General features: G+C 40.8%; 52 protein-coding genes and 3 tRNA genes. 38 read left to right on the top strand and 17 right to left on the bottom strand.

Annotation, left to right across the window (positions count from 1 at the left end; all coding sequences use genetic code 11):
- Positions 1–376 precede the first annotated feature (376 nt).
- Together ACRD69_RS19490 and ACRD69_RS19485 are read right to left on the bottom strand one after the other, a co-directional pair.
- Positions 377–450, bottom strand: a tRNA-Gln gene (locus ACRD69_RS19490).
- 45 nt (positions 451–495) lie between these two features.
- A tRNA-Gln gene (locus ACRD69_RS19485) sits at positions 496–566 on the bottom strand.
- A 236-nt stretch (positions 567–802) separates the two neighbouring features.
- On the opposite strand from ACRD69_RS19485, the gene ACRD69_RS19480 reads away from it, so the two are divergent.
- The 3 genes from ACRD69_RS19480 to ACRD69_RS19470 all read left to right on the top strand — a co-directional run bounded on the left by ACRD69_RS19480 (position 803) and on the right by ACRD69_RS19470 (position 4,774).
- Positions 803–3,745 (top strand): glycosyltransferase family 117 protein, encoded by a 2,943-nt coding sequence (locus ACRD69_RS19480; protein ID WP_430816809.1) that lies wholly within the window; start codon positions 803–805, stop codon positions 3,743–3,745.
- A 55-nt stretch (positions 3,746–3,800) separates the two neighbouring features.
- Positions 3,801–4,226 carry a hypothetical protein gene (locus tag ACRD69_RS19475; protein ID WP_430816808.1) on the top strand — a complete coding sequence of 142 codons (426 nt, stop codon included), beginning with the start codon at positions 3,801–3,803 and terminating at the stop codon, positions 4,224–4,226.
- A gap of 107 nt (positions 4,227–4,333) precedes the next feature.
- Positions 4,334–4,774: a nuclear transport factor 2 family protein gene (locus tag ACRD69_RS19470; RefSeq protein WP_430816807.1), complete on the top strand. Its 441-nt coding sequence runs from the start codon at positions 4,334–4,336 to the stop codon at positions 4,772–4,774.
- A gap of 102 nt (positions 4,775–4,876) precedes the next feature.
- Here ACRD69_RS19470 and ACRD69_RS19465 read toward each other — a convergent pair whose 3' ends face one another.
- Entirely contained in the window at positions 4,877–5,380 is a 504-nt protein-coding gene (locus tag ACRD69_RS19465) for a C40 family peptidase (protein ID WP_430816806.1), read from the bottom strand.
- Positions 5,381–5,649: 269 nt separating this feature from the next.
- Here ACRD69_RS19465 and ACRD69_RS19460 point away from each other — a divergent pair, with 269 nt between their 5' ends.
- The 5 genes from ACRD69_RS19460 (at position 5,650) to ACRD69_RS19440 (ending at position 13,405) form a co-directional block, all read left to right on the top strand.
- The gene (locus ACRD69_RS19460; protein ID WP_430816805.1) at positions 5,650–8,724 is read left to right on the top strand and encodes a protein O-mannosyl-transferase family; all 3,075 of its coding nucleotides are present in this window, start codon (positions 5,650–5,652) and stop codon (positions 8,722–8,724) included.
- A 3-nt stretch (positions 8,725–8,727) separates the two neighbouring features.
- Positions 8,728–9,348: a polysaccharide deacetylase family protein gene (locus tag ACRD69_RS19455; protein ID WP_430816804.1), complete on the top strand. Its 621-nt coding sequence runs from the start codon at positions 8,728–8,730 to the stop codon at positions 9,346–9,348.
- Positions 9,349–9,365: 17 nt separating this feature from the next.
- Positions 9,366–10,634: a phosphoribosylamine--glycine ligase gene (gene purD / locus ACRD69_RS19450; RefSeq protein WP_430816803.1), complete on the top strand. Its 1,269-nt coding sequence runs from the start codon at positions 9,366–9,368 to the stop codon at positions 10,632–10,634.
- A gap of 134 nt (positions 10,635–10,768) precedes the next feature.
- The gene (locus tag ACRD69_RS19445; RefSeq protein ID WP_430816802.1) at positions 10,769–11,749 is read left to right on the top strand and encodes a hypothetical protein; all 981 of its coding nucleotides are present in this window, start codon (positions 10,769–10,771) and stop codon (positions 11,747–11,749) included.
- A 6-nt stretch (positions 11,750–11,755) separates the two neighbouring features.
- Positions 11,756–13,405, top strand: a complete 1,650-nt coding sequence (locus ACRD69_RS19440) for a carbamoyltransferase C-terminal domain-containing protein (protein ID WP_430816801.1) — start codon at positions 11,756–11,758, stop codon at positions 13,403–13,405.
- Here ACRD69_RS19440 and ACRD69_RS19435 read toward each other — a convergent pair.
- The 3 genes from ACRD69_RS19435 to ACRD69_RS19425 all read right to left on the bottom strand — a co-directional run bounded on the left by ACRD69_RS19435 (position 13,400) and on the right by ACRD69_RS19425 (position 18,525).
- Positions 13,400–16,504, bottom strand: coding sequence for a PAS domain-containing hybrid sensor histidine kinase/response regulator (locus tag ACRD69_RS19435; RefSeq protein WP_430816800.1), 3,105 nt, complete (start codon positions 16,502–16,504; stop codon positions 13,400–13,402). The genes ACRD69_RS19440 and ACRD69_RS19435 overlap by 6 nt on opposite strands.
- Before the next feature lie 39 nt (positions 16,505–16,543).
- Positions 16,544–17,365, bottom strand: coding sequence for a substrate-binding domain-containing protein (locus ACRD69_RS19430; protein WP_430816799.1), 822 nt, complete (start codon positions 17,363–17,365; stop codon positions 16,544–16,546).
- A gap of 89 nt (positions 17,366–17,454) precedes the next feature.
- Positions 17,455–18,525 carry a lysylphosphatidylglycerol synthase transmembrane domain-containing protein gene (locus ACRD69_RS19425; RefSeq protein WP_430816798.1) on the bottom strand — a complete coding sequence of 357 codons (1,071 nt, stop codon included), beginning with the start codon at positions 18,523–18,525 and terminating at the stop codon, positions 17,455–17,457.
- Between the two features lie 150 nt (positions 18,526–18,675).
- On the opposite strand from ACRD69_RS19425, the gene ACRD69_RS19420 reads away from it, so the two are divergent.
- From ACRD69_RS19420 to ACRD69_RS19410, 3 genes are all read left to right on the top strand, one after another.
- Positions 18,676–18,870 carry a DUF1289 domain-containing protein gene (locus ACRD69_RS19420; RefSeq protein WP_430816797.1) on the top strand — a complete coding sequence of 65 codons (195 nt, stop codon included), beginning with the start codon at positions 18,676–18,678 and terminating at the stop codon, positions 18,868–18,870.
- A 279-nt stretch (positions 18,871–19,149) separates the two neighbouring features.
- Complete coding sequence (locus ACRD69_RS19415; RefSeq protein WP_430816796.1) at positions 19,150–19,812, top strand: murein L,D-transpeptidase catalytic domain family protein; 663 nt, start codon at positions 19,150–19,152, stop codon at positions 19,810–19,812.
- 49 nt (positions 19,813–19,861) lie between these two features.
- Positions 19,862–21,511: a L,D-transpeptidase family protein gene (locus ACRD69_RS19410; protein ID WP_430816795.1), complete on the top strand. Its 1,650-nt coding sequence runs from the start codon at positions 19,862–19,864 to the stop codon at positions 21,509–21,511.
- 101 nt (positions 21,512–21,612) lie between these two features.
- On the opposite strand, the gene ACRD69_RS19405 is transcribed toward ACRD69_RS19410, so the two are convergent.
- Entirely contained in the window at positions 21,613–22,299 is a 687-nt protein-coding gene (locus tag ACRD69_RS19405; protein ID WP_430816794.1) for a Crp/Fnr family transcriptional regulator, read from the bottom strand.
- Between the two features lie 203 nt (positions 22,300–22,502).
- Here ACRD69_RS19405 and sqr point away from each other — a divergent pair, with 203 nt between their 5' ends.
- The 5 genes from sqr to ACRD69_RS19380 all read left to right on the top strand — a co-directional run bounded on the left by sqr (position 22,503) and on the right by ACRD69_RS19380 (position 26,826).
- Positions 22,503–23,741, top strand: coding sequence for a type III sulfide quinone reductase, selenoprotein subtype (gene sqr / locus ACRD69_RS19400; RefSeq protein ID WP_430816793.1), 1,239 nt, complete (start codon positions 22,503–22,505; stop codon positions 23,739–23,741).
- A gap of 18 nt (positions 23,742–23,759) precedes the next feature.
- A complete protein-coding gene (locus ACRD69_RS19395; protein ID WP_430816792.1) occupies positions 23,760–24,419 on the top strand; it encodes a helical membrane plugin domain-containing protein in 660 nt (219 codons plus the stop codon).
- An 80-nt stretch (positions 24,420–24,499) separates the two neighbouring features.
- A complete protein-coding gene (locus ACRD69_RS19390; protein ID WP_430816791.1) occupies positions 24,500–24,811 on the top strand; it encodes a TusE/DsrC/DsvC family sulfur relay protein in 312 nt (103 codons plus the stop codon).
- A gap of 18 nt (positions 24,812–24,829) precedes the next feature.
- Positions 24,830–25,330, top strand: a complete 501-nt coding sequence (locus ACRD69_RS19385; RefSeq protein ID WP_430816790.1) for a DsrE/DsrF/DrsH-like family protein — start codon at positions 24,830–24,832, stop codon at positions 25,328–25,330.
- A 146-nt stretch (positions 25,331–25,476) separates the two neighbouring features.
- On the top strand, positions 25,477–26,826 hold the full coding sequence (locus ACRD69_RS19380; RefSeq protein ID WP_430816789.1) for an OmpP1/FadL family transporter: 1,350 nt from the start codon (positions 25,477–25,479) through the stop codon (positions 26,824–26,826).
- A gap of 49 nt (positions 26,827–26,875) precedes the next feature.
- Here ACRD69_RS19380 and ACRD69_RS19375 read toward each other — a convergent pair whose 3' ends face one another.
- The 3 genes from ACRD69_RS19375 to ACRD69_RS19365 are packed head-to-tail and all read right to left on the bottom strand — an operon-like array spanning position 26,876 to position 31,399.
- Positions 26,876–28,321 carry a TolC family protein gene (locus ACRD69_RS19375; RefSeq protein WP_430816788.1) on the bottom strand — a complete coding sequence of 482 codons (1,446 nt, stop codon included), beginning with the start codon at positions 28,319–28,321 and terminating at the stop codon, positions 26,876–26,878.
- A gap of 58 nt (positions 28,322–28,379) precedes the next feature.
- On the bottom strand, positions 28,380–29,753 hold the full coding sequence (locus tag ACRD69_RS19370) for an HlyD family secretion protein (RefSeq protein WP_430816787.1): 1,374 nt from the start codon (positions 29,751–29,753) through the stop codon (positions 28,380–28,382).
- Positions 29,754–29,764: 11 nt separating this feature from the next.
- Positions 29,765–31,399 (bottom strand): peptidase domain-containing ABC transporter, encoded by a 1,635-nt coding sequence (locus ACRD69_RS19365; protein WP_430816786.1) that lies wholly within the window; start codon positions 31,397–31,399, stop codon positions 29,765–29,767.
- Between the two features lie 319 nt (positions 31,400–31,718).
- On the opposite strand from ACRD69_RS19365, the gene ACRD69_RS19360 reads away from it, so the two are divergent.
- From ACRD69_RS19360 to ACRD69_RS19305, 12 genes are all read left to right on the top strand, one after another.
- Positions 31,719–32,864 carry a universal stress protein gene (locus ACRD69_RS19360; RefSeq protein ID WP_430816785.1) on the top strand — a complete coding sequence of 382 codons (1,146 nt, stop codon included), beginning with the start codon at positions 31,719–31,721 and terminating at the stop codon, positions 32,862–32,864.
- Positions 32,865–33,182: 318 nt separating this feature from the next.
- Positions 33,183–33,947 (top strand): enoyl-CoA hydratase/isomerase family protein, encoded by a 765-nt coding sequence (locus ACRD69_RS19355; RefSeq protein WP_430816784.1) that lies wholly within the window; start codon positions 33,183–33,185, stop codon positions 33,945–33,947.
- Between the two features lie 18 nt (positions 33,948–33,965).
- Complete coding sequence (locus ACRD69_RS19350) at positions 33,966–35,297, top strand: 3-hydroxyacyl-CoA dehydrogenase family protein (protein ID WP_430816783.1); 1,332 nt, start codon at positions 33,966–33,968, stop codon at positions 35,295–35,297.
- A 3-nt stretch (positions 35,298–35,300) separates the two neighbouring features.
- Positions 35,301–36,536, top strand: a complete 1,236-nt coding sequence (locus tag ACRD69_RS19345; RefSeq protein WP_430816782.1) for a thiolase C-terminal domain-containing protein — start codon at positions 35,301–35,303, stop codon at positions 36,534–36,536.
- A gap of 25 nt (positions 36,537–36,561) precedes the next feature.
- A complete protein-coding gene (locus tag ACRD69_RS19340; RefSeq protein ID WP_430816781.1) occupies positions 36,562–37,710 on the top strand; it encodes an acyl-CoA dehydrogenase family protein in 1,149 nt (382 codons plus the stop codon).
- Positions 37,711–37,876: 166 nt separating this feature from the next.
- A complete protein-coding gene (locus tag ACRD69_RS19335) occupies positions 37,877–38,620 on the top strand; it encodes an electron transfer flavoprotein subunit beta/FixA family protein (protein ID WP_430816780.1) in 744 nt (247 codons plus the stop codon).
- A 45-nt stretch (positions 38,621–38,665) separates the two neighbouring features.
- Entirely contained in the window at positions 38,666–39,640 is a 975-nt protein-coding gene (locus tag ACRD69_RS19330) for an electron transfer flavoprotein subunit alpha/FixB family protein (protein WP_430816779.1), read from the top strand.
- A 13-nt stretch (positions 39,641–39,653) separates the two neighbouring features.
- A complete protein-coding gene (locus ACRD69_RS19325) occupies positions 39,654–40,910 on the top strand; it encodes a 4Fe-4S dicluster domain-containing protein (RefSeq protein ID WP_430816778.1) in 1,257 nt (418 codons plus the stop codon).
- A 23-nt stretch (positions 40,911–40,933) separates the two neighbouring features.
- Positions 40,934–41,722, top strand: a complete 789-nt coding sequence (locus tag ACRD69_RS19320; RefSeq protein WP_430816777.1) for a (Fe-S)-binding protein — start codon at positions 40,934–40,936, stop codon at positions 41,720–41,722.
- A gap of 9 nt (positions 41,723–41,731) precedes the next feature.
- Positions 41,732–45,052 (top strand): methylmalonyl-CoA mutase family protein, encoded by a 3,321-nt coding sequence (locus tag ACRD69_RS19315; RefSeq protein ID WP_430816776.1) that lies wholly within the window; start codon positions 41,732–41,734, stop codon positions 45,050–45,052.
- 1,096 nt (positions 45,053–46,148) lie between these two features.
- Positions 46,149–46,862, top strand: a complete 714-nt coding sequence (locus ACRD69_RS19310; protein ID WP_430816775.1) for a pirin family protein — start codon at positions 46,149–46,151, stop codon at positions 46,860–46,862.
- Positions 46,863–46,969: 107 nt separating this feature from the next.
- The gene (locus tag ACRD69_RS19305) at positions 46,970–47,527 is read left to right on the top strand and encodes a nitroreductase family protein (RefSeq protein WP_430816774.1); all 558 of its coding nucleotides are present in this window, start codon (positions 46,970–46,972) and stop codon (positions 47,525–47,527) included.
- 316 nt (positions 47,528–47,843) lie between these two features.
- Here ACRD69_RS19305 and ACRD69_RS19300 read toward each other — a convergent pair whose 3' ends face one another.
- The 6 genes from ACRD69_RS19300 to ACRD69_RS19275 form a co-directional block, all read right to left on the bottom strand.
- Positions 47,844–49,193, bottom strand: coding sequence for an OmpA family protein (locus ACRD69_RS19300; RefSeq protein WP_430816773.1), 1,350 nt, complete (start codon positions 49,191–49,193; stop codon positions 47,844–47,846).
- A 66-nt stretch (positions 49,194–49,259) separates the two neighbouring features.
- Positions 49,260–53,006 carry a leucine-rich repeat protein gene (locus ACRD69_RS19295; protein ID WP_430816810.1) on the bottom strand — a complete coding sequence of 1,249 codons (3,747 nt, stop codon included), beginning with the start codon at positions 53,004–53,006 and terminating at the stop codon, positions 49,260–49,262.
- Between the two features lie 9 nt (positions 53,007–53,015).
- Positions 53,016–54,569, bottom strand: coding sequence for a leucine-rich repeat domain-containing protein (locus ACRD69_RS19290; RefSeq protein ID WP_430816772.1), 1,554 nt, complete (start codon positions 54,567–54,569; stop codon positions 53,016–53,018).
- Between the two features lie 591 nt (positions 54,570–55,160).
- Positions 55,161–55,346, bottom strand: a complete 186-nt coding sequence (locus ACRD69_RS19285) for a hypothetical protein (protein ID WP_430816771.1) — start codon at positions 55,344–55,346, stop codon at positions 55,161–55,163.
- Positions 55,347–57,349: 2,003 nt separating this feature from the next.
- Positions 57,350–59,854 carry a leucine-rich repeat protein gene (locus ACRD69_RS19280; RefSeq protein WP_430816770.1) on the bottom strand — a complete coding sequence of 835 codons (2,505 nt, stop codon included), beginning with the start codon at positions 59,852–59,854 and terminating at the stop codon, positions 57,350–57,352.
- Between the two features lie 1,342 nt (positions 59,855–61,196).
- Positions 61,197–61,472 (bottom strand): hypothetical protein, encoded by a 276-nt coding sequence (locus ACRD69_RS19275; RefSeq protein ID WP_430816769.1) that lies wholly within the window; start codon positions 61,470–61,472, stop codon positions 61,197–61,199.
- Between the two features lie 895 nt (positions 61,473–62,367).
- On the opposite strand from ACRD69_RS19275, the gene ACRD69_RS19270 reads away from it, so the two are divergent.
- The 8 genes from ACRD69_RS19270 to ACRD69_RS19235 all read left to right on the top strand — a co-directional run bounded on the left by ACRD69_RS19270 (position 62,368) and on the right by ACRD69_RS19235 (position 81,812).
- The gene (locus ACRD69_RS19270) at positions 62,368–67,824 is read left to right on the top strand and encodes an alpha-2-macroglobulin family protein (RefSeq protein ID WP_430816768.1); all 5,457 of its coding nucleotides are present in this window, start codon (positions 62,368–62,370) and stop codon (positions 67,822–67,824) included.
- Positions 67,805–70,141 carry a penicillin-binding protein 1C gene (gene pbpC / locus ACRD69_RS19265; protein WP_430816767.1) on the top strand — a complete coding sequence of 779 codons (2,337 nt, stop codon included), beginning with the start codon at positions 67,805–67,807 and terminating at the stop codon, positions 70,139–70,141. Before ACRD69_RS19270 ends, pbpC begins: the two co-directional genes overlap by 20 nt.
- A 224-nt stretch (positions 70,142–70,365) precedes the next feature.
- Complete coding sequence (locus ACRD69_RS19260) at positions 70,366–72,762, top strand: FlgD immunoglobulin-like domain containing protein (RefSeq protein WP_430816766.1); 2,397 nt, start codon at positions 70,366–70,368, stop codon at positions 72,760–72,762.
- Between the two features lie 574 nt (positions 72,763–73,336).
- Positions 73,337–77,206, top strand: a complete 3,870-nt coding sequence (locus tag ACRD69_RS19255; RefSeq protein WP_430816765.1) for a right-handed parallel beta-helix repeat-containing protein — start codon at positions 73,337–73,339, stop codon at positions 77,204–77,206.
- Positions 77,207–77,418: 212 nt separating this feature from the next.
- Entirely contained in the window at positions 77,419–78,144 is a 726-nt protein-coding gene (locus ACRD69_RS19250) for an SMI1/KNR4 family protein (RefSeq protein WP_430816764.1), read from the top strand.
- Positions 78,145–78,537: 393 nt separating this feature from the next.
- On the top strand, positions 78,538–79,863 hold the full coding sequence (locus ACRD69_RS19245) for an AAA family ATPase (RefSeq protein WP_430816763.1): 1,326 nt from the start codon (positions 78,538–78,540) through the stop codon (positions 79,861–79,863).
- Positions 79,864–79,867: 4 nt separating this feature from the next.
- Positions 79,868–81,103 (top strand): tetratricopeptide repeat protein, encoded by a 1,236-nt coding sequence (locus tag ACRD69_RS19240; protein ID WP_430816762.1) that lies wholly within the window; start codon positions 79,868–79,870, stop codon positions 81,101–81,103.
- Between the two features lie 202 nt (positions 81,104–81,305).
- Positions 81,306–81,812, top strand: coding sequence for a DUF2391 family protein (locus ACRD69_RS19235; protein ID WP_430816761.1), 507 nt, complete (start codon positions 81,306–81,308; stop codon positions 81,810–81,812).
- A 71-nt stretch (positions 81,813–81,883) separates the two neighbouring features.
- On the opposite strand, the gene ACRD69_RS19230 is transcribed toward ACRD69_RS19235, so the two are convergent.
- Positions 81,884–81,957: transfer RNA gene (locus tag ACRD69_RS19230), tRNA-Ala, on the bottom strand.
- Between the two features lie 298 nt (positions 81,958–82,255).
- Here ACRD69_RS19230 and ACRD69_RS19225 point away from each other — a divergent pair.
- Positions 82,256–82,939 carry an energy transducer TonB gene (locus tag ACRD69_RS19225; protein WP_430816760.1) on the top strand — a complete coding sequence of 228 codons (684 nt, stop codon included), beginning with the start codon at positions 82,256–82,258 and terminating at the stop codon, positions 82,937–82,939.
- A gap of 110 nt (positions 82,940–83,049) precedes the next feature.
- Entirely contained in the window at positions 83,050–84,270 is a 1,221-nt protein-coding gene (hflX, locus tag ACRD69_RS19220; protein WP_430816759.1) for a GTPase HflX, read from the top strand.
- Positions 84,271–84,982 lie beyond the last annotated feature (712 nt).

Genomic DNA, 84,982 nt, shown 5'->3' with positions numbered 1-84,982 from the left:
CCTCCTTGCCAGGAGGAGAGCTGATTTACAGCTTGCAAAACACTATATATGTGAATGTTTGAATCTTTTCGAACACTAAAAGGCAACGCCCCAAGTTCTGATGTATCAGGCTTTGACTGCGTCGATTTTCAATTCAGCCTGACATACAGCTATAATATTATTAAATTTTTCATCAACGGAGAAACTGAAATTTCAGTTAATCACCCCAAACCTAAAATAATAAAAACAGAAGGCAGTTTAGAGGCGTGACAGATGTGAAGTTCTTCTCTATCGTTTGTGTAAAATTTATGCCCGGACCCAGAATATGGTTGTGATCCCTATAATCCAGCGCTACGAAAGGTACAGATACAAAAAAGCGGCCTCTTCAGCCGCTTATTGGTTGTCTCACAAGGATTCGAACCCTGACTAACTGGACCAAAACCAGTTGTGCTACCATTACACCATGAGACAAGCAAGACAAAAATTAAACCTCCTACTTTATAGGAGGTTAAGTCGTTGTCTCACAAGGATTCGAACCCTGACTAACTGGACCAAAACCAGTTGTGCTACCATTACACCATGAGACAATTCCCATGCTTTTGTTTCAAAAGCGATGCAAAGATAGACAGATTTTCTTTCAATGCAAGATTTTTTTATAAAAATATTGAGCCATCCTTGTTATACCGTCTGTTTCAGGTGATTCTAGTCCTGAATAATTTTCCATCATTTCACTCATTACCAATCCTTCAATTCATTACTGCACTAAAACCTTTATCTATTGAAGATAAAAACTATCTTTAAAATCTAAACAGACTTACACATTATGACTGCTTTAAAAAAAATCAACCTGATTACAGGTTGGACCCTATTCTTACTTTCAACCATTTTATACTGGCGTACAATGGCTCCTACCGTAAGCTTGTGGGATTGTGGCGAATTTATTGCATGCATGGCCAAAATGGAAGTTGGACATCCTCCTGGTGCTCCTTTTTATCTGCTGTTAGGTCGATTGTTTAACTTATTCGCCATCGATGCTTCTTACATCGCATATACAGCCAATTTATTGTCTGTTTTTGCATCAGCGGCAACCGTCATGTTTTTATATTTTTCAGCAGAACATATTCTAAGACGAATATTTGAGCAGTATACCACATCATTAAAGTCATATTTAATAATCGTCATAGCCGGTTCTATTGGAGCATTAGCATTTGCAGTATCAGACACCTTTTGGTTTTCAGCTGTTGAAGCAGAAGTATATGCACTCTCGGTATTTTTCACCGCCCTTTGTTTCTGGCTGTTCCTTAAATGGGAAGATGCCTACAGACAAAACGGATCGGGAATAAAATGGATTATTCTGATAGCCTATTTGACAGGTCTTTCTGTTGGTGTTCACCTGCTTAATCTTTTGATCATACCAGTATTGATACTGATCGTTTTATTGCGCAAACAAACATTTACCTGGAAGCTATTGGCGCAAGCGCTTTTAATAGGTGGTGGCATATTAGGCCTCTTATTATTTGGAGTTATTCAAAACGGGCTTTGGCTGGCCGGAAAACTGGAAATTATGCTGGTAAACGGGATGGGCTTGCCATTCAACTCAGGCCTGCTCCTTTTTACTCTTATTATTTTCGGCGGATTATTTTTTATTGTTTTTAAAACAAGAACTAAAAACGACTGGCAGCATTTAACTGCTGTAGTCTCACTTGTTTTTTTAATTGGTTATTCTTCCTATGCCATGATTATTATCCGGGCAGATGCCAATACGCCTATCAATTTGAATGCACCGTCAGATGTCTTTTCTCTCGATAGCTTCTTAAACCGTGAGCAATATGCTCAAAATCCGTTAATATACGGTCAGTACTATAATACACAAACCGGCGATTTGCTTTACAAAGATTCATACAGACGAACAGATAAGCAATACGAAGAATATAAAAAAACAGACAAATATGATTACGATGATGCTGGCAGCGGATTCTTTCCTCGCATGCACAGTAGCAATTCAACTCATAAATACGGCTATCAGCAATGGGCAGGTGCAAACCCAAACAGCACTGAAAAACCTTCATTTGTTACCAACCTGCGATTTTTCTTTATCTACCAGGTCAACCATATGTACATTCGCTATTTTATGTGGAATTTCTCAGGCAGGCAAAATGATGAACAAGGCCATGGAGAAATGCATAAAGGCAACTGGATAACCGGTATTCCTTTTCTGGATAAGCGGACTGAGGGCAGCCAACTCCATAGCTTAAGTGTTAACAATCCTTCCAGAAACACATACTTTATGTTGCCACTTATCATTGGTTTAATAGGAATGTTTTTCCTGTACAGATCAGGCCACAAGGGCAAAAAGTACCTGGCTGTGATTTCCCTGTTATTTCTTATGACCGGTCCGGTTATCATCCTTTATCTCAACCAGACTCCTTTTGAGCCGCGTGAACGCGACTATGCTTTTGTTGGCTCCTTTTATGCGTTTGCACTGTTTATTGCACTTGGTGCTTTTGCCATTGCTCACTTTATCTATGAGAAATCAAAAAGCTATTTATCAACAGCCTTGGGTCTAACATTGATCACAGTGGCTGTGCCGGCCTTAATGCTAAGTCAAAACTACAATGATCATAATCGTAGAGGGCGTGATTTTGCCCTCATGCAAGCCAGAAGTTATCTGAATTCATGCGATCAGAATGCTATTCTATTCACCTATGGTGATAACGATACCTATCCTCTTTGGTATGTGCAGGAAGTGGAAGGATTCAGAACTGACATTCGTGTCATTAACTATGGTCTGATGGGTGCCGACTGGTGTGTGCAACAACTTGAATATGCGGTTAACAAAACCAAAGGTCTGGATCTGAGCATCTCACAGGAGAGGTATAAAACCGGAGATCTGGATTATGCCCTATTACTGGAACAAAGTGATGAATATGCACCTTTGCAAAGCGTTGTTCAATTTATTGGCAGTAACAAAGAGACGTCGAAGCTACCAATGCAAAATGGAATGAAAGTTGATTTTTCTCCTGTCAATCGCTTTACTTTGCCCTACAATGATAGCGATACGTTAAAGTGGCAATGTTCCAAGCGCGTTTTATACAAAAATGACATTGCTCTGCTTGATATCTTAGCGACCAATAATTGGGAGCGTCCTATCTACTTTACCATTGGTGCTGATCCTGAAATATTCCTTGGCCTGCAAAAGCACCTGCGTTATGATGGTCTTGTTTATAAACTAATGCCATATGCACAGGATCAATCATCTCCTATTTTTATGGAAACAGATGCTCTTTACGACATTTTTATGAATAAAATAGATTTGGGCAATGGTTCCGACAGTTATTACGACCATTATTGTCGCCGCACATTTGATGTTATAAAGTACAGGCAAATGTCCAACCTTTTGGCAGCTGATTTACTTGAAAACGAACGACAGAAAGATGCAAGATCAGTTATCGAGAAAAGTTTAAAGGAACTTCCTATAGAAACGGCTCCTGATGTTAGTGGAAACTTGCCCCTTATTCACCTTGCCTACGAGTGTGGAATGGAAGATGAAGCAAATCATTTAGCCAACATCCTTTTGCAGCGACACCTGAACAATCTTCTTTGGTACGCTTCTCTTAACAGAAAAGAACAACAGATGACATCCAGTACATTCCAACAGGAAATAGAAAAAGGACAGTTGGTTAAAATGGTGTTGGAAACAATTAACAACCCGGCAATGAATGATCAGCTTGCGTTCGTTTACAACAAGATAGGATTGGAATTATAATAGTTAATTATTTAATTTATAAGAAATTAATCACAACCCCTATATTTTAAATAAAATGAGAACACTTATTTGTTTATTAATTCTGATTGCGTTTTCACTTAATGCCTTTTCACAAAAGGTGGACGAAAACAAACTTCTTTATGAAAGAAAAGTCCAACAGTATACCAAAATGAAGAAAACCGGTGCCACGTTAGGAATTATCGGTGGCGGATTAACTGCAATTGGCATAGCATTGGTAGCATCGGCCGACTGGGAAGAAGAGGTTGACGAGTATGGTTACACAACGACAACAACTGACACATCTGGCACAATTGGCATATTGTCTCTGAGTGCAGGAATTCCAATGGCAGTTACAGGAATTGTATTGAGTTCTGTAGGAAACAGAAAATTAAAGGAATACAGCGAGAAACTGGAAAATGTCAATGTCGGCTATTTTAAAAGTGGTCAGCAAAAAGGCATTACATTGGCTATAACCTTCTAAGAAAAATCACATTAACGATAAGCCAGGCTAAATAGCCTGGCTTTTTTTATTGACCATTTTATTTTCTGCTTTTAACTTTGTCTGATTACACCCCAAAGACAAATCGTATGAAACTTCTTACTTCTTCAATTACACTCAGCCTGTTTTTGTCAATTGCCTGCTATTCTCAAAACCTGCAGGCCGAAATTGAATCAACGATCAACGACTTTACTCAAAGCTTTTTAAATGAAGACTACGAAAAATCATTGTCCTACTGGAACAGCAGTAATGACATCGTTTATATAGCAGGCAACAAAACTTACAATACCGAACAACTTCATACCTTGTACAAATATCTTTCTGAAAACATTGAATCCATTGAGATATTGGAACAATCAGTTAAAGCAACACCTATCAGCCCATACAGGGCATTGTGCATTTGGCAGGGCAAGGAAAAAGTTAAAATGAAAGATCACGAAGTAGTTGAAAGCAATTGGATATCAACCTTACTCATGGAAAATAAAAAAGGTGGTTGGGTCATCCTGCACTGTCATACAACTCACTTTTAATGTTCTGACTCCTCCTTATATACAGAATACCTGCTGATTCAAAGCCTGAAACCTTTTGTTCCGGGTGGGTTGTGCATCAGAAACACCAGTTATTATTATCATTTACCAAACCCGCGTTGCGAACAAGAAACTCTTTTTCCATACTTCATTATCTAAACGCGATATAATACATCCTTTCGATGTTGAAACATGAATAAACTCATCATCGCCCAGGTAGATCCCTACGTGGTTCACAATTTTCTCGCTATCCCAATCCATGTGAAAGAAGACCAGATCTCCGTATTGCAAGCGGTTTTTGGAACCTATGAACTTGCCTACCCTTCCCTGTTCAGAGGAAGAACGTGGCACTTGAATACCATGTTTTTTAAAACTTGCATAGACCAAACCTGAACAATCGAGCCCTTTGTGATCGGTGCCTCCCATTTTATGCTCAATTCCAAGAAAGTACCTGGCTGTTCCAATAACATCATCTATTTGAACTTCCTTAACATCAATTGCTTTTTCAATACCACCCTTCTTGTACTCCTTCAAAAGCTTATGCCTTTTTTGAGCATTGACAGTAAGACTAAAGATAACTAAAGCAGAAAGTAAGAGTATCCTGTTCATAACCAGAAGCTTTTCTTGTTTATAGGATAGAAAATTACAGCAATTCGCTTTAATTGACAAGGCCCGGTGATAAGCGGAATAAAAAATTTCAGTGCCAGACAATTTCCGTACAGGCTACCTGAATATTTTTCAAGAAGTAAACAAAAGAGTTTTATATCATTAAACTTGCGTTTATTGTAAAGGTCAAACAAACAAAAAATTGTATTTTTGGAACTTGTCAAAATACTGCCATTGAATATATGGTGCAATTGTATTGAAACTAAGTAATTATGAAGCAATATACGCGTTTGAATCTGATACTCGGCTGGCTTACCTTTTTTATTTCTGCCACCGTTTATACAATGACTATTGAGCCAACAGCCTCATTCTGGGATTGCGGCGAATTTATTTCGACCTCCTACAAATTATTGGTAGGTCACCCTCCGGGAGCTCCTTTCTTTATGATCATGGGACGCTTCTTCTCCTTATTTGCACCCGATCCGTCGTCTGTTGCTTTCATGATTAACATGATGTCTGCATTAGCAAGTGCTTTAACCATTATGTTCCTCTTTTGGACCATAACCCATTTAGCAAAGAAAATATTTATCACTGAGGAAGAGCCTCCGATCTGGAGAACCTGGGCTGTAATGGGCGCTGGGTTAGTAGGCGCATTAGCTTATACTTTCTCTGATACATTTTGGTTTTCAGCCGTTGAAGGTGAGGTTTATGCCATGTCATCATTATTTACCGCTGTAGTTTTCTGGGCCATCTTAAAATGGGAGAATGTTGCCGGACAGCCCTATTCTAACCGCTGGTTAATCTTAATTGCCTACTTAATGGGATTATCCATTGGAGTTCACCTTTTGAACTTATTGGCAATACCTGCTATTGTTATGGTTTACTATTTCAAAATGTACGAAGTTAACCGCAACAATACGATCAAGGCCTTAGCTATTTCAGCGGTGATCCTGGGTGGTATTCTCTACGGAATAATACCAGGTGTTGTAAAAGTTGCCAGTTGGTTTGAGCTTGCTTTTGTCAACGGTTTTGGTCTGCCTTTTAATTCAGGCGCCATCTTTTATATGATTCTCCTGTTGGTTGCTCTTGTCGCAGGTGTTTGGTTTACCTACAAAAAGAAAATGGTCATTGCCAATACCATCATTTTAGCAGTGACTGTTATTATGATTGGCTACTCATCGTTTGCAATGATCGTTATCCGATCATTTGCTAATCCTCCAATGGACCAGAATTCACCAGAGGATGTTTTCTCACTGATGTCGTACCTGAACAGAGAGCAATATGGTGATCGTCCCTTATTCTTTGGGCAGAACTACAACTCTCCTCTTGATCGCGAGGCCATGCGTAATAAAAAAGGCGCACCGGTTCGTATTAAGAAAGATGGCGAATATAAAACAGTGGATCATCGTCCAGAATATGTTTTTGACGATCGCACAACAACCACTTTCCCGCGGATGTACAGCCGTGAACCTCGACACATTTCAGAGTATAAACGCTGGACCAATCTGAAAGGTAAACGTGTAACCATAGAAGATGAAACAGGGCGACCAAACTCATTGATGGTACCAACTATGTGGGAAAACTTTAAGTTCTTTATGAACTACCAGGTTAACCACATGTATTTCCGGTATTTCATGTGGAATTTCTCGGGACGGCAGAATGATATACAGGGTCATGGTGAAATACATAAAGGCAACTGGATTACCGGTATTAAATTTTTTGACGAATCACGTTTAGGTAACGAAGAATTACTACCAGACATTTATGCCAATAATCCGGCACGCAATAAATATTATATGTTGCCTCTTATCCTTGGTTTAGCTGGTTTGCTTTTCCAATACAATGCAGGAAAAAATGGCAAACAAGGTTTTTGGATTGTGATGCTGCTCTTCTTTTTAACAGGACTGGCCATTGTACTTTACCTGAACCAAACACCTATTCAACCGCGCGAACGTGACTATGCCTATGCCGGTTCGTTCTATGCCTTTGCCATTTGGATTGGTCTGGGTGTGCTGGCAATTGTTAACGGTATTAAACGCTTTGTGCCAGGTTCAGTGGCAGCGACGCTTGCAACAACAGTATCTCTGGTATTCGTTCCTGGAATCATGGCCAATCAAAACTGGGATGATCATAACCGCTCTGAACGATATGTAGCTCGTGATCTGGCTCATAACTATCTGAATAGTTGCTCCGACAATGCTATCATATTTACCAATGGTGATAACGATACTTTCCCGTTATGGTATGCCCAGGAAGTGGAAGGCATTCGTACCGATATTCGTGTTTGTAACTTAAGCTATCTTCAAACAGACTGGTACATTGACCAAATGAAGCGTAAAGCATACAAATCAGACCCAATGCCTTTCTCTTTAGAGCATGATCAGTATGTTACAGGTAGCCGTGACGTTGTTTATCTTCTTGACCGAATTAAAGGAGCTGTTGACTTAAAAGAGGCCATCAACTTTGTAGCAAGTGATAACCCCAAAACCAAACAGGTTCCCGAGTATGCGGGTTACATTGAATACCTGCCATCGAAGCAGTTTACAGTTCCTGTTGACAGCCTGAAGATATTGCAACGTGGTATTGTTTCTGAAGATGCTGCTCATTTGCTTACGAATAAACTGGACATTAATATGCAAAAGGATATGATCCTTAAAAATGAATTAATGATCCTGGATTTGATTTCAAACAACGATTGGGAGCGTCCGATTTATTTCGCAGTAACTGTTGGTTCAGACAATTACGTTAGTTTGCAGGATTACTTCCAGTTAGAAGGATTTGCCTACCAGGTTGTACCAATCAAAACTGTTAATATGGATGGACAGTTTGGTCGCGTTGACACTGAACGCATGTATAAAAATGTGATGGAAGATTTCAAATGGGGTGGATTTGATAATCCGGATGTATACCTGGATGAAAATCATCTTCGCATGGCAACCAACATCAGAAACAATCTTTCGCGTTTGGCGATAGCTTTAATTGATGAAGGTAAAAACGAAAAAGCACATAATATACTTGATAAAAGCATGGAAGTGTTAAGTGCAGAACGCGTTCCTCACAATTACTTCAGCATCTTCCTGGCCGAAGGTTATTTCAGGCTTAATGACTTTGAAAAGGGAGAAGAAATATTAAAATCCCTTGCTACTGATCGTTTAAAAGAAATGGATTACTTCAATTCATTGCCTGATTATAAAAGAGCCACAGCTGGTCGTGACCCGGAAACAGCCATGGCTATTTATATGGAAATAGTAAAAATGGCTCAGCAGTATAACCGTGAGGATTTAATGAAATTTCTTGAAGAAGATTATGAGAAAAACATGCGTCGCATGGGTTTCTTTGGCGAATAAATAATGAGTTGGAAGGTTCAGCCACCGGCAGCTTTAAGAGCTCTTTTCCCACATACATTGTGGCGAAAGAAAGAGGAAGGTAAAACACTTTACCTCACCTTTGATGATGGACCGGTTGAGAAAGAAACCAGCTGGGTAATGGACCTTTTGGATTCATACAAAATTAAAGCAACATTCTTTTGTGTGGGCGAAAACGCAGATAAAAACGCCCACATGATGGATGAGCTAATAAAAAGGGAACACAGCGTGGGTAACCATGCTTATAACCATTTACCTGCGTGGAAATGTTCACGCAAAGACTATTTTGACAACATTGAAAAAGCTAAACCCTTTATACCTGGTGGATTATTTCGTCCGCCCCATGGACAGTTATATCCTTGGTATATGGGAGCATTAAAGCAACAGTTTGATCAAATTGTAATGTGGGATGTGCTATCCATGGATTACGATAAGCGCCTTACACAGGCGGAAGTGCTGAATAATGTGCTGCAATACACCAGAAATGGTTCTATTTTGGTTTTTCACGACTCTGAAAAAGCATGGAAAAGAATGCACTACGCACTGCCGGCATCCATTGAAAAGTTGTTAAAAGAGGGTTATCAGTTTAAGAAATTAGAGGTGTAAATATCAATATAACAAACATGAACATTTTACTTTTAGGCTCGGGAGGGCGCGAGCATGCATTAGCATGGAAAATGGCGCAAAGCGAAAAGTTAACACAATTATTTATTGCTCCGGGTAATGCCGGTACAAGTCAGGTAGGAACCAATGTTAACATTAATCCTAATGACTTTGAAGCCATCAAGGCTTTTGTTATTGATAATAGCATTAACATGATTGTAGTTGGTCCCGAGGAGCCACTGGTCAGGGGTGTTAAAGATTTTGTCTTAAACGACCCGCAAATTGCTCATGTTCCCGTGATCGGTCCTGGCAAAGAAGGTGCTAAACTGGAAGGAAGTAAGGAATTTGCAAAAGCGTTTATGATGCGTCATAATATTCCTACCGCTGGTTATTTATCTGTAACCCAGTCAAACCTGGAAGAAGGACTGGCATTCCTGAAAACCTTAAAGGCACCTTATGTTCTTAAGGCTGACGGTCTGGCTGCCGGTAAAGGTGTTTTGATCCTTGATGACCTGGCTGAAGCAGAAGCTGAATTAAAAGAGATGCTGAGCGGTAAGTTTGGTGATGCATCAAGCACTGTTGTAATAGAAGAGTTCTTAAGCGGAATTGAATTATCTGTATTTGTATTAACCGATGGTCATGGCTATGTTGTTTTACCTGAAGCTAAGGATTACAAACGTATTGGCGAAGGTGATACCGGATTAAATACCGGCGGTATGGGTGCTGTTTCACCTGTTCCTTTTGCCGATGATGTTTTTATGAAAAAAGTACACGACCGCATTGTTAAACCAACTGTTGAAGGATTGGCAGCTGATAATATTCCATACAAGGGATTTGTATTTATCGGCCTTATGAGTGTAGATGGTGAGCCACAGGTTATTGAGTATAATGTTCGTATGGGCGACCCGGAAACCGAAGTGGTTATCCCACGCTTAAAGTCTGACCTTGTTGACTTGTTTGAAGCAGTTGCTGCAGGTGAATTACGCAAGAAAACCATTGAAGTTGATGAGCGCAGTGCCACAACTGTTATGTGCGTTTCGGGCGGTTATCCTGGTTCATATGAAAAAGGAAAAGAAATTACCGGACTTGATACTATTACTGAAGGTTTGGTATTTCATGCAGGTACCACAGAGAATGACGGCAAAGTTGTGACATCAGGTGGTCGTGTAATTGCGTTAACAGCTTATGGAGCAAATAAAGACGAAGCTCTAAAGCAGTCATTTGCCAATGCACAGAGTCTGGACTTTGATGGTAAATATTTCCGTTCTGATATCGGATTTGATTTATAATATTGATTCCATCAGTGGAATGGAATTCTCTCACCCGCAGACAACGCAGATATTCGCCAATATTACAGTTAATCAACAACTTATATGCGTTTATAAGCGTCATCTGCGGGTGACAAAATATTAAACTGCAGATTATGCTTTTTAGAGTATTCAATAGAAATGATATTGTTGCCCTGGCCCTGCTGCCATTGTTGCTGATTGGCTTTTGGACCAATACGCTTCTGTTTGATGTTTCACCAAGTTTCCCATATGATCACAATCCTATGCCCTTGTGGGATCTTGTAATCAACGTTCTTAAAAGCAACCACCTGCTGGCATCAGTAATCAGTATGCTTATTGCACTAATCATGATGTTTAGTGTTAACCGCATCGTTAACCGCTACAACCTGTTTAGTGGCCAAACAAATTTACCGGGCTTCATATACATGTTGCTTGTCAGTAGTTACCTGATGGCTCAAAAACTTCATCCTGTGTGGTTCTTCACACCATTGCTAATGCTGGGGATTGAGCGTTTGTTTTCTGCCTCTGGACAGCGTAAACCGATGACCTGGTGCTTTGAAGCCTCCTTTTGGCTCTCCATAGGAAGCCTGTTTTATGCCAAAGGTATTTACTTTGTTATCCTGCTATGGATGATCATGTTTATCCTGCGCCTGATGAACATCCGTTCATTCGTTGCATCTGTTTTGGGACTGCTTCTGCCCTATTTGTTTTCATTCACATACTATTTTTGGTTCGACCAGTCTGCCTCTTTTGTTGATGTTATATTTGAAAATTTTGTGTCGACAATAGCCTTTTTTGAGCATACGATTTATTCTCAAATTTACAATGGCATCATCATCTTCCTGGTGTTTATATCCATATTAGCTGTGGTCAGGATCTTACCGGCCATAAAAATAATTACACGTAAGCACTATCGTATTTTTATCTGGTTGATCATTTTTAGTGTTGTGGCAGCCATTACTCCTTATTATTCACTGGAGGTAATGCCTATTTGGGCCATTGGAACATCTATTGTAACTGCCCGTTTTTTATCGCTTATCAGACGCCGTTTTATCCAGGAGCTTTTTATAACGCTTCTAATGGTTATAACGATTGCTGCCCAGTTTCTTATTTAAGTAATAATGCATACATCAAAGCCCACATTAGCTATTTACGGTATTCAGGACCGTATTAATAGTAAAACTCCGTTTTATGTCCATGATCATGCTTTAACACTGATGGATAAAGGCCAGGTGATCAAACACCTGACGCTGGAACGCCTTAGCAGGAAAAAACATGATAATTCATTGCATGAACAGATATATGATCTGTTAAAACAAGAAGGGCTTTTAAAAAATACGGATTACGACCTGGTATTTGTTGACAATGTTGTTGGCAGAACCTTTCTGTCATCGTGTGGACGTTTCAGGTTTGAGGCTCCTCTAAATGATTCATTATCTGTATTTCCTGAAAAAGGCAGATGTTGGTGGCTTGATCGCGAAAAAGAAGCCTATGCCATTAACCATGAGCTGGCCCACGTTGGTGCCTGCCTGCCATTCTATGGTGCCTATAATAACAACAGTTTACTTGTTCATTTCGACGGAGGAGGCAGCCTGAGTAACTTTTCGGCTTTTCATTATAACAATGACGAATTAAAATCCATTGAGTACCACTGGGACTTCAAATACCTGTCGGGCTTGTTTAACGCCAATGCCCTCGTTTTTGGAATTATTGGCGCTAAATTCAAGGAACAAAACAGCGTACCCGGTAAAATGATGGGACTGGCCGCATATGGCAGCTACAGTGAGGATATTGAAAAGTGGCTGGTGACCAACAATTACTTTTCAGATGCATGGGGAAGTAAAAAAGACTTTTTTGCCGCTGCGAAATCTGACTTTAACAAGAGCATACAGCACCTTAACCAGGAAGACCCGTTTTTACAGGATATCGTAGCCACGATGCAGGGCATCTTTCAACGTGAACTGATTGCTAAGCTTGAGCAAATAAAAGGCCAAAGCAAAGCTGATTACTTGTACTATTCGGGAGGTTCGGCGCTTAATATAGTCGCCAATACACAACTGGTCGACACAGGTCTGTTTAAAGATGTGTTTATCCCGCCCTGTACCGAAGATAGCGGCTTATCATTAGGGGCGGCAGCCTTTTTTGAATGGCAGAAACACAAACAAATCAAGCCCCACTCACCATACCTGAACAACTGGCGATCAGATAATACTGAATGTGCTTTTTCAGATGATGAAATTGATACCTGTGCGAGGGCTTTAATGCAAAACAAGGTTGTAGCTATCTGCAACAATAATGGCGAAATTGGTCCCCGGGCATTGGGTAATCGTTCCATCGTTGCATTGGCCAACTCAAAAGAGCTGGCTGATAAAGTGAGTATGACCCATAAAAAACGTGAATGGTACCGACCTGTAGCACCGATCATGCTGAGTAAAAACGCCCGTTATTTCACTGGTCGAGAATCCATTCATCACCTGGCAAAATATATGCTGCTTGACTTTCTTGTGGCTGATGACAAGCAAAAAGAAATTGAAGGTGTGGTGCACGTCGATGGCACATCACGCATACAGACAGTTGAGCATGATGACAATCCTTATGTTTATGCCTTACTATCTCATCTGGATAAGAAATACGGTATTAAAGCGCTTATCAACACGTCTTTTAATGTGCGTGGAGAGCCAATAGTCCATAATGAAGCCGGAGCTGTTAAATCGGCTAAAAACATGAAGTTGGATGCAGTTGTACTTAATGGAAAATTTCAGTCCTTATAACCATCTGTCAATTATATTCTCAAGGTCATCCATTTTAACGGGCTTTCCAATGTAGTCATTCATACCAGCGTCTATACAAACTTCCCGGTCTCCTTTAAGCGCGTTGGCAGTCATGGCTATAATTGGTAACTCCACCTGTTGCTCACGTAACTTACGTGTTGCATCAAGCCCATTAAGCACCGGCATTTGAACATCCATAAAAACAAGATCAATATTGGTTTTGTCTTCGCCCGTTAATATGTCAACGGCCTCCTGACCATTATTGGCAATATTCGTTTGCAGACCGAGTCGTGACAGCATTTTTTCTGCGATCTTCTGATTGATAATATTATCTTCCACCAATAGTATCTGCTTGTCTTTAATGCGCTCTTTTAACTCGGCTACCTGCGCCTCGGCACTACTTACCTCTCCTTTACCCTCAACCAGCAGTTTCTCAATTGAACTAAACAGTTCAGTGTGCTTTACAGGCTTTTGAAGAACAGTGTTAACACCCTTAAAGTCGGCAGGATTTTTCCACCTGTTTTCAGATGAGAACAGGATAATTTTGATGTCCTTTTGTTTGCGTTTAACAGTCCTCAAAAAGTTATCATCAGCCTTACTGAATACATGACTGTCAATTATCATCAGGTTAAACCTGGAATCGTTATCCAGCATATTCAGAGCTGATTTCTCATCATTAACTGTCTCTGATTTGATCTGCCAGTTGTTCAGGGTTTTCTTCAACAACAGCAGGTTCGTTTTATGATTATCAACGATCAACGTATTAACATGTGCAAACTGCTCTGTATTAAGCTCAAGAGTCTTATGATTCTTATCGATTACAAAAGGCAGTGTAAAATGGAATACTGAACCCGGGTTATCTTTAGACCACATAAAGTTTGGATTTGGACTTTCAACCCAAATCTTACCTCCCATAAGCTCTACCAGCATTTTTGAGATACTGGTACCTAAACCTGTTCCTCCAAATTTGCGGGTGGTTGATCCGTCGGCCTGGGTAAATGACTCAAATATTTTCTCAAGCTTATTCTTAGGAATACCAATTCCGGAATCCTCAACTGAGAAGTGCAACATCAGGTTAGTTCCTTTTTGTTGCTCGATCTCAACCTTGAGCACCACTTCACCTTCAGCAGTAAACTTAACCGCATTCCCCATTAAATTAACAAGCACCTGAATCAGGCGGCTTTCATCACCAATAAGTACCGGAGGTATTGTATCTTCAACATCACTGAGTATTTCAATGCCTTTTTCAAGGGAACGGAAAGACATCTGATCCATCAGGTAATCAACCGTTGAACGCAGGTTAAAAGCATAGGATTCGATTTTCATCTTACCCGCTTCAATCTTCGAGAAGTCAAGGATATCATTGATGATATTCAATAGGTTGTCACATGAACGACCAATAATGGACACCACGTTCTTCTGCTCTTTCGTCATTCGTGTCTTCGCCAATAACTCGGTGGCACCAATAATTCCATTCATCGGCGTTCTGATCTCGTGACTCATATTGGCCAGGAATTCCGACTTCGCTTTATTGGATTCGGCTTCTTTTTTCTGAATTTCCTTTTGAGCACTGATATCCATAAAGGCTTCGAGGAAAACATCTTTCTGCTCCAATGAAATTGGAATGATATTCTTTAGAATTTCGCGCGAAACATTATTCTCTTTTATCTCCAGACGCTCTTCAAGTGCGGCTACATTGATACCAGTCTGTTCGTCTTTATACTCTTCTTTTTTATTGGTGAAAAACAGTTCTTCATATGAACTGTTGGTCAAGTGAACCATGGCTTCATCACTATTAGCAAAACCCATGATTTTTGAAGCAGTTTTATTGACCTGAATAATCTGACGGTCTTTATCAACAATCATTACACCTACCGGCAGGTTATCGGTAATAGTTGATAATGCCTTATTGGATTCTTTCAACGATTCGGTCAATAACTTTTTCTCCGTGGTATCTTCCTTGATAGCCACATAGTTTGAAATGGTTTTATCCTTACTAAGTACTGGTGATATCAACACTTTTTCCCAGTATATACTACCATCTTCCTTGGTACTGGATATTTCACCCTGCCACACTTTACCTTCCTGAATCGTTTGCCAAAGCAAATCAGCCAGTTCGTTCTTTTCGTTCTGAAGCTTAAAAAAGTTGGTATCTCCACTTTCAAGTTCACTTTTCGAATAACTTTCAAGTGATTTAAAGCCTTTATTAACATACTCAACATTGCCCTGAGTATCTGTAATCATAATTGAAATGGGACTTTGCTCAACAGCCTGAATCAACTTTTTATTATTATCCTCTGCCTTTTTACGATAAAGTATGACACTTCTTATTTGCGAAAAAAGGAAGTACGACAGGAGGAGAACAAAAAGTGTGAAGAATATAAGTGATGAATATTTCAACTTATTATAACGACTCAATACATTAATGGCTTTATTATTGAGGCTTACTAATCGCTTATTAATTTCATAAGCAATTGTATTTTCAATCTCAAGCATCCTGTCAAATTCAGGATCAGCTCCTTTAATCAATTGCTCAACGTTACTTTTCAAATTCTCATTTTCACCTTTGTGAACCGTGATATTTTTTAATACCTGATCGGATATACGGGTAGATTGATTGTACAGATCATCAATAAGCGGAATCAAGGTACTTACCTCTTCTATTGATCCCGTGAACAAATCTTCCTCGTAATTAATCCGGATCGTAATCGAATCTTTTGAGTAATCCTTTACAGGTCGCACATCTTCAATGATTCCTCCCTGATCAATCACATTTAATATATCCTTACTCTTTTGTGTCAGCTGTGCAATTTCTGTATCGTTATTTTCCAGAGCCTTTGTAAGGTTGATCGATGAATAAGATTTAAAGGCCAGGTTTAATTTCAATAAGTTCTGATTAAGTAAACTTTCCAGCTGAAGCAGCTTCTCCTGGTTCTCAATTGAATAGCGGTACTTTGAGCTGTATGAGCGATCAAAGTAATTTTCGATCGTCAGAATTGTGGCAATGGTCAAAAGAAAGATGGCCAACAATAAATATAACTTATTTATAATCGGCTCCTTAAAATAGGATAATTTCAGATTTTTATTACGCTTGCTCACAGAAATAGATTTTCCTAAAAATAGAATTTTACCATTAATTTAAAAAATAATGGACGGTCTTTTCGAAAAACCATACCGTGCTAAGGCTGCTTCACTTAGCTCTTCAGAAGCCAGTTGGAGAAAGGCTTTGGCCAGAGTAGGCTCTGAACTGCAGGACATAACGGCTGCATACATAGGTATGGCGTTGTTGTAGGGTGACTGCGGATAGATAACTTCAATGTGTTGAGCATTACCATTTACATTAATGTTGCTTTTCCAGTTAATGGCCACATCGGCCTGGTCGCCTTTCAACCCCTTTACAAGCCCCTTGGAATCAGACGTTAAAGAAACAACACTCTCAAGCACCTCATCATAAGCACGTTGCTTTTGCAAGAACTGTTTGGTCTCATAACCAAGTGAACTGGTTTCCGGATTGGCAATGATTACGGCATACTTGCCTCTGCGCTTCAGGGGGGCTGTATTTCCGCTAAAGCTCTTAGGGTTACCTTTTTTCACCATATATACCAGGTGATTATAACCCAAAAACAGTGAATCAGTGAGCTGATACCCTGTGTTATTCTGAAAAGTATTAAAACTATGAGATGATGAAGGAATGTAAATATCACCTTTAGCTGAGTAATTAATAATACCCATCAAATTTTTCGAACAATCGTTTTGTATGGTGACATTACAGTTGTAGAGCTGCTCAAAGTTGTACTTAAGATCCACTACCATATTGAGCATGGTGTTTTCGCAATAGATAACAAGCTCTTTACGCGGCTCCGGTACTTGCTTTACTTTATTGGACCGACGCTCCTTACATCCTCCTATAAATAAAAGTATAGTAATAGTGAGAGAGAAAATATAGTTAAACTGAGGCATAGTATTTCATTTTCGACTAGCAAGTTAGTGATAAGCATAAATCGAAAACAGCCATTTATCACTAAAAACCTCCAGTTTATCAAATCAAATCATGTAGTAATGAAGTGTTTTCGTATCCATTTGGGCACTACAAAAGCTCCAATTACCAAATATGGGTAGTAACTAACCAGTCGCCACATAAAGGCCATAGCCATACCTGTTCCCACAGGAATCATATTGGCTAGAAACTCTTTAAACACCCATTCAGCAAAGCCGCTACCTCCCGGTGTCGGGCTAACCAGCATCATGATCCACATCACCAGTTGTTTCCCAAAAATCAGTATATGATCATTCCATCCCAGCAGCTGAAAACCAAAGAAAGCCAGGATCAGTGTATTCACTATCCAATATCGGGCAGTCCAGCTAAGCGCAGTAGCCGCAAAAGCTTTTAACCAGTTAACAAGTGGCCAGCGTTTAAACTCCTCCGATGTTGAGATCAGATCGGAACCTGATTCATTGGCCTGCGGTCGCCAGCGACGAATAATAGGTAATTTAAAAACCCACAATAACAACCACTTCAATCCCCGCGGATTAATAAACAAGCCGTAACTGATTACAATGGTATAGGCCAGCTTAAGAAAATAACCAGTGAGGGCAAACATAAAAAACTGGTTTTTGTACCATGGTATGCCCTCCATCATGCTATCACCAAAGGCAAATATATCTGTGCGCCCGATGAATAATAGAATAAGGGGGAATGTTAGTATGAAATATAATTCGTCAAGAAATGATGTGACCATTACTACGGCAGTACTGCGCCCCAGTTTGACACCCTCCTTATTAATAAAAAAGATGGCTACACTGGTTCCTCCAATTGCCGAAGGTGTAATGGCCGAGGTAAACTCCCACAGCATGATGGTGTTAAATGCTTTTCGCCAGGTCAATATATTGTTGGTTAATAAGCGTATGCGAATGATATACCCAAAATCACGTATGGCCATCATCAGAAACGATATAAAAAACCAGAACAAGGACTGCAATGTAAAGGTGAAGTAATCGAGTACTGCAGGATCAAATTCATTATATAGGAAATACCCGGTAACGCCTAATCCAATGATAATTGGAAAAGTAATACGTGAGGGCTGTATACTTTTAAGTATTTTACCAGAATTATCGGCCATAGTCAACAAATTTATGATAAACCATCCATCCTATGAAATACCAGCAAGGATAAATACCGGATTACTGAATATTTTATGCTTTTTTAATGTTTTTCATCCCATGGGTAAACATATCGCTCATCTTAATGTTTGTGTTAAAAAACTATGATTATGAAAGAAGTTCCATCTCCATGTATAAGCGTTTGTCAATATGATAGTAAAGGTGTTTGCTTTGGGTGCCGCCGTACAATTGATGAAGCAGGCAACTGGTCAAAGTTCACCAACGAAGAAAAAGAAGAGATCATAAAACAACTGTCTGTCAGACGAAATGTTGCGGGTGAAGAACCAACCATATTCCTGAGATAGATCTTAGCTTAAGCTCCCAATAAGCTGAGTTCGAAATTAGATGTCGAATTCAGCTTAATAAGCTTAAACAGAATACTCCACACTATAAATATGCCCATAAAGTATAACCATTTTGCGTTTTATCCGTATTCATCAGCAAATAGGGACTCATACCAAAAAGATCAATAAAGATTAAAGAACCGCCGTTAATATTGTTTGGTAAACAATACCTTGTATTTTTGCGGCTTTGATTTTATTGAGAGGTTTAGATTAGAAGTTGTTGAATTAAGTGCTGTTTGAATGATCTATACATTAATTATCCTTTTATTTTCTTCGGTCAACCCGATCGAAAAGAATCACGTAGAACCGAAAGAGCTCAACATTCCGTTAGAACTTTATAACGAAATTGGAAATACCTCTATGTCTTTTGAGGCATTTGATATTGCATACCAGGGTTGGGTCAAACTAAAAGACTCTTTATTGCATAAATCGGATATTATCACGCTCGTCGATTTCAGTCAGCCATCCACCAAAAAACGCTTTTACCTGATAGATATGAGTAAACGTCAGGTTATTTACCAGAACTATGTGGCTCATGGTAAAAACACGGGCATGCTGGAGGCTCAGAAATTTTCCAATATTGTGCATAGTAACCAAAGTAGCCTTGGATTTTTTAAGACAGGTGAAACCTATTATGGCAAACATGGACTGTCGCTGAAACTGGATGGACTGGAAAAAGGTATTAACGATAAAGCCCGAAAAAGACACATTGTAGTGCATAAGGCTAACTATGCCGAAGAGGCCTTTATTAAAAAGTATGGCCGCCTGGGCAGAAGTTTTGGCTGTCCGGCTATTCCGGCTGCCGACTATGACTTTGTTATTGATAAAATAAAAGACGGAAGTTTATTATTTATCTACCATCCGACAGAAAGTTACCTGAAAAATTCTTCAGTATTAAATTGAAAATTTCCTTAAATTAATGTCTCATCCTGTAAGTTGAGACATGAACTTAATGGTATTCATATTTGGAATCGTATTCATGCATCTGCATGCCTGGAACAGCCATGTCATTCCTTATTGTAAGCTCGATGAACCTGTTTCAATGGCAATTAGTACCCACCAATCAAACAGGCATTTAAAGGAGCTTGTTTTAGAGCTGCATAATAGCGGCGGATTAAAACTCAAAGGTCAGCTTCTATTAGCCAACAGGCAACTAATTGAAACCTACAAAAAAAATAATTTTCAGCCCCTGTGGTTAAATGAGCGCAACCGGCAAGACCTGTTGTTTATTGTTACGCATGCTTATTATGATGGCCTCAATCCCGAAGATTATCATGCTGATTATATCAGGCAGAATGTGATCAAGTACCGCGGCAGGTATAATGACCCTTACCATATCGCCGTTGCAGATATTATAATGAGTGATGCCCTGCTCACCTACCGGACTCACCTCATCAACGGTAAGCTCGACCAAACAAGTCTTCAGCCCATGTGGTCTGACACAAATGCTGTTGTAAAAGATGAACTGCTGCACTCTCTGCAGCATCACCTGCGCAATACAAGCCTTTCGCATTGGATGAATAATGCCCGGCCTCATTTGAAACGCTATGAAGAGCTGAAATCACTCTTTGCACGTTACGATTCCATTCACAAAGGCGGAGGTCACCTTGAAAAACTAAAGTATCCGGGGAGTTCTTTAAAACCCGGCGACTCAATTCCCGAGGTAAGTGAGCTAAAAAAACACCTGATAGCCAATGCGTATTCCAGCCTGGACACCACTGCATTTTTTAACGGTGAACTGGAGGAAGCCATCAAAGATGTCCAAATTCTAAATGGGATTGAGGCAGATGGTGTTGCCGGTAAAGAAACCTACAGAGCAATTAATATAACCATTAAAGAACGCCTTGACATACTAAGAGTCAATATGGAAAGGCTACGTTGGCTGAATAATCAGCTGCCCGAAGACTATCTGATCGTTAACATTGCCAGCTTCTACCTGCACCTGGTGCGCAATGACACCATTAATCATTATTGCCGGGTTGTAGTAGGCAAAGACCACAAGCAAACACCAACTTTTCGTGCCAATGTAAGTTATATTGTTTTCAATCCGACATGGCACATTCCCTACTCCATCGTTTCTCAGGAAATACTGCCCAAATTAAAACAGGACGACAACTTCCTTAAGGACAGAAACATGATTCTGTATCAAAACAACACCCCCATAGATCCGGCTAAGGTCGATTTTACCCAATACTCAAGCCATAACTTTCCTTATGCCATTGTACAACAGCCCGGCTCACGCAATGCTCTGGGAAAAGTCAAATTCATGTTTGCCAGTCCCTATGCCATTTACTTACACGACACGCCATCCAAATCCTTATTTAACCGTTCTGAAAGGGCATTCAGCCATGGTTGCATCAGGGTTGAAAAACCTTTTGTGTTGGCCAAGCTCTTATTGAATGATCCCTATTACGATCTTCAAAGGATCAATAAGATAGTCGAATCAGAAACAACGCAAACGATCCATTTAAAAGAACGCATACCCATTATCCTGATCTACATGACCTGCGATGATAATAAGAACGACGGCCGCATCAGTTTTTATAAAGACATATACGGGCGGGACAAAAGGTTGCTGGAAGCCCTGGAAAGTAAACGATAGGTATTGTCATTTGCAGATAAACGACTCCTGCTTTCACCATAACAATCAATATATCGGTAACACAATCTGTCAGGTCGATAATTCAAGCCTGTCAACTCTCCCTATCCATGGTCAGAAATTTGTTTTAGCTTAGTCTCGTCAACTATTTCAATTACTTTTCCAAAGATCTTGATAATCCCGTCTTTGCGGAATTCGGTTAAGGCCCTGATAACATTTTCGGTAGTCATACCAATATACTCGGCAATTTCTTTTCGGCTCACCGGTAATTCAAAAGATTCTGTTTTATATATATCGTGGTAAAAATGCAGCAATACATATGCTACCCGGCCTCTCAGGTTCCGTCGCCTGATGGCCAGAGATTCATTGATAACATTATCGCTGACCATACTCATTTTCTCAAGCACACTCATGGCGAATTTCCCATTTTCCCTAATGGTGCGCTTAACATCATCTATGGATATATTGCAAGTTGTTGAGTCTTCAATAGCCATTACCGAATAGCTATGCTGATCTTTGGAAAGGATGCTAAGCAAACTGACAAAATCAAAAGGCTTGGCAAACGATAGTATTTGCTCCTTATCGTTAGCATTGGTTATAAACAGTTTTACAAGGCCGCTTTTCAGGTAAATAAATTCCTTTACAGGCTTGCCCTGTTCAATAATGTAATCACCTTTATCGTAGTTCTGTTCTGCCCTGCTTCGACACAAACTCTCCATTTCGTTGGCTGATACATTCTGAAAAAACAGCTCTTTCAACTCACATTCGTCACAACTGCACTCTATAGCCATATCTGGATTTTTTTACAAGTCTTTTATTAGTCGGTCCAACTGATATATATCATAAACTGATATTTATTACCGCATCTCAGATGCCGAATAAGCACAGCACTGAGTAAATTGAATTCCAAAATAATACAAAAGGGGCTAATTACAAACTTGGGAACAAAACAATAATTCATTTGGTGTTAACACCAGTGCTAAAATATATATCCATGAAAAATATAGTTATACTAGGAGGAGGAACGGCCGGAACCATGATGGCCAATAAACTTCGAAAAGCATTAGACCGGGAAACATGGAACATTACCATTGTTGACAGGCACAGAACACACTATTATCAGCCTGGGTTTTTATTTATACCATTTGGAATATATTCAGAGCACGACGTACGCAAGCCCAAGAGCAGTTTCTTTCCGGTGGGAGTTAATGTCATGTATACGGGTGTTGATAAAATTGATGCACCCAATAAAATAGTGCATCTTAACGAAGGTAAGGTGCTGCATTACGATTACCTTATTATTGCCACCGGTACTCAAACCAAACCCGCTGAAACACCAGGACTGAAAGATAAATTGTGGTACAAAGATATTTTTGATTTTTACACCATTGAAGGAGCACTGGCCTTGCAAAGGCATTTTAAAACGTGGCAAGGGGGAAAATTGGTAATGGCCATTACCGAGTTGCCTTACAAATGCCCTGTGGCTCCTTTGGAATTTGTTTTCCTGGCCGAAGAGTTCTTCACAAAGAAAGGCATGCGCGATAAAGTTGACATTACCATTGTTACGCCAATGCCAGGGGTTTTTACCAAACCAATCGCTACTAAAATGCTGGCTGAATTACTGGTAGAGAAAAACATTAATGTGGTCTCTGACTTCTATATCGAACGTGTTGACAACGATAAAAAAGTGTTGGTGTCTTATGATGAAAAAGAGGTGCCTTTTGATACGCTGACCATTGTACCTGTTAACATGGGTGATGAAATGGTTGAACGAAGCGGACTGGGTGATGACCTTAACTTTGTGTATACTAATAAACATACCCTGCAACAAAAAGATCATAAAGAGATATTTGTTTTGGGCGATGCTGCTAACATTCCAACATCCAAAGCAGGATCAGTAGCTCACTTTGCATCTGAAATATTATACGACAACCTGATGAGTGCCATTGAGGACCGGCCGCTATTGGCAAAGTTTGACGGGCATGCCAACTGCTACATAGAAACTGGATATGGAAAAGGTGCACTCATTGACTTTAACTACGAAACCGAACCATTACCCGGCACATTCCCATTACCGGGAATAGGACCTTTTGGTCTGCTTAAGAACACTAAAATAAACCACTACGGTAAAATCATGTTCCGCTGGATATACTGGCACATGCTGCTTAAAGGCAAAGAGCTGCCGGTAGAAGCAGATATGACAATGGCTGGCAAAAAAAGGGTCACTTTCTAATTATTAAAGGAGGGAGTTATGAACGAAACAGATTTACAGGCACAGATCAACCAGCTGAATCAAAAGATGGACATTGTTCTCGACATTGTGACCCGGCAACAGCAAAAAACAGAGAGTGTGGAAGACCTGCTCTCCGATTTGCAGATTGTCGGTAAAGACATGTACGACACTGCCGTTGTTGAGCTTGAAAATCAACAGGTCGAGATCGATGTTGATGAAATAAAAATGCTGGGTATTCGCTTATTGCATAATATTGAAAACATAGGTGTGGTACTAAGCATGTTTGAAAGCATGGTTGATTTCACCAAAGATGCCGGGCCATTGGTGCGTGAATCCATTATTGATATGACCAGTCGTCTGCACGAATTTGAGCAAAAAGGTTATTTCGAGTTTTTTGCCGAAGCAGCTAAAGTAATTGACAATGTGGTCAGTGCCTTTTCAAAGGAAGATGTGGCACAGCTGGCCGATAACATTGTAACCATTTTAAATACGGTCAAAAGCCTGACCCAGCCTGAAATGATGCACGCTATGGATAATGCCCTCAGGGCCTACAACAGCATGCAGATGGAAAATGTACCTGAATATTCGGTATTCAAGCTGATGCGCGAGATCAATAAACCGGAAATGAAAAAGGCAATGGGCTTTATGGTCACATTTATGAAGAATATATCAACCTGATTTCAATTTGAATGATAAACAAACAATGACTTCAGGTATCAGCTAAATAAGAATCAGTTAACAAGAAAAATCTAAACATTATGGCACAAGTAGAAATAGCATACACAATGGTAGATATCACAGAAGAGGGCTACCTGACAGATCCATCCCAGTGGAATGAAGAAATTGCAAAAGCCATTGCAGATGACATTGGCATTGATCTAACTGATAAACACATGGCAGTATTGATGTTTCTGCGCGAAAAACATGAGCAGGGAGAAGCATTGACCATTCGTAAAGTAGGTAAATCGGGCATTGTTGATATAAAAGGTTTATATAAACTATTTCCTGGCGGACCATTAAAGTATTCCTCAAAAATTGCAGGTATTCCAAAACCTGTTAGCTGTGTGTAACCCTAAAATATACTAGTTATGACAAAAGAAGAAAATCCATTAAGAAAAGTATGTATCATTTGTGCTAAAGGAACCATTGAAGATGTATATGCAACCCTTGTTTTAGCCAATGGCGCAGTTATGGAAGGTATTGAAGCCAAAGTGTTTTTTACCTTTTTCGGTCTTGATGCCATTACTAAGAAGCAAATGAACAAGCTGCATACCGGTACCATTGGAAACCCGGCCATGCGCATGCCTGGAGGCCTGCCATTCCCTTCACTTCTTGGTGCTTTACCTGGTGTTGAAGCAGGTGTTTCGGCAATGATGAAAAGTCAGATGGAGAAACTGGATATTCCGCCTGTTGATGAATTCCTCGAAATGATCACTGCCGGAGGGGGCGAAATATATGCCTGTAAACTGGCCATGGATATGTTTAAACTTACAAAAGATGATTTGTGGGAAGATGTATCGGATGTGCTTACAGTAGGTGACTTCTATGGCATGTGCGGCGGCACCAATACTCAAATAATTTTCACATAAGACAGCAGATAAATAATTAAACCAATCAAAATAAATAGTAAAAACAAACATGATTGTTCGTATTGAAACACTGGCTGACAATTAATAGAATTCAAAGTTGATGCCGAAATGGGAAATTATGAACACATGAAATAAAAATCTACGATATGAAAAAGAAACATTTGATCACACTGCTTATTGGTCTACTGATACCTTCCTTTATGATGGCAACCGATGGCTACTTCGGTGTAGGCTATGGCGCACAAAATAAAGGATTGGCAGGGGCTGGTATTGCCTGGTACAAATACTCCCTAATGAATGGAAACCCGGCAGGAAAAGTATTCCTGGGAAAACAATACCAGGTTGGTGTTGGATTTTTTAATCCCAACCGCCAGTATACTGTAACTGGAAATCCATCTATGATGCCCGGAACAATGGGACTTATGCCCGGAACTGTGGAGAGTGATTCTAAATGGTTTGTTATGCCAAGCATAGCTGCCAACTGGATGCTGAATGAAAAAAGCAGTCTCTCGGCCAGCCTGTTTGGTAATGGCGGTATGAATACCGATTATCCAACCATGACATTTGGTGATATGTCATCTTCGACAACTGGTGTTGATCTGGCCCAGATGTTTCTGGACCTGACCTATTCACGCAAGCTTGGTGAGAAACACAGCATTGGTGTTAGTGTAATAGGAACATTCCAGTACTTTGAAGCAACAGGCCTGTCTGCTTTCGGTCCGTTTTCAAGTAACCCCGAGAAACTGACTGCCAACGGTCATGATAACTCATTTGGCATCGGCTTTAAAGTCGGTTACCTGGGCCAGTTAACAGATGCCTTATCTCTTGGAGCAAGCTATCAGCCCAAAATCAAAATGAGTGAGTTCGATGAATATGCCGGTCTTTTCGCAGAGCAGGGAGGATTTGATATTCCATCTAATCTAACTGTTGGTGTGGCTTATCAGTTCACTGATAAACTAACTGCCATGTTTGACTTTAAACGCATTAATTATTCTGAGGTGGCCTCAATTGGTAACCCTATCGATCCAATGGCTCTTCCTCCCGCGTTTTTAAATCCGGGCGGTGACCCTAACAATCCTGGCGATTACACTCCAAATCCAAACCATGTGCCTCTGGGAGCTGACAATGGCTCGGGTTTTGGATGGAACGATATCAATGTATATAAGTTAGGTCTTGAATATGATACACAAAACAGCTGGATATTCAGAGGTGGTTTCTCACATAACGATCAGCCAATACCTGAAACGGAAGTAATGTTTAATATTCTGGCACCGGGTGTAATTGAAAATCACATCACTCTTGGTTGCTCAAAAGCTTTTGGTGAATCGGGCAAAGCCATTCATGTGGCCATGGTATATGCTTTACCTGCAAGTGTGAAAGGTTATAATCCTTTTGATTTTGACCCTGAACAAGCCATGCAGGGCAATATGGTTCCAAACCAAACCATAGAACTGGAAATGAATCAGTTTGAATTAGAAATAGCGTTTACATTTTAGGACATGATGTAGACTAAAGGGAGCCGGCTTTTATTAGCCGGCTTTTTTATTATTCTGCCTGATTAGTAACCAATTGGTTGGATAAATATAAATACCGGAGCAGTTCCAGCCTGTATTTGACATATGCTTCGGTAAGTTTGAGCTTGCCGTCGATGTATTTTTCCTGCCGTTTATTGAGCAGAAAAACGGAACTTTCACCATATCTGAACTTCTCATTTTCTCCTTCAAGCAAACGCTCGTAGTTAACAGCGTTTTGCTCATAAATTTCAATCTGATCTTTCAATATATTTTGTTGCTGACGACTGGCCTCCGCTTTATTGTACAACTCATTTTTCTTATACATGATATCCAGCTCCAGCTCCTGAATTTTCAATTTACCCTTTCGCACACCCGCTCTTTCGCTTCTTAGAAACAAGGGCATCGAAAAGCCTACCCCCAGCTTATAATCAGACATATCAAAACCATGAATCCGGATATCATCTGAGGTGGTTAATAACGCGTCATATTTAATTTTTAGCTTGGGTTTTAGTTTCTCACGCTTTAGTCGCTGTTCTATTTCTGTCAGCGATAGTTTATTAATGGATGTCAGAATAAGTGGGTGGTTATTTATGAGCACCGAGTCAAACTCTGCCCATTCATTGGTATAAAAGGCATCATAGCTTTCAGGCTTCACCCCGGGTTGAAGCTTTAAAGCCTGTCCATTGTACCAAAGGTAGTTTTCCAGCTTTTGCCTGGCTTTTACCAGGTATAGTTCATTTTTATTGAACAAACTGATGGCTTCCCTGTAAGCAATGCTCGATTCAAGTGTATCCATGGCTGTCTTTTCACCCATGGAATAGGCATTGCGTGTATTTTCATTGTAGGTATGGGCTATGGAAATATTCTCAGTTAATATCTCCATTGAGTAATAATACATCTGCCAGGTATGGTATGAATAGAGGGCATTGAACAACAGATCATTCAAAAGCATGTTCTGCTCGTTTTCATATAGATGCTGATACTCGCGCGCCTGCCTTATAGCCGTTTTCCGCTCGTTGGTAAGCAAACCGTTCAAAACATCCATCTCAACACCAAGGTTCCATAAGCCATATTCATCTGTTTTATTCTCCGGGTTCAGGTATGCTCCATCTGTATTTTCATAGCCGCCACTGAAGGTAACGCCTAAGGATGTGGGAAATACAAGCTTTGTCTTTAGCTTCTCATAATACAGCTTGTCATCCAGCTCTTTACTGCTCCAGCTGGCATCAATATACGGATCGCGACTTCCCTTTGCTCCCATCATCCCGGCTTCGGCATATTGTGCTTTTAAACGTGCCTTTTGAGCTACCGGGTGAAAGGCTACTATGTTATCAACATATTCCTGATAACTTAAAACAAGGCTGTCAGTCTGCGCCGAGGCAAGCCAAACCTTACTTATCAGCAACAACAGTAATACCAGGAACTTGTACTTACCTGTCCTTATGTTACCTTGCTTATCTGCTGCTGTATATGCCATATATTCTGAATTTCAATACTTACTCATCTTTCACAAGCCACCGGTCTTCTGTCCTCTCTCACTTCACCGACCTGATTGGTGCTTTAGTTTTAAGCTCATTTTGCTTCTCTTTCGGTTGGTAAAAATCAGGCGGAAATCCATTGAGCTGTCGCCATATTTCATACCACACAGGCACTTCATTGAGCAACACAAAAGCCTCCGCCCCTGCCCCAACCCTCAGTTGATCAGGCCATGTTTTCTCACTTTCATCAGGACTTATCAAAACACGGTAAAAACCATTATTACTAATGAACTGATCAATGGCGACTATGGTACCACCAAAAACACCGGTTGATGACTCGGGCCAACCACTAATGACGATAGCAGGCCACCCGTCAAATCGCAGACGAACATGGTTACCCACATGCAACAACGGCAGGTCATTGGGTTTTAAATAGATCTCAACAGCCAGATCATATTCATCGGGTACTATAATGGCGATGTCGGCTCCTGCCTTAACGGTTTCACCAATACCCTTCTTTACTATTTTGGTCAGGTAACCTGTTTGCGGAGCTGTTATAAAATAGAACTTTTGGCGCTGATTATAGCCACTTAAGGTACTCTGCAATTTAGATACGGTTGCAACACCTTCCAACTTGGCAGAAACCGCTGTTTGCAGATCCGATTCAGATTTTGCCAGTTTATCGGCATATTCCTGCTCAATGGCCAGTAATTCAATATTTAGTATGCTCAGGGAGTTTTGCTGATTGATCAACTTGTTTTGTTGCACATTTACCTTGGCTTCAGCAGCCTGAAGCTTATACTGTTTTTCCTGCAGTTCCGACAAGGTTTTTAAGCCTTTGTCATACAACTCTTTTGTACGTTCATATTGGTTTTTGTTAATGGCCAGATTGCTGTTGAAAGCCACCAGATCAATACTATCCATACTGATCTTATTGCGTGCCTGGTCAATTTTCTGAAAAGCCTGACGACGTTTCAACTGATAGGCTCGCTTCAGAGCTTCATATTGTTTCTTAAGGGCTTCTATTTTTATATCGTAGGAATCAATACTTTGACTCTTTGCATCCAGCTGCTCATTGGTCCTCAGCAACAGATCAGGATCAAAATACTCACTCTTCACATCAGTGATATACAATATTGTATCGCCTCTGTTTACAAAATCACCTTCCCGCTTATACCAGTTTTCAATACGACCTGAGATAACCGATTGAATGGCCTGAGGATGCTGCTCCGGCTGGCGGGTTGTTACATAGCCCTTGGCATCAATATTTTGAGTCCAGGGTAAAAACATCCCTATAAGCAATACAACAAAGCAGCCCAGCATGACATATAGCGGCGCCTGCTTTACCTGGCTCTTTTTTACCAATTCATATGACTTAAAATCTGTCAGATGAATAAATTTACTGATGCTGTTCTTGGAAATATTCAACATGTTGCGCTAAGTTACTGGTTTAGGTCAATGGTTTGTTTGCATTTTTGCTGCCAATAACTAAAATCAGATACCACAATTACTGTTGCATTAAAAGCATCTGATGTTATAAAGTCAACAATCCTTTTCTTTTCCTGCTCTTCAAGGAATTGAAGAGGCTCTTCGAGCAATAAAAGCTTTGGTTGATGGATCAGGATACGTGCCAACTGTATCTTTTGAATGATACTGCGTGGCAAACGTCTTCCTCCACTGTCAATAGATGTATCAATACCCTGAGGCTGGTAATTAAGAAAGTCATCCAGCTTAAGAAAATGAAGCATGTCATTAAGTTCTATTTCCGGAATCTCCCTCCCCATAAGGATGTTATCCTTTATCGTTCCTTCAAATAACTGATTGGTAGGTAGGTTAACCCCAATTGATGAGAAGTAGTTATCTCTGTTATAGTGCGATAGAGGAATATTATTGATCAATAACTCACCACTGCTTATTGAGTACAATCCTGATAGCACTTTGGTGAGAACCGATTTACCGCTGCCCGATGCACCAGTCAGCACAACCTTCTCATTGGGTTTTATATCAAATGACAGTTTATCAATGACTGATCTGTTCTCTCCGGGAAACTTAACAGATAATTTGCGAGCTGATACTGACAGACCGTTTTCCATAGTCACAGTGGCACTACCTGAATTTTTATCAAGTTCCAGGTCGGTTATATAACCTATCTTTTCAAGACCGGTCAGGACATCATATATTGTTTCAACCAGTCTGATAACCTTCTCAACTGAATTAATGATCAGGATGATCACAATTTCGGCAGCTACAAACTGACCCAGGTTTATTTTCTCCTGAAAAACAAGAATACTACCCAATATTAACAGACCGGCTGCAATGGTTAACTTAAATCCAATAAAAAGCCCATACTGACGCATGAGGATCTTGAAGTGCTTTTGACGCGCGCTAAGGTATTGACTCACACTTTCATCGGCTAGTTTTAAGTGCAAGCTGTCCTTATTAAATATTTTAAAACTGGCATTTGTTCTGGCAATTTCTTCCAGCCAGTGAGCCAAACGGTACTTATACTTACTCTCATCAAGACTGGTTGTTAATCCCTGGCGACCGGTCAGCTTAAAGATGATCCATAAAATACCTGCCATAATAACTCCCAGTATCACAAAATAGGAACTGTAGATGGTCAGTAAGATCAGTCCAAAGAAGATCTGGAACAAGGCTAATGAAAAGTCAATCAGTATTTTTGGAAGACCCTTTTGAATGGTCAGCGTATCAAAGAACCGGTTGACCAGCTCTGGTGCATGAATGGTGTCTAATTTCACAAAAGCAATTCGTGGCATACGGTAGGCAAACTCAAAAGCAGAACGGGCAAATAAATCCTGCTGCACATTCTCCACAAGCAACAACTGCAGCACCTGCAAAACACCGGTTAAAAGAATTCCCACAAGTACAAAGCCGACTAATATAACCCAGGCCGATGTCAATTCTCCTGTTTGCAGGTAGTTGATAATAGCCTGTATACCCAGTGGCAGAGTAAGGTTGATAATACCAATAAAAAAAGCATACAGGTATATTTGCTTTAATACGGCCTTATATTTTATCAGTAAATTCCAAAAACGCTTTGTAGGTTGAGTTACCATTTCACAAATTAAGCTTTTAGTTTCCTTTATTACACAATCAAGCAGCCGGTTATGTTGCAGATAGGCAGCATTTAAATTTAACTGTTTTGCTACCTCTTATTAAAACGGTCAAAAACGAACTGCTGTCACATAAAACATTATAAATATAGGTTTGTTTGCCTTAACCGGTATCTATTTGCATAGCTTACACATTGCAAAAACAATCAAACAAAACAAGTCTGCCTGTTAACGAATGGCTTACAAATAGCTAGTTTGTTTTACATTAACCATTTTTAACTAAACAAAGTTCTCTTTTTTGGCGTTTGTTTACAAAAAGCCTATGAAACTATTGGAGAAAATATTAGTCCCTGTTAAAGTTAATCAGATGGCACATGATCAATTGGATACAGCCATCGAACTTTCAAAAAAGTTTGGTTCTAAACTATTGCTTCTTCAGGTTCTGCCATCAGAAGCACGAACCCAAAAGGTTAAAGTGCTGATAGAAGAATATGTTGATAAGGATTTTGAGCAGATAACAGCCTATGTAGGCCAAAATAATATTACCGTAGAGAAGATCATTGCCTACGGTAATATGTTTGAGAAAATACTTTCTACAGCAGAAGAGGAAAATGTCAACCTGATATTGATTCCCAATGATTTTCAATTGACTGAAAACAATCAGTCAGTTGATTACCTGGTTGAGAAATTAATTCGTAAATCAGAAAAGCCGGTATGGGTAGTTAAAGAAAATTCGGGCAAAATACCGGCTAACGTCATGTGCCCGATAGATTATTCAGATTCCTCACGCAGGGCTTTGACCAATGCCATTAAAATTGCACGCATATTTAAGGCCAAACTATACCTTACCAATGTGTTTGAGCCATTGGAAGAGGTATACTCCTTGCGATACAAAGTTGATTACGATGATGAAAACACAGCTCTTGAAAAGGAAAACAGGAACAACTTCAATGCTTTTATTAATAACTTCAGTTTTGTGGATGTTGATTATGAGCAGGTGATCTTACAAGGGAAACCCCATAAAAAGATCATTGATTTTGCCAGCGACAAAAACATTGATGTGATATTTATTGGTGCTACCGGCAAAACCTTTTTCCAACGCCTGTTACTAGGCAGCGTAACCGAATTAGTTATTCGCGATTTGCCTTGTTCGGTTGTTATCACCAAGTCAGAGAATATACTAAACCTGAAAATGGAAAAGGACATTTCTGATATTGAACGACTGATGGCCAACGCTAAAAAGCTTGAAGAAGCAGGCTTTTATGATGATAGCATTCAACAATTAAACCTTTGTTTAAAGATCAACGACCTGCATTTACCAGCTATCTATGCACTGGCAAGGATATATGACAAGGTTGGCGACAATGATCTGGCAAATGATTACGAGCAAAAAGGTGAAGAAATACTTAGACGTCTATGGGATAAGAAAATAGAACTTGAAATCAGAAAAACTAAAGATTACGAATAGCATCATAAGCTAAGTAATTGCCGTAACTTATACTTTCCTGAGCATTTTGTTCATTATTAAAGTGGGATCAACAGTAAATTTGAAGGGATTAATGTAACTGTTATCCCACTTTTTCATCACAACATTGAGGTCAATTACATTTTATAACAGAGGACTTCACAAATAAAAAATAAATCCTTGTTAACACAGACTGATAAAAGCCTGTAAAACCTTACGATCTGTAAGCATACCACATTTAATTTTTCATTAATTTTAAATAAGACATTGATATCTTAAAATAGAATACATAACTTGATTAAGAATCAGTTATACTATTTTATGAATCTCCTCACATACACAGAAGAAAAGAACATTGCCACCATTATGTTCTCGCGTCCCGAGTCTCTGAACGCGATAAACAGCAGCATGTTTGAAGAACTCAACCAGGTGCTCGATCAAATCGAAACATCCAGATCGATCCGCTGCGTCATACTGACTGGACAGGGCAAAGCATTTGTTGCAGGTGCCGATATTGCTGAAATGAAAGGTAAAAGCGAAGAACAGGCTAAAACATTCTCTTCATTGGGCCAGCAAACGCTTGAACGCATTGAAAACATGCCTGTCCCCTTTATTGGCGTCATCAATGGATTTGCCTTAGGTGGTGGCCTGGAAATAGCCTTAGCCTGTGACTTCCTGATCGCATCAGAAAAAGCGAAGTTCAGCGCTCCTGAAGTCAACCTGGGACTCATACCCGGGTTTGGCGGCACCCAACGACTGGCAAGAGCCATTGGACTTAACAATGCGCGATACTACCTATTCTCCGCCAGCATGTTTGATGCTCATCAGGCAATGCAAATGGGATTGGTTCAAGCCGTATTTCCCCCTGAAGAACTGTTATCCAAAGCGCATGAACTGGCCATATTGCTTAACTCCAAGGGATCACTGGCCTGCCAGGCTCTTAAGTCGGTTATCAACACCGGCCTTCAATACGGCAGTAAAACAGGATTCCAGACCGAATGCGATGTATTTGCCGGTTTATTTAACAAGGCGGAAGCTCAGGAAGGCATGAACGCTTTTATTGAGAAAAGAAAACCCAATTGGTAAACTTATCACTTTTATTATATGAACAATTTGGAAAGATATCAGAACATTTCTGTGCTTGGTGCAGCCGGTAAAATGGGTAGCGGCATACTCCTGCTTAATGTTTTGCATTCAGTACGCCTGATGCACCAGCCTCAACATGCGGGCAAAACCTTTGTTATACATGCCATAGACCAAAATTATGAACGTCTCGAAGGTTTAATGAAATACCTTAAAACACAGGTATTAAAGTGGGCCGAAAAAAACATTGTTGAACTACGTAAACAATTTATACGACGCTCTCACCTGATCGATAATAAAGACATCATTGAAGCTTTTGTAAATGATGCCATATCAATTGTTAAACCTTCTGTTACCATCGAATCGGCCTATCAGTCATACCTGATTTTTGAAGCTATTATCGAAGATGAAACAGCCAAAACGGATGTTCTCAGAAAAATTAAGGTTAATAATCCCAATCACCCTTTCTTTTTAAGTAATACAAGTGCCATTCCCATTTCAGTTTTAGACGATAAGGCCGGACTTGACAAGCACATAATCGGCTGCCACTTCTACAACCCACCTGCAGTACAAAAGGTCATTGAAGTGGTTGAACTGAACGACGGTTTACCAGAGCTGTCGCAGCTGGTCCACGGATTTGCAACGCAGATGAATAAACTTATTGTTGAAGCCAATGACATTGCCGGGTTTATAGGCAATGGTTTCTTTATGCGGGAAATAATATATGCAGTGGATCTGTATGAATCGCTCAGGAAAGAACTCTCACCTGCTGAGGCTTTATTGGCGGTCGATAAAGTGAGTCATGAATTGTTAGTCAGGCCAATGGGCATATTCCAGTTAATGGGTTATGTAGGCATTGATGTTTGTTCCCTCATCATGCGTGTAATGGACACTTACCTTGATGAACCATTGCAATGCCCCTTCCTGGATGATATACTGAATAAAGGGTTCAGGGGTGGTCAAAATGCTGACGGCACGCAAAAAGACGGATATTTCAAATACAACAGGGGCAAAGCCGTTGAAGTGCTTGATATTGAAACGCAACAATATGTTTCCATAGATGCCATTGAGCCGGTAGTGAATAATTTCCTGGCAGTTTCAACAAAAGTTTACAGCTGGAATCAACTCAATCGCTCAAAGTATAAAGAGAAACACCTCAACGAATACTTTGAAAGCATCAGGCGGGAAGAAAGCCGTGGTGCCTTACTGGCTAAGGATTATATGCTGTCTATGAAGGAAATTGGACAAAAGCTCTATGACGATGGCGTTACCAACTCGGTTGACAATGTCAACTCGGTAATGATGAATGGCTTTTATTATTTATACGGACCGGTTAACAACTTTATCAAATAAGCTATGCAGAAAAGAGTATTTATGGTAGCCGGTTATAATACGGTTTCATTGGGAAGCGGACGCTCGGAGTTTAACCCTAAAAAGGAAAACCCGGGCATTGAGCATTATATTATAGAAGCCGGACGGGCAACCCTGGCCATGATCAATGGCGCGAAAAATGTCGATGAAAGTGTTATTGGCAACTTTATGGCTTCGCGTTTTAACAACCAGGCTCACCTCGCCGCCTTTATTCCTTCCATCGATAAGGATTTAAGATACAAACCCTCAGTACGTGTCGAAGGTGCCTGTGCATCGGGTGGTCTTGCTGTGGTTACTGCCGTGAAATCAGTACTGGCCGGCACCGCAGATGTGGTACTGACCATAGGTGTGGAAGTACAGAATACCGTTAAGGCCATGTATGGGGCTGATCACCTTGCGCTGGCCGACTACCATAAGAAGAGACAGGCAGGTCATGCCTACTTCTTCCCTGGCAAGTTCAGCGACCGGGCTGGTGCATATGCCAGTGCCTATGGCGAAGATTATATGCGTAAAGGACTGGCGCAGTGGTATGCCAACTGTATTGAAAATGCCCGTTTATGTGAAACAGCCCAGGAACATGAGAATAAGAACGAGCGGCTGCTTGAAACAGGTATGACACCTCCCGACGGAAGTCGCTTTGTTGATCACCTCAATTACACCGACTGTTCAAAGGTATCTGATGGTGCTTCGGCCATAGCTGTTGTTTCCGAAGAGGGCTTAAAGCGTGTTGGCATTCCGCTCAGTGAGGCCATTGAACTTGTCGGCTTCGCTCAAACCGAAGACAATATAATGGAAGAGCCGGCGGACCTCCTGGAACTGAGCACAACAAAGGTATCGGTTGAGCAGGCATTACAGATGGCGGGCATTGTAAAAGAACAGCTGGCCACCGTTGAGACACATGATTGCTTTACCATTGCAGGCATACTGGCAACTGAGGCATTTGGATTTGCCGAAAAAGGTAAAGGAGCTGAGTTTGTGTCCAATGGTCATACTTCCCGAAAGGGGCAGATTCCCTTTAATACAACCGGTGGGCTTATTGCCTGGGGACATCCGACCGGAGCCACGGGAGTGCACCAGGTGGTAACGATTCTTGAGCAGTTGAGCGGTCAATCAGGCCGGGCACAGATAGCCATACCTGAAGATAAACCCTATGGCATGACGGTTAATATGGGTGGCAATGACAAAACAGTAGTAAGTATGGTGTTTAAAAAATGTGACTAATAATAACTCCCCTAAACCAAACATTATGAATTTCCAATTAACAGAAGAGCAACTAATGATTCAGCAGGCAGCACGCGATTACGCCCAGCGCGAGCTGTTTAATGATGTGATAGAGCGCGATGAAAAAGCCATATACCCTGCAGAGCATATTAAAAACCTGGCTGAGCTGGGTTTTTTAGGCATGTTGGTGGCACCCGAATATGATGGTGGTGGAATGGATACTGTCTCCTATGTGTTGGCCATGGAGGAGTTCTCCAAAGTGGATTCATCCATTGGGGTTATCATCTCTGTCAATAACTCCCTTGTATGCTTTGGCATCGAGAAATACGGTACAGATGAGCAAAAAGAAAAATACCTGAAACCGCTGGCCCGCGGTGAAGTAACAGGTGCTTTTTTATTATCTGAACCTGGGGCCGGCTCTGATGCCACTTCTCAGCAGACGAAAGCCATTGACATGGGTGACCATTACCTGCTCAATGGTGTGAAAAACTGGATCACCAACGGCAATACAGCTTCAACCTACCTGGTTATAGCACAAACAGATGTTGAAAAAGGTCACCGGGGCATCAATGCACTGATCGTCGACCGCCATGCCGAAGGTGTGAGTGTTGGCCCGCACGAAAACAAAATGGGCATGCGTAGTTCTGATACCCACTCTGTCCAGTTTACCGATGTGAAGGTTCCCAAAGAAAATCGCATTGGAGAAGATGGCTTTGGGTTCAAATTTGCCATGAAAACACTGGAAGGCGGTCGAATTGGAATAGCATCACAGGCTTTAGGCATAGCTTCTGGCGCCTATGAACTGGCCCGTAAATATGCCATGGAAAGGAAAACCTTTGGGAAAGAGATCATTAAACACCAGGCCATAGCATTTAAACTATCTGATATGGCCACTGAGATCGAAGCCGGACGATTCCTGTGCATGAAAGCTGCGTGGTTAAAAGACCAGGGATTACCATACGGCATTGCCAGTGCAATGGCCAAACAGTATTGCGCCGATATGGCCATGCGTATCACCACCGAGGCGGTTCAGGTGCATGGTGGTTATGGCTATGTCAAAGAGTACCACGTGGAACGGTTGATGCGCGATGCCAAGCTGACACAGATATATGAAGGGACTTCGGAAATACAAAAGATCGTAATCTCGAGGGCCATTGAAAACGGAGATATCTGATTGTCAATATGAATTGATCGATAATATTAGAGCTATAATTCCTGATATGAGGTCTGTGAGCCCGAATAAATGTGAGTTGACCTGCGTCAATGACCATTATTAGGGCAAGTATAAAGCAACAGTCTGACTTATTACGAAACAGATATATAACCTAAATCACTATAACATGAGAATACTTGTTTGCATAAGCAATGTACCCGATACAACAACAAAAATTCGTTTTAACGACAGTGCCACCCAATTGGATGACACCGGTATCCAGTGGGTTATCAACCCATGGGATGAGCTGGCCTTAACACGTGCCGTTGAATTAAAAGAAGATAGCGGCAGTCCGGTCAGTGAAGTAACGGTTATTTCAGTTGGAGAAGCCTTTATTGAACCCACTTTGCGCAAATGCCTGGCCATTGGCGCCGACAAAGCGATCCGTATCAATGCCAATCCGCTGGATGCCTATCAAACGGCCACCCTGCTCGCGGAATACATCAAAGACACTGACTTTGCTTTTGTGATCTGCGGCATTGAATCGGGTGATTATAATGAAGCTTCGGTTGGGGGCATGTTGGCAGAAATGCTGGACTATGCCTCGATATCATCTGTATCGGCCATTAAGTTCGATGGCAATGAGCCAGTTTTTCAACGCGATGTGGCCAATGGTAAAGAGCAGCTTAAAATCGATGGCAAAGCAGTACTGATCGTACAAAAAGGTTTTGCCCGGGTACCTAAAATACCCAATATGAGAGGTATTATGACAGCCCGAAGCAAACCGCTTGAAGTAATTGAAGCTGCCGAAAGTCAGCCCCTGGTAGAATTTATGACCTATAAATCGCCTCCTGCAAAAGGAAGCGTTAAAATGCTGAACGACGCCCGGGAATTATTGGATCACCTGAGTAATGAAGCCAAACTTATATAAGTTCAGCAGGTCATCTTCATTGTTAAATTCGTAAAATCATCACACATGTCTATACTCGTATATATCCGCAATGTAGGCGGAACGATAAAAAAACAAAGCCTTGAATTATGCTCTTATGCCAAAGCCATGTCCGATAAGCTCAACCTGCAGGTTGTTGGCCTGGTGATCGGTGAAATTGACCAAGCCGAACTGGAGACACTGGGCAAATATGGGATGAGCAAAATACTGCTAGCCGGCGATGCGCAATACAATAAACGTGTTAACCGCGTCTATACTCAAATAGCAGAGCAGGCTGTAAACGCAACCAATGCTTCATACATCCTTTTCCCCGATAATAACCAGGGAAAAGCCATTGCACCACGATTGTCGGTAAGGCTTAAAGCTGGTTTTGTACCACAGGTAATGGATCTGCCCGAGTCATATGATCCGTTCATTGTTTCCAAACGTGCTTTTACCGGCAAAGCCCTGGCAAGTGTTCAGGTTAAAACAGAGCGTAAGATCATGACACCCATGCTCAATAGTTTTGGACTTAGAGAAGCTCCTGTGGATCTAAAAATTGAGACATTCGCACCTCAAATCGATGAGCCGGTGTCGCGCCTTGAGATAATTGATAAGCAAACCAATACAGAAGGCATTAACCTGGCAGATGCTGATATTGTTGTTAGTGGGGGAAGAGGCCTTAAAGCTGCCGAAAACTTTGCCTTGCTTGAAGAGCTGGCTCAAAGCATTGGAGCTGCCACAGCCTGCAGCCGCCCTGTTGCCGATGACGGATGGCGTCCGGCCGATGAGCATGTGGGCCAGACAGGTAAGAGTATCGCGCCTAATATTTATTTCGCTGTTGGCATATCAGGTGCCATACAGCATGTGGCAGGTGTAAGTGGCTCTAAATGTATTGTTGCCATTAACTCTGATGCTGACGCACCCATTTTTGAAGTGGCCGACTATGGCCTGGTGGGCGATGCTTTTAAAATTGTTCCTGAACTAAGCGCATTATTCAGGCAATTTATGGCTGATAAATAAAAAGAATAATCATATGGATCAATTGATTTTCATTAGTATCCTGATCATTACGGCTGCTGCCCTGCTTTACTCATTTTGGAAGATCAAAACCAATTTTGATAAAACCAGGAGCACCGCCTTTTACGGGCAATGGGTAAAGCGCACACAGCTCACTCTTCAGGTGGCTTTTGGTCAGACTAAAATACTGCGGAAACCTGTTATTGGCCTCATGCATGCACTGGTTTTCTGGGGCTTTATGGTCATTACCATCGGCAGCCTTGAAATGGTGATCGACGGCATTATTGGCTCACACCGTTTGTTTGGGGCATGGGGCATGGTATATGATATTATATCTGCCAGTGGTGACATTTTTGCCCTAATCGTTTTAGTGGGAATTATTGCTTTTCTGTTCCGGCGTCTGGTCATGCGCATCAAGCGCTTCAAGGGCATTGAGTTAAGCAGGAAAAATAAAACCGATGCCAATATTGCGCTCTCATTCATTATGCTATTAATGCTTTCACTGATAGGACTTAATGTATACGAAACAGTGCAATTTGGTGCAAATGCCATTGGCACCTACCCCTTTTCAGGCTGGTTGGTCAACACCTTACACCCGGCTAAAAGTGCAGGGCTATATGCTTTCTTTTGGTGGATGCATATCGTATTGATCTTTGTCTTTGCCAATTACCTGCCCTACTCCAAACACTTTCATGTGTTTATGTCTCTTCCCAATGTGTTCTTCAGTAACCTGAAGCCGCTCACTCATTTACCAATGATGCCTGAAGTTAAAAAAGAAGTTGATCTGATGATGAGTGATAATCCCTATGCCGAAAGTGATGGACCTGCCAGTAGCCGCTTTGGGGTAAAAGACGTGGAAGACATAACCTGGAAAAACTACATGGATGCCCTGACCTGTACCCAATGCGGCAGGTGCACTGAAGTTTGTCCTGCCAATATAACGGGTAAGCTGTTATCACCACGTAAACTATTTGTGGATATACGCCAGCGTATGGATGAAAAGGCCGGCTTGAGCGCAGAAGATGCGAAAGCATTGGTTGGCGATTATATAACACCTGAAGAGTTGTGGGCCTGTACCTCGTGCAATGCCTGTGCCCAGGAATGTCCGCTCAATATCAGCCATCCAAACCTGATCATGGATATGCGACGTTACCTGGTTCTTGAAGAAGGACAGGCTCCCGAAGAACTGAATGCCATGTTTGCCAACATTGAAAATAACGGGGCTCCATGGAAATACTCACCTGAAGACCGATTAAAATGGACTGAAGGCTAAGTTGTTTTAAATAAATCTCACACATGACAAAGATAAATGTACCCATCATGGCCGATTTAAAGGCAAAAGGTCATCAGCCCGAATACTTATTCTGGGTGGGATGCGCCGGTGCCTTTGATAAAAGGTATCAGAAAGTAACGCGTGCTTTCGCTCAAATATTAAATAAAGCCAACATTGACTATGCGGTGCTGGGCACTGAAGAAACCTGTACGGGCGATCCGGCCAAACGTGCCGGTAACGAGATGTTGTTTCAGATGCAGGCCATGCAGGTAATTGAAACCTTTAACAGCTACCAGGTACAGAAGGTCATCTGTACCTGTCCGCACTGTTTCAATATTATAAAAAACGAATATCCTGAGCTAGGCGGTCATTACGAGGTCATGCACTACTCCTCTTTTTTACAGCATCTGATCGACAGCGGCCGCATTAAATTGAAGAAAGATGCCTTTGCCAATAAGCGCATCACCTTTCACGATCCCTGTTACCTGGGCCGTGGCAATGGCATTTACGAGGCACCCCGTAAAGTCATTAATGCATTCGATGTTGACTTTACAGAACTCAAACGGGCCAAAAGCTTCTCACTCTGCTGCGGAGCCGGTGGAGCCCAGATGTTTAAAGAAGCTGAGAAAGGCAACAGGGAGGTGTTTGAAGAACGAACAGAAGACGTGCTTGCCAGCGGAGCTGATATTGTGGCAACTGCCTGCCCCTTTTGCATGACTATGCTCAGCGACGGCATCAAGTACAAGAACAAGGAGGACAGCGTTGTGAATATGGATCTGGCGGAACTGATTGAGCAAAACATGGAAATATAATCTGATAGTATGAAGGACCACATCTATAAAGCTGCCGGTAAAATTAGAATTGTAACGGCCACATCTTTATTTGACGGACACGATGCTTCTATCAATATAATGAGACGGATCATGCAGGCATCAGGTGCTGAGGTGATTCACCTGGGGCATAACAGGTCGGTGCAGGAAATTGTAGATTGTGCCATTCAGGAAGATGTTCAGGCCATAGCAGTCACCTCTTACCAGGGGGGTCACCTGGAGTTTTATAAATACATGTACGACCTTTTGCAGCAAAAAGGAGCCGGTCATATTAAGATCGTAGGTGGCGGAGGTGGCGTTATCCTGCCCCATGAGCAGGATGAATTGCATCAGTATGGTATTGCACGCATCTTTTCTCCCGATGACGGACGAAAAGCAGGACTGCAGGGCATGATCAACGAGGTGTTGAAACTGGCCGACTATCAACACGAGAAGCTATCCAATGCCCCTCTTCCTGTATTTTCTGATAAAATGGCATTGGCCAGATTTATAACATTGCTTGAAAACAGCGACAATGCCGATGCGCTTTTAAATCAAAACATCCTTAAAAAGGCAGCTGAACGTGTTATTCCGGTAATTGGCATAACAGGTACCGGCGGTGCGGGAAAGTCATCGCTTATAGATGAACTCGTAAGGCGTTTGTTAATGAACTCAGAGACATTGAAGATCGCCATTGTTTCTGTTGACCCAAGTAAACGAAAATCAGGGGGTGCACTACTTGGTGATCGCATTCGCATGAACAGCATTCACCACCCCAATGTGTTTATGCGCTCCATGGCTACGCGTGGTGCCCGATCATCGGTCTCGACTCATTTAAATGACTGTGTAAGCCTTTTAAAAGCAGCCGGCGCTGACTTGATTATCCTGGAAACATCTGGTATCGGGCAGGCCGATTCCCAGATCATCGACTATGCCAATATATCTTTGTATGTGATGACGCCTGAGTATGGCGCTCCTTCACAACTGGAGAAAATTGACATGCTCGATTTTGCCGATTTTGTGGTTATTAATAAGTCCGACAAAAAAGGCGCTGAAGATGCTCTGAGGGATGTAAAAAAACAAGTACAGCGTAACAAGCAGCTTTGGGATGTTGATGTAAATGACATGCCGGTATTCTTAACCAACGCGTCCAACTTTTACGACCAGGGCATCAATCGCTTCTGCCAGAAATTGAAAGATTACCTCAACCACCATTACCTGCTTGGTTTAAAGGCCCACGAGGCAGAAATGACAGAGCAATCGTTCTCACAAAGTATAATTCCATCTCACCGGGTGCGCTACCTGGCTGAGATAAGCGAAACGATACGGGCTTACAATGCCAAGGCCGAAGAACAGTCGAAACTGGCCGGCCAACTGTATGCCCTGCATCAGACCATAGAGATAATCAAGAAAAAAGGAGGTGATACAAAGCAACTTGAAGATGAATATAAAAAACTGGACGCATTACTGAGCGACGACAACCGGCAACTGATAACTAAGCTGGAGGCACTGAAAAAAGCTTATGCCGATGATGTGTTTACCTTTAAAGTACGTAACAAAGAAATAAAGATTGAGACCCACACCTCCTCATTATCCAATACCAGGGTCCCTAAAATTGCCGTGCCCAAATACAAAAACTGGGAAGATATTTTAAGGTGGCAGTTGAAAGAGAATTTTCCGGGTCACTTCCCTTTCGCCGCCGGGGTATTCCCTTTCAGGCGCGAATACGAAGATCCGACGCGTATGTTTGCCGGCGAAGGCAGTCCTGAGCGAACCAACAAGCGCTTTCACTACCTTTCTGAAGGCCAAAAGGCCAAAAGGCTGTCTACCGCCTTTGATTCGGTAACGCTGTATGGCGAAAACCCCGATGCCCGACCTGATATTTACGGTAAAGTGGGTAACTCTGGTGTTTCAACAGCCACCCTTGACGACATTAAAAAGCTCTACTCCGGCTTTGACCTGAGTGATCCTTTAACATCAGTGAGCATGACCATCAATGGTCCTGCACCTGTACTCATGGCTTTTTTCCTCAATGCAGCCATCGATCAACAGTGTGAGAAATTCATTCAGGAAGCTGGTATAAAGATACCCTTAAACGAAGGGTCCGGGTATGCAGATACGCTCCCTGAAGGCAATAATGGCCTTGGATTGAAGTTGCTGGGTATTTCGGGCGATGAGATTATCGATGGAGATAACTATGAACGTATTAAGAAGGAAACCCTTAAGCAGGTGCGGGGCACAGTGCAAGCCGATATATTAAAGGAAGATCAGGCGCAAAACACCTGCATCTACTCGGTGGATTTCTCTCTTAAACTGATGGGCGATATACAAGAGTATTTTATCAGAAACCAGGTCCGGAATTTTTACTCTGTATCCATCTCAGGCTATCATATTGCTGAAGCCGGAGCCAACCCGCTGACTCAACTGGCTTTTACGCTGGCCAATGGCCTTACCTATGTCGAGTATTATTTATCGCGTGGCATGCACATCGATGATTTTGCTCCTAACCTGTCGTTTTTCTTTTCCAACGGCATCGACCCGGAGTTTTCGGTTATTGGCCGTGTGGCGCGTATCATATGGGCTAAGGCCATCAAATATAAATACGGTGGCAATGAGAAATCGCAAAAACTAAAATACCATATCCAAACATCGGGTCGTTCATTGCATGCCCAGGAAATTGAGTTTAACGATATTCGTACCACCCTGCAAGCGCTCTATGCTATTTATGACAACTGCAACTCATTACACACCAATGCCTATGACGAGGCCATAACCACTCCTACCGAAGAATCGGTGAGGCGTGCCATGGCCATTCAGCTGATCATTAACCGTGAGCTTGGCCTGGCTAAAAACCAGAATACACTCCAGGGATCATTCATCATCGAGGAACTGACCGAGCTGGTGGAAGAAGCTGTGCTATCGGAGTTTGAACGCATAAGTGACCGCGGCGGTGTATTGGGTGCCATGGAAACCAATTACCAGCGCAGTAAAATACAGGAGGAATCTCTCCACTATGAAAAAGTTAAAAATACAGGAGAGCTCCCTCTCATTGGTGTCAATACCTTCTTGTCAAAATCAGGTTCACCCACCATATTGCCGCAGGAAGTGATTCGCAGCACTGAGGTAGAAAAACAGCGTCAGCTCAAAGCACTTAATAGCTTTCATGACAAGAATAAGCTGAAAGCCCGTGAAATGCTCATGCGACTGAAGGAAGCTGCTCTTAATAATGACAACGTATTTGAAGCCTTAATGGACACTGTTAAATACTGCTCGCTTGGGCAGATAACACAGGCCTTGTTTGAGGTTGGAGGCAAGTACCGCAGAAATATGTAGCAGGGTTAAAGCAGCCTGTAAGGTTCAATGAGTCGTTAAGGTAAATTACCACGTCGTGGTATACAGGCATACCATGACATGGTATATAGGCATACCAAGTCATGGTAATTACTCAAACTGTATTCCTGCGGAATTTTATACCAAGCTGTAAGTAGCAGGCCGTAAGTCTGCCATATTTATAGCCCGGGGTAAAGCGCTCTAGTGTTCGAAAAGATTCAAACATTCACATATATAGTGTTTTGCAAGCTGTAAATCAGCTCTCCTCCTGGCAAGGAGGAGAGCTGATTTACATGATGCATAGATCTATACGTTTATAAAACTTCTTTTCGAACACTAAAGGGTAAAGCGTAGCGATTGCACAATTTGTGTAATTCGTGGTTCATCTTTTTTTTATTTATTTATATCATTGGCTTGTGTTATATTTTGCCTCTATTAAAACCACCGTTTTCTTTTTTTTTTGACCACGAATTACACGGATTACACGGATTATCTAATCGTGTAGCGATTAGTTGTAACAATAAATAAATGGTGCAGTCAATAATCCTTGTTCCCCGATGGCCTCTTTGTCGAGTTGTCGAACCGTCGAATTGCTAAATTGAGGAATTGTTGAGTTATACTTATCCCCCTTAATCATACAACTACCTATTCCGCTTCAAACTAATTCCTGCATTAACATATTCGGGGTTGCAGCGGGTGGATGTGGATGACTAGTCCTGGGGTATCGCTGCGCCAAAGTAATCGCGTAGCGATTTCACAATTCGTGTAATTCGTGGTTCATCATTTTTTATTTATTTATATCATTGGCTTGTGTTATATTTTGCCTCTATTAAAACCACATTTTCATTTTTTTTTGACCACGCCCCAATGGCTCTCGGGGTACACGGATTATTCCTGCGGAATAGAGCTGTAAATAACGGATTTTTATAACACCCTCTTGCATATTTATAATTTAAAGACCTCTTTATCCTGTATTTTTGTAAGTATAAAATTACAAGTCATGAACAGGCGATTATTTATCAAACGAATACAAGCAATATTGCCGGCTATATTCATCGGCAATAAGTTATTTGGAATAACAAAATCGGAGGATATAAACATGAAAACTGTATTACACAGGGCTGACACAAGAGGTCATGCCAATCACGGCTGGTTAGATTCGTACCACACATTTAGTTTTGCCAACTACTATGATCCGGAGCGTGTACATTTTGGGGCGCTCAGGGTGTTGAATGACGATACGGTCAATCCGGCAATGGGATTTGGCAAACACCCCCATGAAAACATGGAAATAATCTCAATTCCACTGGAAGGCGACCTTGAACACAAAGACAGCATGGATAACGTTGCAATAATCCGCGAAGGTGATGTGCAGGTGATGAGTGCCGGGAAAGGTGTTTTTCACAGTGAGTTTAACAAGAATAAGGACAAGCAGGTCAAGTTTCTGCAAATATGGGTCTTTCCCAATAAGAACAATGTCAAGCCACGTTACGACCAGATCTCAATACGTGACCTGTACAGGAAAGATGAATTATACCAAATCCTCTCACCCAAGGCTGATGATGATGGCGTATGGATCCATCAGGATGCCTGGTTTCACATGGGTGACCTAAGCCGCGGAACCACCGTCAATTATAAACTAAAAGGTGATAATCACGGTGTTTATCTCTTTGTTTTGGAGGGTGGTCTTAATGTAGCCGATCATGAACTGACACGTAGAGATGGCATTGGCATTGAAGGTGTTAATGAGATTGAACTAAGCGCTTCATCTGATGCAAAAGTTTTGCTGATGGAAGTTCCAATGAATGTATAATTCCTTACATTTAATAAACTGAAGTAACCCCCTGTTTTCAAAGTGAAGACAGGCTCGCCCCCGAGGCTTCAAACATGAATTATCAATCATTTATAAATACAAACCCTATGAAATTACCGGAAGCATTCAAAACGAGATGGAGCCCCCGCGCCTTTGAAGATAAACCGATCACAAACGACCAGGTCAATGCCCTGTTTGAGGCGGCACAATGGGCCCCTTCATCCATGAATGAGCAACCATGGCGCTATTACTACGCTATGAAAAATGACACAGAGGCATTCAGGCAATTTGTTGATTGTTTGGTTCCCGGCAACCAGGCATGGGCTCAAAACGCAGGCATGCTGATCATATCAGTTGCAAAAAAGCACTTTGATTATAAGAATCGCCCCAACGCTTATGCCTTGCACGATACTGGTGCCGCCAATTCCTACCTGGCTCTGGCTGCAACCGCACAAGGTTTACAGGCTCATCAAATGGGTGGATTTGATAAAAGTAAAGTCATCGGGCTGTTGAACCTGGATGCTGAAAAGTATGAACCGGCTACAGTTATTGCCATTGGTTATGAAGGTGATGCCAGTATACTTCCAGAGGATCTGATGAAGCGCGAACAGGCACCACGAACACGCCTGAATATAGAAGAGATTGTGCAGCGGATTGATAAGTAGTCAGTTGAAAAATTAACAGGTCGATAGAGTAATAGGTAACGATGTGTAATTAGCAAAGCTAATAATCCCCCATGGTCATTCGATAGCTGTGTCTGGAAATAAAAAAAGAGGGTGTACAAAAACATTAACATTTCTCGCCAAATGCGCAAAGTAAAACAATCGCAAAGAACGCAAAGTTTTGAAAAGTAACATCTTACACTTTGCGGCCTCTGCGAGATTCTTAGCGTTCTTAGCGTGAAACTTTATTTTCGGACATCCTCTCACTCAGATTAACAGGGCTAATCCAAGAACTTGGAATATAAACTAAATACTGCTTTTATTTCACTCTTAAAACGGCTCTTCGGTTTTCAGCTCTTCCTTCGGCAGTGTCGTTGGTGGCCACGGGCATTGAGCTTCCTTTACCAATGGCAGTGATGCGGTGAGCACTAATGCCTTTGCTAATGATATAATTACGTACAGCATCTGCTCTCTTTTGCGACAAACGCTTATTAACAGCAATGCTTCCTTTGCTATCGGCATGACCTTCAATCACCACCTGGGTTTTTGCTTGTCTCTTCATAAAATCAATTGCACTGTCAATGGTTTTGTAGGAGTCCGCTGTAAAATCTGAACTCCCCGTCTGGAAGCTGATCGTATAATCTTTGTCAAGAACAATGCTTACTTCAGGGCATCCTCCGTTTGTTCGTGACCCTTTTTCCTGGGGACATCTATCCTCGTGGTCCGCTAAACCATCGCCATCGGAATCGGGGCAACCATGTGTTACCTGTGGCCCTTTCTGCTGAGGACATTTATCCTGGTGATCAGGTATCCCATCACCATCGGTATCGGGACAGCCGTTGGTTGCTGCAGGACCTTTGCGGGTAGAGCACTGATCAAGATGATCAGGAACCCCGTCGCCATCCAGGTCGGGGCAGCCATGTGTCTCTTTGGGTCCTTTCTGATCGGGGCAGGAATCTTCGTCATCAGCTATGCCGTCGCCATCGGAATCGGGGCAGCCAAGCGTTGCTTTAGATCCCTTTATTTGAGGGCAACGGTCTAAACGGTCTGCTACGCCATCTTTATCCTTATCTCTGCGGCCAATATTAAACACAATACCCACCGAATGTTGCAGGTAAACATCTGTGGGACCATTATTGACCATTTCAATATTATCACCGTCGGGGATAATGAATGTTTCTTTCACCACCACACTTAGCGTTGGCGATACTTTAATATTCAGTCCGGCACCGACTGGTATTGTAAAATTATCGTAGAAACGGTCGTAACGTCTGGCATCAAAAGATGCGTAACCCATACCGGCAAATACAAATGGACGCAGCCTTACATTGTCATATTTAAAAAAGTTGTATTTGGCTACGAAATTGAATTGAAACATGCGATGCAAAAAGCGGTTGGTGTAAAGCTCCCGTTCTTCAACATGCCCTATTTCGCCATAGGTTGTATTAAACTCGGCGTCCCAGTGTTGGGTAATATTCCGGGCAACAGATAAACCCACGAAACCATAAAATGGCTGGTCGAAACGGTAAAAGCCATTTCCAAAGTCTCCGCTGTATTGGTTAGCACCTCCATAAACTCCTATTCCCCATTTACTATCGGGTGTTTGCGCATTACTGCCTGCCATAAGCAACAGCATAACAAACATTGTACTTACTATTCTCTTCATCATCCTATACTGATTTAATACGAGGGGCAGCACCATTGGCGTGCCACCCCTCATGCACATGTGAAACAATTATTTAACTAAAAGTCGTTTTGTGAAACCACCTGCCTTGACAATGTAAATTCCCTTAGGCAAGTCATTGATTTGAATGGTATGAGTATTTGACAAGTTCTCTACTTGTTTTACCAATCGACCACTAACATTATACAGCATTAAGGTGCTATTCTCTGCCCCTTCAATGGTAAAGTGAGAAATAGCAGGGTTTGGATAAACTTTTATTGCCAAACCCTGCTCATGGTCAAGGTTAGTAGCCTTAGTAAACTTAGCCTTTACTGTCAGGTCAGCTGTAATATTAGTAAAATCAGTTACTTGTGTATCATTAGCATCAAACCAACCTGCAAAAGTAAAATTGGTCTTAGAAGGATCTGCTGGACGTGTTGCATCTTCATTATAATTAACAGTTTGAGGCTGCCCATATATGTTACCATTTTCATCTAAGAAGGTAACCGTATACGTATTGATGCTATACCTGGCTTTAACCGTCAGCGTAGCTGTAATATTAGTAAAGTCAGTTACCTTTTGACCATTAGTATCAAACCAACCAGTAAAAGTATGACCCGTTTTATCAGGATCTTCAGGGACGGTAGCTGCTTTACCATGCTCAATTGTCTGTGCGTCTCCTATTGTATTACCATCATCATCTAAGAATTTTACAGTATAAGTGTTGATGGTATACTGTGCTGTTATAATCATATCAGACAGGACATTATCGAATGCTAAATTCCAGCCTGTAAAAGAGAAATAATCTGCTATTGTTGAAGTTGGATCTGCAAGAGGTGCCGTGGCCCCTGAACCATGCGTAACTGTTTCGCTCTTTAACTCGCTTCCATCATCATTATTAAAAGTAACTGTATAAGTACTGGCTGTGTATTGTGCGGTAACTGTTAAATCTGCGGTTACATTATCAAATTCCTTATCCCAGCCGGTAAAGGTATAACCATCTCCAATTGAAGCAACAGGTGCTGTTGCGGCTCCTGCATAGTCTACAGTCTCAGTTTTTAACACACTGCCATCACTGTTTTTAAACGTTACTTCTAAAGTGTTGATGGTACTTGTTATGGCATAAGATTTTGCTGTATTTGTAATTTGAGTAGCTTCAACATTATCATTATCTGACCAGGTTACCGTTCCTGTGTATCCTGCCACATTGCTTGGCAAATCAACATCGCTTAGACTTGGACAAGCTGCAAATGCATTGGCTCCAATGCTTCTTATTAAACCACCATTGTTTAAAGTTACATTACTCAGTTGGGAGCAACCATCAAATGCTAAACTCACAATTACTTTAACAGATAATGGTATATCTACTTCAGTAATACCTGCTTTTCCAAAGGTATATTCCTCGATTGTTTGAAGTGAAGAGCTACCCTTAAATATTAAGCTGGTAAGAGTTGAAATGTCATAAAATGCACGATCTTCTATAGTAATAACTGACTCTGGAACCTCAAGTGATGTAATTGCTATACCTCTAAAAGCGTTTGAACCTATTGATGTAAGCGATGATTCACCTTTAAATGTCAGGCTTGTCATACTGTTATTTACCCTAAAAGCATCATGACCAATAGTCTTTAATGAAGCAGGTAGTTGCAATGAACCAATATCGCAATTATAAAATGCATACTCCTTTATAGTTTCAAGGTTTGATTCTGACTCGAATTCTAAGTTCTCTAAAGTAGTTGTACCCTCAAACGCATAACCTTCTATTGTAATGACTGACTTTGGAACCTTAAGTGATGTAATAGTAGTACTTCTAAAAGCTGAGTTTCCTATTGTTTTAAGCGATGACTCATCTTCAAATTTCAGGCTTGTAATTGTTGTACCCTGAAAGGCAGCATCACCAATTTCTGTAACCGACGCAGGTATTATAAGTTCTCCTTCAATAGGCTCGTTAGTAAATGCTCGTTCAGGTATAGCTTCAAGTAACGATTTGTTGTCTTTAAATGTCAGGCTTTTTATACTGTTATTATACCTAAAAGCCTCCTTTCCCAAGGTCCTTAATGAAGTAGGTAGTTCCAATGAACTTATTTTACAGCCATAAAATGCTTTATATGCTATCGATTCAAGTGACGATTCACCTTCAAATGTAAGGCTTGTCATTTTGCTATTTCCCATAAAAGCATATTGACCAATAGTCTTTAATGAAGCAGGTAGTTGCAAGGTTTTAATGTCACAGGTGTAAAATGCATACTCCTTTATAGTTTCAAGGCTTGAAACTGATTCAAATGTTAACGCCGTTAAAGAGCTTATAATAAATGCACGATCTTCTATAGTAATAACTGACTTTGGAACCTCAAGTGATGTAATTGCTGTACCTCTAAAAGCGTTTGTACCTATTGATGTAAGCGATGACTCATCTTCAAATGTTAACTCCTCTAAAGCATTTGCCGAATAAAACGCATAACCTTCTATTGTAATGACTGACTTAGGAACTTCAAGAGATGTAATAGCAGTGCCTTTAAAAGCGTTTGAACCTATTGATGTAAGCGATGAGTTTGGTTCAAATGTTAAGCTTGCTAAAGTGCTAATTTCGTAAAATGCCGATGCACCAATATTAACCACTTTTTCAGGTATTACAACAGCAGTAAGAGCTGTAGCCCTAAATGCTTCACTACCAATATTCTCTAATAACGAACCGGACTCAAAGCTAATGCTTGTCATTGACAGGTTGTTATAAAATGCCCGGGCTCCTATAGAAGTAACCGATGCAGGAATAGTTACTTCGCTTAAGTTCTTATTTAAAAAGGCCTTATCATCAATGCTTGTTACAGTATTGGGAATAAAGTCGATTACCCTGGCAGTACCTATATAATCAATAACGGTTTCTTTGGCATCAGAGGCGTAAACCAAACCATTTTCATCAGAGTCTTTCCACAAGGCATACAATTGTAAATCGCCTGTCCTGTCTCCTAAAGCATCAACCAAATCGGTAAATGTTGTATTGTCGGTATACCATCCATCAAATGCATAACCATCTTTTGTTGGTATTGGTAAAATTGAAGTTGGTGAATCAATTTGATACTTTACATTAGCAACATCACTTCCCCCATTACTGTCAAAAGCAATATCATACTCGGCAAAGGTATACTGTGCTTTTACGCTTAAATCTGCTGTAACGTTGGTAAAGACAACATCCCAGGCATCAAAATCATAGCCCTCTCTTATTGGTTCAGCGGGAGCAGTGGCACTACCACTTTCAACAAATTCTGTTTTTAATACAGAGTTATCCCAATCAAAAAAGCTGACTGTATAACCTTCGGTATATTGTGCTGTTACTGTTAAATTTTTAGTTACATAGTCAAACTCTGTGTCCCAGCCTGTAAAGGTGTAACCTGTTCGTGTAGGATCGGTAGTTGGCGCTGCGGCAGCTTCTCCGTAATTAACTGTTTGAGCTGTCATTAAATCAGTACCATTCCAGTCTTCAAAAGTAACGGTGCAGGTGTTTACAGCTTCACTTACCGAATAAGAGCTTTCAGCACTTGTAATTTTAATATCTTCGGCTGCTTCTCCATTACCATTTTCCCAGCTTACTGTGTTAGTGTTAGTATCATAACCGGAAACATTAGTCGGCAAAGTAACCGGATTTAAGTTCTTATTATTAAAGAATGCTTTGGATTCGATGGAGTTTACCGAATTGGGAATTTCAATGTCTATAATGTTACAACTCTCAAAAACAGAAGCTTCCAGTGTTCTTAACACCGCTCCCGTTTTAAAAGAGACATTGTTTAATATACTACACCCTTTAAAAGCTTCTGAACCAATTTCCTGTACCTAAGCCGGGATTTCGAGGCTTGTGAAATAACAATTTTCAAAAGCGTTGCTTCCTATGCTTTGCAACAATGAGCCGGATTCAAATTCAAGGCTTGATAAACTTGTATTATCCGCAAATGCACCATCTTCAATGGTGGTTACTGATGCAGGAATGCTTACACTACTAATGTTTTTGTCCTTAAAAGCATTTGTACTGATTGTTTTTACTTCAGCAGGAATAAAATTAATTTTGGTTGCGCTACCCACATAGGCTGAAATTCTTGTTTTATCTAAAGTGCCATTGTCATCGCGGTGAAGAAACAACAAGCCATTGTCAAAAGGCATGCCGTTAACAAAGGTTATATTGCTGTTACGAAATGCATTGGGGTTGATGCTGCCTGGGTTTGACATAAATACCAGGTTTTCGATGTGTGCTCCATCAAAAAAATCAGTTCCCATAACATTTACCGTCTCTGGAAATACCAACGTGTTTATTGTACAATCTCTAAATAAATAACTGCCAAAAGTGGAAATCTGCGAGCCCTCATCAAAAGAAACATAGCTTAAGTTTTCACATGCCTGAAAAGCCGCTGAGTATATGGTAGTAACCGATGCAGGTATGCTTATTGCGCCAAGGTCGGTTTCTTGAAAACAGTGACTGCCAATACTCACTACCTTAGACGATGATTCAAAAGTAAACTCTTCTATACCTGATCTCATAAAGCAATAATTACCAATTTTAGTGACTGAATTAGGTACTTCAAATTGCTGTAATGAACCGGCATTTTCAAACATAAGCTGTGGCAGTACTTCTATGTCAGTACCAGATTCAAAGGTGGCTTCTTTAAGACTGCTATAACTAAAAACACCATCACCTAAAGTTGTAACGGTACTGGGTATTTCAACACTATTTAGCCCCAGGCTTTTATGAAAGGCATATTGGCCAATCTCAGTAAGTTTACCATTTGTAAGGCTGATAGTTTGTAAGTTAGAGCACTCATCAAAAGACCTGTCTCCCAAAGCAGTTACATTAGAGCCTATGGTAAAATGCTCTACCAGGGTGTGGCTAAATGCATTATCGCCAATGGTAGTTACAGCATCGGGTATAAAGTTAACTGTTGTAGCATCGCCGCCATAACTTACAATGGTGGTCTCATCAACTGTAGCATCGCTGTTACGGGCATAAATTAAACCTTTCGATGCTGCACCGTTTAAAGTAGTAATTTTGTTGTTGTTAAAATCACCACCTGTTATAGTTGCAAGTGTAGTTGGCAGGGTAAGCTCAGTAATTTCGTTATCGGCAAAACTAAAACCATTTAAGGTAGTAATACCGTCCGATAAAACTACTTTGGTTAAGCCTTTTGATTGAAAGGCATTGGCTCCGATTTCTTTTACCTCAACATCGTTACCATCAATGTTAATGGTTGCCGGAATAATAATATCGGTTTTAGTACCGACATAGGCGGTAATTGTATTACCGCTCATTTCAACATCTCCCGATGTTAAAATCCATTGCGCCTGGGCTGACATCAGCCCTATGGCAACAAAAATGATTAGTGTAATTAAATGTTTCATGCTTATAATGATTAAAAAATTAACAAACATCATTTAGGCACCTCATTACCATATACAGAGCAGTAGTTGCCCTGTAAAAGTGCTGTTTCCTAAATAGCATATTGATCAAATGATTTTATGATAAGTGCTCTTCCTTTTCACAGGTAATATTACCGACACAAAGATCGTGTCTATACCTGAGCTGGAAATACCAATTATTGGCATTTTGATTACTAATAATCAGCATTTTTCATACTAATATTTAGTAGTGAAAGGGTAAAATCTGACACCTCTCCCCTATAAGTGAATCGGGGAAAAAGACACCCTTTGGTGCCTAATGAATAGTGAGTGTGGGGGGAGAGGTATCAGTAATATATTGAGCCCTTTGTATTCTGTACTGCAATGAGGCTATACTGTAGTCACTACCGGCAAAGGAGGATAAAATCGTAACTTTTCTGCTCATTTTAGTAATACTTAAGTGTTTATAATTAGTGTACCCTTCTGCCTCACGATACTCATAACTATGCCCGTGCAGCTACAGGGTATATCGCCTCTTTTTGACAGACGCCAATCTGCCACTCCCTTTATATCAAGAGGCTACAGGGAATTTTATTACGATCGCCCGGGAATAAAATACTCCTTGACATCGGGCCGCAATGCGGTCCGTTTTCTGTCCATATCCCTGGCAAAACATTTATCGCTTAGAGTCTGCTGATATGGTACCCGTGCATTGTCGTTAATTTGATCGGGTGTCATAAGGCTTGACTGCAATCTGAGGTTTAAAGTTCTCTTAGCCATGATTTACATGTTAATTAGTTAGTAAATAGATATCATATCATAGTGGCTTGAACTGTTGATGTTTCAACTCCTTGCCTTTGTAACTTTTCATATTTACTAAGGCGATAACAGTAACAGGCTGCCCGGCACATATAACCGCCCGATTGCATGGTCAGCACCAGGCATCAAAAAAAGCCAGACAGCAATAGTAATTGCCGCCGGCTTAAAAGCATATATAGTGTTCGCAGGATATTTAGTCCTACTAAAAGATGCACTCATGCAAGCACAACCCTGGGTGTATAAATAAGGCAACACCGCATTAACGATTCTCGAGCGCATAGTGGATAAATTCATATGTTGTGTTGCAGTATTCAATCTATTATCTTTTAATCGATTTGAAATCAAGAATCACTGCTACAAAGTTGGAGGCTATTTTTGAGATTTATATGGGAATTATTAGTAATTCGTATACTAATAATTAGTAATTTTTATACTCCTTTTCCCCATACGTATGGGAATTATTAGTAGTTGAAAGAAGTGCAGAAGCAGCTAAGAACACAGCTATAACACTGTTTAATTGGTACTTATATGCTTTCTCAATGCGTTGATGTGTTGAGTTGATAAGTTTAATAGTTTAGAAGTTGAAAGATTAAACTGATAAACTGTCGAACTGCCTATCGTCTAATAGTCTATATCAAAACCACTGGCGCAGTTTTGCAAACCCTGCTTCTACAGATTTATTACTAATCAACTCATCTCTCCCGCGATAGCCTCTTTGTCGAATTGTCGAACCGTCGAGTTGCTAAATTGAGGAATTGTTTGGATTATCCATAGAATTCTGGTTTTATATTCATATTTATTTAAATCTGTGTTTTGCTTATACTTTACTTCTTTTGAAACCACCGTTTTCTTTTTTCTTTTGACCACGAATTACACGGATTATCTAATCGCGTAGCGATTAGTTGTATCTATAATCAAATGGTGCAGTCAATAATCATTGTTCTCCAATGGCTATTGGGGTAAACGGATTAAGCGGATTATTGGCTGCGCCAAAGTAATCGCGTAGCGATTGCACAATTCGTGTAATTCGTGGTTCATCTTTTTTTTTATTTATATCATTGGCTTGTGCTATATTTTGCCTCTATTAAAACCACCGTTTCTTTTTTTTACCACGCCCCAATGGCTATCGGGGTACACGGATTAAGCGGATTATGGCTGCGCCAAAGTAATCGCGTAGCGATTGCACAATTCGTGTAATTCGTGGTTCATCTTTTTTTTATTTATTTAAATCATTGGCTTGTGTTATATTTTGCCTCTTTTAAAACCACCGTTTCTTTTTTTTGACCACGCCCCAATGGCTATCGGGGTACACGGATTAAGCGGATTATTGGCTGTGCCAAAGTAATCGCGTAGCGATTGCACAATTCGTGTAATTCGTGGTTCATCTTTTTTTTTATTTATATCATTGGCTTGTGTTATATTTTGCCTCTTTTTAAACCACCGTTTCTTTTTTTTGACCACGCCCCAATGGCTATCGGGATAAACGGATTAAGCGGATTATGGCTGCGCCAAAGTAATCGCGTAGCGATTGCACAATTCGTGTAATTCGTGGTTCATCTTTTTTTTTATTTATATCATTGGCTTGTGCTATATTTTGCCTCTTTTAAAACCACCGTTTCTTTTTTTTGACCACGCCCCGATAGTTACAGCCTGATAGTTAATCGATTAATCTTACACGAGTGTTCGAAAAGAAGTTTTATAAACGCATATATCTATACATCAAGGAAATCAGCACTCCTCCTTGGAAAGGAGGAAAGCTGATTTACAAACTTGCAAATTACTATAATTGTGAACCTTGAGATCTTTCTGAACACCCAAAAGCGATGCCCCGGGTTTTCTATGCAAAGAAAAAACAGGTACAACAGCATAACAAGCCCTGTGCTTACTATTTTCTTCATCAACATTTGCTGATTTAACAAAGGGGCAGTACCATTGGCACTACCCCTCATAAGCATATAAAACAATTACTTAACTAAAAGTCGTTGTGTAAAACCACCTGCCTTAACAATGTAAATTCCCTTAGGCAAGTCGTTAATTTGAATCGTATGAGTACTTGATAAGTCCTCGATTTGTTTTACCAGGGCGCCATTCACACTATAAATTGTAAGTGTTTGCTGCTCTGCTCCTTCAATTGTAAAGTGTGAAGTGGCAGGGTTTGGATATAGTTTTATGCCCAAACCGTGCTTAGTGTCAAGATTAGTAGCTGTACTAAAACGAGCTTCAACTTCTATGGCTTCAGTAATATTAGTAAAATCTGTTACCTCCAGGTCATCAGTCGTATCAAACCAACCCAAAAATGTATATCCGGTTTTAGAAACTGTTGGAACTGATGCTGCACTGCCATGTTCAACAGTTTGTTCTTCTCCTATAAGGTTACCTTCTTCATTTAAGAATCTTACTTTATAAGTGTTGATAGTATACAGTGCTTCAAAAGATTTACCAGATGTAGCACTTTCAATTTGAGTAGCTGCATTGCCATCAGTATCCTGCCAGGTTACTGTGTACCCTGTAACCTCAGTTGGTAAATCAATGGGGGATAAAGTAGCGTTTTGACCTGAAAAAGCCTGAGCTCCAATGGAACGTACCGAATTAGGAAGCTCAACTGTACTTAATTTACATCCATAAAAAGCAGCGCCTTCAATACTATTAACTGACGATGTAGGTGCAAATGTAAGAGAACTCAGGTTCTCATTATATGAAAATGACCTGTCACCTATTGTTTCTACGGAGTTTGGTATAGTAAGGCTTTCGATATCACAAGCTCTAAATGCATAGCCTCCTATTTCCTGAAGTGAAGAAGCACCACTCAAATCAAGAGTTACTAAATTTGCGTTCAACATAAAAGATTCATATCCAATACTTACAACAGAGTTAGGTATTGTGACAGATGTTAAGCCACAGCTTTTAAACGCATAGTTATCAATGGTTTCTAAAGCAGAACCGGGTTCAAAAGTAAGTGTTTCTAAACTTGAATTACTGACAAATGCACTACTTTCTATTGTTTTAACTGATTTAGGTATTTCAACAGCTGTAAAGGAATTTTTGTAAAAAGCAGAACTCCCAATATTTTCAAGTTTCGATTCTGCTGCAAAAGTAAGCTCAGTTATACCCGCATCATTAAAGGCAGATGTCTCTATGGTTGTAACAGATGCCGGAATGGTAAGCTCACCAAGTTCACTATCATGAAATGCTGCTTCTCCAATAAATTCCACCTGATTTCCTAAACTTAGTGATGTTAATGATTTGTCTCCTCCGGCATCTGCATTATTTCTAAATGCCCCTTCACCAATGTGTGTAACAGAATTAGGTACAGTCACTCCTGTTAAAGCACAAGCTCTGAAAGCTTCGTCCCCAATAGTTTCTATAACAGAATTGGCTTCAAAAGTAAGAGTGGTTAAACTACTAAGGCCATTAAACGCGTCGTTTTCAATTCGTTTTACTGAACCTGGTATTTCAACAGTTGTAAAAGAATTATCTGTAAAAACAAAAGCTCCAATAGTTTCAAGATTTGAATCGGCTCCAAAAGTAAGCTTGGTTATACCGGCATCGGCAAAAGCAGCACGATCTATGGTTGTAACAGATGCCGGAATGGTAAGCTCACCAAGTTCACTATCATGGAATGCACCATCTCCAATAAATTCCACCTGATTTCCTAAGCTTAGTGATTTTAATGATTTGTTTCCTGCGGCATCTACATTATTTCTAAATGCCCCCTGACCAATGTAGGTAACCGAATTAGGTATAGTTACTTCTGTTAAAGCACAAGCTCTGAAAGCACTTGCTTCAATAGTAGTAACCGATGCCGGGATGTCTACTGAAGTAATGGCACTCGATTTAAATGCATCTTGTCTAATGGTAGTTACCCCACTAGGTATAAAATCTATAGTAGTTTCATCTCCTAAATATAATAAAAGGGTTTCACCTGAAATAAACAAGCCGCTATAAGCCTCACCATTTATCGTTTGAATATTATCATTGCCATCAAAAGAGTTAGGCTGAAGGGTAGTAAGGTTGCTTCCATAAGCTATAGTTTGCAAATCATTGTTTGCAAATACTGAACTCCCTATACTTTCGATAGATTCAGGCAAAGCAATGGAAGTAAGAGCACACCCATCAAAAGCATGATATTCAATAGCCTTTAATTTAGATTCTGCGTCAAAAGTGACGGTTGCAAGTTGAGTACAATTATTAAAGGCATTAAATCCAATTGTCTCAACGTTTTTTCCGATAGTAACTTCTTCGATATCTTTACTACTAAAGGTGTTCTGGTTTATTTTAAGAACCGGATAGTCTGTTCCATTTACATTAAAAGATGCTGGAATAACAATGTTGGTTTCAGTCCCGGTATAGCTGGAAATCAAACCTGTACTTTCATTAAAGCTGATATCGCTAAGTGTTAATGTGTGTTGTGCTGTTGTGGTAACAACGCACAAAAAAGCAATTGTGAAAATTGTAATGAATTTTTTCATTTGAATAAAATTTAATTGTTAATAATTAATTCAGGCTCTAATCTCAGCCTGTATTTATGAATATTGGTTTCAATTAGCTGTTTAGTATATTATATATCATGATGTGTGTTCCCGGTCATGCCATACCTTCTGTACCACAGGAGCCTTACACCTTAAACAGCAGGCTTTATGGAAAACACAACGCGGAGTTTATTTAGAATTAAGTAAAAGCAATTGAGTAAATGCACCCACTTTTATTATCGCAATCCCTTTGGGTAAAGCTCTATTGTCAAGTGTGTGTGTGTGTGTGTGTATTGGCCATATCAGTCTCTAATACAATACACTTGAAGCGTCCTGCCTCAGCTCCTTCAATGGTATAGTGGAAAGTAGCAGGGCAAATTCAGCGATTTAGTCATCGGCAAAGCAAAAAACATCAATATTGACGGTTGCCCGACCATTAACATCAGTTTCTGAACCGGTTTAGGCGACATTTGTATTACGGGTCATGCTGCCATCTCCCTCTATTAGTGTATGTGCTTGAGCCGGCATCAGGCCTGGGACGAAGAATGTGTAGTGTAATTATATGTTTCATACTTGTAAAAATTAATATACGCCATTTAGGCACTCTAATGCCTTATACAGGTCGTAATTACCTCGTAATAGGGCTGTTTACTAAAAAAATGTTCAAACGAATTTATGATACAGAATAAGTGCGCTTCCTATATCCAGGTAGAATTTTCGACAACCAATAATTGAGTCGCGAAAGAGTAAAAGCTAACACCTCACCCAACTAAAGCAATCGGGGTAATAAAGACATCCTTGATGCCTGTTCAATAGTGAGTGGTGGTGTGAGGCAGTAATTATTTTTTGAGCCTTTGTACTAAATACTGCGATTGAGCAACCTGTTGCCACAGCTGGCAAAGGTGGATAAAATCGTGATATTTTTGCTCATTTCATTAATAATATGGTGTTTATAATTAGTACTTCTTCTTGCTGTACGATACTTATAACCATACCCGTGTAGCAGCAGAGTGAATTACCCATTTTTGACAGACGCCAATCTGTCACACCAACATATTAAGAGGCAACAAGGCATTTAAATTGATCTTCCAGATATAATATACACTTTGATTCAGGGCCCCAATCCGGTCCTTTCACAGGTAATACCCTGCTAATATCCTTATTGATTAGGGTTTGCCGGCCTTGCAACAGTGCACAACAATCGTTGGGTAGGGGTGTCATAAAGCCAGACTGCACTGTTAAGTTTAAAGTTTTCTTAGACATATTTTTCATGTTAACTGGTTAATAAAAAGTTAGCTAATAATAGAGACTTGATCCGTTGACGCTTCGATACCTTGCCTTTTTACCTTTTAATAATTGCTAATTGTAACAACAGCAGCAGGCTTTCTGGTGCATAAAACTTGCAGATGACCCGGTTTGCATCAGGCATCAAAAAAGTCCAGACAGCATTAGCAGTTGCCGAAGGCTTAAAAACATATCTCGTATTCGCAGGATATTTACTCCTATTAAAAAATGTACTTACAAAAACAGAACCCTGAGTGTTTATAAAAGACAACACAGCATCAACTATTCCTGAGCGCATAGTGGAGAAAACCATATGTTGTGTTGTTGTATTCAATTCTATTGTAATTTTAGTCGATTTGAGATCATGAATAACTCTTACAAAGTTTGGGAGTATCTTTGATAGATATGTACTAATTATTAGCATTTTGCATGCTAATAATTGGCAATATGAATGCTAATTATAAGTAATTTACATGCTAATTATTGGTAATATACATGCTAATTATTAGTAGTTGAGAGAAATATAAAAGCAGTTAATAACACCCCCTTAATCCTGGTTTACTGACACTTACTTAACTTTCAGCACGGCAATCAGTTCGACAGTTAAACTAATCAAAAACCGACAGATCTATAGATGCTGCCGGGTATTAGTATTTTGCTAATTACTTCAAATTCCGATAGCTATCGGCAGTTTATTTATTGATGAGTTGAATTGATAAAAAGTTGATAAGTTTTAATAGTTTAGAAGTTGAAAGATTAAACTGCTTAACTGTCGAACTGATAAATCGTCGAACTGAGGAATTGATTTACAGCTTAGATAAATTTAAACCTCCCGGTGCTGCCGAGCGAAGGATAAACTATACTATTTAACCAAGCTGCAACTAGCAGGCTGTAAGTCTGCCACATCATAGCCCGGGGCAAAGCGCAGCGACGCCCCGGGTATTCAATGCCAATAAAAAACCGGTGCAACATCAATTGTCATTCAACGCACTTCTGTTCCATGCACCGGAATAGCCAATGCACGATTATGTATAAATTTTATGTAAACAGATGAATTGATAAAAAGTTGATAAGTTGAATAGTTTAGAAGTTGAAAGATTAAACTGATAAACTGATAAACTATTAAACTATACTATTTAGAACCAAACCATGTTACTCCTTACAGTCATTGATTATAATAAAATTTTATATTTTAGTCTCCCTAAGTATCAAACACATCCCATTTCATTATGAATAAAAATATGCTTTTCAATTGGAGTCTAATAACTCTGATGCTTATTGCTTCTGCAGCCTGTAACAGCAAGAAAACACAAAAAGAAAAGGTTGAAATAACCTACACTGAAGAACAAGCCAGGGAGATCAGTTATATCACGAGTGGTGATATTCATTTTGATGAAAGTATCAAAGTTATTTTTAATAATCCTGTTGTTGAAGATAGCGAAGTGGGTAGTAGTGCCAAGGGTGCATTTAGCTTTTCTCCATCTGTTAAAGGTCAGGCAAAATGGGAAAGCACAAGTGTATTGGTATTTACACCTGAAGAAGACTTTGAATTACGAACAGCTTACCACGGAAGCCTGGACTTACCCTCCCTATCTGATGAGTTTAAAACGGCTAAACTCGATGAAGTGGAATTTACATTCAATGTTTTGGGTCGTGATATCAGTGTCTTTAACGGAGCATTGGAATTAAAAGACCACAACAGTCCCAAAATACTGGTTTATCGCGGTAGCGTTACCTTTTCTGAAAAGACCAGCCTTGAGGCACTGCAGGAATCCGCTAAAATAAAAGGTGGTAAATGCACACTGTCATGGAGCCAGGTGGATGAGCGAAACTTCCTGTTTACCAGTAGTGAAATAACCCGGACAGATAACAACCAGAACTTCAGCTTTGAAATTAAGAAAGAAGCACTTGATCTGGAATATGACTATACAGAGACATTTGTTGTTTCTCCTCTCAAAAAAATGGAAGTTAACAAGTTCAGAGTCGACGAAGATGGACGAAATCCCAGGGTCAGGGTTGTTTTCTCCGATGACCTGAGTATGGAAAAAAACATCGATGGATTGATATCGGTAACTCCGGCCATCGATTTTAAAGTCAAGAAATTGGGTAAGACAGCCATTATAGATGGTAACTTTAAATTTGGTTCAACATACACCATTAGCATAAGCAAAGGTATTAGCAGTCGCTGGGGAACCAAAACCGAAGGACAGATAACCCGGGAGGTCAGTTTTTCTGATATTCCGCCACAACTTGAGTTTGCCTCCAACGGTATTGTTTTGCCTACATCCAATAAAAAGAAAATACAGTTTTACACCACTAACCTGAAGCGTGTTCACCTGCAGGTTAAAAAAGTGTTTGCCGACCGCATTGGTGATTTTGCACAATCGCAACAGCTCAATAGTTCAAAGACGAGAAACACTGGTTTTAGCAATAATTATGAGAGTAACATTGGTGTTATTATTAAAAACCAAACCATAGAAATAGGGGCAACACAAAACGAGTGGCTGCTCAATGAATTTGACTTGTCCGATCTGTTTGAAAAGTATGACGATGGCTTATTCCTGATCCGCATCAACTTTACGCCTGAAGATATGATGAAGGAAACCGAAGAGGACGTTCTTCGTTACGTATTGAACAAAGGCCAGATTTACAAACCGGTATTCCTAAGTAACCTGGGTGTTACCCTGAAATATACGGGCGAAGGTACCAAAGCTTTCATCACTGATATTGTCACCGGTAAAGCACTGTCTGATGTGCGTGTTACATTGCTCGACTGGCAGGGAAATGTGGAAGCCAGTACCACAAGTAACAACCAGGGCTTGGCCAGCTTTGGCAGCCGTATTTATTTCAACTACCTTATTGCAGAGTACAAAAACCAAGTGACCCTGTTGAATAAAAACGAAATGCGATGGAGTAACTCCGGCTTTGACATAGGCGGTGTGCGTGACTCCCGCCATAATACCAAAGGCTTTATCTATCTTGAAAGAGGGGTCTATCGACCTGGAGATTCCATTCATGTAGCCTTTATAGCCAGGAATAGCGACGCCACATTCCCTCGTAACCACCCGGCCGAAATAAGAGTGCGAGACCCGCAATACAAAACCGTCTTTGAGCATACCGAGGTAAAGGCCATCGATGGTCTGTACGTGTTTAAATTTGCCACCGATGATAATGCCCCAACCGGCACCTATAACATCAACATAAATGCCGGCGGCTCCTATTTTAACAAAGAGTTGAAAATTGAAACTGTGGTAGCTGAGCAATTAAAAGTTCAGGTGAAGCCACGCAAAAGGCAGTTTACCTGGACCGACAAGGTCATTGACTTTGATATTAATGCGAAGTATCTGTTTGGCGCTCCTGCTGCCAAACTTAAGGCTGAAGCGAGTATTGAAGTGTTACCGTATGAAATGACCTTTCCCAGGTATCGTGAGTTCAGCTTTACCCGCGAAGATGTGGACTTTAAAGCCAGCACACACAATGTACTAAAAACACAACTGGATGCACAGGGCAATCACAGTGCATCATGGTTTGTGCCTTCACTGGGACGGGTGCCATCATCCTTGAAATTGAAGATCGCTGCCAAAGTATTGGATAAGGGAGGTCAACCCAACGAAGGCTGGAATTATACCAGCATGCATGTTTACCCCAATTATGTGGGTATCAAAGATCCAAGTGGTTACGGTTACTATAAAACCAACCAGGAAGTGAAGTTTCCGGTTGTACTGCTTGACACCAAAGGACAGCCCATCAGTGGCCGAAACCTGCAATACAAGATTTACCGAAACGATAAACGCTGGTGGTATCAGTACGACAGCCGTAACAACTACCGTTTAAGGTATAAACAAGATAACCAGACTTACCTGGAGACCGAAGGAAGCATTAAATCGACTGACGGTCTTGCCACCATCAGCTTCGAGCCTTCCGAAGACGGGGAGTACCTGATTGAAGTGAGCGATGGCGGTAATGGCCATTCATCATCCATTTTCTTCAGCGCCTATAAATATGGAAGTTCGGGCGGCAGCGACAATAACGAAGGCACCCTGGCCATCAGAACTGATAAAGAAAAATACAGCCCTGACGAAACGGCAAGGATCAAGCTGCCTAACCCCAAACGCGGTAATGTGCTGGTAACGATCGAGCAAGGCAATCGTATGCTGGACTGGTTTTGGGTTGATCCTGCCAAAACAGATGCTGACGAACTGATCATTGACATTCCTCTTGACAAAAGCATGCTGCCTAATGTGTATGCCACTGTATCTGTCTTACAGCCTCACGATCAAACCATCAACGACAGGCCATTACGTATGTTTGGTATCATCCCGATTTATGTTGAGGATGAGAATACAAAAATCAAATACCTGATATCAACGGACGACAACCTGGTTCCCAATGAAGATTTCACCATTGACATCAGCACTGTGAACGGGCGCCAATCGCAATTTACAATTGCAGTCGTTGATGAGGGATTATTGAGCTTAACACAATTCAGAACACCCCGCCCATGGCGCGAGTTCTATAAAAAGATCGGTCTCTTTATAGATAGCTATGATATCTTCTCGCAGGTAATAAGTGCGAATAAAGGCGACGTATTCCAGACTTTCTCAATCGGTGGTGCCGAAGAGATGGATTACCGCGAGTCGCAGGTTGACCCGGTGGATGGCAAAAAACGTTTTGAGCCTGTGTGCATGTTCAAAGGCCCGCTTATGACCGATAGCAATGGTAAAGCAAGCGTATCATTTCACATGCCCAATTACAATGGTGCCGTGCGTGTTATGGTAGTGGGTACGCACCGCAATAACTTTGGTAATGCCGATAAAACGGTTCCGGTACGCTCTGATATTATTATGCAGCCCGCCATACCGCGCATGCTTAATCCGGGTGATGAGTTTAACCTTCCTGTGGCCTTGTTTAACCTCAATAAGCAAGTTTCGCAGGCCAACTTCACAGTGAGCACTGAAGGGCCATTGGAGATCATTGGTAAAGACAGGCATAGCATTGACTTCACACAAAATGCAGAGGCTGACATTACCTTTAAGCTACGTGTTAAAGAAGCTGTTGGTCAGGCTAAGATTGTGATCAAGGGGCAGTCGGGTGATATTGTGGTTGAGAGCACAACCAACATTAAAGTAGTGCCCAATGCCACACGCGTTTACAATAAGGAAACACAAAAAGTGGCCAAAGGCAGCAGCATTGAAATGCATGTACCAAAGGTGGGTATGGATGGAACCAACAATGCCTCGCTGCAATTGAGTGTTTTTCCTGATATGGACTTTGATCACCGCCTCAAATGGCTTATCCGCTACCCTTATGGCTGTATAGAACAAACCACCTCTGCTGTGTTCCCGCAGTTGATGCTCAAATCCATGGGCTATTTCAGCAGCGAAGAAAATAAAACAATCGACGAAAACATAAACGAGGGCATTAAACGCCTTCAGCGCTTTATGACTGGTGATGGCGGCTTTTCATACTGGCCGGGCGGAACATCTGTTTCGTATTGGGGCACCAACTACGTGACTCACTTTTTGGTTGAAGCCCGAAAACAAGGTTACGCCGTACCTGATTATTTATATGATACCGGCATCAACAGCCTGCGCGATAACGCTAAAAAGCACCAAGGACACCTGATGACACGTGTTAACCGGGTATTTATTCTGGCTTTGGCCAATCGCAGTGTCATGTCTGAAATGAACCTGCTGATGGAGAATGAGATTGATAAGATGAACAGCACCCAAAAGTGGATGCTGGCAACAGCGTATCACCTGAATGGTGTTGAAGATGTGCGCGAACAGATACTGGCCAGGGCTGACCATACAACAGAAGAGTACAAGCCTGATCCCTACAGCTTCGGCTCCAGGTACCGCGACGATGCCATTATACTTTATTGTGCCACTCTTATGGATAAAATGAATGATGCCGAGCTGGTCGCTAAGGCTGTTGCCAGGAAGTTATCCGCACTGGATTACCTCAGCACGCAAAGCTCCGGTTACATGTTATTGTCACTGGGTAAGTATTTTAAGGCTGCAGATATTGAAATAGGCAATGGCCGGATGATGACTGGTAATATAATACTGGCCAACGGTGAGAAGATTGCTTTTAACAGGCCTGGTAACTATTCGGTCAGAATACCTGGTAACTTCGGGCAGACCCTGAGGATTGAACTTTCAGATGGATCAGATTTGGAGCAGGTCTATGCTACTTTAGCGTGGAATGGCGTGCCTTTTGAAGACAAGGCTCCTGCTGTTGAAAAGAACCTGGACCTGGAGGTTAACTGGTACGATGAAAATGGTAAACGTATTAATCCACAGAACCTGAAACAAGGTACTACTTTCTATGGCCGTTTTAGTGTTAAGAACACCAGTGCAGTCCGCTCATTAACCGAACTGGCCCTGGTACAGATCATTCCATCAGGATGGGCCATTGAAAACACACGCCTGAATGGCACCCTGTTACCAGGCTGGGTGCGCGAGTGGAACATCAACAAGGAAGATTACCTGGATATACGTGATGACCGTGTGATGTGGTTCTTCGATCTTAATGGCACTGAACGACTTGACTTTGTGGTGAAACTGAACTGTATTCACACTGGTCAGTTTACCCTGGCTCCTACATTGACTGAAGCTATGTATGATAGTGACTTCAAAGCCACAACCGAAAGAGTAAAAGTGCATGTTGAGTCGTTTAAATAAGAAAAAAGTAATGCAATGGCTGGGCATCTCACTCCCGGCCATTGCTTGCTTCTATTTAATAATTCCCTTTTCTTCGCCCCTGTTCAACGAAGAGTACAGCACCACTGTAAAAGCCGACAATGGCAGCTTATTACATGTGTTTATCAATGCCAATGAACAATGGTATTTCCCACCCGACACAGTTGCGGTGCCCCAAAAGCTAAAAACAGCTGTCATTGCTTTTGAAGATGAAAACTTTTACCGGCATTGGGGCATCAATGTCAAAGCCATGGGGCGGGCCCTTTGGCAAAACATAAAAAACCGGCGTATAGTAAGTGGTGCCAGCACCATTCCCATGCAGATGGCCCGCATGTCTAAGCCAAAGAAAAGGACATACATCAATAAACTACGGGAAATTGGCCTGGCCATTAAACTTGATCTTCACTATTCAAAGGAGGAACTGCTGAGCATGTATCTCGACCATGCGCCCTATGGTGGCAATGTGATCGGCTATAGAACGGCTGCCTTTAAATTTTACGGTAAAGATGCAAGCCTGCTCACCTGGGGTGAAGCAGCCACACTGGCTGTGCTACCCAATGCTCCTGGCATGATATATCCCAAAGGTGATTCTGCTCCATTGCGCGATAAACGCAACCGCTTGCTAAAAAAGATGCTGAACAAGGGGCTGATAAGTGAGCAAAACTACCGTCTTGCCTTACTCGAAGACTTACCCGACCGTTTTATTAGCTTCCAATCGCATGCCCCCCACCTGGCGAGACGCTTAAAAGCAGATAATCCCAATCAATGGCTCTTAAACACCACACTCGACGAAAGCATACAGAAGCACTGTGTACAATTGGCTGAGAAATACCAGAAAATATATGCCAGCCTCAATATCAACAACCTCTCCATTTTAGTGGCCGATACCAGGACCGGTGCCGTCAAAGCCTATGTGGGTTCACCCGATTTTTTTGATGACCAGCATGGCGGTCAGGTCGATGGCGTGATGGCTGCACGTTCATCGGGCTCCATATTAAAACCCTTTTTATATGCTCTAAGCATCGATGAAGGCATTATTTTACCTCAAAGCTATATCCGCGATCTACCCACTTATTTCGATGGTTTCTCACCCCGTAACGCCAACCGCGAATTCCAGGGGGTGGCAAGGGCCCATGAGGCATTGGTTCGCTCCTTAAATATTCCTGCGGTTCGACTGCTAAACTACTATGGTGTTTATAATTTCTACAGCTTCCTGAAACTGGCAGGTACAAGCACCCTGTTTCGCACAGCCGATGAATATGGTTTGCCTTTGATACTGGGTGGTGCCGAAGTTAAGATGTGGGACATGGTAAGCCTCTATCGCGGTCTTGCCAATAAGGGTATTTTCAATGAAAATTATATACTCAAGGGAACTCAGACAAATGAGGCAAGCGCCCAGTTAATAAGTAACGGCAGTTGCCAGCTCACACTTGATATGCTTAAAGACCTGAAACGGCCCGGAAGTGAATATTTCTGGGAACGCTTCAGCAGCTCCAGGCCCATAGCATGGAAAACGGGCACCAGCTTTGGTCATAAGGATGCCTGGGCCATTGGTGTAATACCACAATATACCATTGCTGTATGGTGCGGCAATTTTGATGGCGAAGGCAATAAGAATATTGGCGGTGCGGCAACGGCAGGCCCCATATTATTTGATATACTTCAGATGTTGCCTCACCAGGATGGCGAGGACTGGTTCGAAGCCGATGATATTGATTATAAACCCATGCGCGTCTGTGCTTTGTCAGGCTTCAGAGCCGGCGATGCCTGCCCGGCTGTTGATACACTGTTGGTACCTGAAGAGATGAAGCCTCTCCGAACATGCGACTACCACCAGTTTAAACACTTCTCTTCCGACGGTCAGTACCAATGTTGTTCGCAATGCTGGAACGCTATCGGCAGTGTTAAAAAGGCAGTAAGCGTGTATCATCCCGACATTGCTTTTTACCTGCGAAAAAAAGGTCATTACATACCTCCTGTCAAAAGCCATTACCCCTGGTGTAAGGCTTATACAAGCGAACATGCGCTTAAAATCATTTACCCCAACCCCAATGCCAAATTGTTTTTACCACGTGATTTTGACGGAAGGGTTCAGAGTGTGGTTTGCAAAGCCGCCCATCATGATGAAAACACAAAAATATACTGGTACCTGAATGAGCAGTATGTCGGGCATACCAGCGGAGAAAATAAGATGGAAATGGTTTTTAAAAATGGCTGGAACAACCTGGCCATCATCGATGAGCATGGCTCAAAAGACGAACAGCGAATTTTTGCCACCCTCAAAGAGAATGGGGAATAATAAGGAAAAGCTTATAAAATAGATCGCCCGATCATATTGATAATTTATCAGTTTGACGAGGTAGCAAACCTACAACCATCTACTAAACGTAGAAACACTTCCTTAACTCCTTGACATTATCTGATACTTGGTTTAATTTTGCTTTTCACCTTTATATTTCACTGTATATGTGCACATTATTAAGCAAACCTAATGACGCACGAATAGTGCGAAAAGACTTCAGAATGCTTATTCTGATACTGTTATTGATCACACCTGCATTAGCTAATTCAGGTGAGAAAGTATTAACCGTTTACTTTTGCGGCACCGGCATCACCCACGAATGGGTTGATCCTGACATATCCGGTTTTCATTCCGCTGAGCTCTTATCTTTTCTATATCAGAATGATTTATCATCAGGCATGGAATTGACCATCGATCAATTGGATGCTGCTTATTACAAGAAAATTATCAACGGTATTGCTACTCCGGCACTTGAACCACCTGCTTTGCACCATAATTTTTATGACCCGGCCAAATGGCTTGAGGGAGTGGATAACAGGCGATGGGATGAATGTTTGAATGAGGCAACCGAAGCCATTGAACTTCTGCTGGACGACCAGGAAGAAACCCTGGAACTTAACCTGGTAGGTCATGGGCGCGGGGGTGTATTGTGTATGTTGCTGGCCCGTCATATTGAAGACCAGCAGATGACTCAGATTACCCGTATTAACATTCTTGCCATAGATCCGTTAGCGGGATATTCAGATGGTGATCCAATCAAACAACTAAGTGATAATTACGGAGAATTAAGCCTTCCGGCCAATGTGAATCAGTATGTAGGATTATATTCACAGGACGAGCGTTCGTTCCGCTATGAGCCATTAATACCGGCTCTTAGTGCTCCCGAGCAGATCAGAACATTGATGGTATCCTTTCCCGGCAGTCACGAAACACTCGTGGGAAGCAAAATGGATAATGGTCATTCACTGGTTAACGGTCAACCCAATGCCAGTTATACTATCGTTGATGAGCTGGGAGTTGTCAGTGAACTGACTGCCCTGTTCGCTTATCAGTTGCTGACATCTCCCGAATGGGGGTCTGTTCCCATGAGCACCCAGGCAAGCACACAGTATGAAAATATTGATGAAGCCGCTTTTAATCAGCACGTAGAGGATATGAATAACAATCTTGATTATTGGTTAATGCATACCCTCTCCTTTGGTGAGTTTTACTCAAGTTATGACCACGATCACTATCTTGATCCTGCACATGTTGGGCATGAACTGCTTGTTCCTGCTGATACCGGTTCGGTTCACTACCGCTTGTGTTATGAGGCTCCCCACCGTGAGACTGACAATGCGGAGAATCCTGACCGCGTTTTTTTCATGGATAAAAAAATAACACCCCTGGTTGATGGCAGCATGGTGTGGAATATGCTGCAATCATTGCGCGGTGACCTAAGCAGTCCGATTCCCATCTATCCCGAATTACCTGATATAGTTGAACAGTGTTCTGTTGATACTGTTGAGGCACCTATTGCCTATGACGCCGTAGATGGTATCATCATGGGTACCACCGAAGATTCACTTCGTTACACTGAACAGGGCACTTACACCATCACCTGGCATTTCACTGATGCAACCGGTAACACTCTGACACAGGAGCAGACTGTGATCGTGAAAGATACCATTGCTCCGGTTCCTGAAATGGAAGTACTGCCGGTGCTCAGGGCACAGTGTGAAATTACCGATATTGAGTATCCTGTTGCCTATGACAACTGTATTGGCATGATCACAGGAATAACCGACGATCCTCTTTATTATCCCGACGAAGGTGAATACAATATCTTATGGGTATACGATGATGGACATGGCAATATAACAGAACAAAACCAGACGGTGATCGTCAAAGACACAATTCCACCAACTATCGTATTAACATACGATCAGCCTATTGAGATGTGGCCGGCCAATCACAAATACGAAACCTTTAAGCTTGAAAAGCTGATCGAATCAGTGTCTGACAACTGTACAGAACTCAACATCGATGATGTAGTCATCCACTCTGTGATGTCTGATGAGGCAGATAACGGCAATGGCGACGGCAATACCGAAAATGACGTTGTGATTGCCGATGACTGTCGTTCCGTTCAACTGCGTAAAGAACGATCAGGCGGAGGTAATGGCCGTGTTTACAGCATCTGTATCGGAGTAAGTGATGAAAGTGATAACATGGCAACAGATACGATCACAGTTGTGGTGCCGCATGATAAAAACAGCGGAGCTACTGATGATGGACCTTCCTATACAATTGATAGTAAGTGTGCCGGGTATCCTGACGAGTATGAAGATGGTGATGCCAGAAACAAGCTGTCACCTAACTTCCCAAATCCTTTTGATGTCTCTACAAATATCCCCGTTCTGATAAGCGATACTGGCAATGTCAAAATTGCCATTTACGACTTACAGGGGCGACTGATAAAAATAGTTTATTCAGGCGTTTTAACCAACGGCTCTCATTCATTCCAATGGAATGGTACTGATAGCGGCAATCAGGTTGTGGGCAACGGCACATACTTGTGCACCATGCTTCAAAATGATGTTGAAATAGCCTCTCGCAAAATTGTGGTGATGCGCTAAAATCTTTCAGATAAGCACAAAGCCCGGGGCACTTCACTTGTCCCGGGCTTTTTATATCCATACCTCATCCCCTTATCCTAAGAAAACAACCATTTATCAATAGAATAGCTTTTGTTCAAATAAATAACTTATTTTAGCATCTGATAATTGAGATCTCGCCTCCTGCCCTACAAGTTAAAACAAGCAATTTGCTACGGGTTAGAAGCAAAAATGACAACTGGTATACTATATCTGTATGCTCGAAAAATACATAGTATATGTTTGATAGTAATGCCTTTTATAAAACCGATTACAGCGAATACAAAATACATTGTGGTTGATATCTGACTGTTGGGTGCAAGAAGGGTGGTATCGCACATTAATCTGAAAAATATACAAATTCAAAGTTTGAACGATGATACTACCTTAATGGAAATTGGATATTATAAACTAATGGTGGTTTGTCACCATACATCATCAGCACTTGTTGTGATTTAAGCTCACGAATCAGACAGGAATAATAACCTCATTGTACACTTGTTGTTGTAAACATGATAAATTCTTAAGCGATCAAATATTTTACAAGCCTTACTCCATGAACATTAAAAAAAACTACTTACCATTCATTATTTGTTTATTCGCATTTCTTAAACTAACCAACCTAAGTGCACAAACTGCAGAACTTTTTTTTGTCGATGAACACAATGCCATCACCATAAGCTATGGGGTTCACCAGGCCTTAAAACTTCAATTAACTGATCCTGATCAAAACACCGACGCTAACTCAATTAATACCGTATCAGTTACCTTGAGAAGTGCCACCGAACCTGAAGGTGAACTGCTAACATTAACTGAAACCGGCATTAATACCGGCATATTTACTGGCAGCATGAACGTTGATGTGAACCCTAAAAATAATGGCGATGAGCTATTACAAGTAACTAAAGGGGAGACAATCACAGCCAGTCATAACGATCCTTCAAATGATTTCGGGAACCCTGAAACAATAAATACAATTGTTTATTATGGTTTTACTCCAATAAGTGGTTCTATTACGACCAATACAAACTTCCTCAAAACTAATAGTCCCTATCTTGTAACAGGTGATGTTACAGTTGAACAAAATAAAACCTTAACAATTGAACCGGGAGTCGAGATCAGAATTATGCCGTTATCCGATGACCAATCTTCAGGACAAGATATTAACAAAATTGAGTTTAGAATATCAGGCGATATTGTCGCCAATGGAACTGAAGCCGAACCGATCAAATGGATCGTAAACAGTGACAGCCCTGACGAAGCTGATTGGTATGGCATTTACCTTTCAGGAGAAAAAACACATACTACATTTTGCTACAACGAATTTGAACATGCATACAGAGCAATCTACTCAAGCAGCACGTACAATAATTCAAATGTCAATGAGCTTGTAATAGAGCACAATACTTTTCAATACACATCCCTCGCCCTGTATTTTGATTATACAAATATTCCGATATCTGTAAATACCAATACCTTCAAAAATATTAGCAATAACATTATTTTTGGGAAAAGCTTCAGGAACATACTATCTGTTAATAATAACATCTTTAAGGATTCTGAAAGTCACGGGATCTATATTAACTACCACAGCAGCCTTGATGGCACAGGCAATTTTCATGGCAATAGTTTTGATAATATAAACTACGATGCTATACACATCGTATATGGTACAACATTCAGTATAGTTGGAAATACGATAAGTAATTCAGCCAATGGAATACATCTGGACAATTATTCCGATGATGTATTAATTAAGAACAATACCATTAATAACAATTCAAAAGCAGGTATCGAAATATTGCATGCAAGTGCAAATATCGAAGAAAATACAATTACACAAAATTCATATGGCATAGACCTGCATGCTCGATCTCAAAATCCATCGAACATTACATTAATGCACAACAGCATAACAAACAATTGGAACAATGGCATTACCGTTGGTGAAAGTAATAACACAACCTATGATTATGTTTCGGTAATAGCCAATTACAACAATTTATATGGTAATAGCCGATACAGTTTTGCAAACTATACGTCAAATGATCAAAACGCCAAGTATAATTATTGGGGAGAAACCACTATTAACCAGATAAATGGCGCCAATAACCCTCAAGATATTAGTGCCATATATGATCAATACGAGAATTCGGGTTATGGTTTAGTGAATTATAGTAATCACTTACCTTGCGAAGGATGTGAACCAAACCTGATTACCGGAACAGGCATTCTGGAATTCGTCGATAATAATGGCCTTAATACCTTAGCCTATAAAAATGACAATGAGGCCATACTTCAATTATCAGATCCTGATCAAAACACCGATGCTTCTGCAATCAACACTGTAACAGCACTAGTTTACAGTACTACTGAACCAGAAGGAGAAACGATTACCTTGACTGAAACAGGCATTGATTCGGGTATTTTCAAAGGAAGTATAACATTCGATGAAAGCTCAAAAAACAATGGCGATGGTCTATTACAGGTAACTAAAGGTGAGAAGATTACAGCTACGAACATCGATCCTTTTGATGACTTTAATAATTCGGTTACCCTAACAACATGTGCTTACTTTGATGTGTCACTTTTAAGTGGTTTAATTGATATTGATTATACTTTAGAGATGAACAACAGCCCTTACCTGGTAACTGGCGATGTTACCGTTGAACAAAATAAAACCTTAACAATTGAACCGGGAGTCGAGATCAGAATTATGCCGTTATCCGATGACCAATCTTCAGGACAAGATATTAACAAAATTGAATTTAGAATATCAGGCGATATTGTCGCCAATGGAACAGAAGCCGAACCGATCAAATGGATCGTAAACAGTGACAGCCCTGCTGAAGCTGATTGGTATGGCATTTACCTTTCAGGAGAAAAAACACATACTACATTTTGCTACAACATATTTGAACATGCATACAGAGCAATCTACTCAAGCAGCACATACAATAATTCAAATACCAATGACCTTGTAATAGAGCACAATACTTTTCAATACACATCCCTCGCCCTGTATTTTGATTATACAAATATTCCGATATCTGTAAATGCCAATACCTTCAAAAATATTAGCAATAACATTATTTTTGGGAAAAGCTTCAGGAACATACTATCTGTTAATAATAACATCTTTAAGGATTCTGAAAGTCACGGGATCTATATTAACTACCACAGCAGCCTTGATGGCACAGGCATTTTTCATGGTAATAAATTTACTAATATAACCTACGATGCTATACACATCGTATATGGTACAACATTCAGTATAGTTGGAAATATAATAAGCAATTCAGCCAATGGAATACATCTGGACAATTATTCCGAGGATGTATTAATTAAGAACAACACCATTAAATATAATTCAAAAGCAGGTATAGAAATATTGCAAGCAAGTGCTAATATTGAGGAAAATACAATTACCGGGAATTCTTATGGAGTAGATCTGCATGCTCGATCTCAAAATCCATCGATCATTACATTGACACATAACACCATAACGAACCATGCTAACAATGGCATTACAGTTGGGGAGAGTAATAACACCAACTATGATTATGTTTCAGTAATAGCCAATTACAATAACTTATATGGAAATAGAAGGTATTGTTTTGCAAACTATACATCCAATGATCAAAACGCCAAGTATAACTATTGGGGAGAAACCACCACAGACCAAATAAATAGTGCCAATAATCCTCAAGATCTTAGTGCCATTTATGATGAATACGAAAACTCAGGATTTGGCTTTGTGAATTATGCCTTTTATCTTGATTCTTATAGCTGCTATCAAATTGAAACAACTGAATCAGTGAGTATTTGCGAGGGGGAATCGTATTCTTTCGCTGATCAATTGCTAACAGAATCAGGCGAATATCAACATATTTTCACCCTGGAAAATGGATGTGACTCAGTTGCAAACCTAATATTAGTTGTTAACACAGTAAATACAACCATTTCAAGAGATGGTAATACACTAACCGCAGAAGCCGATAATGCTTTATATCAATGGTTGGAGGCCGGTACAACAGAAGGCACTCCTATCCCCAATGAGACGTACAGAAGTTTTACACCTGACCTTGAAGGTAAATATGCCGTATCCGTTACTCAAAATGGCTGTACTGAAATATCCGAGGCTTTTGACTTTAGTTTAGTTCCTACCTCAAGTCCTGATATTAGCATGGAAAATAAATTTAAGGTCTATCCGAATCCTAATTCAGGATTAATAACCATCGAATCCATTGAATCTATAAATAATTTCGAAGTGGAGGTCTTCAATATGCTTGGCCGGAAAATTATTATGGAACGAGCAAATAGCCGATCCCTGGTGGTTAATATAACAGAATTTCCTAATGGAACTTATATCGTTAAGATAACTAATGATGGGATGTCAATGCATGATACCATAATAAAGCAATAATAAATCCTGATATTAAAAGTGAGATGCACCTGGTTGATGCAAATGCAATGATGAAATATCCATTGATTATGATAGAAAAATAAAAGCCCGTAACAACACAGTCGGCAAATAACCTGAGGTCGACATAACATTTGGTCCTCAGGTTAATAAGCTGGCATGCTACAATCGTTAATACGAGACCCATAAGCCTCAGGCTAAATAAATAACAAATCATGAGTAATATTGAGATCCTGGAGACACTAAAGAATTCCATCTTTACAGACGAAGATGGTGAAGACTATTCACTTGAATTTCAGGATGGTTTAAGTGATACAGAAATCAGCAAACTACAAACCGGCTTCCCAAGTGAAACAATAGACGATGAACTAATAGAGATACTAAAGGAAACACGGGGATGGGACGGTTATGGACTGGGAAACATAGACTTCTCTTCAATTGGGCAATTTGGATTTACTGAACTATCTCCTCATTCAATATCGCTTGGGCATGATGGCTTTGGCAATTTCTGGATTCTTGACATATTAAATGACGGATCATTGGGACATGTTTACTATGCTTGCCATGACCCTGCTGTGTTCATAAAATATTCAGACAATTTAAATGAATTTCTAAAAAGCCTGATTGACTTTTATGAATCGCCATCTGAAAATTATTTAAACGAAATTCATGATAATGTTGTCTTTGACGTATGGCAAAATGGGAGTAATATCCATGAAAAGGTCGATTTCATAACGAATAACAATCAGTTTGCTGATTTCCTGAACGAATTCGAGGGAGATGACTGGTTGATTGCGGACCTGAGAAGATCAGAAAACAAAGACGGGTTCGCCTGGGGAAAATTGGGACCAAACAGTTTAGTTAAGCGACATACGACGGAATTAATCTGGGTCATCAGAAAAAGGAAGAAAGGGTTTTTGGCAAGACTCTTTGGTAAATAAAAGTCCATTGTCAACATGCAATTCGACGGTTAGACGGTTAAACAATTCAACTCTTCAACTACTAAACTCATTAACTCTTGCAACACCCTCATTCATCAGTGTTTTTACTTTATTTATCAATGTAATAATTGTTGTTTAGATAAAACACTTAATTTAGTATCTGTTCAACGAAAACCAGCCGACCTGCCTCCCCGGCCGGCTAAGCTTTACAATTTCGTCGAATGCATACCGTGGCCTGTGACGACAACAACATATAGTAAAGTCCTGTAAAACCAGACCAACTGACACATTCGTCGGATGAGCTGTGAAGTTTGTATGAGGCTTTGCTGAAGAATATGGCTTGAGAACGCTATTCAGGCTTTAAAAAAAGAAATTTATAGTATTGCATGACATATGAATAACGAGAAGATACAGCAGTTGAAGAGTGCGGTGGACTTATCACCGGACAATCCGGTTTTGTTACAAATGTATTTTGAGGCCTTAAAAGAGGCCGATCATTGGGATGAAGCAGAATCAGTTTGTAAAAAACTGTATGATAACGACAAGAGTTATCAATTGGAATATGCCGGTATACTCTATAAAAACAACAAAGTATCGCAAGGTATATTAATGCTGGAGCATATAATAGAGGGAGGAACGAAGGATGTCAAAGCCTACAAGTTGTTGATTCTTCTATATAATAAAGAAGAAAACGTATCGGCCGCCAATCGTCTTTACCGTGTATTAAAAGAACTTGCTCCGGACTATGAAGATGATGAACTGGATGAATTGTTTAATCAGCCCGAAGATGAAGAAAGGGAAGAAGAGGATAAAGTGAGGCTAATGGTTGAGGATAAACCCGCGGCACCAATCATCCCCCTTGAAAAACCCAATGTGTCTTTTAAGGATGTCGGTGGTATGAAATCCGTTAAGGAAGACATCGCCATGAAGATTATTAATCCTATTAAGCACGCCGATTTATTTAAGCAATATGGCAAAAAGATCGGTGGCGGAATACTTCTGTACGGACCTCCGGGATGTGGTAAAACACATATTGCCCGTGCAACAGCTGGTGAAATTGACTCTGCTTTTATATCGGTTGGCATCAATGATGTATTGGATATGTACCTTGGCCAGAGCGAACGGCAATTGCATGATATCTTTGAATATGCCCGTAAGAATACCCCCTGTGTGATTTTCTTTGACGAGGTAGACGCACTTGGGGCCAACCGCACCGATATGAAGAATAGTGCAGGTAAAAATGTTATTAACCAGTTTTTACAGGAGATGGACGGATTACAGGCTGAGAACGATGGCATATTAATACTTGGAGCGACTAATGCTCCCTGGCATATCGATTCTGCTTTTAAACGCCCCGGACGATTCGACCGCATTATTTTCATACCACCGCCGGATGTGGAAGCCAGAAAGGAGATTATTGATATTCAGTTGAAAGACAAGCCTGCTATGGATATTGACATCCAGAAAATAGCGAAGAATGCCAAAGATTATACAGGAGCTGACATTAAAGCATTGGTTGATCTTACCATTGAGGAGAAGCTAAAGACCATTATCGAAACCGGCAAAGAAACGCCCATCAAAACAAAAGATTTTCTTTCGCACATTAAGCGTATCAAACCATCAAGCAAGGTCTGGTTCGAAACAGCGAAAAATTATGCGGTCTACTCCAATCAAAGTGGACAGTACGATGATATTTTAAACTACCTAAATATTAAATAGTCAAATGAGTCAGGTTGCACGAATTGAATTACTAATACAACAGGATAAATATGCCCAGGCCGAACAAGAGATAAGGGCGCAACTATTAGACGATCCGAATAATGGTATTTATTACTCCTTACTGGCACTGTGTCATGCTGAAACAGGTAAAACAGATGAAGCAATCAACGAAGCCCGAAAGGCAGTTGGTTTGATACCTCACTCGGCCTATGCTTATTACGTCTTATCAAAATGCTATTTAAATACAGATAATTACGATGAAGCAGGTAAGGCCATCCGGGAAGCCCTGCGTATTGACCCTGAAGATGAAGATTATCTTTGCATGTATGCTGCCATACTCAATGATCAGGGCGAACACCAAAAGGGCCTGATAACAATCGATAAAGCGCTGGGCATTAACCCTGAACATGCTTCTTCAAAACAGGTTAAATCAATTATTTTACGCGGATTGGGCAAATACAGGGAGGCCGACATGGTGGCCAATGAAGCCCTAAACGATAATCCGGAAAGCGCATATGCCTTTGCTGCCAAAGGATGGTCTTCACTGGATACTGGTCAGGTAAAAGAATCCTTAGAGCATTTTAAATCGGCGGTTATGCTCGACCCAAACAGCGATTATGCCAAGTCAGGTCTTGTAATGGCCATTAAAGCACAGAACCCTTTGTTTAATGCCTTTTACAAATATTACAACTGGATCAATGGCTTATCGTCAGGGGCACGCTGGGGTTTTATCATCGGTATCTTTATTCTGATGCGCATCGCACGAAAAATAAGTACTACCAGTTCCGAACTGGCTCCTGTCTTTTCAGTTATAGTGGGTGTGTATATTTGCTTTGTATTTATGGTATGGACCATCAATCCCATCTTCAATATATTCATGCGTTTTAATAAATACGGGAAGCATGCCTTAGACAAGGGAGAAATTATAGGATCCAACATTATGGCATTTCTGCTGGTCTCAGCACTCATCCAGTTTGTCTTGCACCTTCAGTTCGAGTGGTATCCTGTTACCGGCGCCATTGGTTCCATGCTGCTTACCCTGCCATTCTCATCTACCTTTGCACGCTGGGAAACAAAATCATTTACCAAACATTTGTATTACAGTCTGCTACTTAGCGCCATATGGGCATTAACAATTGCGCTGCCACTAATTGGAATGGAAAGTTACAATGGTATATTGTGGATGGTGTTCCTTGTTGGAACAGTAGGCTATACATGGGTGTCGCAGATGGGGAGTTAAACATCATTGCCACAGAGTAGAATAAATCTAATACCTTTCTTGCGGCAGGGCTAATAAAATCCAAGAAGAGGGAAAATAGTATCGGGTCGAATTCTTATGGAAAGATATATAATCTTCCACAATTCAGTGGTCAGATTTGCTACTTGAAGAATAACATGCCTTTTTGTATTATAAATGAAATGGCAACCTTTTAAACAATATTATGGAGCAAAGAGTAGAAATTAAGGAATCGACCATAAAAAGAATCGGTGGTTACCTGCATAGAGTTGTACCAATTGCAGACAAATCAGGTGATATCATTAGCTATGCATTAAAACCCCTGATGCTTGAATTTAAGCCCCGGGATATAATGCAGGTTATTATTGGATCTGCCCTATTGGCTATACCCGTTTCTCTTACAGAAGAAGTTTGGAATCTTGGTGAATTATTACCGGACCAGAATGTCCTTGCTATATCAATCCTTTCATTATTATTAATATCAATCTTTGTCTATTTCAATTTTTACAAAGTAACCTTAAAAGGGTATGTAACGCATTTTATCAAACGTGTCATTGGTACCTACTTAATTTCTTTGCTCGTTGTAGCTTTAATTCTGACGCTAATTCAAAAATGCCCTTGGGGATTTGACAATATACTTGCAATAAAAAGAATAATACTTGTAGCATTTCCAGCTGCAATGAGTGGAACATTAAGTGATACCATCAAATAAAACACGGCGAAATTATTACAAACAAAAAAAGCGCCCAGAGTGGAAGCCTCCGAACGCCTTTATTTTCAATGTGGAGAATAGCGGAATCGAACCGCTGACCTTTTGACTGCCAGTCAAACGCTCTAGCCAACTGAGCTAATCCCCCATCATGTTAATCTTTTTTTAAATGACCCTTTGTCATTTTTGCGATGCAAATATAATTGTTTTTTCGTAGCGTCCAACAATTAATTTGGTTTTGGATTGATGATTATTGTCAAATTAACTAATTTTAAAACAGCCTAACTTGACACTTCCCATAAAAACTATGGAAATTTGAATGGAATTTGATTTTAAAATTCTATTTTTATGCACTCAAAATTTGGGTGAGGGAATTAGAATCCTCTTTTGAATTGAGAATAACTGGTAATAATAGCTATCTTTAGGCACCAAAACTTTGATCTATTATGGAAGTAAAAAAGTCGCCGAAGGCAGATCTTGAGAACAAGAAGAGCGTCTTTATGCAGATCGGAATGGTGGTTACATTGGCAATTGTATTGATTGCTTTCGAATGGACCTCTACCGATGTGGATGCATCTCAGTTTGAGATGGTAGAAGAGCTTGAAGCCGAGGAAGAAATCATGCCTATTACAAGGCAGGAAGAAGTAAAACCGCCACCACCACCGCCACCACCAAAGGTTGCTGACGTATTGAACATCGTAGAAGATGACGTGGAGTTGGACGAAGAATTAGACATCGAAGACACTGAAATGGATGAAGACACTGAGATCGATTTCTCAGACCTGGCCATGGAAGAAGAAGAGTCTGACGATGCACCGGTCTTCTTTATTGTAGAAGACATGCCTGAATTCCCGGGAGGTGAAGAGGCATTGCGTAAGTACATTGCACAATCGGTGAAGTATCCTGTAATTGCTCAGGAAAACGGAATCCAGGGTCGTGTTTATGTGTCTTTCGTTGTTAACACTAAAGGTAAAGTAACTGATGTGAAAATTGCCCGTGGTGTTGACCCTAACCTGGACAAAGAAGCGATTCGTGTGGTAAATGCCATGCCAGCGTGGAAACCAGGAAAGCAAAGAGGTAAAGCAGTAAAAGTATCTTATACTGTGCCTATCAACTTTGTATTGCAGTAGTAACTACTACAGTAACAATATAAAAAACCCCGCTTCAGCGGGGTTTTTTGTTACCCTGAAATTGAGTTATATTTGTCGTTCTAATTAAGTAAGACGTAAAGAAGTAGTAAATGATTGAGAATCCTTCATCACAAAAGGACCTGGAAAAAGTTGTATTGGTAGCGGTTAAAACACCCGAAGTATCAATGCAGCAAGTGAATGAGTATTTAGATGAGTTAGCTTTCCTCGCTGAAACGGCAGGAGCTATTCCTTTTGAACGCTTTACTCAGAACCTGACCATGCCCGATCCAAAAACCTTTGTTGGTCGTGGTAAGCTCCAGGAAATAATCGATTTCATGAAAGTTCATGAAGTTAAAACCATCATTTTCGATGATGAGCTGTCGCCATCTCAACTTCGTAACCTTGAACGCGAACTAAAAGTACTGGTGCTTGACCGTACCAACCTTATACTTGATATTTTTGCCCGCCGGGCGCAAACAGCCCACGCCAAAACCCAGGTTGAGCTAGCTCAATATCAATATTTATTACCGCGACTAACGCGCATGTGGACGCACCTAGAGCGTCAGCGTGGTGGTATCGGTATGCGCGGTCCGGGTGAGAAAGAAATTGAAACAGACCGCCGTATTATACGTGATAAGATCGCCAAGCTTAAAACCGACCTGAAAAAGATTGACCGACAAATGGCCACGCAACGACAGAATCGTGGTAAGCTGGTTAGAGTAGCACTGGTGGGATATACCAATGTGGGCAAAAGTACATTGATGAATGTACTGAGTAAATCGGAGGTTTTTGCCGAGAATAAACTCTTTGCAACTTTAGACACTACCGTTCGCAAAGTAGTTGTAGACAACATTCCATTCTTACTAGCTGATACAGTAGGATTTATACGAAAACTCCCCCACCACCTGGTCGAATCATTCAAATCGACCCTTGACGAGGTACGCGAGGCTGATATTCTGCTGCATGTGGTTGATGTTTCACACCCTGGTTTTGAACAGCAGATCGAAGTAGTGAATAAAACACTCAGTGAGATAGACAAGACCGTTAAACCAAACATCCTTGTATTTAATAAGGTGGATGCCTATGAGTACACACCAAAGGATGAAGATGATTTAACACCAAAGAAACGTGAGAACTATTCGCTGGACGACCTGAAAGAAACATGGATGGGACAACAAGCCGACTGTATTTTTATTTCGGCTAAAAACAAGGTGAACTTTGTGGAGTTTAAACAAATGATTTACGACGAGGTCAAAAAGATTCACACGCAACGCTTTCCTTTTAACGATTACCTGTACAACTCTTATAACGAAGACGGACAGGCCGAATAATACAGAATTTATTGTGAATATGGGGATGTCCAAAATGTAGGATATTGCTCGCAAAGAACGCAAACGAAGAAAAACGCGGAGCACGCAAGGTGTTGAAAAAATAACATCATATACTTTGTTGTCTTGGCATGAAACATAAAATTTGGACAGCCTCTTTTTTTTGCTCTTATTCCCCTAATTAATGTAGTCGATGGTAGTCATTAAGGGTAAAATAATAATGGCGCAGCCGTTATAATCACTTCGCTATGATGTGGCAGACTTACAGCCTGCTAGTTGCAGTTTGGTTAAATAGTATCGTTTAATAGTTTACCCTTCGCGCGGCAGCACCGGAGGTTTAAATATATCGAAGCTGTCAATCCATTCCTCGGTTCGACGATTTATCAGTTCGGCAGTTTATCAGTTTAATCTTTCAACTTCTAAACCCTTCAACTTATCAACTTTTTATCAATTCAACTGTCACATAAAATAGATACGCAATCGGACATTTGCCCTTCCGCTGCATGGAACAGAAGTGCGTTGAATAACAAGTGCTGTTGCACCGGTTTTTAATTGCATAGCAAACCCGGGGCGACGCTGCGCTTTGCCTTTTAGTGTTCGAAAAGAAGTTTTATAAACGTATAGATCTATGCATCATGTAAATCAGCTCTCCTCCTTACAAAAAGCTACTCTTTATACGCATTATTGTTAAACACATATTTGACTAATGCAATTA

The sequence above is a fragment of the Carboxylicivirga agarovorans genome, from assembly GCF_050589845.1.
Lineage (GTDB): Bacteria > Bacteroidota > Bacteroidia > Bacteroidales > Marinilabiliaceae > Carboxylicivirga > Carboxylicivirga agarovorans.
Note: the sequence above shows the minus strand (reverse complement) of the source record. Positions and strands in the feature narration are given on the sequence as shown.

Bases quoted from the DNA above. Each gene is read 5' to 3' on its own strand.
- ACRD69_RS19255 (WP_430816765.1), top strand. From the start codon at position 73,337: ATGAACATTAAAAAAAACTACTTACCATTCATTATTTGTTTATTCGCA.
- ACRD69_RS19245 (WP_430816763.1), top strand. From the start codon at position 78,538: ATGAATAACGAGAAGATACAGCAGTTGAAGAGTGCGGTGGACTTATCA.
- ACRD69_RS19355 (WP_430816784.1), top strand. From the start codon at position 33,183: ATGAATCTCCTCACATACACAGAAGAAAAGAACATTGCCACCATTATG.
- ACRD69_RS19310 (WP_430816775.1), top strand. From the start codon at position 46,149: ATGAAAACTGTATTACACAGGGCTGACACAAGAGGTCATGCCAATCAC.
- ACRD69_RS19420 (WP_430816797.1), top strand. From the start codon at position 18,676: ATGAAAGAAGTTCCATCTCCATGTATAAGCGTTTGTCAATATGATAGT.
- ACRD69_RS19440 (WP_430816801.1), top strand. From the start codon at position 11,756: ATGCATACATCAAAGCCCACATTAGCTATTTACGGTATTCAGGACCGT.
- ACRD69_RS19395 (WP_430816792.1), top strand. From the start codon at position 23,760: ATGAACGAAACAGATTTACAGGCACAGATCAACCAGCTGAATCAAAAG.
- ACRD69_RS19225 (WP_430816760.1), top strand. From the start codon at position 82,256: ATGGAAGTAAAAAAGTCGCCGAAGGCAGATCTTGAGAACAAGAAGAGC.
- ACRD69_RS19320 (WP_430816777.1), top strand. From the start codon at position 40,934: ATGACAAAGATAAATGTACCCATCATGGCCGATTTAAAGGCAAAAGGT.
- ACRD69_RS19385 (WP_430816790.1), top strand. From the start codon at position 24,830: ATGACAAAAGAAGAAAATCCATTAAGAAAAGTATGTATCATTTGTGCT.
- ACRD69_RS19280 (WP_430816770.1), bottom strand. From the start codon at position 59,854: ATGAAAAAATTCATTACAATTTTCACAATTGCTTTTTTGTGCGTTGTT.
- ACRD69_RS19330 (WP_430816779.1), top strand. From the start codon at position 38,666: ATGTCTATACTCGTATATATCCGCAATGTAGGCGGAACGATAAAAAAA.
- ACRD69_RS19405 (WP_430816794.1), bottom strand. From the start codon at position 22,299: ATGGCTATAGAGTGCAGTTGTGACGAATGTGAGTTGAAAGAGCTGTTT.
- ACRD69_RS19270 (WP_430816768.1), top strand. From the start codon at position 62,368: ATGAATAAAAATATGCTTTTCAATTGGAGTCTAATAACTCTGATGCTT.
- ACRD69_RS19480 (WP_430816809.1), top strand. From the start codon at position 803: ATGACTGCTTTAAAAAAAATCAACCTGATTACAGGTTGGACCCTATTC.
- sqr (WP_430816793.1), top strand. From the start codon at position 22,503: ATGAAAAATATAGTTATACTAGGAGGAGGAACGGCCGGAACCATGATG.
- ACRD69_RS19260 (WP_430816766.1), top strand. From the start codon at position 70,366: ATGCTTATTCTGATACTGTTATTGATCACACCTGCATTAGCTAATTCA.
- ACRD69_RS19370 (WP_430816787.1), bottom strand. From the start codon at position 29,753: ATGTTGAATATTTCCAAGAACAGCATCAGTAAATTTATTCATCTGACA.
- ACRD69_RS19460 (WP_430816805.1), top strand. From the start codon at position 5,650: ATGAAGCAATATACGCGTTTGAATCTGATACTCGGCTGGCTTACCTTT.
- ACRD69_RS19375 (WP_430816788.1), bottom strand. From the start codon at position 28,321: ATGGCATATACAGCAGCAGATAAGCAAGGTAACATAAGGACAGGTAAG.
- ACRD69_RS19445 (WP_430816802.1), top strand. From the start codon at position 10,769: ATGCTTTTTAGAGTATTCAATAGAAATGATATTGTTGCCCTGGCCCTG.
- ACRD69_RS19475 (WP_430816808.1), top strand. From the start codon at position 3,801: ATGAGAACACTTATTTGTTTATTAATTCTGATTGCGTTTTCACTTAAT.
- ACRD69_RS19350 (WP_430816783.1), top strand. From the start codon at position 33,966: ATGAACAATTTGGAAAGATATCAGAACATTTCTGTGCTTGGTGCAGCC.
- ACRD69_RS19315 (WP_430816776.1), top strand. From the start codon at position 41,732: ATGAAGGACCACATCTATAAAGCTGCCGGTAAAATTAGAATTGTAACG.
- ACRD69_RS19390 (WP_430816791.1), top strand. From the start codon at position 24,500: ATGGCACAAGTAGAAATAGCATACACAATGGTAGATATCACAGAAGAG.
- ACRD69_RS19305 (WP_430816774.1), top strand. From the start codon at position 46,970: ATGAAATTACCGGAAGCATTCAAAACGAGATGGAGCCCCCGCGCCTTT.
- purD (WP_430816803.1), top strand. From the start codon at position 9,366: ATGAACATTTTACTTTTAGGCTCGGGAGGGCGCGAGCATGCATTAGCA.
- ACRD69_RS19235 (WP_430816761.1), top strand. From the start codon at position 81,306: ATGGAGCAAAGAGTAGAAATTAAGGAATCGACCATAAAAAGAATCGGT.
- ACRD69_RS19325 (WP_430816778.1), top strand. From the start codon at position 39,654: ATGGATCAATTGATTTTCATTAGTATCCTGATCATTACGGCTGCTGCC.
- ACRD69_RS19290 (WP_430816772.1), bottom strand. From the start codon at position 54,569: ATGAAACATTTAATTACACTAATCATTTTTGTTGCCATAGGGCTGATG.
- ACRD69_RS19340 (WP_430816781.1), top strand. From the start codon at position 36,562: ATGAATTTCCAATTAACAGAAGAGCAACTAATGATTCAGCAGGCAGCA.
- ACRD69_RS19470 (WP_430816807.1), top strand. From the start codon at position 4,334: ATGAAACTTCTTACTTCTTCAATTACACTCAGCCTGTTTTTGTCAATT.
- ACRD69_RS19240 (WP_430816762.1), top strand. From the start codon at position 79,868: ATGAGTCAGGTTGCACGAATTGAATTACTAATACAACAGGATAAATAT.
- ACRD69_RS19455 (WP_430816804.1), top strand. From the start codon at position 8,728: ATGAGTTGGAAGGTTCAGCCACCGGCAGCTTTAAGAGCTCTTTTCCCA.
- ACRD69_RS19360 (WP_430816785.1), top strand. From the start codon at position 31,719: ATGAAACTATTGGAGAAAATATTAGTCCCTGTTAAAGTTAATCAGATG.
- ACRD69_RS19425 (WP_430816798.1), bottom strand. From the start codon at position 18,525: ATGGCCGATAATTCTGGTAAAATACTTAAAAGTATACAGCCCTCACGT.
- ACRD69_RS19300 (WP_430816773.1), bottom strand. From the start codon at position 49,193: ATGATGAAGAGAATAGTAAGTACAATGTTTGTTATGCTGTTGCTTATG.
- ACRD69_RS19415 (WP_430816796.1), top strand. From the start codon at position 19,150: ATGATCTATACATTAATTATCCTTTTATTTTCTTCGGTCAACCCGATC.
- ACRD69_RS19285 (WP_430816771.1), bottom strand. From the start codon at position 55,346: ATGGCTAAGAGAACTTTAAACCTCAGATTGCAGTCAAGCCTTATGACA.
- pbpC (WP_430816767.1), top strand. From the start codon at position 67,805: ATGTTGAGTCGTTTAAATAAGAAAAAAGTAATGCAATGGCTGGGCATC.
- hflX (WP_430816759.1), top strand. From the start codon at position 83,050: ATGATTGAGAATCCTTCATCACAAAAGGACCTGGAAAAAGTTGTATTG.
- ACRD69_RS19430 (WP_430816799.1), bottom strand. From the start codon at position 17,365: ATGCCTCAGTTTAACTATATTTTCTCTCTCACTATTACTATACTTTTA.
- ACRD69_RS19365 (WP_430816786.1), bottom strand. From the start codon at position 31,399: ATGGTAACTCAACCTACAAAGCGTTTTTGGAATTTACTGATAAAATAT.
- ACRD69_RS19345 (WP_430816782.1), top strand. From the start codon at position 35,301: ATGCAGAAAAGAGTATTTATGGTAGCCGGTTATAATACGGTTTCATTG.
- ACRD69_RS19410 (WP_430816795.1), top strand. From the start codon at position 19,862: ATGGTATTCATATTTGGAATCGTATTCATGCATCTGCATGCCTGGAAC.
- ACRD69_RS19465 (WP_430816806.1), bottom strand. From the start codon at position 5,380: ATGAACAGGATACTCTTACTTTCTGCTTTAGTTATCTTTAGTCTTACT.
- ACRD69_RS19250 (WP_430816764.1), top strand. From the start codon at position 77,419: ATGAGTAATATTGAGATCCTGGAGACACTAAAGAATTCCATCTTTACA.
- ACRD69_RS19380 (WP_430816789.1), top strand. From the start codon at position 25,477: ATGAAAAAGAAACATTTGATCACACTGCTTATTGGTCTACTGATACCT.
- ACRD69_RS19335 (WP_430816780.1), top strand. From the start codon at position 37,877: ATGAGAATACTTGTTTGCATAAGCAATGTACCCGATACAACAACAAAA.